A 112,459-nucleotide genomic window follows, 5' to 3' on the forward strand; every position below is an offset into this window, starting at 1 on the left:
CCGGTGACGCCGTCTCCGACGTCGATCACCTCGCCCGCGCCCTCGTGGCCGGGGATGAAGGGGGCGGGCTGGGGCAGTACGCCTTTCATCGCGGAGATGTCGGAGTGGCACAGTCCGGTGGCCCGGATGCGGAGTTTGACCTTGCCGGGGCCGAAGCCCACCGCCTCGACGTCGTCGAGTACTTCGAGCTTGTCCTGCCCTATCTCGTGCAGTACGGCTGCGCGCACGGTACGGCTCCCTTCACGGAGGTCAGGTATGTACGACGGTGGTGTCGGCCAGCACCGGCGCGTCGTCCCTCTCGACGGCGGTGACCGACACCTGGACGCGCCCGGGCGACTTCCACATCCGCAGGCGCAGCGTCTCGCCGGGGAAGACGACTCCGGCGAAGCGGGTGCTGTACGAACTCACGCGCGTGACGTCGCCGCCGAGCAGGGTGTCGACGACGGCCTTGAGTGTCATGCCGTACGAGCACAGGCCGTGCAGGATCGGCCGGTCGAAGCCGGCGAGCTTCGCGAACTCCGGGTCGGCGTGCAGCGGGTTCCAGTCGCCGGAGAGGCGGTAGAGGAGTGCCTGGTCCTCGCGGATCGGACGCTCCACCTCCGCGTCCGGCGCGTGGGTGGGCTGCTCGACGCGGACGGAGGGTCCGCGCTCGCCGCCGAAGCCGCCTTCGCCGCGTACGAAGATCTGGGCGTCGCTGGTCCACAGCGGCCCGTCGGCGTCGGCCGCCTCGGAGCGCAGTACGATGACGGCCGCCTTGCCCTTGTCGTACACCGCCTGGACCTTTGAGGTCTGAACGGCGTTGCCCTTGACGGGGATCGGCCGGTGCAGCTCGATGCTCTGGCCGCCGTGCAGGACGTGGGCGAGGTTGACGTCGATGCCGGGCGTGGACAGGCCGCTGACGGCGCCGGCACCGCCCGCGCCCGCGACGGTGGCGAAGCTGGGCAGGACGTGCAGCTTGGATTCGAGCGTGTAGCGCAGCTCGTCGGAGTCGGTGGCGGGTGTACCTGCACCGAGGCCGAGGTGGTAGAGCTGGATGTCCTTGTGGTCCCAGGTGATCTCGGCGCTGCGCGGTTCGGCGGCGACGGCCTTGGCGGCATCGATGGGCATGAGGATGCTGCTCCTTGATGGGTGGAAGACCTCGGTGCGATCGTCCGCACCGTCGACCGCACCGAGGTCGTACGGGACCGGCCGCGAAAACTGCCGGTTCTAGAACGCGTTCTAGGCCGATGGCCCTATATATAACGCACCCTCCAGTACTTGTGAAGATGCCTGACGCCGTGTCAGAAGCGGTGGACGGAGGGAGGCCGCGCGTAAGCTCCGACCAGCCCGTCGCCGCCGACCCGGAACTGGAGCCCGCCCCATGATCAGAGTCCTCCTCGCCGAGGACCAGGGCATGAAGCGCGGCGCCCTCGCCCTGCTCCTCGGCCTTGAGAAGGACATCCAGGTCGTCGCCCAAGTGGCCGCCGGCGACGAGATCGTGGACGCCGCTCTCCTCTCCCGTCCTGACGTGGCGCTCCTGGACATCGAACTCCCCGGCCTCAGCGGACTCGACGCCGCCGCACTGCTGCGCGAGGAGGCGCCCGACTGCCGGGTGCTGATCCTCACCACCTCCGGTCGGCCCGGTTATCTGCGGCGCGCGATGGAGGCCGGGGCGGCGGGGTTCCTGGTCAAGGACGGCCCGGTGGAGGAGCTGGCCGCGACCATCCGCCGGGTGCTGACCGGCGAGACTGTCATCGACCCGGCACTCGCCGCTGCCGCCCTGAGCTCCGACGTGCCCAGCCCTCTGACCGCGCGCGAGTGCGAGGTACTGAACGCGGCGGCGGACGGGGCTACCGTCGCCGACCTTGCCGAGAAGCTGGACCTGTCCGAGTCGACGGTACGGAACTGCCTCTCGTCGGCGATCGGCAAGACCGGCACCGGCGACAGCACGGAGGCGGTACGGGCGGCGCGGCAGCAGGGCTGGCTCTGACGGGCCGCGCGCGGCCCGGTCAGCCGACCTGCACCGTCCTCGAATCGCCCTGTGCGTCGTAGACACGGACACTCAGCGCACGTTTCTCGGGCCCCCGATCATCGCCCCGTTCGTCGTCCTCCGTTACGAACCACCGGTACTTGAACCCGGCCGCCCTTGTCAGCTCGGGCTCGGTGGACCCGTACTCCACGCGCTCCACCTTCGGTCCGACGTATCCGACAGTCATCTTCTTCCCCTTCGCCGTGAACGTGTACGACTGGAAGCCCATGCCGTCGACGTCGTCCGACCTGCTCTGAAGGCCATGGACCGGCAGGGTCCGCTTGCCCCAGTGGGCGTCGGCGACGATGACGGAGAACCAGCTCGAACCGATCGAGGGCACGGGGTCGGCCTCCCGCTCGTCCCACACCCCGTACTCGATCATCCGCTCCTTCTGCTTGCGCGCCTCGGCCTCGCTTCGCGGAGCGCCCCAGACCTCCAGAGACACGTATGCCTCCTCGGACTCGGCCTCGCCGAAGATCTCCGTGAGATGGGTCCGCTGCGGCGTGTAGACATGACGCTCCTCGGCCGACAGCCGCTGCGACGCCACGTTGGACTGCTCTCGCCCGTCCACCACCGCCAGTGCCAGCGACCCCGTGGAGCCCGCCATCACCAGTGCCACAGCCGCTCCGAGCACCCAGCGGCGTGCCTTGCGGCGCTTGCCGCCGCGCATCACTGCCTCGTACGGGGCTATACCGACCTCGACCTCGTCCGTCGCGTCCGCGAGCCGCAGGGAGATGTCGTGGTGCGCCATGTCCTGTTCCCTGTTCATCACTTCGCCCCTCGGCTTCCGACCTTCTCGGTCAATGCGGGAATGGCACGCAGCTTGGCGATCCCCTTGGCGGCATTGCTCTTCACGGCTCCCACCGAGCAGCCCATGGCTTCTGCGGCCTGGGTCTCGCTCAGGTCCTCCCAGTACCGCAGCACCACCGCTTCCCGCTGACGCACGGGGAGCTGGGCGAGGGCGCGCAGCAGAGCGGACCGGTCGTCGGCCTGCGCCATCCGGTCACCGCGCTCGGGCGCATCGAGTATCGGAGCCGAATCCTGCAGCGAGAGGAACTCCTTGAGCTTCCTGCGGTGTTTTCGCGCATGGGCGTTGACCATGATGCGCCGCACATACGCGTCCGGATCACCGGCGGCGCTCACCCTGCCCCAGGACACGTACGCCCGCTCCAGGGACGACTGCACCAGGTCCTCCGCTGCGTGCTGCTCCCCCGTGAGAAGAAACGCCGTACGCATCAGCTGCGGCCAGCGGTTGACGACGAATCCCCGGAACTCTTCGTCCCGGACCTGCTTTCGCTCCCCCATGAATGCCTCCTTGCATATTGGAGTCCATGAGGGCCCGAAACCGTTGCCTCAGCCCGCCGATCCCGTCGTTCCGGTCGTTCCGGTCGTTCCCGTCCGCCTCGGGAGGAGGAAGAACATCAGCGCTACGCCTCCCACCAGCGCAAACGTCCCCGTTCGAAAAGCCAGCGCGTATCCCGCCGTCAGCGCCTCCGCGGTTGTTCCACCCGCGGTCCTGGACGCCGCGACCGTCGAAAGCACCGCCAGTCCCAGCGCGCCGCCCATCGTGCGCGAGGTGTTGATGAGGCCGGAGAGGAGACCGGCGTCTCCCGGGGCGCCGGCCGAGGTCGCGAGTGAGGCGAGCGGCGTCGATGCCAGGCCCGCGCCGACCATCATGAGGATGCCGGGGCCGAGTACGGCCGTGAGGTACGAGCCCTCTGCGGTCATCGTGGACTGCCAGCCCATGCCTGCCGCCGCGACCAGGGCGCCACTGATCGCGACCCTGCGCGCGCCGATCCTGGCCATCAGGCGCGGGGCGAGCTTCGAGCCGATGACGATGCTCAGCGAGCTGGGGATGAGGGCGAGCCCGGCACCGAGGGGGCTGTAGCCCAGTACGTTCTGGGCGTACAGCGTCATGAAGAACCACATGCAGAACATCGCGGAGCCGTTTACGAACATCGCCGCGTTCGCGGCGGAGACTGCTCGCACGCGGAAGAACTTCAGTGGCATGAGGGGTGACTTGGTGCGTGCCTCCACCGCAACGAAGGCGGTGAGGAGCGCGAGGCCTGCGAGGAGGGGGGCGAGTGTCGATACCGAGGCCCAGCCCTCCTCTTCGGTCTGCACGATCCCGTACGCGAGGGTGGCCAGGCCCGCCGTGACCAGCAGTGCGCCCGGCAGGTCCAGGCGGCGGCCGTCCCTGGCGTGGCTCTCGGCGAGCCATGCGGCTGCGCCGACCAGTACCAGGGCGCCGACTGGCACGTTGATCAACAGCGTCCAGCGCCAGGAGAGGACGTCCGTCAGTACGCCGCCGACGAGCCCGCCCGCTGCGCCGCCGCCTGCGCCTACCGCCGACCAGGTTCCTATGGCCCGGGCTCTGGCCGCGCCCTCCGGGACGGCGGAGGTGAGGATGGTGAGCGTTGCGGGGGCCAGTACGGCTGCGCCCAGGCCCTGTACTGCGCGGGCGGTCACCAGGTGCCAGCCCTCCTGGGCGAGGCCGCCCGCGAGGGAGGCGGCGGTGAACAGGCCCAGGCCCAGGAGGAAGGTCCGCTTCCGGCCGAAGATGTCTGCGGCGCGACCGCCGAGGAGCATGAATCCGGCGAAGGCGATCGAGTAGGCGTTGAGCACCCATTGCAGGCCGACTGCGGTCAGTCCCAGGTCTGCGCGCATGGAGGGCAGCGCGACGTTTACTACGGATACGTCGAGGACCACCAAGAACTGCCCTGCGCAGGCGGCCAGTACGACTGCCCAGGTGCGGGATGCCTTGCGGTCGGCGGGGGTTCGGGTTTCGTCGGGGGAAGGGGCTGCTTGGGGCATGGGTGTCATGCTCGCAGCATTGGTGTGACCCGTACATGTGGGTTTTGGGGCGTGGCGTGGGGGTGTCGGTGCGGGTGCGTGTGCGGTGCGGGTGTGTCGTGCGGGTTGCCTGCGGCGCAGTTCCCCTACCCGCCCCTTTCCCGAAACTGGGGGCAAGCCCCCATACCCCCGGACGCCCTTCGGGCGTGGTCCTCAAACGCCGGAGGGGCTGGAAAATCCAGCCCCTCCGGCGTTTGAGGAGCGGGGTCTGGGGCGGAGCCCCCCGCGGCGGCAGCCGCAAATGTCACAGCCGGGAAGGGGCGGGGTGGGGAAAGCCCGCCGCAGGCGCTGCGCCCCGGAGGCCAAGGCTGCCGCAGGCGCCTGCGCCCTGCGGGGTTACTGGCGTCGCAGTAGCGTTACCACCGCCGCGCCGCCCAGGCCTATGTTGTGGGCCAGGCCCACCCTCGCACCCGGTACCTGGCGCTCGCCCGCCTCTCCTCGCAGCTGCCACGTCAGTTCCGCCGCCTGTGCCAGGCCCGTTGCGCCCAGGGGGTGGCCCTTGGAGATCAGGCCGCCCGACGGGTTTACGACCCACCGTCCCCCGTACGTCGTCGCGCCGCTCTCCACGAGCTTGCCGGACTCGCCGTCCGCGCACATGCCCAGCGCCTCGTACGTCAGAAGTTCGTTGACGGAGAAGCAGTCGTGCAGCTCCACCACGTCTACGTCCTCGATGCCTAGACCCGAGTGCTCGTACGCCTGACGGGCCGCCGCCCGCGACATGGGCTTGCCGACCGCGTCGATGCACGAGCCCGATGCGAAGCTCTCCTCCGTGTCCGTCGTCATCGTCTGTGCGGCGATCTCGACCGCCTTGTCGTGCAGGCCGTGCTGGACCACGAAGCGCTCCGAGACGACCACCGCCGCCGCTGCTCCGTCGGACGTGGGCGAGCACTGGAGCTTGGTCAGCGGGCGGTGGATCGTCTTGGACATCAGGATCTCGTCGATCGTCCAGACGTCACGGAACTGGGCGTTCGGGTTCGCCGCCGAGTGCTTGTGGTTCTTGGCGGCTACAGCGGCCAGCTTCGCCTCCGTCGTGCCGTACCGCTCCATGTGCTCGCGCGCCGCGTTCCCGAAGATCTGCGCGGTGGGCGGGGAGGTCATTTCGAAGCCGTGTGCCGCCGCCATTACGCCGTAGTGGCGGGCGACTGGGGACGTGCTGAAATCGCCGCTGTCCGCTCCGCCGCCCAGTGCGCCTCGCTTCATCTTCTCGAAGCCCAACGCCAGGACGCAGTCACTCATGCCGCCCTCAACGAACTGCCGCGCCATCATCAACGCCGTCGATCCCGTCGCGCAGTTGTTGTTGACGTTGTAGACGGGCACGCCTGTGAGGCCGAGTTCGTACGCGGCGCGCTGTCCGGCCGTCGACGGCTGGAAGCAGTAGCCGACAGGGACCTGCTGGACCTGTCCGTACGGGACCCCGGCATCCTCCAGGGCGTTCGTGCCCGCTTCCTTCGCCATGTCCCAGTACTGCCAGTCCCGTGACTCGGGCTTCTCGAACTTCGTCATCCCCACGCCGACGATGTACGCCTTCATCCGTGTCGCTCCTTCAGTCTCGCGGCAGGCCGAGAATGCGCTCGGCCACGACATTGAGCTGAACCTGGGTGGTACCGCCCGCGATGGTCAGACAGCGGGACATCAACAGGCCGTGCACCGCCCGCTCCCCCGCCCCCTCGCTCACCGCGCCCGCCGGTCCGAGCAGTTCGAGGGCGAGTTCGGCGACCTTCTGCTGGTGGCCGGTCTGGACGAGCTTGCGTACGCTCGCGCCGGCGCCCGGCTCCGCGCCGTCGACCTGCCTAAGCGTCGTACGCAGGCCGATGCAGGCAAGAGCGTGTGCCTCGGCGGTCAGCGCGCCGATACGGGCCCGGTAGGTGTCGTCGTCGAGACCGGGTGCCCGTGCGAGCAGTTCCTCCAGCCCCGTGTCGAACGTCAACTGATCGGCCATATGGACGCGTTCGTTGCCGAGAGTGTTGCGGGCGACCCGCCAGCCGTCGTTGACCTCCCCTACGACAGCGTCGGCGGGCAGCAGGACGTCGTCGAAGTACACCTCGTTGAAGAGCGAGTCACCGGTGATCTCCTTGAGCGGGCGGATGTCGATGCCGGGTGTGTTCTTCATGTCGACGACGAAGTACGTGAGTCCTTTGTGCTTCGGCGCGTCCGGATCCGTGCGGGCCAGCAGGATGCCGTAGTCGGCCCACTGTGCCGCGCTCGTCCACACCTTCTGTCCGGTGACCCGCCACCCTTCCGGTACGCGCCGTGCCTTCGTAAGGAGCGAGGCGAGGTCCGAGCCTGCGCCCGGTTCGCTGAACAGCTGGCACCACAGCACATCGCCCCGCAGTGTCGGCAGCAGGTGGCGCTGTTTCTGCCCCTCTGTGCCGTACGCGATAAGGGACGGCACCACCCAGGTCGCGATACCGAGGTCGCTGACCTCCACTCCGGCGGCCCTCAGCTCCTCCTGGACGGCGAGCTGCTGTACCGGTCCGGCGCCGAGACCGTACGGAGGGGGCAGGTGCGGGGCGACGTAGCCGGTGGGTGCGAGGGCACGGCGGGCGGCGCCCGGGTCGAGTCCGCGAGCCCCTGCTGTCGCCTCGCGCGCCTGCTGCCTGTACGGGCCCGCTTCCGGCGGCAGTTCCAGCCGCAGCTCACGGCGCGCGCCGTCTGTCGCAAGCCGCACGGCCCGTAACCGGTGGCCGTCCCCCGCGCCCATGAGCTGCCGGGCGACGACCGCGCGGCGCAGGTAGAGGTGGGCGTCGTGTTCCCATGTGAAGCCGATCCCGCCGAGGATCTGGATGCAGTCCTTGGCGCAGCTGTACGCGGCGTCCAGGGCCGTGGCGGCGGCAAGGGCGGCCACGAGTCCCCCGGCGTCCGTCCCGACCGCACGGGCCGCGTCCCAGGCCAGTGCCCGCGCCTGTTCCAGGCGTACGAGCATGTCGGCACAGAGGTGCTTGACCGCCTGGAACTGTCCGACAGGCCGCCCGAACTGCTCGCGCACCTTCGCGTATTCGGTGGCCGTGTCCAGCGCCCAGGCGGCGGTGCCGCACGCGTCGGCGGCGTACACGACGGCGGCGAGGTCCCGTACGAGAGCCGTGTCCACGTCCAGTACGCGGCTCTGGGGGACGATGGCGGCGTGAGCGGTGACCTCCGCCGTGGGCCGGGTCGGATCGGCGCTCTCGTGCGTACGGACGGCCAAGTCCTCGGCGTCCACGGCGAACCAGGAGTTCCCTGCGGCGAGGACGAGGAGGTCCGCCTGCCCGCCGCCGAGTACGGGCGGGGCTGTCCCGTCGAGCCGGTAACCGCCTTCGACGGGTGCGGCGGTGAGCGTTCCCGGCCCGAGCGCGACTGCCCCGATACGCGCGCCTCCCGCCAGCTCGGCGACAAGCCCACCCTGCCCCGCGCGGCACAGCACCTCGGAAGCAAGCACGCTCGGCAGATACGGGCCCGGAAGTGCGGCCCCGCCCATCGCCTCCAGTACGACGGCCAGATCGAGCAGCGTGCCTCCCCCGCCGCCGTACTCCTCGGGCAGATGCAGGCCGTGCAGGCCCTGTTCCGCTGCCCCGTCCCAGTACCCGGGCCGTCGCCCCCCTGCCCCGTCGAGCAGCTTCCGCACGGCCTCGGGCGGTACGGCCCGCGCGAGCCAGCGGCGTACGGAGTCCGCCAGTTCGCGATGCTCTTGCGTGATTCCGATAGCCATACAGGCAGACTAGAACACGTTCCAATCTGACGGTAGGTCAGATGGCGGGCGAAGATACGATACGACTCAACCGTTCGAGTGGTGCGGACATAATGGGACATATCCGCGGTTAATGGACAGTCGGCATCGCAGCCCTCAAAGGACGGAATCCCATGCGACTTCGCAACACCCTGGCCGCCGCCCTCGGCGCCTTCCCGCTCGTCCCGACCCTGCCGACCTCGGCGAGTGCAGCCTCGGGAGACTCCAGCTACGCCTACTTGGACGAGCAGGAGAACGATCAGACCGGCCGGCTGACCGACCCCGAGAGCGAGACGTGCATCAACCTGCCGGAGGCGGAGAGCGACGGCGCCCCGGCCGCCGGCGCCCCCAGGAACAGCACGGATGAGTTCGCCACTGCCTCCGTCGAGGCGAACTGCGAAGGCCCCAGCTTTGCCCTTCGGCCCGGCGGCGGCGTCTCCAGCCGCCTCAAGGTGCGCTCGGTGATCTTCCGCTGAGCACGCGCACTTCCGCCCCGGTACATGTACGTACCGGGGCGGAGTGCTGTGGCGTTACCTCTCAGAGGCCGCCCTCGGCGGCGGCCGTGACGAACGCGGCGAACGCGGAGGGGGTGACGGCGAATGCGGGGCCGTCGGGGTTCTTGGAGTCGCGGACGGCGATACGGCACGGCTGAGCGGCGACCTCGACGCAGTCGCCGCCGGAGCTTCCGCTGTACGACGACTTACGCCAGGCGAGTGCGCCGAGTGTGGCGCACTCGATGCAGTCACCTCCGGTGTCGCCGCTGTACGACGACTTACGCCACCGTGCGCCCGTCAGGTTCTGGCTGGTCCCCATAGCGCTCCTCCATTACGCGGGCGATCAGTGCCGCCGAATCCTCCACGGAGAGCGCGGCGGCCTGCAAGTGATCGTAACGGAGTGAACCTTCCCTGATAGCGCTCGGATTGGCCGTCATGTGGCCCTGGACGAAGTCCTCTGTGTAGACCAAGTCCGGGTCGTCCTCGAAGCGCAGAATGTTGAACGAGCCCATCAGCCCCGCATGGGCGCCTACCTCGAAAGGCAGAATCTGCACCTTCACCCACTCCCGCCCCTGCAGGCTCAACAAGTGAATGAGTTGACTCCGCATGACCTCCCGGCCGCCGATCTCCTGATGCAGGACGGCCTCGCTCAGCACCACCCACATCAATGGCGGGTAGTCGCGGTCCAGGATGCGCTGCCGCTCCATTCGGGCGGCCGTCCGGGCATCGAGGTTGTCCCCGGTCCGGGCCCCCAGCACCGCTCGCGCGTACGCCTCCGTCTGGAGCAAGCCGTACACCAACTGCGCCTGGTACGTGGAGATGTACGTCGCCTTCGCTTCCATCTCCGCATACGGCTGAAACCAGTGCGGCAACTGACTCCGCAGCACCAGCCCCACCAGCCGCGAGAACGTCCCTCCCGTCCCCAGCGCCGCGTCCAGCCGTTCCGAGAAGTCCCGGGTCGGCACCTTCTTCGCCGTTTCGACCTGGCCGATCAGCGAGCCCGTACAGAAGATGATGCTGCCGAGCTGCCCCTGCAACAGCCCCGCTTCGTCTCTCAGGCGGCGCAGTTCGGAGCCGTAGTAGTCCAGCGGCGATGCGCTGGGATCGAGATCGCGGATGTTGACCATGTCGGCGGCCACCCCCAAGTTCACGCCTCGCGGCGTTCGTTTCGGTCAGTAGCCGAGCGTAATCGCGCCACTGCATCCTGGTGACATGAATCACGCAACTGACCAGTCACCAGCGGATATTGACGCCAGCTACCGGATGGGCTTCACGGTCGGTGAGCATTCCGCGCGGCACATGCGGCGCATCGTGCGGATGTTTCTGGCCCACTGGGACATGGCCGAGCTGACCGACGCCGCCGAACTCGCGCTCACCGAGCTCGTCGCCAATGTCGTACGGCACGTGCCCGGCCGGCACTGCACGCTCCTCATCCTCCGCCGACCCGGCGGCCTGCGCGTGGAGGTCACGGACGGCTATCCCCGCCCGGCGCGCACCGTAGAAGCCCTCGACGGGCTCGCCGAGGGCGGACGCGGGCTGCGGCTCGTCGAGGCCGTGACGGATCGCTGGGGCACGGTGCGGCTGCCGGGCGGCAAGACGGTCTGGTTCGAGTGCGACGCGAAGCCGTGAACGGGCCCGCCCTACGATGTGACCGCCCAGTACACGCGCACGACCAGGAGGAACCCCATGGCCGCCGCCGCGCCCAAGCCGGAGACGCTCGCCGCTTTCGAGGCCGCCAAGGGCTTCATGCCGGTAGGTGAAGGGCTGGCCCTGTACGCCGCCGCCGCCGAAGCGGGCGCGCTCGGGCTGCCCCTCCTGGAGGTCGGCTCGTACTGCGGGCGCTCCACGATCCTGCTCGCCGATGCCGCCCGCGAGGCCGGTACGGTCGCGATCACCGTCGACCACCACCGTGGCAGCGAGGAGCAGCAGCCGGGCTGGGAGTACCACGACCCGAGCGTCGTGGACCCGGAGGTGGGCCGGATGGACACCCTCCCGACCTTCCGCCGCACGCTCCACAAGGCGGGTCTTGAGGACCACGTCGTGGCGATCGTGGGGCGTTCGCCGCAGGTCGCGGCCGTGTGGGGCGGCAAGGTGGGCCTCGTCTTCATCGACGGCGGGCACACCGACGAGCACGCGAACGGCGACTACGAGGGCTGGGCGCCGCACGTCGCCGACGGGGGGCTGCTCGTCATCCACGACGTGTTCCCCGACCCGGCGGACGGCGGCCAGGCGCCGTACCGCGTGTACCTGCGTGCCCTCGCGTCCGGCGCCTTCACCGAAACCTCGGTGAACGACTCGCTGCGCGTCCTGCGGCGTACATCCTCGGGGATCTGAGCCGGCCGGATAGCATCACTGCGTGTCGTATGACAGCCCTCCCCCCACGTCCCGGCCGTCTCGCCGCTTCTCCGGCCGCGGCAACCTCACCGTCGCGGTCGCCGCGCTGGTGCCGACCGCGCTGGCCGGGTGGCTGGTGTGGCAGGGCATGAGTGACGCGGAGGGCAGTGGTCCGCCGCCGAAGGTGCTGCCGAGCCAGAGCCGGTCCGCAACTGGACCGGCGTCGCCGCAGCCGAAGCCCGCGCCGCCGGCGCCGACGACTTCCGGAGCCTCCTCGCCTTCGCCGTCTTCGCCGTCCTCGCCTGCGGCGAAGGGCCCCCTCACGGGCAAGGTCGTAGTGGTAGATCCCGGGCACAACCCGGGTAATTTCCGCCACACGCGCGAAATCAACAAACTGGTAGACATCGGCACGAACCGCAAGGAATGCGACACCACCGGCACGTCCACCGACGCCGGTTACACCGAGGCCGCGTTCACCCTCGACGTCTCGCGCCGTCTGCGCACGCTTCTCGAAGAGCAGGGCGCCACGGTGAAGTTGGTACAGAACAACGACCGCCCGTACGGCCCGTGCATCGACGAGCGGGCCCGTATCGGCAACGACGCGAAGGCCGATGCCGTCATCTCGGTCCACGCAGACGGTTCCGCGGTGGGCCACCGCGGCTTCCATATGATCCTGCCCGCCCTGGTGAAGGGCGGTGTGGCGGACACCACGAAGATCGTCGGCCCGTCGCGCGAACTCGGGACGCGGATCGCGGGGAAGTTCGTACGGGCGACGGGCAGCGCACCCTCCAACTACGTGGGCGGCGGCACCGGGTTGGTCGTGCGCAAGGATCTCGGCGGTCTCAATCTGAGCAAGGTGCCGAAAGTATTCATCGAGTGCGGCAATATGCGTGACCCGAAGGACGAGGCTCTGCTGACAAGCGGTGCCTGGCGCCAGAAGGCCGCGCAGGGCATCGCGGACGGCATCGGCAGCTACCTCAAGGGGTAGGTCTGATACCGGGCGGACGCCCCCGCACGGGGGACGATAGATTCATCCGTACGATGGGGAGCCACCCCCGAGCTTCGTACTGTGCTTTAGCGTTACCGCCTGCCCGTGCCCGGCGTGCCCGCGCACACCGGCGTCAGCGATGACCGCCCCACCGCCCCGACGAATCGACCTACAAAGGACCTTACGTGAACATCCGCTCCCTCACTCGAGGCGACGGCGTGGTGATCGGAGCAGCGGTGGTGCTGTTCATCGCCTCGTTCCTCAGCCTCATCTCCATTCCTGAATGCCGTGGCGAGTTCTGCGGCTCCGCCTCGTCCTCGTCGACGAACGCGTGGGAATCGCTCGGCCTGTTGATGAGCATCTACCTCGCCGGTGTCATCGGCGCGGCACTGATCGTCCTCGGCCGCGGCATGCCGGGCCGCAAGGTCGCCGGTCTCGACCTCGGCCAGTTCGGTATCGCCCTCACGGTGTTCGCACTGTGGACGGCCTTCTGGACCATCATCGACATGACCGCCGACGCGGGCGCCGGCATGATCCTGGGCCTGCTCGCGACCATCGTGCTCGCGGCCGGCGCCATTGCCTCCCCGCTCGTCCCGGCTCTCAAGGCCCCGCTGATGGGCGCCCCGAGGCCCGCCGTGCAGCCGTACGGCGTCCAGCCGGGCCAGCCCGGCGCCGGCGGCTACGGCTACCCGGGCGCCCCGCAGCCGGCGTACGGCGGCCAGCCCGGCCCGGGTCAGGCGCAGCCGTACGGTGCGCAGCCGCAGCAGGGTCAGCCGCAGGCCGGCCAGCCGCAGGCGCAGCAGGCCGCGGCTCCGGCCGCGCAGGCACAGCAGGCGCAGCCGCAGGCCGGTGCGCCTGCCGGGGACTTCGCGCCGTTCTGGTTCGCGGTTCCGGTGGCCCGTCCGCTGTACGCGGAGGACGGTTCGCCGACGCCGATCGCGGAGCTGGCGCCCGGCACGTGGTACCTCGCGGTGGAGCAGCGCGGTACCGGTCTGGTCGCCCAGACGCAGGACGGCCGTCGTGGCGTCCTTCAGGACACGACGGGCATTCAGCGCGGCTGACGCCCCCGCCCGTAGCGCAAGAGCAACGGCCCCCCGCCCTTTCGGGCGGGGGGCCGTTGTCGTACAGTCAGCGACTGCGACCGTAAAACTGACGTGCCGTCAGAAAATGCTCTTGTCCCGTCCGGAGGGATCATCACGCATGCGCCTCGGACTCGCTCTCGGCTACTGGGGCCGCGGCCCCGATCCCGGCCATCTCGACCTCGCGCGCGAGGCGGAGCGCCTCGGCTACGACTCCGTGTGGACCGCCGAGGCCTGGGGCTCCGACGCGTTCACCCCGCTCACCTGGATCGCGGCGCACACCTCCCGCATCAGGCTCGGCACCGGTATCGCGCAGATGGCCGCCCGCACGCCGACGGCCACTGCGATGCACGCCCTCACACTGGACCACCTCTCCGGGGGCCGGATGATGCTGGGGCTGGGGCTGTCCGGACCGCAGGTGGTGGAGGGCTGGTACGGCCGCCCGTTCCCTTCGAGCCCGCTCACCGCGACGCGTGAGTACGTCGACGTAATCCGGCAAGTGCTGCGGCGGGAAGCCCCGGTGGAGGTGGACGGGCGGTTCCACCCTCTGCCGTACAAAGGCGCGGACGGTACAGGGACCGGAAAAGCCCTCAAGCCGATCACGCACCCACTGCGCGCCCGACTTCCCGTACTTCTGGGCGCAGAGGGCCCCAAAAACATCGCGCAGACGACCCGCATCGCGGACGGCTGGCTCCCCCTCTACTGGTCGCCGACGCGCACCGGCGTGTACGAGGCGTCGCTGACCGGCCTCCCCGAGAACTTCATGATCGCGCCGATGGCGCGGGCGAAGGTCTGCGACGACGTCGCGGAGGGGCTGCTGCCGGTCAAGGCGATGCTGGGGTTCTACATCGGCGGCATGGGCCATGCGGCCCGTAACTTCCATGCGGACCTCATGGCCCGTATGGGCTTCGAGGCCGAGGCCCGCCGCGTCCAGGAGCTGTTCCTGGCGGGCCGCAGGGAGGAGGCGGTGCTGGCGGTGCCGGACGCCTTCGCCGACGAGATCTCCCTGGTCGGCCCGCGCGAACGCATCGCGGAGCGCCTGGAACTGTGGCGCAAGGGTCCGGTCACCGACCTGCTGGTGACGGCGCCGGACCTGCACACCTTGCGCGTACTGGCGGAGCTGAACGGCTGAGCGGGAGCTTGTGCGCTCCGTCCGGGTTTCAGCCGTCGTGAAACGGCAACCCGTTTGACATGTCACCTCGTCATGGCAATGGCCGCAACCAGGCGGCGACGATCATCGCCATCGTCGCCGACGTCCTGGCCGGCGTCATCGTCCTGTGGATCCTGATGTACCTGCTGGACGCGAACCGGGAGAACGGGCTGGTGAGCTTCGTCCAGGACGCCGCGCGGTGGCTGGCCGCGTGGTCGTACGACCTGTTCACCTTCGACGATGCGTGGGCGCGGGTCGTGGCCGGTTATGGGCTTGCGGCGGTGGTGTACCTGTTCGTCGGGCATGCGGTTGCGGGGCGGTTGCGGCGGCATTGAGTCGGCGCCTGCGGCGGGCTTTCCCCCACCCCGCCCCTTCCCGAAACTGGGGGCTTCGCCCCCAGACCCCCTTTGTCCTCAAACGCCGGACGGGCTTACTTTCCTAGCAGCAGTCGGGTTCCAGGCCTCGCGGCAGCCTCTCGCCGCCGAAGACTGCCGTGGTTGCCTCGTCTCCTCCAAGGGCCGCCACCGCCAGCAGCAGCGAACCCGCCGTCCACGTGGTGAGCTCCTCGGGCCATACCGCCCGGTTGCCCTCGAAGACGTAACCCGTCCAGTACATGCCGCCCTCGGCGCGCAGGTGCTGGATCGACTGGAGGATCTCCAGGGCACGGTCGGACTCGCCCATCACCCAGAGCGCCAGGGCCAGTTCGCAGCTTTCGCCGCCCGTCACCCACGGGTTGGGCAGCACGCACCGCACCCCGAGGCCGGGGACCACGAACGCGTCCCAGTGGTCCTCGATGCGCTCCTTGGCCTCGGCGTCCGTCAGCGCGCCGCCGAGGACCGGGTAGTACCAGTCCATCGAGTAGCGGCTCTTGTCCAGGAACCGCTCCGGGTGGCGTCGGATGGCGTGCCGGAGCGCGCCGACCGCCAACTCCCAGTCGGGCTGCGGCTCTTCGCGCTGCTCGGCGATGGCGAGCGCGCAGCGCAGCGCCTGGTGGATCGAGGAACTGCCCGTCAGCAGCGCATCGTTGACGGGCGTTCCGTCGTCCTCGCGCTTCCAGCCGATCTCGCCGCCGGGCTGCTGGAGGGCGAGTACGAACTCGGTCGCCGCGTAGACCGCCGGCCACATCCGGTCGATGAAGGCGTCGTCGCCGGTGGCGAGGTAGTGGTGCCAGACGCCGACGGCGATGTACGCGCAGAAGTTGCTCTCGCGGCCGCGGTCGGTGACCTGCTCCGCGTCGCCGTCGTCGTACGCCGCGTACCAGGATCCGTCCGTGTTCTGGTGCCTGGCCAGCCACTCGTAGGCGCGTGCTGCGGCCTCGTGCTCGCCCGCCGCGTCGAGCGCCATGGCGGCCTCGGTGTGGTCCCACACGTCGAGGTGGTGGCCACGGAACCACGGAATGGCGCCGTCCTCGCGCTGTGCGGCAAGGATGCCCGCCACCGTCTCGGCGGCCTCGTCGGCCGTGAGGACACCGGGCAGGACGAGGTGTTCCGTACGTCCGGGACTTGTCACTTGGCGGCCGCCGCGACCGGCAGATGCGGCTTGGTCGCGTACGCCACGAAGCTCTTGCCGACGACAGGGTTGAGGGCCTGTTCGGCAAGCCGCGTGACCAGGGGCTTCTTCATGATGTCCCAGACCAGGAGCTTGTGGTAGGCGCGGACCGGCAGGGCCTTGTCGTTGTCGACGCCGAAGGCGCACTTGAGCCACCAGTAGGGGCTGTGGAGTGCGTGCGCGTGGTGGGTGCCGTACGGCTTGAGGCCCGCCTCCCGCATCTTGCCGAGCAGCTCGTCGGCCTTGTAGATGCGGATGTGGCCGCCCTCGACCTCGTGGTACGCGTCGCTCAGCGCCCAGCAGATCTTCTCGGGGCCGTAACGGGGCACGGTGACGGCGATACGGCCGCCGGGCTTCAGGACGCGGACCATCTCCGCGAGGACGCCCTTGTCGTCGGGGATGTGCTCCATGACCTCGGAGATGATCACGACGTCGAACGACTCGTCGGGGAAGGGGAGGTTCAGGGCGTCGCCCTCCATGGCGGTGGCGGTCGCCCCCTCGGGCGCCTCCCCGGCCTCCTTCATCGCGGCGAACCATTTGGCCACCTCGCGGATCTCCTCGCCGTTCTGGTCGAGGGCCACCACCTGGGCGCCGCGCCGGTAGCACTCGAAGGCGTGCCGGCCTGCGCCGCAGCCCAGGTCGAGCACGCGGTCGCCCGCGGCGAGCGGGAAGCGGGAGAAGTCCACGGTCAGCACGAGGTCTGCCCTTCCGGATGGTGGGGGTGGGTTACGGGGTTACGGTCGGCTTCGCATCTGCGTCCGGGTCCGGGTCCGGCTTCGCGTCTGCGTCCGGGTCCGGGTCCGGCTCCGGGTCGGACGGCTTTGCGGCTGGCAGTGCCTCACCTGGCTGCCCCGCGTACCGCCGCCTGGGCCGCGATCCGTTCGCGGTAGAGCTCTGCGGTGCCCTGGGCGGCCTTGGCCCAGGTGAACCTGGCCAGCACCCGGTCCCGCCCGGCCGCTCCCAGCCTCCGGCGCAGGTCGGCGTCTTCCAGCAGCCGGCCGAGACCGGCGGCCAGCGCGCCCGCGTCGCCGGGCGGTACGGCGAGGCAGGTCTCGCCGTCCGTTCCCGTGACCTCGGGGATCGCGCCGCCGGTCGTGGCGACGAGCGGAGTGCCGGTGGCCATCGCCTCGGCCGCGGGGAGCGAGAAGCCTTCGTACAGGGAGGGGACGCAGGCGATCTGGGCGCCGCGTACCAGGTCCACGAGTTCGGCGTCGGTGATGCCCTTGACGAACTCGACGGCGTCCTGGAGCCCGTACCGCGCTATGGCCTGCGCGACCGGGCCGTCCTCCGCGCGCCTGCCAACGACGACGAGGTGGGCGGCCGGGTGCTCGGTGCGGAGCTTGGCGAGCGCCTCGACGAGGTGGACGAGCCCCTTGAGCGGTACGTCCGCGCTGGACGTCGTGACGATCCGCCCCGGGACCTCGGCGACGGACGGGTCGGGCGACCAGAGGTCGGTGTCCGCGCCGATGTGCACGACGTGGATACGGTCCGGCCGCACCCCGAGATGGTCGACGATCTCCTGCTGCGAGGAGCCGGAGACGGTGAGCACGGAGGGCAGTCGGCGCGCGACGCGCTTCTGCATGCGGGTGAAGCCGTACCAGCGGCGTACGGAGGCGCGCTTGCGGCGGCTCTCGGCGGCGTCGAGTTCGAGCTGACGGTCCACCGTGATGGGGTGGTGGATGGTGGTGACCAGGGGGGCACCGAGGTCGCCGAGGAGGCCGTAGCCGAGCGTCTGGTTGTCGTGGATGACGTCGAAGTCGCCGCGGCGGGCGGCGAGATGGCGCTTGGCGCGGAGCGAGAAGGTGAGCGGCTCGGGGAAGCCGCCGGTCCACATGGTCGCGACTTCGAGGGCGTCGATCCAGTCGCGGTACTCGTCGCGCTTGGGCGTGCGGAAGGGGTCGGGGCTGCGGTACAGGTCGAGGCTGGCCAGCTCGGTGAGCGGCACGCCCTCGTCGAGTACGGGGTAGGGCTGGGAGCCGAGGACCTCGACGCTGTGGCCGAGGCGGGCGAGCTCGCGGGAGAGGTGGCGTACGTAGACGCCCTGGCCTCCGCAGAAGGGGTTGCCCTTGTAGGTGAGGAGTGCGATGCGCAGTGGGCGGTCGCCGTTGCGGTCGCCGTTGCTGGGGGCCCCCGCGTGGGGGCCCGCTTCTATGGCCTCAGCGGTCACACTCGGCCCCCTTCTCAACTGCTCTTTCACCGGAGCGTAGCCGCAAGCGCTAACCTAGAACAAGTTTCAGTATGGATCGTTGGACGAGCTCTGAATCTACCGGCAGGTAGCGCAACCGTAAGCGCCGCATCAGGTGATTCGCGCCACGACGGGTGCCCTGCCATGCTGTGCCACCCGGGGGTCCCACTCCCCCACGCCCGGCGTACGGACAAATGCCATGGAATGGGACGCATGACAGCGGAAGTCAAGCCCTCGTCGCCTCCTCTGACGGAACGTCAGGAGGCTCGCCGCCGCCGGATCCTGCACGCCAGCGCGCAACTGGCCAGCCGGGGCGGCTTCGACGCGGTTCAGATGCGGGAGGTCGCCGAGTCGTCGAGCGTCGCGCTGGGCACGCTCTACCGCTACTTCCCGTCCAAGGTCCATCTGCTGGTCGCCACCATGCAGGACCAGCTGCAGCACATGCACACCACGCTGCGGAAGCGGCCGCCAGGTGGGGAGAGCGCGTCGGAGCGGGTCGCCGAGACGCTGATGCGCGCCTTCCGGGCGCTTCAGCGGGAGCCGCAGCTGGCGGACGCGATGGTGCGGGCGCTTACGTTTGCTGACCGCAGCGTCAGTCCCGAGGTGGACACGGTGTCGCGGCAGACGACGGCGATCATTTTGGATGCGATGGATCTGAAGGGTCAGCCGACTCCGGAGCAGCTCTCGGCGGTCAGGGTCATCGAGCACACCTGGCACTCGGCGCTGATCACGTGGCTTTCCGGCCGGGCGTCGATCGCCCAGGTGAAGATCGACATCGAGACGGTGTGCCGCCTGATCGACCTGACGTCAACCGACGATTGACGTGTGGTATCGCCACTTATTTCATCGCTGATAGCATCGTTGCATGCCGATGATCACAGTGGAATTCACCGAGGAAGAGCTTGCCGAGGCCAAGGCGCACGCCGCCTCGCTCGGCAAGTCCATGCGCGCACACGCTCACGACATAATCGTCTCCGATGCCCAGCGGGCGGCGTTCCTGAACGGCGCCGACGACACTGTCGCCTACTACATGGACGTCTTCAAGGACGCACCTGAGGGGCAGCGTTGAGCCCTGCCATCCGCGTCGACGCGGGCTGGATCCTCGAAATCCAGACGCGCGTATCGCCCGTCAATACCCCCATCGCCGACTGGGGCGCGCTCGACGCCATGGCCAAGCGCCATATGTTCGAGCAGCCTCACGGGCAGCTGTACTACGAAGCACCTGCCGCCCGAGCGGCCACTTTTCTCCACAGCGCGGTTCTCCTGCGACCGTTCGCGGACTACAACTCGGTGATCGGCTGGGCATGCGCCGAGCGGTACATGATCGCGTCGGGCGAGCCCATCAGACCGCCGAAGCCGGACGAGGTTCACCTCCTCACGGGTGCGATCCGGGCGCAGGAGGCCACTCTCCGCGATATCGCCCGAGCCATCACCGGCTGGCAGTGAACACCAGGGGACCGGTCTACTCCTCAGGTGGAAAGACCGGCTCCCCGCCCTCCAGCAGTGTGATCGCGATCGCCTCGACCGGGCAGCCCTCGGCCGCCGCCAGCACCTTTTCGTTCGCGTCCATGTCCGGTTCGGACGGGTGCGACTGGCGGGCCGTGTCCAGGGCGAATCCGCCCGGGGCCAGGTTCACGCACATACCGGAGCCGATGCACACGCCCCGGTCGACCTCGACGTGCCAGCGGTCTCCCATCACGCCTCCCCGTGGCCCGCCGGCAGGTGGATCATTTTGTGCTCCAGGTACTCGCTGTACCCCTCTGGCCCGAACTCCCGCCCCACGCCGGAGTTCTTGTAGCCGCCGAAGGGGCCGAGCATGTCGATGCTGAAGGTGTTCACGGAGTACGTGCCGGTCCTGACCCGGCGTGCGATGTCGATGCCGTGCTCGACGTCGGCGGTCCATACGCTGCCGCTGAGCCCGTACTCGGAGTCGTTGGCGATCCGTACCGCCTCGCGCTCGTCGTCGTACGGGAGAAGACAGATGACCGGGCCGAAGATCTCCTCGCGGGCGATGCGCATCGAGTTGTCGACCCCGCCGAAGAGCGTCGGTTCGACGTACCAGCCCTGCTGCATGCCCGCCGGACGGCCGCCGCCCGTAAGGATCTTCGCGCCTTCCTCCTGGCCGATCCTGATGTAGTCGAGGGACCGTTGCTGCTGGCGCCGGGCGACGAGCGGACCCACTTCGGTCGCCGGGTCGAGCGGGTCGCCGACCTTCAGCGCGCCGGCCGCCGAGGCGAACGCGTCGGCGAACTCGTCGTAGCGGGAGCGCGGGACAAGGATGCGGGTCTGGGCCACGCAGGCCTGGCCATTGATCATCCAGGCGAACGGGGCGATGCCCGCGACGGCCGTCGCCAGATCCGCGTCCGGCAGGATCACGGCGGCGGATTTGCCGCCCAGTTCCAGCGTCACGCGGGTGAGATTGCGCGAGGCCACCTCCATGACGCGCTTGCCCGCCCCCACCGAGCCGGTGAACGACACCTTGTCGACCCCCGGATGCCCGACCAGGTATTCGCTGACCTCGCGGTCGGCCGGAATGATGGAGAGGACCCCTTCGGGGAGACCCGCCTCGGTGGCAATCTCGGCCAGGATGTAGGCGTCGAGCGGCGTCTCCGGCGACACCTTCAGCACGGCCGTGCAGCCCGCGAGCAGCGCGGGCGCGAGCTTGGCCGCCGCCGTGAACTGCGGGACGTTCCACGGCACGACGGCCGCGACCACGCCGACCGGCTCGCGCCGTACGAGAATCGAGCCGAGTACGCCGTTCCGCCGGGCCTCGTACGGGAAGTCGCGCGCGACGGTGATCGTCGCGTCCCAGACCATCATCGCGGCGAGCGCCTGCATCATCACGCTCGCGGTGTACGGCGTACCGTTCTCGGAGCTGATCGACCTGGCGATCTCCTCGTGCCGTACCGCGATGGCGTCCTTGATGCGCGTGACGACCGCGATCCGCTCGTCCAGCGACATCCTCGGCCAGGGGCCGTCGTCGAACGCGGTGCGCGCGGCGGCGACCGCACGGTCGACGTCGGCCCGGGACGCGTGCGGTACGCGGCCGATGACCTGCTCGGTGTGGGGCGAGATCACCTCGATGACATCCGTGCCCAGCGGATCCACCAACTGCCCGCCGATGTACAGCTTTCCGTGCTCCACAAGCTCGGTCATAACTGACGCCTCGCCTTCACCCGCAGCTGACGGTCTTTCAGAACTGATACCAGTTCTAGTGGCGGGAGTCCATGGACCGGCCCCTTTGCAAAGAAGTCGACCTGGGCGACTATTGGAACGAGTTCTAGTGCTGAGGGATTGGGGACACATGTCGCAGGTGACCGAGCACGGCGGTGGCGTGTGGTCCATCAAGGTCCCCATCCCGGACAACCCCCTCGGCCACACCCTGGTGCACCTGCTCGACACCGACCGGGGCCCGGTCCTGATCGACACCGGCTGGGACGACCCGGCCTCCTGGGACACCCTGGCCGCAGGTCTCGCCTCCCTCGACGTGGCCGTCACCGACATCCACGGCGTCGTCATCACGCACCACCACCCCGACCACCACGGCCTCTCCGGGCAGGTACGGGACGTATCCGGCGCCTGGATCGCGATGCACGCCGCCGACACCGAAGTCGTACGCCGCACCCGCAGCGCGGAACCGGGCACCTGGCTCGACTACATCACCGCGAAACTCACCGCGGCCGGGGCGCCCTACGACCACCTCGCTCCCCTCCGTGCCGCCCGCGAATCCGGCCGCATGCGTACCCTCCCCGGCCTCAGGGCGGCCCTCCCCGACCGCGAGATCGTCCCCGGCGACCTGCTGCCCCTGGCCGGCCGGCGCCTGCGCGCCGTCTGGACGCCGGGCCACACGCCCGGCCATGTGTGCCTCCACCTGGAAGAGACCCACCCGGCGGGCCTGCCCGGCAACGGCCGCCTCTTCTCCGGCGACCACCTCCTGCCCGGCATCACCCCGCACATCGGCCTGTACGAGGACCCCGACGACGACGCCGTCACCGACCCCCTGGGCGACTACCTCGACTCCCTGGAGCGCATCGCCCGCCTCACCCCGGCCGAAGTACTCCCCGCCCACCAGCATGCCTTCACCGACGCCCCCGGCCGCGTCGAAGCCCTCCTCGCCCACCATGACGAGCGCCTCACCGGTCTCCGTGCACTCCTCGCCAACCCGCTCACGCCGTGGCAGCTCGCCGAGCGCATGGAGTGGAACCGGCCCTGGGACCAAATCCCGTACGGGTCGCGGAACATCGCCGTCTCTGAGGCCGAGGCCCATCTGCGGCACCTGGTGAAGCTGGGCCACGCGGAGGCGGTGCCGGGCAGCGACCCGGTGACGTACATCGCCGTATGAGCAGCGGAGCCCCACGCCCGCCCCGGGCCTGCTTGCTACGGGTCGGTAGAGTGGGCACGTCGTCATCATGCCCGTCCTGGGGGAAGCCGGTGCAAATCCGGCACTGACCCGCAACCGTAAGCCGCTCCTGGTGGGGCGGTGAGTCGGAACACCCGGTCCGGCATGACTGGCTCGGCACCGTCGAGGTATACGGGGCCGGAGCCTGGTGCGTGGTCTGCGTGCTTGTGCCCGGCTCCTCAGCAGGAGAGGCCCCCGCCCGTCATGACCCTTCGCCGCAGCGCAGCCACAGTGCTCGCCGCTTCCGCCGTACTGTGCGCTGCCGCCGCCCCGGTCGCGGTCGCTGCCCCCACCCCCAAGCCTCCCGTGGTGCCGTCCGGTCTGTACGGCGCGAAGGACCCGACGTACGACGGTGTCTGGCGGCAGTCGCTGGCCCTGCTCGCCCAGGACACGGTGGGCGTCAAGCCCGCCGCGAAGGCCGTGAACTGGCTGGCCGGGCAGCAGTGCGACAGCGGTGGCTTCGCGTCCTTCCGCGCCGACGCCGCCGAGCCGTGCACCGCGAAGACCATGATGGACAGCAATGCCACCGCGGCCGCCGTGCAGGCGCTGAGCGCGCTCGGCGGGCAGGACGCCGTCGTGAAGAAGGGCGTCGGCTGGCTGACGTCCGCACAGAACCAGGACGGCGGCTGGGGCTACAACCCGGGCGGCCCGAGCGACTCCAACTCCACGTCGGTCGTGATCGGCGCGCTGGCCGCTGCGGGCGAGAAGCCCGGCGAGGTGAAGTCGCAGAAGGGCAAGTCGCCGTACGACGCGCTCGTGACGTTCGCGATCCCGTGCGACGCGAAGAAGGGCGGCGGCGCGTTCGCGTACCAGCCGGACAAGGCCGGGAAGCTCGCCCCCAACGACGACGCGACAGCGGCGGGCGTACTGGGCGCGCTCGGCCAGGGGGCGGCCGCCAAGGGCAAGAAGGACGGCGCGAAGGCGGAGTGCGCCGAGGCGGCCGGGAAGCCGACTCCCGCGCAGGCTGCGGCCAACGGCGCGGCGTACCTGACCGGCGTACTCGCCAAGACCGGGCACCTCGACACTCCGCCCATGCCCGGCGCCGAGAACCCCAAGGCGCAGCCCGACTTCGGCAACACGGCGGACGCCGTCGTCGCACTGGCCGCGCAGGGCGGGGCCGACCAGGCGAAGAAGCCGCTGGAGTGGCTGAAGAAGAACTCCGCGGCGTGGGCGAAGGAGAACGGCCCGGCCGCGTACGCCCAGCTGGTCTTCGCCGCGAACGCGACCGGCACCGACCCCCGCAACTTCGGCGGCACCGACCTGGTCAAGGAGCTCAACGCGAACGGGCCCGCGCCGCAGGAGACCAAGGCCGGTGAGGAGAAGAAGGACAGTGCGGACGGCGACGGCGGCTTCGCCGGGTGGTGGATCGTCGCGGTCTTCTTCATCGCCAGCGTCGGCGTCGGCATCCTGTTCAGCGGCCGCAAGAAGAAGAACGCGCAGCTGTGACCCGTACCCGGCTTGCCGCCTCCGTCCTCCCGCTCGTCCTCGCGCTCGGCGTCGCTCTTGCAGTGCTGGGCGGCGGGGCGGGCTCCGCGCAGGCGGCAACCGGCTACCGCTACTGGTCGTTCTGGGTCGGCGACGGCGGGAAGTGGACGTACGCGACGCAAGGGCCTGCCGCCCTGCGGCCCGCCGACGGTGATGTGATCGGCTTCCGGTTCTCGGTGAGCGAGGACTCGCAGGACTCCGCGAAGCCGCGCCGCGCGGCCGACTTCGACGCGATCTGCGGCAAGTCGCCCGAGTCCGCCAAGGCCGGTTCCGACGGCGGCTCCAAGCGGATCGCGCTCGTCATCGACCCCGGTACGGCGGCCGACGCCCCGGCCGGCGAGCGGCCGCCCGCGCTGCGTACCGCATGCGTACGGGTCGGCGCGGACGCGACGAGCGCCGACGCGCTCGCCTCGGTGGCGAAGCCGCTGCGCTACAACAGCATGGCGCTGCTCTGCGCGATGTCGGGGTACCCGAAGACGGGCTGCGGGGAGCAGGTGTCCGACGGGGGCGCGGACATGTCCGCCCGGCCCGCCATCTCCGTCAAGACTGTCGACGGCAACGGAAGCGGACCCTCCGCAGGGCTGCTCGTCGGCCTCGCCGCCGTGCTCGGGCTGGGCGCGGCGGGGGTGTGGCGGGCGCGGCGCCGGCGCGGATGACGCGGATGACGCGGAATCGGCTGAGCTCGATGACGTCCATGGCCTCGCTGCCCTCTCTGACCTCTCTGACTTCGTGACCTCCAAGGCCCTCCGCGCGCCCGAAGCGAACCGCAGCAACGCCCTGCACGCCGGGGCCTGGTGGCTGTGGGCGCTCGGGCTCGCCGCAGCCGCTTCCCGGACCACCAACCCGCTGTTGCTCGGGATGCTGGTGGGGGTGGCGGGGTACGTGGTGGCGGCGCGCAGGACGGATGCGCCGTGGGCGCGTTCGTACGGGGCGTTCGTCAAGCTCGGGCTGGTCGTCATCGGGATCCGGCTGGTCTTCTCGGCCTTCCTCGGCTCACCGATCCCGGGCATCCACACCGTCTTCTCGCTGCCCGAAGTGCCGCTGCCCGGCTGGGCGCAGGGCGTACGGATCGGCGGGCGGGTGACGGCCGAACAACTGGTCTTCGCCCTGTACGACGGGGCGAAGCTGGCCACGCTGCTGATCTGCCTGGGCGCCGCGAACGCGCTCGCCAATCCGGCGCGGCTGCTCAAGTCCCTGCCCGCCGCACTGTACGAGGCCGGGGTCGCGGTCGTCGTCGCGATGACCTTCGCGCCGAACATGGTCGCCGACGTCGTACGACTGCGTACCGCGCGCCGCCTGCGCGGCCGTCCGATCGGTGGCGTCAAGGCCGTCCTCCAGATCGGGCTGCCCGTACTTGAGGGCGCCCTGGAACGGTCGGTCGCGGTGGCCGCGTCGATGGACGCGCGCGGTTACGGGCGCACCGCCCAGGTCCCGCCCGCAGTGCGCCGTACGACGACCGCGCTGACGCTGGGCGGGCTGCTCGGTGTCTGCGCCGGGTCGTACGGGCTGCTGGCCGCCGAGGGGGCGGCGTACGGTCTGCCGGTCCTGGTGGCCGGGCTCGTGGCCGCGATGGCGGGCCTGCGGCTTGGCGGCCGGCGCAGCGTCCGTACCCGCTACCGGCCCGACGAGTGGGGTGTGCGGGCGTGGCTCGTGGCCGGGTCGGGTGCGGCGGTCGCGGCGCTGATGATCCGGGCGGGTTCGTGCGATCCGGAGGGGCTGCATCCGGGGGTTGTGCCGCTGGTGGCGCCGGAGTTCCCGCTCTGGCCGGCGGCGTCCGTCCTGATCGGCTTGCTGCCGGCTTTTGTGGCTCCCCTGGCCCCTGTGGTTCCCGTGGCCCCCGTACAGAAAGCGAATAAAGGCCTGTGATCCGGTTCGAGAATGTGTCGGTCCGCTACGGCGATGCTGCCGCGCCCGCGATCCAGGGCGTCGATCTCACGGTGCCCGAGGGTGAACTCGTACTGCTCGTCGGCCCGTCGGGGGTCGGCAAGTCGACTCTGCTGGGCGCGGTTTGCGGGCTCGTACCCCACTTCACGGGTGGCACCCTGCGCGGCCGCGTCACGGTCGACGGCCGTGACACCCGTACGCACAAGCCGCGCGAACTCGCGGATCTCGTCGGCACAGTGGGCCAGGACCCGCTCGCGCACTTCGTCACCGACACCGTCGAGGACGAGCTGGCGTACGGCATGGAATCGCTGGGCCTCGCGCCGGGCGTCATGCGACGCCGGGTCGAGGAGACGCTGGATCTGCTGGGCCTGGCGGAGCTGAGGGACCGCCCGATCGCCACCCTGTCCGGCGGCCAGCAGCAGCGCGTGGCGATCGGCTCGGTCCTGACGCCGCACCCGAAGGTGCTGGTCCTGGACGAGCCGACGTCGGCGCTGGATCCGGCGGCGGCCGAGGAGGTCCTCGCGGTGCTGCAGCGTCTGGTGCACGACCTCGGTACGACGGTGCTGATGGCGGAGCATCGGCTTGAGCGGGTTGTGCAGTACGCGGACCAGGTCATTCTGCTGGCGGGGCCGGGTGAGGCGCCGGTCATCGGTGACCCCCGCTCTGTCATGGCGATGTCGCCCGTGCATCCGCCAGTGGTGGGGCTTGGGCGCCTCGCGGGCTGGGACCCGCTGCCCCTTTCTGTACGGGATGCGCGGCGGGGGGCGGCGGACCTGCGGGCACGGCTGGCCGGCGCGGAGCCGGACTTTGTTCCCCACCCCGCCCCTTCCCGAACTGGGGCTCCGCCCCAGACCCCGCTCCTCAAACGCCGGAAAGGCTGGTTTTCCTGGCCCGGACTGGGTATTTCAGCCCGTCCGGCGTTTGAGGACACGCCCGGAGGGCGTACAGGGGGTCTGGGGGCTTGCCCCCAGTTCGGGAAGGGGCGGGTAGGGGAGAGCCCGCCGCAGGCGCACCCCATCGCAGCCATCGCAGGGCTCGGCGTCCGACGCGACCGCGTCGAGGCCCTCCGACGGATCGACCTGGCCGTCTCCCCGGGCGAAACCATCGCCCTCATGGGCCGCAACGGCGCCGGCAAGTCCACCCTCCTCTCCACCCTCGTCGGCATGATCGAGCCCACATCCGGCTCCGTGAGCGTCGGCGGCCGCACCCCCCACCGCACCCACCCCCGCGAGATGGTCCGCCGGGTCGGGCTCGTCCCGCAGGAGCCGCGCGATCTGCTGTACGCCGACACCGTCGCCGCCGAGTGCGCGGCGGCCGACAGCGACGCGAGCGCCGAGCCCGGGAGCTGCCGCGCACTGGTGACCGCGCTCCTCCCGGACGTACAGGACGCCACGCATCCGCGCGATCTGTCCGAGGGCCAGCGCCTCGCCCTGGCCCTCGCCATCGTGCTCACCGCGCGCCCCCCGCTCCTCCTCCTCGACGAGCCGACCCGCGGCCTGGACTACGCGGCGAAGGCCCGCCTGGTCGGGCTCCTGCGCGCCCTGGCCGCCGACGGGCACGCGATCGTACTGGCGACGCACGACGTCGAGCTCGCCGCAGAGCTCGCCCACCGCGTCGTGATCCTCGCCGACGGCGAGGTCGTCGCGGACGGTCCCACGGCCGAGGTCGTCGTCTCCTCCCCCGCCTTCGCCCCGCAGGTCGCGAAGATCCTCGCGCCGCAGAAGTGGCTGACCGTCGCGCAGGTACGCGACGCACTGGGAGGAGCCGTATGACCACCGCGCGCCCCGTGCGGCTCGGCCCCCGGTCGGTCGCCGCACTCCTGCTCGTCAGCGCGATCGGCGTCATCGCCTTCGGCTGGCCGCTGCTGGCCGACTCCGCCTCCGGGCTCGCCCACTCGCAGGACGCCCCCTGGCTGTTCGCCGCCCTGCTGCCGCTCCTGGTCGCGGTCGTGGTGGCGACGATCTCCGACTCCGGACTCGATGCGAAGGCCGTGGCGATGCTGGGGGTGCTGGCCGCCGTGGGGGCGGCGCTGCGCCCGCTCGGGGCGGGGACGGGGGGTCTGGAGCCGATGTTCTTCCTGATGGTGCTGAGCGGCCGCGTCCTCGGCCCGGGCTTCGGCTTCGTACTCGGCTCGGTGACGATGTTCGCGTCCGCGCTGCTCACGGGGGGTGTAGGGCCGTGGATGCCGTTCCAGATGCTGGCCATGGGCTGGTTCACCATGGGCGCGGGCCTGCTGCCCGGAGCGGAGAGGCTGCGCGGCCGCGCGGAGCTGGCGATGCTGGCGGCGTACGGATGCGTCGCCGCCTTCCTCTACGGCGCCGTCACGAACCTCCAGGGCTGGCCGTACATGGACAGCGACTCCAGTGGCATCTCCTTCGACCCCGACGATCCGCTGCACGAGAACCTGGCCCGCTTCCTCGCGTACTGCATGGCCACTTCGCTGGGCTGGGACCTGGGCCGGGCCACGCTCACCGTCGTACTGACGCTCACGCTCGGCACGACGCTCCTCAAGGCACTGCGCCGGGCAACGCGCCGTGCGGCCTTCGAGGCGCAGGTCACATTTGACGGTCCCGGGCGGTGAGAGGGCCCACAGGACCTTGGTCCTCAACTAGCCCGGGTAGTAGGCGCACGGACCCCTCAAGGGACCCCGTCGCACCCATCTGACCTGCACAGACAGGCGCTAGCGCACCCATAGGCCGTTATGCCCAATTTGCCGGTTCTGCTAGTAAGCAGGGTGATTGCAGCGGGCTCTCAGGCCTGCTTCATTGGAGCAGTCGCCGAGCGCAGCGCCACCGGCCGCAACGGCCCGCGCCGCGACATCCCTTGTTCCCGACGTTAGGCATCCACGTGTCCTTCTCCTTCGCCAGCCGCCTCTCCGCCCGCCAGAAGTCCGTTGCCGTCGGCGCCGCCGCGCTCCTCGGTTCCGTGGGCGTGGTGATGGGTGGAGCCGGCTCCTCCGAGGCCGCAGCCGCGACCCCGCAGTCGATCGCGAAGAAGATGATCCCGGACAACGCGCAGTACCAGTGCTTCGACAAGATCGTTTCGCACGAGAGCGGCTGGAACCCGCAGGCCAGCAACGCCTCGTCCGGCGCCTACGGCCTGGTCCAGGCGCTGCCCGCCTCCAAGATGTCGTCCGCGGGCGCCGACTGGAAGACCAACCCGGCCACCCAGATCAAGTGGGGCCTGGACTACATGAACGAGCGCTACGGCAGCCCGTGCGAGGCCTGGGGCTTCTGGCAGTCCAACGGCTGGTACTGAGCCAATCGGCCAGCCCCCCCCCGGCTAGCCACCCCCGGCCGGCCACCCCCGCTACAGCCGCTGAATGATCGTCCCCGTCGCGAGCGCACCGCCCGCGCACATGGTGATGAGCGCGAACTCCTTGTCGCGCCGCTCCAGTTCGTGCAGGGCGGTGGCAATCAGCCGAGCGCCGGTCGCCCCCACCGGGTGGCCGAGCGCGATCGCCCCGCCGTTGACGTTCACCTTCTCCAGGTCCTGCTCGAAGACCTGAGCCCAGCTCAGCACCACTGAGGCGAAAGCCTCGTTGATCTCGACGAGATCGATGTCCTTGAGCGACATGCCCGCTTTGCCGAGCACCGCCCGGGTCGCGTCGATCGGCCCGTCGAGGTGGAAGTGCGGGTCCGCGCCGACCAGCGCCTGGGCGACGATGCGGGCGCGCGGCTTGAGCTTGAGCGCCCGCGCCATCCGCTTGGACGCCCACATGATGGCGCTCGCGCCGTCCGATATCTGCGAAGAGTTGCCGGCCGTGTGAACCGCGGTCGGCATCACTGGTTTCAGCCCCGCCAGCGCCTCCATCGACGTGTCGCGCAGCCCCTCGTCGCGGTCGACGAGCCGCCACATGCCCTGCCCTGCCGCCTGTTCCTCCTCGGTGGTCGGCACCTGTACGGCGAAGGTCTCGCGCTTGAAGCGCTCCTCGGCCCAGGCGGTCGCGGCCCGTTCCTGCGAGATGAGTCCGAGCGAGTCGACGTTCTCGCGTGTCAGCCCTCGGTTACGGGCGATCCGCTCGGCAGCCTCGAACTGATTGGGCAGGTCGACATTCCACTCGTCCGGCCACGGCTTCCCGGGCCCGTGCTTGGACCCCGATCCCAGCGGAACCCGAGACATGGCCTCGACGCCGCAGCTGATGCCCACGTCGACGACCCCGGCGGCGATCATGTTGGCCACCATGTGACTGGCCTGCTGGGACGAGCCGCACTGGCAGTCCACGGTGGTCGCGGCGGTCTCGTACGGCAGCCCGACCGCGAGCCAGGCATTGCGCGCCGGGTTCATGGACTGCTCGCCGGCGTGGGTGACCGTACCGCCGACGATCTGCTCGACGCAGTCGGCGTGTATGCCGGTACGGCCGAGGAGTTCGCGGTAGGTCTCGCCCAGCAGATAGGCCGGGTGGAGGTTGGCGAGCGCGCCTCCGCGCTTGCCGATGGGGGTGCGTACGGCTTCGACGATGACGGGTTCCGCGGCCATGAGCTCGTCCTCTCCTAACCCGTAGGACGTCCCGGCGCCCACGGCAGGCTTCGAACTAGTACGCGTTCTAGTTCTCTCAGCAGTCTCATGAGTGGCACCCGGCAGCGCAAGGGTCTTGCACGGCTTGTACACGCTCTCCACACGCAACAGATGGAGCCGCGACCCTTGCCACTTGTAGAACTCGTTACTACATTCCGGGCAACTTCTGATGGGCCGTCAGACAGACATGGAGCTGCCGATGCACTGCCCTGCGCTGCCCGAAGGGTTCGACTTCACCGACCCAGACCTGCTCCAAGACCGCGTACCGCATCCGGAGTTCGCGCGGATGCGGCAGACCGCCCCGGTGTGGTGGTGCGCGCAGCCGCCCGGCATCTCCGGCTTCGACGACGAGGGCTACTGGGCGGTGACGCGGCACGCGGACGTCAAGTACGTATCCACGCACCCGGAACTCTTCTCCTCGAACACCAACACCGCGGTCATCCGATTCAACGAGACGATCAGCCGCGACCAGATCGAGGTCCAGAAGCTCATCATGCTCAACATGGACCCGCCGGAGCACACGAGGGTCCGTCAGATCGTCCAACGCGGCTTCACGCCGCGCGCCATACGTTCCCTCGAAGACGCCCTGCGCAACCGCGCGCGCTCAATAGTCGACACGGCGATCTCGAACGCCTCGTCCGACGGCTCCTTCGACTTCGTCACCAACATCGCGGTCGAACTCCCCCTCCAGGCCATCGCCGAACTCATCGGCGTACCGCAGGAGGACCGGATCAAGATCTTCGACTGGTCCAACAAGATGGCGGCGTACGACGATCCGGAGTACGCCATCACCGAAGAGGTCGGCACCGAGGCGGCCATGGAGATCGTCTCGTACTCGATGAACCTCGCGGCCGCCCGCAAGGAGTGCCCGGCCAAGGACATCGTGTCCGCGCTGGTCGCGGCGGAGGGTGAAGGGAACCTGGCCTCCGACGAGTTCGGCTTCTTCGTCATCCTGCTGGCGGTGGCCGGCAACGAGACGACGCGCAATGCGATCAGCCACGGCATGCACGCCTTCCTGACGCATCCCGAGCAGTGGGAGCTCTACAAGCGGGAGCGTCCCGAGACGGCGGCCGAGGAGATCGTGCGCTGGGCGACGCCGGTGGTCTCCTTCCAGCGGACGGCCACCCAGGACCTGGAACTCGGCGGTCAGGACATCAAGAAGGGCGACCGCGTCGGCCTCTTCTACTCCTCGGCGAACAACGACCCCGAGGTGTTCACCGATCCCGAGGCCTTCGACATCACCCGCGACCCCAACCCGCATCTCGGCTTCGGCGGCGGCGGACCGCACTTCTGCCTCGGAAAGTCGCTGGCCGTACTGGAGATCAACCTCATCTTCAACGCGATCGCGGACGCCCTGCCGGACCTGCGACTCGCGGGCGACCCGCGCAGGCTGCGCTCGGCCTGGCTCAACGGCATCAAGGAACTCCAGGTCAGCCACCCCTGAACGGGGCCGGACCCTTCCGGCCGACCCCGGACATGGGAGGTGGGGGCTCATCCCCCTACGCTCCGCCCCCACCTCTCGCCGGGACCCCTCAAGTGGTGATCTACGACGCTCCGGTGGATCCTGGCTGAACGCGACGATCCGCCTCGGGGGCGAGGCCGCAACATGCCTCGCCCCCATCTCTTGAGTCATCCGCCGTTCAACTGAAAGAGTCGAGTTGCCAGGTCAGCTCGACTGAATCGGTGGAGAAATGACTTCACTGCTTGCGCTGCCGCTCGACGAGGCGTCCGTCAAGATCGTGGCGGGCCCGCCGGAGGACGGGGACGGGCCCGACGGCGAGTTGGGGCTGTGGGCCGGGGTGGTCCCCGTGTGCAGCTACTTCGACGTACCGCAGCCCGATCCCGCGCTCCCGGCCGGGACTTCCGTGCCGCCGCACATTTCCGCGATGGGGACCGGGGCTTCCGCAGAACCGGGCTGACCTCCCTGACAAGACAGAACCAGGCCGCGCGGGCCCGCCAGCGCGTACGTCAGCCAGAAGCCCGCGGCCACCACCGCCGCCCCGCCCACCGCATCCAGCACCCAGTGGTTGGCGGTGGCGACGATCGCGCAGAGCGTGAGCAGCGGGTGGAGCATCACCAGCAGCTTCATCCACAGCTTCGGTGCGAGCAGCACCACGATCACCCCGCACCACAGCGACCAGCCGAAGTGCAGTGAGGGCATCGCCGCGTACTGGTTGGTCACCGCCGTCATCGCGCCGTACTCCGGATTGGCGAAGTCCTGCGGCCCGTGCACCGTGTCGACGTAACCGAGGCCCGGCATCAGGCGGGGCGGCGCGAGCGGGTAGAGCCAGAAGCCGATCAGCGCGATCACCGTCGCGAGGGCGAGCGAGGTGCGGGCCCAGCGGTAGTCGGCGGGGCTGCGGACGTACAGCAGGCCGAGGATCACCAGCGGCACCAGGAAGTGGAACGACGTGTAGTGGAAGCTGAGGAGGACTTCGAGCCAGCGGACCTCGACGACCACCTGGTTGGCCCAGTGCTCGATGTCGATGTGCAGGAACTGCTCCATCGAGAGGATCTGCCGTGCGTGCTCCTCGGCGTCGGCGCGGCCGCCGTTCGCGGCGACGCGCACATGTGAGTAGACGGAGTAGCCGACGCGGATCAGCAGCAGTTCGAGGAGGAGGCTGGGGCGGCTGAGGACCCGGCGCCAGAACGGGACCAGCGGCACCCAGCTCCAGCGGCCCGGTACGGGTTTCGCGTAGTCGGTGGGGACAGGGGTCTGCCAGTACGGCGACGTCCTGGACGTGAAGGGGACCGCGCAGGCCGCCGCGAGGGCCGCCACCAGCAGCGCATTGTCGCGGAGCGGGTGGAGCACCGTCATGTTGGGCAGCAACATCTCGCCCGGCAGGGACATCACCAGGACGACGGCCGCGGGCCACACCATCCGGTCCGATGCCCGCTTGCCGACCCGGCCGGCCACCGCGAGCAGCACCCACAGCAGCTGGTGCTGCCAGGCCGTCGGCGACACGGCGACGGCGACACAGCCGGTCAGCGCGACGGCGAGCAGCAACTGCCCGTCCTTGGCGTACCGCACCGCACGCCGCAGTCCGACTACGACGACGGCCGTGGCCAGCAGCAGGAACAGCGCGATCTCCAGCGGGCCCGACAGGCCGAGCCGGAGCAGGGCGCCGTGCACCGACTGGTTGGCGAGGGTGCCGGGGTTCCCGCCGAGCCCGGCGCCCACGACATGGTGCACCCAGTACGTCCACGAGTCCTGCGGCATCGCCGCCCACGCCAGCGCCGTACAGGCGGCGAACGTGGTCGCCGTGTTGAGCGCGGTGCGTCTTCGCCCTGTCAGCCACAGCAGCGGCGCGAACAGGAGCACGGCGGGCTGCAGGGCCGCTGCAATGCCGATGAGCATGCCTGAATTGCGTTCCCCGCGCGCCTGGAAGCAGCCGAGGAGGACCAGGAGCACCGGGATGATGCTGGTCTGGCCGAGGTGGAGCGTATTGCGGACGGGCAGCGACAGCATCAGCAGGCTGATGGCGACGGGCGCGGCCAGCAGCGCCGTGCGCCGCGAGACGGGGCCGGGCAGCGCACGGGCGGCTGCCACACCCAGGGCGGCGACGAGGAGCAGCGTTCCGAAAGTCCAGGCGACGCCCAGGCTCTGCTCGGCCGAACGGGCAAGCGGCTTGAGGACGAGCCCGGCGAAGGGTGTGCCGGTGAACCGGTCGGTTTCGTAGAGCGAGCCCGTCACGCGCAGAACGCCGCGCTCGCCGATCCAGGTCTCCAGATCGGTGAGGCGCTCCCCGGGCGGCGTCCGCAGCACCGTCGCGATCTGCCGGACTCCCAGGACGGCTACGACGGCCCAGAGGGCGATCCGCGCCGCTCCGACTCTGGCGCCCACCCCGATGGCGCCGACCGCACCGCCCGGCCGCCCCTGCTCCGCCTTCGCCACTCGCGCCGACCCTCCAAGCCGTCCCCGGCACCCTTCCCGTGGGTGCGTAGAGCTCGCACTGCCCTGAGCAGAAGACGCAGGCAACCCGGTCTTCGCCTGACCGTCATCCAGTTTTTTTCCGAAGAGCGCTGGTGCACACCTTGCCCGGTTCCGTATGGGGAGCGCGACATGGATCACAGGGGGAGGAGTTGGAGCACCCGTTCGCGCATGTACGGCAGGATGAGAGGCATGAGCGTTGTGAAGATCAATGTGCTGACCGTGCCGGCCGAACAGCGAGAGGTTCTGGAGAAGCGCTTCGCTTCCCGGGCCGGGTCGGTGGAGAACTCCGACGGCTTCGAGTGGTTCGAACTGCTGCGGCCCGTCGAGGGCACCGAGCAGTACCTCGTCTACACCAGGTGGGCGGACGAGGCTTCGTTCCAGGCGTGGATGGAGGGGCCGATGAAGGCCGCCCACCAGGGGGGCGGCCAGGGCGGTGGGCAGGGCGGCAGCGGTGAAGGCGGCGAGCGTCCCAAGCCCGCCGCCTCCGGTTCCACGCTGTGGTCGTTCGAGGTGGTCCAGCAGGCCGCCCCGAAGAAGGCCTGAGAGCCTTTCCGAGGACCTACCTGAGGACCTTCCTGAGACCTTCCTGAGGACCTGCAGGGGCCTCCTTGCCACTCCTTACGTCCTTACGTCTTACGTCCCAGTCTTGCCTCGTCAGATCCGCAGCAGGCGTTCCGTCACCTCGCGGTAGGTGCGCAGGGCGATCCGCAGATCCTCCGTCTCGGCCTGGCGGTCTTCGCCCGCCCAGGTCGTACGGAGGGAGCGGCGCCGTTCGTCGACGCTCTCGGTGAGCCTGCGGGTGGTCTCCTCCAGGATGCTGTCGGCCTCTTCGACCGCGCGCCTCGGGCCGTCCACGAAGGTGTTGACGGCCTGCTGGAGACGCAGGGTCAGTTTGTCGCGCTCACCCTGGGCGAGCAGCCGGTTCGGGGCGGGCTCCGTGCCGGTCTTCGGTCCGGTCACGGTCTCCGGCGCGATCACGGCCTCGCGTCCGGTTTCGTGTTCGGCTTCGTATGTCATCAGGCCCCGCTCCCCTTCGCATGGTGGTGGTGCCGGCCGCCCGAGCCCGCGAACCACGGGGCGGCGCGGGTGCGGCCCACGCGGGTCCTGTCGTGCGAGGCGTGCTGCGGGCGGTGCTTGCCGCTGTCGGCAGGCTTGGCGGTGACCAGGTCCTCGAAGAGCTCCCGCGCTTCGATCATGGCCGCACGCATCTGTTCCGTACTGCCCTCGCCGTGCGCCGCGAGGTGCACCTCGCGGTAGCCGCCCACGTGCTCCGGGTGGTGCACGGAGAGTGCGGCGACCTGTTCGTCGTACTGGCTGCCGTCCGGGAACCCCCGGTCGGCCGCGAGCCGCGCCAGCAGCCGGTCGGCCTCGGCGACTGCGCGCTGCGGAGAGTCGACGAACTCCTCCTGGATTCCGGCCCAGTGGGCCACGTACTGCTCACGCGTCTCGGGTGTGAGCGGCCGCGGTTCGAGCGACCCGTGCCGCTCGACGCGCTCGCTCAGCTCCCGCTCCGCCGCCTTCGTGTCGCCGTCATGGCGGGCCACGACCCTGTCGTACTCGGGACCGAACCGCCGCTTCAGCCCGTGCCCGCCGCCGCCCCTGCGCTGTCGGAAGACGATGACTGCGGCGGCGGCAACGACGAGGACGACCACCGCGATCAGGGCGATGATCCAGACTGTTGACATGGCTGGCTGCCTTCCCGGTTGTCGGTTTTCGAATGGCTTGTCACACCTCGTGTAGCCGCAAAATCGGTCGCCAAACAGCGCACTCCTCGGGTACAGAGGTGATCATGAACTGGAGCATCGCCGCCGAGCGTTACGACACCCCTGACGCGACCGCGCTGCGCCGCGACTACTACGACGAGGTGGCCAGCCGTTACTGGGGGCGCCCGGCGACCGCCCAGGAGATCGACGAAGGGCTCACCGACGACGGCGTCGAGCGGCTCCTGCACCCCACGGGCGCGTTCGTCGTCGGCCGGTACGAGGGCACGGCCGCCGCCTGTGCCGGTCTGCGCGTGGTCGACGCGGACACCGCCGAGCTGACGCGTGTGTACGTACGCCCCGCCTTCCGCGGCAGCGGCGGCGGTGGGCTCCTGCTGGCCGCTATCGAGGCGGCTGCCCGCGACTTGGGCGTCAAGGAGATCCGGCTGGACACCAGGAACGACCTGGTCGAGGCGCGTGCGTTGTACGCCGGGCACGGATACGAGGAAGTCCCGGCCTTCAACGACGGGCAGTACGCCGAGCACTGGTTCGCCAAGACCCTGTAAGCGGACCCTGTAAGTGGGCCCTGTCAGTGGGCCGGACCGCCTCGTAGTCCGTCAGATCGAGTGGTCCCTCTTGGGGCCCGGGCTGTACGGCCGGTCCGCGTCGGTGCCGCTCACCTCGGCGTTCAGCTCCTCGACCAGCTTGACCAGATCGGTCGGCCGGTCGGGCCCCCACCAGTCGCCGAGCATCTGCGACAGCGACTCCTCGCGGGCCTGGGCGAGCTTCCCCGCGACCTCCATCCCCTCGTCGGTCAGCAGCAGTTGCAGACCCTCGCGGCGGGCGAGGCCACGCTCCTCGACCTGGCGGGACGCGTCGGTGATGACCCGCAGAGGGACCGGGGTGACGTCCGCGAGGAAGGCGGGTTCGACCGCGCCCTCGCGTTTGATGCGCAGCAGCAGCCAGCTGGCCGCGGGCAGCAGGTCGTAGCCCGCCTCAGCGGTGATTTTCTCGTAGACCCTGCGGCGCCCCTCCCTGGTGGCCAGCACCGAGAGGGCGCGTGCGCATTCGTCGTACGAGGAACGCTCGACCGGGTTGGATGCCAGTGTCTGTCCGGCGTCCGGCGCGGTCACCGAGCCGCGCAGCTTGTCCTCCCTGAGGAACCAGGCGACGACGAAGGCGACCAGGACGACAGGGGCGGCGTACAGGAAGACGTCCGTGATGGATGTGGAGTACGCGTCCAGGACCGGCGGCTGGAGGTCGGGCGGGAGCTGGGCGATGTCGCGCGGGTCGGCCGCGACCTGGTCGGGGCCGATGCCGGGCGGCAGTTGCTGTCCCTCCAGGGCATGATCGAGTTTGTCGACCAGCCTGTTGGTGAAGACGGTGCCGAAAATGGCCACGCCGAAGGACGCGCCGATGGAGCGGAAGAACGTCGCGCCGGAGGTGGCGACGCCCAAGTCGGCGTAACTGACGGCATTCTGGGCGACCAGCACCAGTACCTGCATGACCAGGCCGAGCCCGGCGCCGAAGACGAAGAAGTAGGCGCTCATCGCCCAGTCGCCGCTGGTCGCGGACAGCTGGTGGAGGAGGAGCAGGCCGAGGGCGGTGACGGCCGTACCGGTGATCGGGAAGACCTTCCAGCGGCCCGTACGGCTGACGATCTGGCCGGACGCGGTCGAGGTGATCAGCATGCCGAGCACCATCGGCAGCATGTGCACGCCGGACATGGTGGGCGTGACGCCCTGCACGACCTGCAGGAACGTCGGAAGGTAGGTCATCGCGCCGAACATCGCGAAGCCGACGACGAAGCTGATGACCGCGACGAGCGTGAACGTCCTGATGCGGAAGAGCTTCAGCGGCAGGACGGGCTCGGCGGCCTTGCGCTCCACGGAGACGAACCAGGCGAGCAGTACGGCGCCGAGGGCCGCGAGCCCGGCGATCTGCGCCGAGCCCCAGGCCCAGGTGGTGCCGCCGAGGGACGCGACCAGGACGAGGCAGACGGCGACGGACGCGATGAGGGTGGTGCCGAGGTAGTCGATGGTGTGCCGGGTCGTGCGGACCGGGATGTGCAGTACGGCGGCGATCACGAGCAGCGCGACGATGCCGACGGGGATGTTGATGTAGAAGACCCAGCGCCAGCTGAGGTGCTCGGTGAAGAGGCCGCCGAGCAGCGGCCCGAGGACGCTGGTCGCGCCGAAGACCGCGCCGAACAGGCCCTGGTACCTGCCGCGTTCGCGGGGCGGCACCAGGTCGCCGACGATCGCCATCGACAGCACCATCAGGCCGCCGCCGCCCAGTCCCTGGAGCGCGCGGAAGGCGATGAGCTGCGGCATGTTCTGCGCGACACCGCACAGCACGGAGCCGATCAGGAAGATGACGATCGCGCCCTGGAAGAGCTTCTTGCGGCCGTACTGGTCACCGAGTTTGCCCCACAGTGGGGTTCCGGCGGTCGCGGCGAGCATGTACGCCGTGACGACCCAGGACAGGTGCTCCATGCCGCCGAGTTCGCTGACGATCGTCGGCAGAGCGGTCGAGACGATGGTCTGGTCGAGGGCGGCGAGCAACATACCGAGCAGCAGCGCGCCGATGGCGACGAGGACGGTCCGTCGGCTGTCGCCCGGGCCCGCTTCGGGACCGGGCCCCGGACCGGCGCCCGGGGCCACCGCCGGGGGTCCGCTCGCTTGGTGAGCCATGGACTTCTCCTCGGTCCCTGGGGACGTCCCTGCACCTACGTTCCATGGTGATTGTTATGGGCCGATATGGCCTGCCGAGTCTGCGGCGACGGGTGGGGCCGGTGGGAATCCCGTCGGCGGGTCTGCATAATCGCTGGCAGTTCGAGGGAGGGGACCCACGGTGAACGGACACATATGTCCTGAGTGCGGTACGGACAGGGGGTCGACGTCGGACGACGGCAGACCCGGCTGCGAGTGCGCCGAGCGGACGGCGGAGGCGGTGAGGGCGGAGCGGACGGCCCAAGTGGCCGCGGCGGAGGACTTCAATCCGCTCCGGATACGCCCGTACGTCACGCTGGAGGAGCCCGCGCCGGGCGAGGCGCCGCCGAGGCCGGTGGTGGCGTACCTCGACGGGGATGCGGCTGTGACGATGCCGCTGGGCGTGGTGAGCGGTTCGGGGGCTGAGCCCGACGGCACGGCGGCGATGGACGCCGTGAACGACCCCGCGAACGACCCCTTCGCCTTTCCCTCCCCCTTCGAGGAGCCGTCCGGACATCCACGGCAGCGGAGGCGTCCCGCCGCGCTGTGGCTCGCGGTGGGCACGGCGGCGGTGGCCGTGGTGGGCACGGCGGCCTTTGCGGGCGGGGTGTTCACCGGGGTCGAGGAGGAGGAGCGGGCGTTGCCGGACACGGTGACGAGCGCGCCGAGCGCGAGCGACGGCCCGGAGCGGTCCGCCTCGGAGTCCGCGGCGGAATCGAAGTCCCCGTCGGCCTCGGCCTCGACTTCGACGTCCCCTTCGGCAACCCCCTCCCCCTCCGCCTCTCTCACCGCGAGCGCCGGCCCCAGCCCCAGCTCATCGCGGCCGGTCACTGCGACCCCGTCGGCGACGCCTTCCACTGCGCGGGCCACTGGCGCGGTGGAGGAAGAGCCGGAAACGAGCGGCGTCACGCTGAGCAGGGGCGACAGAGGGCCGGAAGTCGTGGAACTGCAGGACAGGCTGAGCCAGATCCGGCTGTACAGCGGCCCGGAAAACGGTCACTTCAGCGAACGCGTGGAGGACTCCGTACGGACGTTCCAGTCGTACATGTCCGTCGAGGGCGACCCCGAGGGCACGTACGGGCCGAACACGCGCCGCGCCCTTGAGGCACAGACCGAAGAGCCCTGACCGCCGACTGTGAGGGGGGCGGGGTGGCGCCGGCTCCCTCGTTTTGTATAGTGATGGAACAAAGTGGCCTCCGCCCGTATTCCCTGACCGGCGGGCGGGGCCGCTTGTTCTCTTTCTCCTGCGCTCTGGAGTACGCCGATGCCGGCCACCACCGTTCTGAACGCCCACGCGCTCCTCCTGGACATGGACGGCACGCTCGTCAACTCCGACGCGGTGGTCGAGCGCGTGTGGCGGCGATGGGCCGAGGCGCACGGTCTGGACCCTGAGGAGGCCCTCAAGGTCGTACACGGCCGCCAGGGGTACGCGACCATGGCCGTCCTGCTGCCGGAGCGCCCCGTCGAGCAGAACTACGCCGACAACCGCGAGCTCCTGGCCCAGGAGACCTCCGACGTCGACGGCGTCGTACCGATCGCCGGCGCCCCGGCGTTCATGACCTCCCTGACCGGCCTCTCTTACGCCCTGGTGACGTCGGCGGACGAGGCGCTGGCCCAGGCACGCATGACGGCTGCGGGCCTGCCGATACCGCGGGAGCGGGTCACGGCGGAGATGGTGGGCGCGAGCAAGCCGGATCCGGAGGGCTTCCTGAAGGGCGCGGCGGAACTGGGCCACGACCCGGCGGACTGCGTCGTCTTCGAGGACTCGGAGGCGGGCATCGCGGCCGGCAAGGCGGCCGGTATGCGCGTGGTGGGCGTGGGCCCGCGCGCGGGCGCGCACAACCCGACTGTGCACGTCGACGACCTGACGCAGGTACGGGTGGAGGCGCTGCCGGACGGGACAGTGCGGCTGCATGTGGCGCGCGGGGCGGAGTGACGGGCCGGGGGGCGGAGCAGATTCCGGGGGCCCGGGGCCTGCCCCCACGCGGCGGCAGCCGCACATGTCACAGCCGGGAAGGGCCGGGTAGGGGAACTGCGCCGCAGGCAACCCGCACCACTCAACGCACCCGCACCCCGCACCGCACCGCACCCGTCAGCCCGCAGCCGCCTCGTACAGACTGAGCCCCGCCAGCGCCAGCATCAGCCCCGCCGCCACCTTTGTGATCAGCCGCAGCGGCACGTACTTCATCAGCGTGCGTCCGCCCACGATCCCGATTCCCGCCACCGCCCAAAGCGCGAGCACCGCGCCGAAGCCCACCGAAAGCGGGTTGTCGTAACGCGCGGCCAGGGTCGCCGTCATGATCTGGGTGAGGTCGCCGAACTCCGCGACCAGGATCAGCATGAAGCCCGCGCCCGACACCTTCCAGAAGGACTGGTCGGCGGGGGCCTTGACCTCCTCCTCGCCGTCGTCCTTCTTGAAGAGCAGTACCAGCGCGCCCGCGAGGAACAGGACGCCGACGACCGCCTGCACAAGCCGGTGCGGCAGCAGCGTCAGTACGCTGCCCGCCGCAATGGCCAGCGCCACATGCAGTGCGAAGGCAGCGGCGACGCCCGCGAAGACGTACGAGGCGCGGTAACGGGTGCCGAGCACGAGACCGGCCAGAGCGGTCTTGTCAGGGAGTTCGGCGAGGAAGACGGTGCCGAAGGTGATCGCCATGACGGTAAAACTGATCATGGGGCTGGGGTCCTCAATCGGTCGGGCTGCCCGTACCGAGTGACGAGACCTGCATGATCGTGATCAGGGGTCGCTTCGGCACGGCAGCGTCGTAAAAGACAACAACACTGCGGCCGAAGGTCTCGCTGGCGGACTGAAAGGACCGTAGGGCCCGAAATCATGTCCGCCTCCGGGCGCCGGCTGAGGCGTGCTCAGCAGTATGTCGACGGTCCGGCGAAGAGCTACTCCCCTTCTGCTCCGTACAGGGTACGCGACCGGTACAGCCGCCCCCGCGCCACCAGCTCCAGCACCACAGCGACCGCCACCGCCTGAACCGCGAGCAGCGCGACCAGCACGAACAGCTGCACAATCCCGGCGAGCATCGGCGACGCCCCGCCCAGCAGCATGCCGACGAACGCGCCCGGCAGGGTGACCAGGCCCACCGTCCTGGTCTGGTCGAGGCCCGGCAGCAGCGCGTCCGACGCGGCGGGGCGGGCGATCTCCAGCCGGGCCTCGCGGTCCAGCAGGCCGATCGCCATCCCCGCCTCCACCTCCCCGTGGCGCGTCGCCAGCTCGTCGAGTGCCCGGCGTCCGCCCAGCACCGTCGCGGTGAGCGCGCCGCCGATGAGGATGCCGGTCACGGGGACGAGCGCGATGCCGTCGGGCGGTACGAGCCCGGTCAGCAGGAGCGCCGCGACAACGGGGGCGACGCCCGCGCCGATCGGCAGGGCGGCCCACCACCAGGTCGCGTTGTCGGTGATACGGCGCCCTGCGGTGCGTACGGCGACGGCGTACATCAGCGTCAGGAACGCGAGCAGCAGCCACCCGGACCGTACGACCCACCCGATCAGGAGGGCCACGGCGACGAGCTGGACGGCGGCGCGCAGGCCCGCGACTGCAACGGCGCGGGACCGGCTGCCGCGGCTTCCGTCCTCGGAGAGGCGGGCGAACGCGACCACTGTCACGGCGACGGCGAGCAGCACGGCAAGGACGGCGCCCAGGGTGAAGTTGACGGGCAGTAGAACCTGGTCGGCGGCGAGAGGGCGTACAGGCAGGGCGGGCACGGCCCAACTCTAGGGCGGTGGGGGAACCGTGTCGGGACGTCAGAACACTTGATGTGACGTGCTCATGTCGCCACCCTGTTACCTGGCGCCCATCCCCAGGAAACCTGGCGCCGCCACGATGGCCGGGCCCCAACAGGGGCAGTCCGGCCAAGGCCCCCCACATCAAGGGAGTTCGCATGTCAGGTGTCTACGCGCGTCGAATAGCCGTGCTCTTCGCGTCCGTCGCCATGACCTTCACCGGCCTTCTGGCCACCGCCCCGGCCGCCCAGGCGGCCCCGCCGACCCCCATCAGCGCCTCCGCCGCCCGCTCGTACCTGGCCACGGTGACCCCCAAGGCGGAAGGTTCCTCCAGCGGCTACAGCCGTGACCTCTTCCCGCACTGGAGCACGGTGTCCGGCACGTGCAACACCCGCGAGACCGTCCTCAAGCGCGACGGCGTGAACGTCGTCCAGGACTCCTCCTGCGCGGCCGTCAGCGGCAGCTGGTACTCCGAGTACGACGGCGCCACCTGGACCGCCGCCTCCGACCTCGACATCGACCACGTCGTCGCACTCGCCGAGGCCTGGCGCTCCGGCGCCAACTCCTGGACCACCTCCAAGCGCCAGCAATTCGCCAACGACCTCACCCGCCCGCAGCTCATCGCCGTCACCGACAACGTCAACCAGGCCAAGAGCGACCTCGACCCGGCCGAGTGGCTGCCGCCGCTGACGTCCTACCGCTGCTACTACGCCCGGATGTGGGTCCACGTGAAGCAGTACTGGGGCCTCAGCATGGACTCCGCCGAGAAGTCCGCCCTGCAGTCCGTCCTCAACGGCTGCTGACACCTGGGTGTAGCGGAACCTAGCCGATCTCCTCCGTCGTTCCGTACCGTACGTGCGGGACGACGGAGGGGACATTGCAATGGCAGCAGGGCTGCGCCTGGGACCACTGCTGCGGCACGTCGACCGCGAGGCCGGTGACGCCGCGACCGTATGGGTCGAGGCGGACCGGCCCTGTACGGCGGAGGTGCGGTGCGAGGAGGGCGGCGCGGGCGGCTCGTCCCGTACGTTCCACATCGAGGGCCACCACTACGCGCTGGTCACGGTGACGGGGCTGCGCCCGGGCTCCGAGACGGCGTACGAGGTGCTCCTCGACGGGCGCCGGGTGTGGCCGCTCGAAGACTCCCGCTTCCCCCCGAGCACCATCCGTACACCCTCGATACCTGCGGCGGAGGTGCGTGTCTCCTTCGGCTCCTGCCGGTGGACCGCACCGCCCGCCGGCGAGAGGGACCCCGTCGGCCCCGACGCCCTGGACACGCTCGCCGCAGGCCTCGCCGCCGACCCGACGGCGGTGCGTCCGGACGTACTGATCCTGCTGGGCGACCAGGTGTACGCCGACGAGACGTCGAAGGCGACGCGGCGCTGGCTGGCCGCGCGGCGGGATCTGCGGGAGCCTTCCCCAAGCTCTCGGCTTCGCTCGAGCAGGGGAGACCCCATTGGCGCGGAGGTCGCGGACTACGAGGAGTACACCCGGCTCTATTACGAGTCGTGGCTCGACCCCGAGGTCCGCTGGCTGCTGTCCACCGTCCCCAGCTGCATGATCTTCGACGACCACGATGTGATCGACGACTGGAACACCAGTGCGTCATGGCTGGCCGAGATGCGCGCCACGCCCTGGTGGCGGGAGCGGGTGCTCAGCGGCCTGATGTCGTACTGGGTCTATCAGCACCTGGGCAATCTCTCCCCCGCCGAGCTGGCGGCGGACGAGCTGTACGCGGCCGTACGGTCCACCCCCGACGGAACGGACGCCCTCCGCCGCTTCTCGGCGCAGGCCGACGCCGACCCGGCGTGCGCGCGCTGGAGCTACCGCCGCGACTTCGGCCGGGTACGGCTCCTCATGGTCGACACGCGCGCGGCCCGTGTCCTGGACGAGGGCAATCGGGCGATGCTCCACGACGCCGAGGCGCAGTGGGTGCACGATCAGGCGCTGGAGGACCCGGGATCGTACGACCACCTCCTCATCGGCACCTCCCTGCCGTGGCTGCTGCCGCCGCTCATCCATGACGCGGAGGGGTGGAATGCCGCACTGTGCCGGGGCGAACGCGGCGCGCAGTGGGAACGTTTCGGCGAGGACCTGCGCCGCAGGTCGGACCTGGAGCACTGGGCGGCTTTTCCGGCGTCCTTCGAGTGGCTCACCGGGCTTATAGAGAAGGCCGGTTCCGGCCCCGCTGCCCCGGCCACCATCTGCGTGCTTTCGGGCGATGTGCACCATGCGTACGTCGCCGAGCCGACCTGGCTCGACGGCCGCGTGGAGGCGGGACCGGCAGCGCGGGTGCTCCAACTGACCTGCTCCCCTGTGCACAACAGAATTCCCCGCTCCATACGCCTCGGTTTCCGTTTCGGATGGAGCGGAACGGGACGGCGGCTGGGCCGCTTTCTTGCCCGGCACGGGAGGGTGGACACGCCGCGGATCGACTGGCGCAAGACGTCCGGGCCGTGGTTCGGCAACCAACTGATGACGCTGACTCTGCGGGGACGGTCGGCGGCGCTGAGGCTGGACCAGGCGCGGGCCAAGCGGGGCTGGAGCCTGGTCGGGAATGGGGGCAGGAGCCGGGGCGCGGGTGCGCGGCTCGCGGCCGTACTGGAGCGGGACCTTACAGAGAGACAGTGACCCTTGACAGAGGGACCGTGATCCTTGCAGAGGGACCGTGATCCTTCCCACAGCGGACGAAGATCCTCCGTGACAGGGCTACGACTTCCGGCTCTCCCCCGGCATGATGAGCCGGACCCTCCGCTTCCAGCGCCCCACCGCCCCGGGAGTCACCGTTTTGTCCGCAGTACGCCATGCCCTCGCTGTCGTGGGCGCCGGTCCCCGAGGCACCAGCGTGCTCGAAAGGCTCTGTGCCTCCGTGCCCGCACTGACCCCGGACGTCCGGCTGACGGTGCATGTCGTCGACCCGGCGCCGCCGGGTGCGGGCCGGGTCTGGCGGACGGAGCAGCCCGCCGACCTGCTGATGAACACGGTCGCCTCGCAGGTCACACTCTTCACCGACGAGAGCGTCGACTGCGCGGGTCCGATACGGCCGGGCCCGAGCCTGTACGAATGGGCGACGGCACCCACGCGTACCAACGCCACGACAACGGACACGGCGCTCGGCCCCGACGACTACCCCACCCGCGCCTGCTACGGCCGCTATCTGGAGTGGGTGTTCCGCCAAGTGGTGTGCGGCGCCCCCGAGTCGGTGACGGTTCAGGTGCATTCCGCACGGGCCGTACGCCTCCAGGACGCCCCGGACGGCACGCAGAGCCTCGCGCTCGACAACGGCCTCACGCTGACCGGCCTGAGCGCGGTCGTACTGGCCCAGGGCCATCTGCCGGTGCACCCGGGCAAGTCGGAGTCGCACCTCACCGCGTACGCCGCCCGCCACGGTCTGCGCCACCTGCCACCCGCGAACCCCGCCGACCTCGATCTCTCCGCCCTCGCGCCCGGCGAACCGGTCCTGCTCCGGGGCCTCGGCCTCAACTTCTTCGATCACATGGCGCTGTTGACATCGGGCCGGGGCGGCACTTTCACGCGCGGCTCCGACGGCACCCTCACCTACCATCCGTCCGGCCGCGAGCCGCGCCTTTACGCGGGGTCGCGGCGCGGGGTGCCGCACCAGGCGCGCGGCGACAACGCCAAGGGCCCGTACGGCAGGCACACCCCGCTGCTCCTGACCCCCACCACGATCGCGGCATTCCGGGCCCGCGCGGACGCGGGTGATCCGCCGGACTTCCTGGCCGAGATATGGCCGCTGGTGGCAAAGGAGGTGGAGACGGTCTACTACGAGACGCTGCAAGCCACGCGACTGCGCACGACCGCCACCACGGCCTTCCGCGAACGCTTCCTCGCCACGGCACACCACAGCCCCGAAGAGGCCGCTGTACTGGACGCCTTCGGCATCCCGCACCAGGAACGCTGGTGCTGGAACCTGACCGCCCGCCCGTACACCGGCCGCACCTTCCACAACCCGGCCGACCACCGCGCCTGGCTCCTGCACCACCTCCGCCGGGACGCGGCGCACGCGGCGCTCGGCAATGTCGCGGGCCCGCGCAAGGCCGCCCTCGACGTACTGCGCGACCTGCGCAACGAACTGCGCCGGATAGTGGACCACGCAGGCCTGCCGGGCGCGTCCCGACGCAACCACCTGGACCGCTGGTACACGCCGCTCAACGCCTTCCTCTCCATCGGGCCGCCGCGCCGCAGGATCGAGGAGATGACCGCCCTGATCGAGGCGGGCGTACTGGATGTGGTCGGTCCGCGCATGACGGTAGGGACGGTGGACGGCGCCTTTGTCGCATCGTCACCCGACGTACCGGGCTCCGAAATCACGGCGACGACACTCGTCGAGGCGCGGCTGCCGGAGCCGGATTTGCGGCGTACGTCCGACGAACTCCTCGCGAGCCTGCTGAAGACGGGCCAGTGCCGCCCGCACACGGTCGACGGTTACGAGACGGGCGGCCTGGACGTAACTCGCCGCCCGTACCGCTTGATTGACCACCGGGGCGAGGCACACCCGCACCGCTTCGCCTTCGGGGTGCCGACGGAGGGTGTGCACTGGGTGACGGCGGCGGGCGCCAGGCCGGGCGTCGACTCGGTGACGCTGACGGATGCGGACGCGGTGGCGCGGGCGGCGCTGCGGGCGACGACGGCAGTACGTACGACCGAACTCCTGACGTCGTCGCGCCCCTGACGGTCCGTCGCGCCCTCTGGCGACTCGCCGCGCCCCTCCCTGACTATTCGTCGCGCCGCTCCCCGACTATTGGTCGCGCCGCTCCCCGGCTATTCGTCGCGGCCCCTGACGATCTCCGCCGATATGACAGGCGTACGCTGTATGGCTGTACAGCCGCCCCTGCCGCTCCCCTGCGACGTCGCGGCGTTCTTCACGAACCGGGGAGTCACGTTGTTCGAAAGTGTGGGGGCGCTGACCGGCAGCCCGTGGATCTACGCGGTGGTAGCGCTCTCCGTGGTCCTGGACGTCTTCCTCCCCGTCCTCCCCAGCGGAGTCCTGGTCATCACGGCCGCGACAGCCGCTGCCGCAGGCTCGACCACGGCCGCCGGGGCCACCGGCCAGGTCGCGCACCAGGTGCCCGACATCCTCGCCCTGATGGTGTGCGCGACGACCGCGTCCGTACTGGGCGACCTGGTGGCGTACCGCCTGGCCTGGCGCGGCGGCGAACGCCTGGACCGCGCCATCGCCCGCTCCCGCCGCCTGACCTCGGCGCAGGAACGTCTCGGCACGGCACTCGGCCGGGGCGGCGGCATCCTGGTGGTCATCGCCCGCTTCGCCCCGGCCGGCCGCTCGGTGGTCTCCCTCGGCGCGGGCGCGGCCCACCGCAAGGTGAAGGAGTTCCTGCCGTGGTCGGCCCTGGCGGGCATGGCCTGGGCGGGCTACAGCGTGGGCCTCGGCTACTTCGGCGGACAGTGGCTCGGCGCGACGTGGCTGGCGGCGGCGGTGTCGGTACTGGCCCTGTTCGGAGCGGGCTCACTGGCGGCCCTTTTGATACGGCGCCCGGCCAGGGTCCCGGTAACCCCGTAACCCTTCAGTCGCCTACGCCTTCGCTCTCGCGGCCCCGCGCACCTCAAGCCCGGCGAGCAGCTTGCTGGTGGCCTCGGCGATGTCGGCGACGGCCTGGTCGAAGACGTCCCGATTGTGGGCGGCGGGGGCCCGGAATCCGGAGACTTTACGTACGTACTGGAGGGCAGCGGCGGTGACGTCCTCGTCGGTGGCCTCATGCTCCAGGACGGGCGGTCGGAGAGTCTTGATGCTGCGGCACATACAACGACGGTAACGCCGGACGGCCGGTCGTGGGGCGCTGATTACCACTCGGACTCCACCGCTTCCGGCGTGCGCGCGAGGCCCGCGACCCGGCCGGCCGGGATCGTGGCCGAACTGTCATCGCCGCAGCTGAAGCGTTATCCACCGTCCTCTTCCGGCGAGACCCGGCGCTGTTACGTTCCTCTCTCAGCAGGACGGGCCCAACCACCGAGGAACAAAAAATGCACAGCACGGGCAGGCTCATGGCCGGCGCAGCAGCAGCGCTGTTGCTGGCCAAAGGGACCAGCGCCTGCTCCGAGCCGGGGCCGAGGAGTCCGGGGTCCCTCGTGAGTGATTCCGCCGCGCCACCGCACTCACCGACGGCGAGCGACAGTACGTCCCCGGGAGCTTCCGCTCCGTCGACGCCGAGTCCCACGGCGAAGCCCAAGGCCAAGAGCACCCCGCCCGCCTCACCGAGTAGCCGAACTCCGGAGGCCCCTCCTCCCGTACGGACTCTGCTCTCGATGTCCGCCGCCACCAACGGCGGCAGGCTCGATCTCGTACGCGGCGGAGCCGCCCAGGAGTTCACGGTCACCCTGCGCAACGGCAATACCAGGGCGTACGGACACCTGCGCCTGGCTTTCCAGATGGAGAGCCTCCTGTACGAGCCGGGCGACGTGCGCGGTTCCGGTGAGCCCTTCGTACTGGAGCACTGGGACGATGCGGCGGGCGCCTGGCGCCGCACGGAGTTGCGCATCGCCAATGACGCCATGCCGTACGGGCAGTACGAGGGCGGCGCCCCACTCGCGCGGAACGCCGTACGCACCGAGCGCTACCGACTGCGCGCCGCTCCCGCCGGGCCGACGGGAAGCACGCCCGTCATGGTGCACCTGATCGACACGGACGCTCCTCGGACGGCATCCCCGGAGCAGTCCCGTCCGGCGTACGTCTACCTCCCGCACACCACACGAAGGCCCTGAGATAACGGAACGCGGCCAGGTCGGCCTGGCTGCGCGCGAGCCGCGCCGACACCAGCGGCGTAGAGAACCTCACTGGTTGGTTGACCACGGTGGTGTCACGGGTGTGCCTGAACATGCTGCGTACACGCCAGTCGCGGCGCGAGGACCCCCTCGAAGCTCAGGCGCCCGACCCGGCCGTCGGCCCCGAGGACGGACACGACCCAGAGGAGGAGGCGCTGCTGGCCGACTCGGTCGGGGTGGCGCTGCTGGTGGTGCTCGACACGCTGACGCCGGCCGAGCGGCTCGCCTTCGTACTGCACGACATGTTCTCCGTGCCCTTCGACGAGATCGGCCCGATGATCGAGCGTTCCCCGCCCGCCGCCAGGCAACTCGCGAGCCGCGCCCGCCGCCGGGTCAAAGAAGGCGCCGCCGTGCCGGACCCCGACCTGACCTGTCGGCGCCAAGTCGTCGAGGCGTTCCTGGCCGCCACCCGGGGCGGGGACTTCGAGGCGCTGGTCGCCCTGCTCCACCCGGACGTGGTGCTACGAGCCGACCGCGCGGTCGGCCCCACCCTGGAGCCGATCGTGGTGCTCGGCGCCCACAGGGTGGCCACGGGCGCGATGGCCGCCGCGGGACGGGCCCGGTTCACGGGACTGGCGCTGGTCGACGGAACGGTCGGACTTGCGATGGCTCCCCACGGACGGCTGTTCCTGGTGCTCAGCTTCGCGATCACCGAGGGCAAGATCGCCGAAATCGACGTGATCGCCGACCGGGACCACCTCGGCCGACTTGGCTTCGAACCTGGGAACCCCTCAGCCGGATGGCACCGGGCTGACCTCGGAGGAGCGTGGAACCGGACAGTCTCCGCGTACGTACGCGTACGCGGAGCCGTCCGATTCCACGCTCGTTCAGCGGGCAGGGCGGAGGGAGGCCGACATGACGCTCAGGTTCCTCGGCACCACATCCGACGACAGCGCGGCCCACCCTCTACGAAGTCGGGGAGACCGGTGGCATCGCCGTCCGCCAGCGAAGTCCAAAACTGTCCATCCGGCCAGTCCTCGCAGGCATTTTTTCTGAACTGCCCCGCGATCGAATCGTCACGAACTCTCGGTGAAGCGGACAGACCAGGCGTAGCCGCTCAAGCTGTCGTGCGGGACCCGCCGGACTTCTCTGACCTGGCAACCGTCGTGAGCGTACTTGCGGGCGAACCGGTCGAGGCGCTGCGCGTCGGTGAGATCCTCCATGGACAGCGGTGCTCCGACGACGAGGTCCTGGTGAACGACTGTGTCCTGCGCGGCACCGTCCGAACAGGCCGAGCAATGATGCATTTCAGGTAGGGCCATACCCCCAGTGTCCTCCTTAGCCTGGATGCGCCGAACCCTGGCGCGAATGCAGACGTCGGTGGAGCGAGCGGCTTTGGACGGGAGCTGCCATGGCCAGAGAGATCATGGCCCCTTGGTTGGCCGCGATTCGTGCAGAACCCCGCCCGTCGGATCTGGATGCCAAAGGCCCCCAGCCATGATCGACTGGGGGCCTTTGTACTGGTGGGCGCGGACGGTTTCGAACCGCCGACATCTGCTTTGTAAGAGCAGCGCTCTACCCCTGAGCTACGCACCCGTGGATGAGGCAACAGCGTACATGGCCCAGGGGGCCGGATCCCAACCCGTTGCCTGGTCGGGGGTGGGAGGGGCCGTTGGCGGGCGCAGCTCAGGGGGTGGGGTGGGGTTAACCCCCCTGCTGTTCGGTGGGCGGCCGCATCGTCCTGGGGTGGGTTCCGTTCGTACGGTGGGGGCTCGTCAGTGGGACTACCTGGGGGAACGATCACCGTGGCATTTCGCACCCGCACCTTCCTTGCCGTCGGCGGGGCCGTCGTCGCCGTGGTCGCGTTGAGTGGATGCGGTGGTTCGCAGGCCACGGATGCGCCCGCCGAGGAGAAGGCGTTTGCGTTCAGTGGGGACGCTCTGACCATCGATGCCGACAATTCCGTGCTTGAGGTCGTGCCTGGTGATGTCAAGGACGTGGAGGTCACTCGGCGGGCCGACGGGTGGGTGTTTCTGGGGGAGGGGCCCGAGTCCACCTGGGAGATGAGGGACGGGCGGCTGGTGCTCCGGCAGCACTGCACCGCCTTGGCCAGTGACTGCGACTCGTGGCATCGGGTGACCGTGCCGCGTGGCGTCGCGGTGACCGTTAGGGACGACAACGGAAGCGTGACTGCGGAAGGGTTCGATACTGCGCTCAAGATCCGTTCCGACAACGGTGAAGTGACCGTCAAGGACTCCAGCGGTGCTCTGGATCTGGAGAGCTCGAACGGGGAGGTCCGCGGTCAGGGGATCTCGTCCAAGCGGGTGAACGTCAGCGCCGACACCGGGAGTGTCTGGCTGGCATTTGTGGGTGTGCCTGGGCTTGTGGAGGCAAGCAGTGACAACGGTGAGATCAGCATCGACCTGCCCCGAGCCACCTACAACGTGACGGCCAAGAGCGACAACGGCGACGTCACGGTGGACGTGCCGCGCGACTCCGGCAGTCCGCATGTGGTGAGGGCACGCAGTGACAACGGCGAAGTCAGGGTGCAAAGCCCGAACTAATCGGCCCGTGTGTTCGTCTTTACCTGGTGGGAGAATGTAGCCGGGCAGGGCGGACACAGCACGGGAGAGGGATGTGACGGCGACACGCACGCAGCCGTACACGCAGCAAGTACGCCGCCGTACGAAAGCGGGTGCCGTCCGGGATGTCGTCGCGCTCGTGCTTCTGCCGGTGCCGCTGATCGCCGCGCTTCCCTTCGCCTTCGCGGGCGGCGGGGGCGGTACGAGACGCTGGTTCGGGGGGCGGGGCGAGAGCGTAAGGGCCGACGCGCAGGCCGCCAAGGATGCGGCCGCCGCGGCTTTTTACGAGCTGGACAGCGCGCAGCGTGACCTGCGAATCTCGATCGAGACGATTACCGCAGTGGACAGTTCGGCCAAGGCACGCAAGGTCGTTGAGGACTTCGCGGCGCTGGGGCGGCGTATCGACGAGGTCAGTCATGCGTACATCACGGCCGTCGACGCGCACGATCTCGACCGGGACGACTTGGAGGCCTCGACCGCCGCCCGTGCGCGGGCGGAGCTGACCAAGGCCAAGGACGAGCTGGTACGGGTCAATGGCGAGCTCGACCGCTTCGCGCAGGGGCTCGGGCCGCTGCTCGACACCGCCGAGACGCAGCTCGCCCGGCTCGCGCCCGCCGTGGAGCGGGCCCGGCAGATGCTCCTCGCGGCCAGCAACGCACTCGATGCCGTACGGGCCTCGGGGCTCAAGGCAGATGCTCTCGCCGCGCGGCTCGCGGCCCTCGCGCCCGAGCTGACCAAGCTCAATCAGGGCGCCGGGCGGCACGGCGTATCCGAGACGCTGCAACGCGCCGACCAGGTGTTGCGCGATGCCGAGGCGGTACGGGCCGAGGCCGAGCGGCTGCCGGAGCGGGCCGCCGAGATCGACCGGCGGCTGGTGTCACTGCGGACCCGGGCGCAGGCGCTGACGACCCGGGCCGAAAAGGTCGAGCCGATCCTGAGCGAGCTGCGGCGCCGGTTCACGGCGGCGTGCTGGCAGGACCTGCAGGGCGTACCCGCGCAGACGGAGAGCACCGTCCGGCAGGCCGAGGAGAAGATCCGGGAGGCGGCGAAGGCGCGCGACGAGCAGCGCTGGCCCGACGCCACTTCCCTGCTCAGTACGGTCCGGGCGCTCCTGAACTCCACCGACGAGGCGGTGTCGGCGGCCGGCGACCGCCTGCAGCGGCTCAATGCCGTGGCCAAGGACCCGCAGCAGGAAATCCAGCGCACGCGGTTCGCCATCAGGGACGCGCAGCGGCTTGCCATGGCCGGACGCAACACCCCCGATCCCCGCCATGCCCGCCCGCTGGACGATTCCGTCGCCAGGCTGGACCGGGCTGTCGCGGGCCTTGAGGGCCGCCACCCCGACTACTGGCACTTCCTGACCGAGACAGAGGCCGTACGACGGGCCGTGGCCCGGGTCGTGTCGGACATACGCGAGGAGCGGGGCGCGGGCTCCTGAGCCGTTGCGGGACTCAGTAACCTGTGTGCATGCCCCGTTACGAGTACCGCTGCCGCTCCTGCGACACCAGCTTCGAGCTGAACCGGCCCATGGCCGAGTCCTCCGCGCCCGCCACCTGCCCCGACGGGCACGAGGACACCGTCAAGCTGCTGTCCGCGGTCGCCGTCGGCGGAACCGCCAAGTCCGCCGGGCCGGCGCCCGCTGCCGGTGGTGGCGGGGGAGGCTGCTGCGGCGGCGGGTGCTGCGGCTAAGGCTGCCGCTCCGTCCTGGTCAGCGTTTCCGGGACAGAGTCAGGCCGTCCGCCACCGGGAGCATCACGCTCTCCATGCGCTCGTCGGCCGTCACCCTGTCGTTGAACTCCTTGATCGCGGCCGCGGACCCCGTCGCGTCCGGGTCGACGACCAGGCCGCCGTAGAGGACGTTGTCCGTGGCGATCACCCCGCCCCGGCTCATCCTCGGCACCAGCTCCTCCCAGTACGGGACATAGTTGACCTTGTCCGCGTCGATGTAGGCGAAGTCGATGTGCGGCTCCGCCGGCATGGCGCGCAAGGTGTCCAGTGCAGGGCCGATCCGCAGCTCGACGCGGTCCCCGACGCCCGCCTTATCCCAGGCCTCGCGCCCGTACGCCGTCCACTCCTCCGAGATGTCGCACGCGATCAGCCGGCCGTCGGCGGGCATCGCCTGCGCCATCGACAGTGCGGAGAAGCCGGTGAAGGTGCCGACCTCGACGATGTGCCGGGCGCCGGTCAGCCGTACCAGGAAGGCCAGCAGCGTCCCCTCCTCCTCGGCGGACTGCATGACCGCGTACTCCGGAAAGCGTGTCTGCGTCGTCTCCACGAGCTCGCGCTGCACTGCGTCCAGCGGCGGGTTGTGCGCCATGACGTACGCATACAGCTCATCGGTGATCTTGAGGCTTTTTCCCTTGCTCATCGCGCTCCCTGTCAGGTTGGACTGGTCAGGTCTCTCCCCAATATCACAGGTCGGCCGGAGCTCGCGCTCAGACCTGGAGCCGGGCTGCAGCGCGGATGAAGGACCGCAGGATCTCCTCGCCCGCCGCGACACCCCGCTCGGGCAGGACCGTGACCTGCGGGGCGGTCCAACCCGTGTCGGCCAGCTCGCCGTGCCCAGGACGCCAGCCCCGGTCCGCCGCCAGCAGCAGATCCGCGTCGAGGAGGGAGTCGCCTGCGGCCAGGGTGAGCGTCGCGCCGGTGCGGCGGGCCACCTCGCGCATGGCCGCGCTCTTGGTGAGGGGCTTGGGTACGGCGTAGATCTTGCGGCCCTGCAACGAGACCGTCCAGCCCTTGGCCTCGGCCCACTCGCCCAGTTCCTTCACCCATCCGTCCGGCAGGAGCGCGCGCTCCACGACGAGATATGCGAAGAGGTCCTCGGCGACCCGCTCCTTGAGCAGCCAGGCCGGGTCAGCGGCGCGGACGAGGTGGGCGCGGACCTCGGACAGGGAGGCGCATTCGTCCGCGAGGGTCTTCGCCACCTGCTCCTGCCAGTCCGGGTCGGACACCCCGTCGACCAGGAGGTGGCCGCCATTGGCGCAGATTGCGAACCGGGGCGTGGGGATGGGGAGTTGGATGCGGTGGTACTGCTCGCGGGTGCGGGTCGTCGTCGGTACGAAGCAGGTGTCGGCGGCGAGCTGTGTCATCAGGCCCGCGGCGGTCTCCGTGACGTACGAGAGCGGCTTGCTCTCGTACACCTCGACGCAGAGCAGGCGCGGCGCCTCCGCGTCGGGCATGCGCAGGCCGAGGGCGGCCGCCGAGTAGATCAGCGTGCGGTCGAGGTCACTCGCCACCAGGACGGGAGGGCGTTCGGCAGTCACTTGGATGCCACCGCCTTGCCGTCCGCGCCCGTCGCGCCGCGCGTGTAGCGGGGGTGGATCAGGCCGACGCAGGTGTACGGGAGCCCGTCGACCTCCTCGACCGGTACGCCGCGCTGCTCCGCCAGCAGGCGCACATGGTCGAGGTCGGCGCCGGCGTCGCGCTTGGCGAGGATCTTCCATGGGACGCGGCGCAGCAGGACGCGGGTCGTCTCGCCCACGCCCGGCTTGACGAGGTTCACGTCGTGGATGCCGTACTCCTCGCTGATCCGCTCGACGGCCGCCCAGCCCTCCCAGGTGGGGGCCCGGTCCGCCGAGAGGAGTTCCTTCACCTCGGCGTCGACTTCGTCGGCGACCTCGTCGAAGCGGGCGGCGACGGTGTCGATGAAGTGGCCGGAGACGTCGTCAGCGGCGAGTTCGCGGTAGAACTTCGCGCCGTGGAAGTCGCCCGGGCCGACCAGATCGGAACGCAGGACCGTACGCGAAATCAAGCCGGACACGGTCGAGTTGAGGCAGGCGGAGGGGACGAGGAAGTCCTCGCGGGTGCCGTAGGTCTTTACGCAGCTGCCGGGGTCGGCGAGGACGGCGATCTCCGGGTTGAAGGCCGCGGAGCCCTGGGACCCCTCGGAGCCGTCGGAGTCCTCGAAGCCGTCGAAGGCGCTGAGCGCGTCGGCCAGTTCGCGGGTGATCGCGCCCTTGCCCGTCCAGCCGTCGACGAAGACGACGTCGGCCGGGTCGTGGTTCGCGGCCAGCCAGCGCAGGGCGGTCCGGTCGATGCCCCGGCCCCGGACGATGGAGACGGCGTAGTGCGGCAGGTCGAGGCCGTGGCGGTACTGGGCCCAGCGGCGCATCAGTACGCCCACGGGCGTGCCGGCGCGGGCGAGTGAGACCAGTACGGGGCGCGGGGACCGTTCGGCGAGGACGGTCTCGGTCACGACGGCGACCGCGCGGGCGATGCGGGCTGCCGAGGTCTCCAGGGCCGCCTTGAAGAGCTCCTGGTACTGGGCGCTCGGCTGGTACTCGACGGGCAGCGACTCGGCGTAATGCGCGCCGCCGCTCTGGATCGCCTCCTCGCGCTCCTCCGTCGGGGCTTCGAGCTCGACGTCCGAGAGGTCCTGGAGCAGCCAGCCGACGTCCTCCGGGGCGTAGGAGGAGAAGGCGGGGCCGCGGAGGGGCTCGGGCATGGGCGGTTCCTGCCGTTCGGGGACGTGCTGGGTGCGCGGGGCGTTCTCGGGTACGTACGGCTCGGCTACGCGCAGCTCGGGTACGTACGGCTCGGTTACGCACAGCTCGGGTACGTACGAGGGGACGACCGCCAGCACCACATGCGGGATGTGGGCGGCGAGCCTGGCGAGGAGGCCGTCGGGGGCGTGCAGTTCGGGGGTGTCGGCGGCGGAGTCGACGACGGCGACCACGGCGTCGAACCCGGCGCCGGCGACGTTGTAGGCGTAGCGCGCGCCGGGACCGTCGGCGGGGACGTCGTGTGCCGGGAAGACGAGCCGGGTGCGGATGGCGTAGCCGGGGTCGTCGACGGCGAGTACGGGTGAGCGCGTGGTGGTCGAGTACCGCACTTCGGCGTCGACGCGCTCCTCCAGCGCACCGGCCAGCCTGAGCGGCGCATACATCAACTCCTCGAAGCCGAGGACGAGTACGCGGCGGGCGCCCTCGGGCAGCGCCCCGGCGATACGTTCCGCCATGCCCGGCAGCGCGTCCTCAAGGTCGCCGCGGTGGGCGGGCAGGAACCCGTGCCGCCCGCCGTCGGGCACGCCGGCGGGCCAGTCGAGGTCGATGCGGGCGCAGTTGGCAGCAGCAGGCACAGCGACAGTCGTGGGTGTGGTCGGCAGGGACTCGTGGTGGGCCACCAATGCCCGGCCCTTTTCCAGTACGTCCTCCGGCAGGCGGACCGTTCCCGATGCCATCGCGAGCAGGTCGACCCGCGCGCCGATCTCCCGTGCGAAATCGTCCAGCCTGCCCCGGTCCCGCGCCGAGCGCATGTCGACCAGGGCCACGATCACGTACCAGTCGCGCGGGTAGCGCTCGTGCAGGTCGCGGATGGTGTTGAGCACCGTGTTGCCGGTGGAGAACTCGTCGTCGACCAGGACCAGAGGCCCCTCGCCCGCCAGCAGCGCCGGGTTCTCCGGCAGCAGCAGGTGCGACGTGGCGTGCGAGTGGGACTCCTCGAAGCCGCCCGCCGTCGCCACGCCCGCCACCGGGCGGCGCGTCGAGTGGAGGTACGGCGCGACGCCCACGCCGTCCGCCACCGCGTGGCCGAGTCCGGTCGCCGTCTCGGCGTACCCGAGGACCACCGCGTCGGTGGCCGCGGCCTCGCCGAGCAGTTTTCGTACGTCCTCGCCCAGCGCGAACCCGGCTCCGTACACCCGCGAGGGCAGCTGCGGCACATGCTTGCCCAGCACGTTGGAGACGAGCAGATGAGCCCGCTTCGGGTTGCGGCGCAGGGCCAGGCCCAGCAGATCGTTCAGATCGCCCGGTCCGCCCTCGCCGCCTTCGCCGACGAGTTCGACACCGAGCCGCTCCGCGACCCACGTTCCCGACCACACCACGTCGTCCGTCTCCATCTCAGTCTCGGATCTCAGCCGGTTATGCCGGCGGTCAGCAGCTCCACGAAGCCGACGTCCTCCCGCGCCACGCCGAAGGCCTCGGCGCGCTGCAGCGTGCGTTCGGCCCAGGCGCGGTGCGGCTTCACTTCGTTCATCTTGTTCGTGTACGCGGAACGCAGCACTCCGCCGCCGCCCCGCTCGGGCCGCAGGATGTCCTGTGCGTCGCTGAATTCCTCGTGGCTGACCACCGACAGCGCGTGCACGGGCAGGACGTGCGAGGGGTGGATGCAGGTCTTGCCGAGCAGCCCGTTGGCGCGGTCGAGGGAGATCTCCCGCAGCAGCCCGTCCATGTCGTGCTCGATGAGCGCCGCACGCAGCTTCTCCGCCTCCCCCATGAAGGGGCTGCGGCGCAGCTGCGGCTTGAACATCCGCTCCTGGACCCGGAAGTACTCCCACACGGGTCCGGTGATCGTGAACCCCGTGCCGTCGGAGCGCCCGAGCACATTCACCACGTCGGCGATGACGCCGGCCACGATCTGCACGTCGTACGCCGTCATGTCGGGCGCCCTGCGCAGTCCGTACGCCGAGCAGAAGTCGGTGACTCCGAGACGCAGCGCGAGCACCCGCTCACGGTACTTGTCGACGGTGCGGGCGATGCCGCGGAGCGTCTCCGCCCGGGTCTCCAGGTGGAGCAGCTGCGGCGATTCGAGGACCGGCATCGCGAACAGCCGTTGTCCGCTCTCGGCTTCCGCCGCCGCGAGCGCCTCCAGGAAGCCGACTCCACGATCCTCGGTGAACTTCGGAAGTACGAATCCGGACAACAGCCGCGCCGAGGGCCCGAGCCGGTGCACGAGGTCCGGGATCTGCTCGGGCTCGCGCACCCGGACGAACAGCAGCGGCGGCTCCTTGCCCCGCGCGTCGAGCTCCGCGAGCTGGCGGACGAGGTTCTCCTCGGCGTTGCCGACTTCCGCGTCGTCGATGGAATCCTCCAGGCAGAGCACCATGGAGACGACTCCGCGCCCGGCCTGCTTCGCCACGTCGTCGGCGATCCTCGGCCGCGTGGCCGGGCTGTAGAGCGTGGCTCCCAGGGCGGCCGCAAGCGTCTTCGCCGGGGACTCCGCATTGAACTCGCCCGGCGCCTGATGGAAGAGGCCGTCCCGGACAGAGCGCGGGATATGCCCGAAATGATGCATGAAGGTCCCCCCGTGCTGCCGCAATGGCCTGTCGACGTGTGGCCGGTAATAGTACGTAGGGGAGGGTGTCAAGAGTTCCCCAGGTGGATGAATTCCAGGTAACTCGGGTGCAAGGTCCACTCCGCCGGAGGTACCGAACAGGCCCCCGCGTTGTCCGTACCAGCAGCGGGAAGGCAGGATGAAGGGCATGACGCACGCGATGCTGAAGGGCTCGAACGTCCCGCTCGATGCGACGGCCGTACGGGCCGTACTGCGCTGGACCCCGGGCCCCGACGTCCCAGAAGTGGACGCCTCGGCTCTGCTGCTCGGCGTCGACCGGCGCGTGCGCTCCGACGAGGACTTCGTCTTCTACAACCAGCCCCGCCACCCCTCCGGCCTGGTCCGTAGCCTGGGCAAGAAGCGGCTCCCGGACTGTGTCACCGACTCGGTGCAGACGGACCTGGCGACGCTCGAACCCGCCGTGGACCGGGTCCTGATAGTCGCCTCCACGGACGACGTCCCGTTCGAGCGCGTACGGGACCTGCGTATCGAGGTGTACGACGCCACGGCGGCCGGCAGCGGCGAGCCGCTCGCGTACTTCGAGGTCAGACCGGAGACCGGTGCGGAGACCGCGCTGATCTGCGGTGAGCTGTACCGGCGCGGCGAGGGCTGGAAGTTCCGGGCGCTGGGCGAGGGCTACTCGAACGGTCTGATCGGGCTGGCCACCGACCACGGCATCTCCGTGGACGAGACAGGGAACGAGAGCGAGCCCGAGGGAACTGCCGCGGCAGCAGAGCCCGCACCGGCCTCCGAGCCCTCGGCGCCTCCCGTCCAGCCCGCCGAGCCCGCGTACGGCTACCCTCAGCCCGCCACGCCTCCGCCGGCACCCGCACCTGCCCCGGCCTACGGCTACCCCCAGGCAGCGACGACACAGCCCGCCTACGGCTACCCGCAGCCGGCCGCCGCCGCTGCCTTCGCGCCGGACCCGAACTTCAGGCTGCCGCCGCAGGGCCCCCAGTTCGTCCGCCCCTAGGGCGGAGGACAGTGAACCTCTGTCAGGTCTTCGCCTTGTAGCCGCGCCCCCACTGAAGGCCCCACCCGTACAGCCGGTCGAGCTCCGCCTGGAAGCCGTAGACGAACTTCACCTCGCGCCGCACCACCAGATCGCCCTTGACGTTCTCGACGGTGAAGACCGCGCACGAACGCGCTTGCGGAGCACGCTCGTCGAGCTCGATCTCGATCCGCGGGCCGTTGCTCGGGAAGAGCGTGACCACGGCGTGCGTACGGTCGAAGGCCGGCGTCTGGTCGTAGATGTACACGAAGACCAGTAGTCGCTTTATCGACTCGCGCTGGTCGAGGTTCACATAGATCGTCTCGCCCGACGGGGCGCCGAACCGGTCGTCGCCGCTGAGCTTGATGTACGGCGGCGCGTTCAGGCTGCCGAAGAAGCTGCCCAGCGGCTGCACCACGCCCTTCGTGCCGTCCGCCAGCTCGTACAGGCAGCCCAGGTCGAGGTCGACATTGACCACGCCCTGGGTGTGCGCCTGGACCGCTTCCGGCTGGAAGAACTTGAACGGCCGCCGCCAGACGCTGCCGCCGCGCCGCTGCCTGCCCCCGATGTCGGAAGTCCGCATCCGCCAGGACAGGTTGACCCGCAGATTGCCGCTGTCGGCGCCCTGCTTGCTGAGCGAGACCGTCGGGTGCCGCTTGGTCAGTTCGATCGCGTTGGTTGCCGCACTGCCGGACGCGAACTGCTCCGCCCTGTCCCGTCGCAGGCTGTCCCAGAAAGCCATCCCACCCCCAGGTGTCTCGTAAAGCCGCGGGACTCACGCCGCGGGGCGGCCGCGAGGCCAATGCCTCGTGACCGCCCCACGTCAGAGCGTTCCTCAATACCTGCCGGGTCACACCATCTGCTGGGTCACACCCCGGACGAGATCTCGGCCTTCTCGCCGGGGGTGCCGTCACTTCCCCCGCCGGCAGCGATCTTTTTGTTGCGGTGCAGTGAGGACCAGAACGACGCGGCGATCAGGAAGACCCCGACAAGACCGGTGATGATCTCGCTGATCTCGTGCTCGATGGTGACGAGCAGGATGACCGCGAGCGCGCCGATCGCGTAGTGCGCACCGTGCTCCAGGAAGACGTAGTCGTCAAGGGTGCCCTGGCGGACCAGGTAGACCGTGAGCGAACGTACGTACATCGCGCCGATGCCGAGGCCGAGCGCCATCCAGAAGATGTGGTTCGTAATCGCGAAGGCGCCGATGACACCGTCGAACGAGAAGGACGCGTCGAGGACTTCCAGGTAGAGGAAGAGGAAGAACGCGGCCTTGCCCGCGAGGCCGACCACGGAAACGGGCTTGCCCTCCGCCTTGGCCTTCTCCTCCTCCTCGTGCTCCCGCTCCTCTTCCTCTTCGATCTTGTTCTCGAAGTGGCCGGAGAGGCCGCCGACAATGAGGTACGTGATCAGGCCGGCGACGCCGGAGAGCAGGACGGTGTCCGACTTGTCCAGGTAGCCCGTGCTGGTGTGCGCGTGCTGGGCGAAGGTCATCGCCGTGACCATCAGGACGATCAGCGCGATGCAGACCGACAGCATGTCGATCTTGCCGAGCCTGGCCAGCGGACGCTCCAGCCAGCCCAGCCACTTGATGTCGCGCTCCTGGAAAATGAAGTCCAGGAAGATCATCAACAGGAACATGCCACCGAAGGCGGCGATCGCCGGGTGGGCGTCCGTGACCAGCGACTCGTACTGATCGGGATTGTCCATCGCCAGCTCGATCGCTTCGATCGGGCCGACCTTGGCGCTGATGGCGACGATGGCTACGGGGAAGATCAGCCGCATACCGAACACGGCGACCAGGATGCCGATGGTGAGGAAGATCTTCTGCCAGAAGGCATTCATCTTCTTCAGGATTCCGGCGTTGACCACCGCGTTGTCGAAGGACAGTGAGATCTCGAGGATCGACAGGATCAGTACGACCCCGAACGCCTCCCACCCCCACTGCCAGGCGGCGAATGCCAGTCCGATTGCCGTGACGGCAAAGGACCAGCCGAAGGTTTTGAGAACCACTGGTTACCCCATCGTGTAAGTACGGGTCTCCCCCGCGCCGTGCGCGGCTTTACGAAACGTTGACCCCGAAGTCTAGGGCGATGCCTCGGAGGCCCGACGCGTACCCCTGTCCTACGGCCCGGAACTTCCACTCGCCGCCATACCGGTACACCTCACCGAAGATCATCGCGGTCTCGCTGGAGGCGTCCTCGGAGAGGTCGTAGCGAGCGAGTTCCTGACCGTCGGCCTGATTCACCACGCGAATGAAAGCATTGCTGACCTGGCCGAATGTCTGGCCGCGATTGTCTGCGTCATGGATGGAGACCGGAAAAATGATCTTGTCCACGCGCTCGGGCACCTGGGAGAGGTCGACCAACAGCGACTCGTCGTCGCCCTCACCCTCACCGGTCAGGTTGTCACCAGTGTGCTCGACGGAGCCCTCGGGGCTCTTGAGGTTGTTGTAAAAGACGAAGTACTCGTCGCCGAGCACCCGGCCGTTCTCGCACAGCAGTGCGCTGGCATCGAGGTCGAAGGGGGCTCCGGTGGTGGAGCGCGCATCCCAGCCGAGCCCGATCAGGACCTGAGTGAGGTTCGGTGCGGCCTTGGAAAGGGAGACATTGCCTCCCTTGGCGAGCGTAACGCCCATGATCTTGCTTCCTCCCCGCGGTACGGATGAGTGGTCAGGCACGTCCGGCGCCGCACATCTCGCGTGCGGCGCCGGACGGGAAGGCGGTCTGGCTCAGAACTCAGACGTTGACGCCGAAGTCCTGCGCGATGCCGCGCAGGCCCGAGGCGTAACCCTGGCCGATTGCCCGGAACTTCCACTCCGGACCGTTGCGGTAGAGCTCACCGAAGACCATCGCGGTCTCGGTCGAGGCGTCCTCACTCAGGTCGTAGCGCGCGAGCTCCGCGTTGTCGGCCTGGTTCACGACGCGGATGTACGCGTTGCGGACCTGGCCGAAGCTCTGCTGCCGTGCCTCGGCCTCGTAGATCGAGACGGGGAACACGACCTTGGCGACGTCGGCCGGCACACCGGCCAGGTTCACCTTGATGACCTCGTCGTCGCCCTCGCCCTCACCGGTGAGGTTGTCACCGGTGTGCTCGACGGAACCGTCGGGGCTCTTGAGGTTGTTGAAAAAGACGAAGTTCGAGTCGTTGGTGACCTTGCCCTCCGTGTTGGTCAGCAGGGCACTGGCGTCGAGGTCGAAGTCACCCCCGGTGGTGGTACGAGCGTCCCAGCCCAGACCGACGATGACCGCGGTCAGGTTGGGGGCGGCCTTGGTCAGCGAGACGTTGCCGCCCTTGCTGAGGCTGACTCCCACGAGTCCTCCCATGTGATGTCGAGGGGCCGAGGCCCCCCCGTGTTGCGCTGGTATCGGATCAACGACTCGATCCTAGTGACCGGTTCCCGCCCGCAGCAGCTGCCAAGTCCCGATTTTTCGGCTGCGGAAGACAGCTCCGGGGCCGGTGGGTCTCAGAGGTTGTTGAGCGCCTTGAGGTACTCGTTCAGGTCGCGGGCGTCGGGCAGCGCGTTCACGACGGTCCAGCGCACCACGCCAGCCTTGTCGATGATGAAGGTGCCGCGCACCGCGCAGCCCTTCTCCTCGTCGAAGACGCCGTACGCGCGCGAGGCCTCACCGTGCGGCCAGAAGTCCGACAGGAGCGGGTACTCGAAGCCCTCCTTGTCGGCGAAGACGCGGAGCGTGTGGATCGAGTCGTTGGAGACGGCGAGCAGCTGCACGTCGTCGTTGACGAACTGCGGCAGCTCGTCACGGAGCGCGCACAGCTCGCCCGTGCAGACACCGGTGAAGGCGAACGGGTAGAAGAGCAGCACCACATTCTTCTCGCCGCGGAAGGCGGAGAGCTTCACGGTCCGGCCGTGGTTGTCCTTGAGCTCGATGTCCGGGGCCTGGGTGCCGACCTCGATCGCCATGAAACGCCGTCCCTTCAGAGGTGATCTTTGCGGGTCTGTACGGGGTGATCTGTACGGGGTGATCTGTACGGGTGAGACAGCCTACGCAAAGGGCCCCCGCCGACTGATGTCGGCGGGGGCCTTGGTTCGCCTTGGGCGCAGCCTGCTCATGAGGAGTCTGCTCGGACGCGGCGGTGGCTCAGCGCTTTGCCTTCGGGGTCACCAGCCGGCCGGCGCTCCAGTCCTTGCCCGCGCTGACGGTCTTGGTCTGGGAAAGACCAGCCGTCTGGGCGGCCTCGCTGATGTCGCTGGGCTCGACGTACCCGTCGCGGCCGGTCTTCGGAGTCAGCAGCAGCACCTGGCCGCCGTCCTCGAGCAGACCAATGGCGTCCACCAGCGCGTCCGTAAGGTCGCCGTCCTCGTCACGGAACCAGAGAACAACGACGTCAGCGACGTCGTCGTAATCCTCGTCGACGATTTCCTGGCCGGTGATGGCCTCAATACCCTCACGGAGTTCCTGCTCGACGTCGTCGTCGTAGCCGATCTCCTGGACCACCTGTCCGGGCTCGAACCCCAGGCGTGCTGCCGGGTTGGTCCGCTCCTCCGCGTGGTCCGCGGTCGCGCTCACGGATTGCCTCCTGATCATGTTTTGGGGAATACCTTCAGTCCACGCGCGTGCGTGGGCGTTGGCCGTAGTCCACACGTGCGGGACCGATCGCGCAAGTACCCGGCCGTGGAGACAGCCGAAACGGTGACGGATAGGGCGGGTTCACCGCAACTCCAGACCCGGCCACAGGCCGTCCGGTGACTCATCCCACACCCCATTCCGACACTTTTGTAAGCCTACGCGGCTTCGGTGGGCCGTTCGAGGGCGAACAGCCTTACGGAACGCGTGAACGTGTTGGGCGTAAGGTTGCGATTTGGCCGGACCCATCCTCGGATCCATCCCCGGATCCATCCCCGGACCCGTCCTGGGGCTGACGACGAGCCTTCTCACCGGGCGGGGGTTACCCCTCGGTAGAGATGACGTTTGCGTTCCCGGGGTACACGATGGAGGCGGCGCGACACCCCTCACGACCCAACCAGCGAAGGAACAGCGTGGCTTCCGGATCCGATCGCAATCCGATCATCATTGGCGGCCTTCCGAGCCAGGTCCCGGACTTCGATCCCGAAGAAACCCAGGAATGGCTCGACTCCCTCGACGCCGCCGTCGACGAGCGGGGCCGTGAGCGTGCCCGCTACCTGATGCTCCGTCTCATCGAGCGCGCGCGAGAGAAGCGCGTCGCCGTCCCCGAGATGCGCAGCACGGACTACGTCAACACCATCGCCACCAAGGACGAGCCGTTCTTCCCCGGCAACGAGGAGATCGAGCGCAAGGTCCTCAACGCGACCCGCTGGAACGCGGCCGTGATGGTGTCGCGCGCGCAGCGCCCGGGTATCGGCGTCGGCGGTCACATCGCCACGTTCGCCTCCTCCGCCTCGCTGTACGACGTGGGCTTCAACCACTTCTTCCGCGGCAAGGACGAGGGCGACGGCGGCGACCAGATCTTCTTCCAGGGGCACGCCTCCCCCGGTATCTACGCCCGCGCGTTCCTGCTGGACCGGCTGAGCGAGCAGCAGCTCGACGCGTTCCGCCAGGAGAAGTCGAAGGCGCCGTACGGCCTGTCGTCCTACCCGCACCCGCGGCTGATGCCGGACTTCTGGGAGTTCCCGACCGTTTCGATGGGTCTGGGCCCCCTCGGCGCGATCTACCAGGCGCGGATGAACCGCTACATGGAGGCGCGCGGCATCGCCGACACCTCCAAGTCGCATGTCTGGGCATACCTCGGCGACGGCGAGATGGACGAGCCCGAGTCGCTCGGCCAGCTGTCCATCGCCGCGCGTGAGGGCCTGGACAACCTGACCTTCGTCGTCAACTGCAACCTGCAGCGCCTCGACGGCCCGGTGCGCGGCAACGGCAAGATCATCCAGGAGCTGGAGTCGCAGTTCCGCGGCGCCGGCTGGAATGTCATCAAGCTGGTCTGGGACCGGAGCTGGGACCCGCTGCTCGCCCAGGACCGCGACGGTGTGCTGGTCAACAAGCTGAACACGACGCCGGACGGCCAGTTCCAGACGTACGCCACGGAGACGGGCGCGTACATCCGCGAGCACTTCTTCGGTGACGACCACCGGCTGCGCGCCATGGTCGAGAACATGACCGACGACCAGATCCTGCACCTGGGCCGCGGCGGTCACGACCACAAGAAGGTGTACGCGGCGTACGCGGCGGCCAAGGCGCACAAGGGCCAGCCGACCGTGATCCTCGCCCAGACCGTCAAGGGCTGGACGCTGGGGCCGAACTTCGAGGGCCGCAACGCGACCCACCAGATGAAGAAGCTGACGGTCGAGGACCTGAAGCGCTTCCGCGACCGGCTGCACATCCCGATCACGGACAAGCAGCTGGACGAGGGCTACCCGCCGTACTACCACCCGGGTCGCGACTCGGAAGAGATCCAGTACATGCACGACCGGCGCAATGGGCTGGGCGGGTACGTACCGACCCGTGTCGTACGGGCGAAGCCGCTGCCACTGCCGGAAGAGAAGACGTACTCGGCCGCAAAGAAGGGGTCCGGTCAGCAGTCGATCGCCACCACCATGGCTTTCGTGCGTGTACTGAAGGACCTCATGCGGGACAAGGAGATCGGCAAGCGTTTCGTGCTGATCGCGCCCGACGAGTACCGCACCTTCGGTATGGACGCCTTCTTCCCGAGTGCGAAGATCTACAACCCGCTGGGTCAGCAGTACGAGGCGGTGGACCGCGATCTGCTGCTCGCGTACAAGGAGTCCCCGACCGGTCAGATGCTGCACGACGGCATCTCCGAGGCTGGCTGCACGGCGTCGCTGATCGCCGCGGGTTCGGCGTACGCCACGCACGGCGAGCCGCTGATCCCGGTGTACGTCTTCTACTCGATGTTCGGTTTCCAGCGGACCGGCGACCAGTTCTGGCAGATGGCCGACCAGCTCGCGCGCGGCTTTGTGCTGGGTGCGACCGCCGGGCGTACGACTCTGACCGGTGAGGGCCTCCAGCACGCGGACGGCCACTCGCAGTTGCTCGCCTCGACGAACCCGGGCTGTGTCGCGTACGACCCGGCCTTCGGGTACGAGATCGCGCACATCGTCCAGGACGGTCTGCGGAGGATGTACGGCGAGAACGCAGAAGACGTTTTCTACTACCTGACCGTCTACAACGAGCCGATCCAGCACCCGGCCGAGCCCGAGAACGTCGACACCGACGGCATCCTCAAGGGCATCTACCGCTTCAAGGAGGGCGAGAAGGGCGCGGTTCCGGCCCAGATCATGGCCTCCGGTGTGGCGGTGCCGTGGGCGGTCGAGGCTCAGCAGATCCTCGCCGACGAGTGGAACGTCAAGGCCGACGTCTGGTCCGCCACCTCCTGGAACGAGCTGCGCCGCGATGCCGTCTCGGTGGAGGAGCACAACCTGCTCCACCCGGAGGAGGAGCAGCGCGTGCCGTACGTGACGCAGAAGCTGTCGGGTGCGCAGGGGCCGTTCGTGGCTGTTTCCGACTGGATGCGTTCGGTTCCGGACCAGATTTCGCGCTGGGTTCCGGGCTCGTACTCCTCGCTCGGTGCGGACGGCTTCGGCTTCGCCGACACGCGTGGTGCGGCCCGCCGGTACTTCCACATCGACCCGCAGTCGATCGTCCTCGCGGTGCTCACCGAGCTCGCCAAGGAGGGCAAGGTCGACCGCTCGGCGCTGAAGCAGGCTGTCGACCGGTACCGGCTGCTCGATGTGGCGGCGGCTGATCCGGGGGCGGCGGGCGGCGACGCGTAACCGCGGTTGTCGGTGGGAAGGGGCGGCGGGACCTCATGAGGTCCCGCCGCCCCTTCCGCTCTTCCCTCGTTGCACGTTCCATACGATGCGGGCATGAAGGTGCAGACGGCGCAGAGCCGGTGGGAGAAGCGCACGCAGGGGGTCCTGCTGTGGCTGGCGGTGGCATTCGCCGTCGCATACGCGGTGCCGATCGTCGCGCCCGACGCCAACGGCGCGGTGCGCCGGATATGCCTGATCACCGAGTGGGTGGTCTGGGGTGCCTTCGCCCTGGACTACCTCGTACGGCTTGCTCTGGCGCCCAGCAAGTGGCTGTTCGTGCGCAGTCACCCGCTGGACCTGCTCGCGGTGCTTGTGCCGCTGCTGCGCCCGCTGCAACTGCTGAGGCTCGTCGCCACCCTGCTGCTGGTCGGCCGACGCGCCATGGTCGCCCCCCAGATACAGCTGACGACGTACGTCGGGGGCGCGGTGCTCGGCCTGCTGATGTTCGGCTCGCTGGCCGTGCTGGAGGTCGAGCGCGGTGCGCCGGGCGGGAACATCAAGACGCTGGGTGACGCGGTGTGGTGGTCGTTCACGACGATGACCACGGTCGGGTACGGCGACCACTCCCCGACGACGGGGCTCGGGCGGATGCTCGCGGTGGGCCTGATGCTGTCGGGTATCGCGCTGCTCGGTGTCGTCACCGCGAACATCGCGGCCTGGTTCATCTCCCGCTTCGAGCGGGACGACGTCGAGGAGCGCCGTCAGACGGCGCTCCTCGAAGCGTTGACCGCGGAGGTGCGGGAACTGCGGGCGGAGGTCGGCCGGCTTTCGGGCGGGGCTGCGGCGCAGGTGCCCGCTCAGGGGGCCGACCCGGTTGCGCCCGCCGCGGACCGGCCTGCGGCCCGCTGAGGGTCTCGGGCCGGTTCGCCGGAACGGCCCGTTCAGTTCTCCCACACCTTGAACGCCCTCACCCGGTAGGGAGATTGCGGCACCCACGTCCCCCCTCCCGGATACGTCTCGAACTCGCCCGTTTCCTCGCACTCCCCCGACTGGTACGTCGTCACCGGCCGCCCCGTCCGGTTGGCCAAGGACTGGGCGTCCGTGCCCGGTGGCAGTGGGACGCAGCTTTCGATGTCGGTGCCGGCCAGTTCGTGGACCTGACGCCCGCCCTTGAAGTCCGGTTTCGCCCAGAGACAGAGCTCGCCGGTGGCACAGCTACCGAGGCGCGGTGGTGCCGCGTGGGCGGTCTGCGGCAGGAGTGCCGCGACGGTCAGGATTCCGGCCGCGAGTACGGTCGTACGCATCTGGATCAACCCCCGTGTCGTGCGGATCAGTTGACTGCACACTGACCTGCGACGACGCGGGGCGGAAGGGGCCGGGGGACGTTCCACCCGGATAGGCGACAGCCCCGCCGGAACCGTCCGGCGGGGCTGTCGTACGCACCGGGTTGACGTCAGATGCGGGCTCCGCCCGCACCCTCCCCCAAACTCCGTCCGGTGGGACCCCCAGCGTTCGCGCCGCGCTTCGTCAGCGTGGCGACCAGCGCCGCGACGACCGCGACCACGCCGGCGACGGTGAAGGCCAGGCCCATGCCCGACACGAACGTGTCATGCGCGACCGAGGTGATCGCCTCGTCGACCGGCTGCGGAGCCTTCGGCGGGACCGGGGCGCCGCCCGTCTCGATCACGGTGGAGGCCTGGTCGAGCTGCGCGGGCGTGAGCGGCGGCAGCTTCGCGTCGGCCCAGTTCGCTGGCAGGTCGTTGTCGACCCTGGTGGCCATTACGGCGCCCAGTGGGGGCAGAGCGAGGATGTCAGCATCGAGTCGATCAGGGCACTGACCGAGCTCTACCGGGACCACCTCGAACCGGCGCTCGCGGCCGACTGGCGCACTCCGGCGCGCGAGCCGGTTGTACACAAAGCGTGAACAGGCCTTCACCACCGCCCGTTTGAAACGTGATCTGAGTCACGGTCTTCGCGGCGAGCCTCCCGCGTCTCCTAGGGTGGCTCGATAGTGACTTCCTTCGACTCCTCCCCCACCCTCAACGCATGGCGCGCGCTGATCGCTCTCGCCGTGGTGTTCGTCCTGCTGGCGACCTCCGGATGGACGGCGATACGCCACCACAAGGACGAATCCGATCCGCTCGGGGCATCGCTCGCCGCCTGGGCCCGGGGCGGCATCGACGGCCGCGAGCTGCCGGAGGCCGGGTCGGCGCCCGACCGGCTCGCCCGCTTCTTCGCCTCCCTCACCGCGACGCAACGGGGCCGGCTCGTCGACCGCTACCCGCTGGTCGTCGGCAACATGAACGGCGCCCCGCTCACTCTGCGCTACCGCGCCAACCACCGTGCCCTCGGCGAGGCGCGCACAGTCGAGCTGCAGCGCATGCACGACAAACGGCTGACCCCGGAAGGCCGCATGGCGGCGGACCGCAGGATGCACCGGTTCGCGTCGCTCATGAACGGCGACCGGCAGATCCTGGCCTTCGACCCCGCGGGTTCCGGCCAGGTCGCCGAGGTCTTCGGCGACCTCGGGCGCGCGCAGCGGGTCTCGGTCGTCGTCCCCGGCGTGGACACCAATGTGGTGAATTTCGAGCGGACACGCCGCAAGTACACCGCCCCCGTCGGCATGGCGAAATCGCTGTACGCCGCCGAGCGTGCGGCAGCGCCCCGTACCCGTATCGCCGTCATCGCCTGGGCCGACTACACCTCGCCCTCCGGTGTCGGCATGGACGCGGCCATCGGCAAGCTCGCCAGGGACGGCTCCAAGCGGCTCACCTCGCTCGTGCGGGCGCTGCCCGGTGACTCGAAGGTGTCCCTCTTCTGCCACAGCTACGGCTCCGTGGTCTGCGGCGTCGCCGCCCCCGAACTGCCGTCGCGCGTCTCCGACATCGCGGTCGCCGGCAGTCCCGGAATGCGGGTCGACAGCGCCAAGCAGCTGCGCACCGGGGCTCGCGTGTGGGCCACCCGGGACGGCGACGACTGGATCCAGGGTGTGCCGTATCTGGCGGTCGGCGGGCTCGGTCACGGCGCGGACCCGGTGACACCGGAGTTCGGTGCCCGGGTCTTCTCCGCAGCCCGCGCAGTCGGACACACCGGCTATTTCGAGCCGGGCACCGAGAGCCTCAGCAACTTCGCCGGGATAGGCGTCGGCTCGTACGGCACGGTGAGCTGTGCGGGCGGCAGCGGGGCCTGCCGGAGTGGAATTTCCGGCGGGGAAGCGACCTGACGCGCGTAGATCGTCGCGGCGGCCCTCAGCATCGCGCGGGGCTCCGAGGGGCGACGCGCGGGCGCACGCCGCATACGATGAGCCGCATGGGTGATGTGCTGGCCGGAATTCATGCCACCTGGGAGTTCGAAAGCGACTCCGTGCTCATCCGCTTCGAACGGGGGATCCGCACGCCGAAGCTGTTCCAGGCGATCGGTGAGCGACGTGTCCCGCACGAGGCGCTGGCGTCGGTGACCCTGACGCCGGGGAAGCGCGGCACAGTCGTTCTGCACGCGACCCCAAGACCGGGCGCCGACCCGCTGATGGAGGCTGCGGCCGGACAGCTGCGGGACGGCTCCGACCCGTACCGGCTGGTGCTGCCCGCCGAGCGCGAGACGCTCGCCGAGTACTACGCCGACGAACTGCGTGCCCTCCTCGTGCCCGAGGCGAAGGTGCCCGCCGAGAAGTTCCTGGTGCCCGCGCCCGAGGCGCCGCTGCACTTCAAGGCGTACGACGGGAAGGCGTCCTTCGACGGGTCGCACGTCTCCTTCCGCTGGTTCTGGACTGGGGCGTCGTCCGCGAAGTGGAAAGCGGGCGACCAGAGCTTCCCCGTCCAGGACCTGCACGGCGTGGAGTGGCGCTCCCCCGACATCTTCGACGGCTACCTGCGGCTGCTGCGGCGCGCTGACACCGGAAATGGCGGAGTCAGCGCGCCGCAGCCGGCCCAGGCCGACCAGGACCCGGCTGCCGTCGTCTTCGGCCTCGGATACGGGCCGGTGCACGAATCCCTGCCGTTCGCCGCGGCGGTCCTCGGCGCCGTGCGGAGCGGGAGCGCGGCCCCCGTGGACGCGGTGCCCGTCGAGGCCGTGCGCGTCGCGCACGGGCGGCGCGACCCCGCGGACATCGCCGAGCGGATACGGCACCTCGGCGATCTGCACCAGGCCGGTCTCGTCACCGACGAGGAGTTCAGCGCGAAGAAGGCGGAACTGCTCGCGGAGCTGTGACTCGCGGGACTGCGCCTCGCGGAACTGTGACCCGCGGAGCTGTGAGCGGGGCGTGTCATACCGGGGTATGAGGTCTGCTTCCGGACCCCGGTATGACGCGCCGGCGGGGGTCGGCTGCCTACGCTGACCGAGCCATGACCGAACCTTCCGCTCCCCCGCCCCCCTCCGACGGCCTGATCACCGCCGGACGCCGCAACATGCACGCCCTCGCCCACGCCGTGAGCCACCCCTCGCACGCGCCGACCCCCCTGTTCGCCGACGCCCCACGCCGCTGGCAGCGGCTCCTGGCGTACGCCGCGGTGCTCGCGCTCACAGCCACGCTGCTGCCCGTCACCATTTCGGTCCTCGCCAACGACTACGCCGTGCCGGGCGGTCTCGCCGGGGCCATCGCCGCCGCGCAGGCGCTTCCGCTGCTGATGATCGGCCACCGGCCGCTCCAGGCGTGGTGGATCATCTTTCCCGCCGATGCCGTCGGGAGTCTTTTCCTGCTCGACGGTCTCGGCAAGGACGACATCTGGCCGTGGAGCCCGCCCGTCATCGTCGGCTACCTCTTCCTGATGCTCGCGCTGGCGCTGCGCGAGACGCGCCGGACGCTGATCGGGGTCTGGCTCGTCACCTGCCTCGTCGGCCTCCTCCTCGGCACGCTCTTCCCCGCGGAGACCGACGGCACGGACGTGCTGATGATCGTGCTGAGCGCGGTGGTCCTGGTGATCGGCGGCGCGCTGCGCGAGCGCGGCGACGTACAGCGGCGGCTGGTCGAGCAGGAGACCATCAGCGAGGCGGAGCGCTCCCGGCGCACACTGCTTGAGGAACGGACACGCATCGCACGCGAGTTGCACGATGTCGTCGCCCATCACATGTCCGTCATCACCGTCCAGGCCGACTCCGCGCCGTACCGGGTCGGGGGTCTCTCGCCCGAAGTCCAGGACGAGTTCGCCTCGATCGCGACCAGCGCGCGGGAGTCGCTGACCGAGATGCGGCGGCTCCTCGCGGTGCTGCGCAGCGAGGACGCCACCGGCGAACTGGCCCCGCAGCCGGGCCTCGACCGGCTCCAGCAGCTCGTCGAAGCGACGGTACGGGCCGGGGTGCCGGCCGAACTGTCCCTCGCCGCGGGCCTCTCCGACCCGGGTCAACTGCCGCAGGCCGTCGACCTGTCGGCGTACCGCATCGTGCAGGAAGCCCTGGCCAACGTGGTGCGGCACGCGCCGGGGGCCACTACGCGGGTGTCGGTCTCCTCGGACGGCACCGACCTGATCGTCCTCGTCGTCAACGGGCCCGCCGCGGGCCGCACAGCGCCGGTGGAGGCGAGCGGGGCGGGCGGTCACGGGCTGGTCGGGATGCGTGAGCGCGTACGGTTGACCGGCGGCAAGCTGGACACCGGTCCGCTGCCGGACGGCGGCTTCCGGGTCGCCGCCCGGCTTCCCATCGGCGCGAAGGAGTCCTCCTCCCCATGACCATCCGCGTGATCATCGTCGACGACCAGGCCATGGTGCGGGCGGGGTTCGCCGCGCTGCTCTCGGCGCAGAGCGACATCGACGTGGTGGGCGAGGCGCCGGACGGGCGGCAGGGGGTCGACGTCAGCCGGTCCACGCATCCCGACGTGGTCCTCATGGACGTCCGGATGCCTGAGATGGACGGGCTGGCCGCGGCGCGCGAGCTGCTGGATCCGCCGGTGGGCGTCGTGCACCGGCCGAAGGTGCTGATGCTCACCACCTTCGACGTGGACGATTACGTGTACGAGGCGCTGCGCGCCGGGGCGTCCGGCTTCCTATTGAAGGACGCGCCGCCCGCGGACCTGATCTCGGCGGTACGGGTGGTGGCGGCCGGGGAAGCGCTGCTGGCGCCGTCGGTGACGCGGCGTCTGATCGCCGACTTCGCCCGCCGGCGACCGGCTCCGCGCCGGGACCCCTCGCTGCGGCTCAACGGGCTTACGCCGCGCGAGACGGAGGTCCTGGAGCTGATTGCCCGGGGCCTGTCGAACCAGGAGATCGCGGGGCGGTTGGTGCTGGCAGAGCAGACGGTAAAGACGCACATCGGGCGCGTCCTGGCGAAACTCGACCTGCGGGACCGGGCGCAGGCGGTGGTCTTCGCGTACGAGTCGGGGTTGGTGTCGCCGGGGTCGTAGCGGGATTCGCGCCGGTGCGCTGCCGGGGGCGCGCTGCCGGGGGCGGGACGCTGCGGGGCCTGTGGTGGTGCCGGGGGCCGGGGCCTACGGGAGCGGCATTCGGGACTGCATGATTTAGCTGCGATCCCGGGTCACCGAAAGCCCTCCCGGCGTCCCGCGCACAAATCACGTTTTACGTCCCGAACACCCCTCCCTACGGCCCCGTCCCCCTCCCGTACGTCGCCAACACCGACCGGCGCCGGTCGACGGCGCCGGTCGACGGCAAGGCTGAACAGGGGTGGCACCCCCGGCGAGCGGGGCCGGATGGACCACCGGCGCGAGGGGGCGGGACGCGCAGGGGACGCTGTTCGGGACGTGCTGTGCCTGCCCGGGGGACAACCCCCGGACCCCCGGCCGAAACCCCGCCAGGCAACCGGCGTCGGCACCACCCACCGGCGCGAGGGGGCGGGACGCGCAGGGGGCGCTGTTCGGGACGTAAAGCGTGATTTGTGCGCCAGTTACTGGCCTCGCACACGCAGCCCCCGCACCGCAGCTAAATCATGCAGTCCCGAATGGCGCCCCCGGAGCGGCCCGACCCCGCACGGGGCCCACCCGGCGCAAGCCAAGCCCCGCACACCGCCCACCGGCGCCAGCCAACCCCGCAAGGACCCACCCGGCGCAAGCGAAACCCCGCGCGGGATCAACTACCCCCACCCCTACCCAAGTAGCACCCCCGACTTGGCTCCCCGGTGTGACGCCCCCGCCCGCGTCGTCTTCCTACCTTCCTCTCCGCCAGCCACTGGACGAGAAAAGGGAGACGGAATCATGCGCCGCTACAAGAGGACCCTGGTTGCCGTCGCGCTCGCGACCACCGTCGTTGCGGGCACGGCGGGCTGGGCCTCCGGGAATGCGCAGGAGGCCGTCACCGGCCCACCCCCCGGCAGCTCCGCCTGGCGCGCAGAAGGGCTGCCCGACCCCGCAGCCAGCACGCCGGAACAAGTCGCCCACTTCTTCGCCGGGTTGAGCCAGAACCGTCGGCAGGACCTCGCCCGCCGCCACCCGCTCGTCGTCGGCAACCTCGACGGCGCCCCCGTGGAGCTCCGGTACGAGGCCAACTCCCGCGCCGCGCAGGCCGAGGGCTTCGACCGTCTCGCGAAGCCGGGCCGCCAGATCCTCGCGTTCGACCCGCGCGTCCGTGGCCAAGTCGCCGAGGTGTACGGCGATTTGGGCGAGGCGGAGCACGTGGCTGTTGTTGTCCCCGGCTCCGACATAGATGCCAGGACCTTCGACCGTACGAACGACGTGTACGGCACCCCGGCCGGCATGGCGAAGTCCCTCTACGACTCGACGAAGAGCCACCGCACCGCCGTGATCGCCTGGGCCGGCTACACCACCCCCGTCGGCGTAGGCATCGACGCCGCCACCGGCGACCTCGCCGAGGCGGGCGCCGAACGCCTGGCACGGCTGACGGACGGCCTCGATGCCACCGGCGCCCCGGACCCTGCCGTGTTCTGCCACAGCTACGGCTCGGTGGTCTGCGGCCTCGCCGCGCCCCGCCTGGACGCCGCCGATGTCGTCGCGCTGGGTTCCCCCGGGATGCGGGTCGCCGACGTCGACGACATGCACACCGACGCGCGGGTGTGGGCGGCGAAGGACCCCTCCGACTGGATCTCCAAGGTCCCGAACGTCGAGTTCGCGGGCCTGGGGCACGGCACCGACCCCACCGAACCCGCCTTCGGTGCCCGCCGCGTACCGGCCGACAACGCCGAAGGCCACACCGGCTACTTCGTCCCCGGCACCGAATCCCTGCGTACCTTCGCCGCCATCACCGTGGGAGAGCTGTGATGACTGCCGTCAGCGCTTTGCGGAAGACCGCGACCAGGATCGACGCGCAGACCCCCGCCCACCGCGACCGCGCCATCGACGGACTGCGCGCGCTCGCCCTCCTCGCCGTCCCGACCGGCCACTGGATGCTCGGCGGCTTCACGCTCGACAGCGAAAGCGGCAACGCGCTGCGCAACGCCAGCCCGCTCTCGTCGTTCGGCTGCTTCGCACCGCTGAGCTGGGTGCTCCAGATGCTGGGCATCTTCTTCCTGGTCGGCGGGTACGCGTCGGTCCTCTCGTACCGCCGCCACAAGGGCTCGACCGGCGAGTGGCTGCGCGGTCGCATCGCGCGCCTCGGCCGGCCGGTGCTCGGGGTGACCGCCGTGTGGGCGGTGATGCTTCCGGTGCTGTACGCGATGGGCGTGCCGGGTACGACCCTGCGGACCGGGTCGACGCTGGTCATCCAGCCGCTGTGGTTCGTGGGTGTGTATGCGGCGGTGACCGCCCTGACGCCGTACTGCATACGCGCCGGCCGGACGATGGGCGCCTGGGCCGCCGCGCCCCTCATCGGCTCCGTGGCCGTCGTCGACTTCCTGCGCTACGGGCCGTACGCCGACGCGATGCCGTCCTGGCTGAGCCTGCTCAACCTGCTGCCCGGGTGGCTCTTCGCGTACCAACTCGGCGTGTGCTGGGGCGACAAGCGCATCGGCAGGCGGGGCGGGGCGATGCTGCTGATCGGCGGCGCGGTGCTGTTCGCGGCGCTGCTGACGGCGTTCCACTACCCGGCATCCATGGTGGGCGTACCGGGCGAGGCGCGCACCAACTCACACCCGCCGTCCCTGCTGGTCCTGGCCCTCGCGGCGGCGCAGAGCGGCGCGGCGATCCTGCTCCGCGACCGCATCGGCAAGCTGCTGCGGCGGCCTGCGCTGTGGGCGCCGGTCGTCGTCGTCAACCTGTCCGCGATGACGATCCTGTGCTGGCACCAGACGGCGATGCTCGCGTCGGCGGTGCCGGGTTCGTTGCTGGTGGGTACGGTCCCGGGGCTGACCAGCGCCCCGGACTCGCTGGGCTGGGTGCTGGCGAGGGCGGCCTGGCTGCCGGTGTTCGGCGCGTTGCTGGTGCTGATCGGGAAGTACGCGCGCGCATTTGAGGCGCCGTGGACGAAGGCGACGAGGGTGCGGCGGGCGGCGGCGGGGTTGCTGGCGGCGGGGTTCGCCGTGTTCGCGCTGGGGCTGGCGTGACGGCGGGGGGAAAGGTGGGGGCTGGGGCTGCTGCGCGGGGCCTTGTCCCCCCTTTGCGGGGGGCGCGCCTTACTCCCGCCCCGCCGACGTAAACGTCATGTCCGCGTACCGGCCCCCCGCCACCTGCCCCGCGATCGGTTCAAGCAGCTCCAACTCCGTCTCCGTGAGCAACAGCCGCGTCGCGCCCACGTTCTCCTCCACCCGCACCCGCTTCCGCGTCCCCGGAATCGGCACCACCGCCAGGCCGTGCACCTGCGCCTGCTGCTGCACCCACGCCAGCGCGACCTGCCCCAGCGTGGCGCTGCGCCCCTCGGCCAGCTTCCGCACCGGGTCGAGCAGCGCAGCGTTCGCCGACGCGTTGTCGCCGTTGAAGCGAGGCTGGTGCCGGCGGAAGTCGTCCTCGCTCAGTTCCTTCTCGGCGCTGACGAACGCCCCGGTCAGGAAGCCGCGCCCGAGCGGCGAGTACGGCACGAGTGCCACGCCGAGTTCCGCAGCCGCCGGCACCACGCCCGCCTCGATGTCGCGGCTGAACAGCGACCACTCGGACTGCACCGCCGCGATCGGGTGCACGGCCTGCGCCGCCCGCAGTTCGTTGCCGGTCACCTCGCTCAGCCCGAGGTGCTTGACCTTGCCCTCGCGGACCAGCTCGGCCATGACACCGACGGTCTCCTCGATGGGGACGTTCACATCGCGCCGGTGCATGTAGTAGAGGTCGATCTCGTCGACGCCGAGGCGCTTGAGGCTGCCCTCGATGCACTGCCTGATGTACGCCGGGTCGTTCCGGATGATCCGCTTCGTGGGGTCGTCCGGGTCCACCGCCAGCGCGAACTTCGTCGCGATGACGACCTCGTCCCGGTGTGCCTGGACGAACGGTGCGAGGAAGGTCTCGTTCTCCCCCGCCCCGTACGCGTCCGCCGTGTCGTACAGCGTGACGCCCAGCTCCAGCGCCCGTTCGAGCGTGGCCCGCGCCTCGCCCGCGTCCGTCGGCCCGTAGGCGAAACTCATGCCCATGCAGCCGAGCCCCTGGACGCCGACCTCCGGTCCGCCGGTGCCGAGCTGTGCTTTTTCGATCCTGCTGTCGCTCATGGGGTTCAGGCCCTCTCCGACGCCCGCCGGGCGTCCGCGTAAAAGTCGATCTTGAAGTCGAGTACGGCGAGCGTGTCGTTCAGCTCGGCGATCCGGGATCGCACATCCCTGCGTGTCGACTCCAGCAGTTCCTGCCGCTCTTCGAAGGTGTGCTCGCCCTCCCGCATCAGCTCGGCGTAGCGCACCATGTGCGCGACCGGCATCCCGGTCAGCCGGAGCTTGCCGACGAAGGCGAGCCAGTCCAGGTCGGTGTTGCGGAACCGCCGCTGGCCGGTGTGCGACCGGTCCACGTGCGGCATCAGCCCGATCCGCTCGTACCAGCGCAGGGTGTACGCCGTGAGCCCGGTGTGCGCGGCGACCTCGCTGATCGTGTAGTGGTCCTGGCCTTCGGGGCGGGGGTGTGCCCGTGGTCCGTCGGCGCAGGAATGGGTGCGTGTGAGGGCGGTCTCCATCACGGTCATGGCCACCACGCTAGGACCTTGGAGTGCACTCCAAGCAACCGAAAACGGGAAGAAGTTTCCGTACGTGCTGACTAGCGTCCACGGCATGTGCCCCGTACGCCGCGCGACCGCCGCCGACGCCGCAGAGGTGATCCGCCTGCGCCAAGTCGTGATCGATTCGGTCTTCTCTGCCGACACTCCCCCAAGCTCTCGACTTCGCTCGAGCAGGGAGGTACCCCCACCGGACTGGCACGCCGAGTCCCTCCCGACCGTACGGAAGAAACTCGCCGACCCGGACGGGGACTTCGCCGCCCTGGTCGTCGACCACCCGGACCGGCCCGGGGCTCTGGCCGCGCTCGCCGTCGGCACCGTCGAGTACCGCATCGGCCGCTCCGGCAATCCGCACGGCTCCGTCGGTTACGTCTGGCCCGACCCCTCGATGCGGCTGACGCTGTAGAGCCTTTACGCTCGTACGCATGGACAGCGTGCGGATGATCGAGAACTGGCCGGTACCCACCGCGGCGGCCGCCGTCGTACGGGCGGACGGCACCGTTCTCGGGTCGCACGGCCCGACGGCGCACCGCTTCCCGCTCGCCTCCGTCACCAAGCCGCTCGCCGCGTACGCCGCACTCGTCGCGTACGAGGAAGGCGCCGTCGAGCTCGACGAGCCGGCCGGGCCCGAGGGCTCCACGGTCCGGCATCTCCTCGCCCACACCAGCGGCCTCGCCTTCGACGAGCACCGCGTGATGGCGCCGCCCGGCGACCGCAGGCTCTACTCCAACGCGGGCTTCGAGGTCCTCGGCGACCACATCGCGAAGGCGACCGACATCCCCTTCGCCGACTATCTGCACCAGGCGGTGCTCGAACCGCTCGGCATGACGTCCACCTCGCTGGACGGCTCCCCGGCCAAGGACGCCGTGTCGACCGTCGACGACCTGTCCCGTTTCGCCGCCGAGCTCCAGGCGCCGCGTCTGCTCGACGCGCGCACGGTCGCCGACGCGACCTCCGTCGTGCACCCGGGACTGAAGGGCGTACTGCCGGGGTACGGCCACCAGAACCCGAACGACTGGGGCCTCGGCTTCGAGATCCGCGACTCCAAGTCCCCGCACTGGACGGGCAGTTCGTCCTCGCCACGTACGTTCGGACACTTCGGCCAGTCCGGCACGTTCCTGTGGGTGGACCCCGACGCGGGCGTCGCCTGCGTGGCCCTCACGGACCGCGCCTGGGGGCCCTGGGCGGCCGAGGCCTGGCCGCCCTTCACCGACGCGGTGCTCGCGGAGTCGCGCCGCTCAGCCTGACATCTCCCACAGCAGCAGCTCGGCCGCCTCGGCGGCGACGATCTCCAGGTCCTTCGACTCCGTGATCCGAACGGCGTCCCCGGGCCCCAAGTCCTCGCCTTCGCAGCGCACTTGACCCCGTACGACATGCCCGTACACGTACGCCGCGTCCGGTACGGCCGTACGCTCGCCGGCCGCGAGCCGCCGCACATGCAGCATCGCGCCGGCCGCCGGAACGGCGTACGGCGTGGAGTCGGCGATGCCGCGCACGATCTCGTACGCCGGGTCGCCGCCGGGCACCAGCGGCGACAGCCACATCTGCACGAAGCGCAGCGGCTCACCCCCGTCGTTGCGCTCGACGTGCCGCACGCCGTCGGCCGCGCTGAGGTGCTGGACGTCCCCGGGGCGTACGACGGTCGCGTGACCGGCGGAATCGCGGTGGGTCAGCTCGCCCTCGACGACCCAGGTAACGATCTCGGTGTGACTGTGCGGGTGCTCGTCGAAGCCCGCGCCAGGGGCGAGGCGCTCCTCGTTGCAGGCGAGGATCGCGCCGAAGCGGAGGTGGTCGGGGTCGTAGAAGTGGGCAAAGGAGAAGGCGTGGAGGGACTCGATGCCGGCGGAGGCATCGCCTCCGCGAAAGCGGTCTGCGTCACGCCGTACGGAAATCACAGAGCCCACCGTAGACCCGGCCAGGAACAACGCTGGGCACCCGGCCCGCCGCGCACCCGTCCTGATAAGGCAGTCTTGTCCCGTGCCCCAACCCGATCCTGAGCAGCCCGCCGCGAACGCCGCCCACCCGCACGCCGCGACTTTGCGCCGACTGGAGAAGTCCTCCGGCCGTCTCGCCGCGAACGCGATCGCCCGCATGGACGAGACGCTGCCGTGGTACCGGGCCATGCCACCGGAGAACCGGTCGTGGATCGGCCTGGTCGCCCAGGCCGGTATCGCCGCGTTCACCGAGTGGTTCCGGCATCCCGAGACCCCGCAGGCCATCTCCACCGACGTCTTCGGCACCGCGCCCCGCGAGCTGACCAGAGCGATCACCCTGCGCCAGACCGTCGAGATGGTGCGTACGACGATCGAGGTCATGGAGAGCGCGATCGACGAGGTCGCCGCCCCCGGCGACGAGTCGATCCTGCGCGAGGCCCTGCTGGTGTACGCCCGCGAGATCGCCTTCGCGACCGCCCAGGTGTACGCGCAGGCCGCGGAGGCGCGCGGTGCCTGGGACGCACGTCTCGAATCGCTCGTCGTGAACGCGGTGCTGTCCGGCGAGGCCGACGAGGGTGCGGTGTCGCGGGCCGCCGCGCTCGGCTGGAACTCCCCCGAACATGTCTGCGTCGTCCTCGGCACCGCGCCCGACGGCGACTCGGAGCTGACGGTCGAGGCCATCCGCCGGGCCGCCCGGCACGCGAAGCTCCAGGTCCTGACCGGGGTGCTCGGCAGCCGCCTGGTGGTCATCGCGGGCGGCAGCGACAACCCGCTCCAGGTCGCGAAGGCCCTGATCGGCCCGTACGCCGCCGGGCCCGTGGTCGCCGGGCCCGTGGTCCCCGATCTGCTCGCCGCCACCCGGTCCGCGCAGGCCGCGGCCGCCGGGCTGAAGGCGTGCCAGGCGTGGCAGGACGCGCCGCGCCCCGTTCTGGCGGACGATCTGCTGCCGGAGCGTGCGATCGCTTCCGACCCTGCGGCGCGGGAGCAGTTGGTGGAGGAGATCTACAGACCGCTGGAAGAAGCGGGCTCGGCGCTCCTGGAGACATTGAGTGTGTATCTGGAGCAGGCGAGCAGCCTCGAAGGTGCGGCGCGGATGCTCTTCGTACACCCCAACACCGTGCGCTACCGGCTCCGACGTGTGACAGACGTCACCGGCTGGTCACCCTCCGATGTGCGTTCCGCTTTCACGCTGCGGATCGCACTCATCCTGGGGCGCCTGGCCGACGGAGATACGCAGTCCTAGACTTTTGTCGAACACCAACAATTCCCCCGACGGTTCTTGGTCCCTGTCCCCACGGGCCTGTTGGGCCGTCCACAAGAGAGAGTGTGAGGGTGCTCGTACTCGTCGCTCCCGGCCAAGGCGCCCAGACGCCCGGCTTCCTGACTCCCTGGCTCGACCTCCCCGGCGCCGCAGACCGGCTCGCCGCCTGGTCCGACGCCATCGGGCTCGACCTTGTCCACTACGGCACGCAGGCCGACGCGGACGCGATCCGCGACACGTCGGTCGCCCAGCCCCTGCTGGTCGCCGCCGGTCTGCTGTCCGCCGCTGCGCTGAACGTCCGCGCGGATGTCTCCGCGGTCGCGGGTCACAGCGTCGGTGAGATCACCGCCGCCGCGTATGCCGGTGTGTTCACCGAAGAGGCCGCGCTCGGTTTCGTACGTACGCGTGGCCTCGGCATGGCCCAGGCCGCCGCCGTCACCGAAACCGGCATGTCGGCAATGCTCGGCGGTGACCCCGAGATCGTCGTCCCGCATCTGGAGAAGCTGGGCCTGACCCCGGCCAACGTGAACGGCTCGGGCCAGATCGTGGCCGCCGGCACGGCCGAGCAGCTCGCCGCTCTGGAGGCGGACAAGCCCGAGGGCGTACGCCGCGTCGTGCCGCTCAAGGTCGCCGGCGCGTTCCACACGCACCACATGGCCCCGGCGGTCGCCGAACTGGGCAAGGCCGCCCAGGACCTCGTCGTCTCGGACCCGGCCATCACCTACGTCTCGAACGCCGACGGCAAGACCGTCGCGACCGGGCCCGAGGTCGTCGCCCGCCTGGTCAGCCAGGTCTCCAATCCGGTCCGTTGGGACCTGTGCATGGAGACCTTCGAGAAGCTGGGCGCCACCGCGCTCATCGAGGTGTGCCCGGGTGGCACGCTGACCGGCCTCGCCAAGCGCGCACTGCCCGGTGTGAAGACCCTCGCGCTCAAGTCCCCCGACGACCTCGACGCGGCCCGCGCGCTCATCGCTGAGCACGCGGCCCGATAGGAGCCCGAGAGAGCATGTCGAAGATCAAGCCCAGCAAGGGCGCCCCGTACGCGCGGATCATGGGTGTCGGCGGCTACCGCCCGACCCGTGTCGTGCCCAACGAGGTGATCCTCGAGACGATCGACTCGTCCGACGAGTGGATCCGCTCCCGCTCCGGCATCGTGACCCGCCACTGGGCCTCCGACGAGGAGACCGTGGCCATGATGTCCGTCGAGGCCGCGGGGAAGGCGATCGCCGACGCCGGGATCACGCCCGAGCAGGTCGGCGGAGTCATCGTCTCCACCGTCTCGCACTTCAAGCAGACGCCGGCCGTCGCGACCGAAATCGCGGACAGGATCGGCGCGAACAAGCCCGCTGCCTTCGACATTTCAGCCGGATGCGCCGGCTTCGGTTACGCCCTGACCCTCGCCAAGGGAATGGTCGTCGAAGGCAGTTCCGAGTACGTCCTCGTCATCGGCGTGGAGCGGCTCTCGGACCTGACCGACCTGGAGGACCGCGCGACGGCCTTCCTGTTCGGTGACGGTGCGGGCGCCGTCGTCGTCGGCCCCGCCACGGAACCGGCCATCGGCCCGACCGTGTGGGGTTCCGAGGGCGACAAGTCCGACACGATCAAGCAGACCATTCCGTGGTCGGACTACCGCGACAGCGAGGTCGCGAGGTTCCCGGCCATCACGCAGGAGGGCCAGGCGGTCTTCCGCTGGGCCGTCTTCGAGATGGCGAAGGTCGCCCAGCAGGCGCTGGACGCGGCCGGGATCACCGCGGATGATCTGGACGTCTTCATTCCGCACCAGGCGAACATGCGGATCATCGACTCGATGGTGAAGACGCTGAAGCTGCCGGAGCATGTCACGGTCGCCCGCGACATCGAAACCACCGGTAACACCTCGGCCGCCTCGATTCCGCTCGCAATGGAGCGGCTCCTGGCGACCGGGCAGGCGAAGAGTGGCGACACCGCGCTCGTCATCGGCTTCGGGGCGGGTCTCGTCTACGCCGCGACGGTCGTTACCCTCCCCTAGGCGGGTCCGGAACCTTTCGGGCCTGCTGTTTTACCAATTCCCTCTCTGTTCAAACACCGAAGGAGCGCCACAATGGCCGCCACTCAGGAAGAGATCGTCACCGGTCTCGCCGAGATCGTCAACGAGATCGCCGGTATCCCCACCGAGGACGTCCAGCTGGACAAGTCCTTCACCGACGACCTGGACGTCGACTCGCTGTCCATGGTCGAGGTCGTCGTCGCCGCCGAAGAGCGCTTCGACGTCAAGATCCCCGACGAGGACGTCAAGAACCTCAAGACGGTCGGCGACGCTGCCGGCTACATCCTCAAGCACCAGGCCTGATCCGGCCGATCGTGTGTCGCCACCCGGCGGTGGCGCCGTAAAAATTCAGCACCCTCTACACGTGGAGAAAGAATTCCTGTGAGCCCGACCAATCGCACCGTGGTCGTCACCGGTATCGGCGCAACAACCCCGCTGGGTGGCGACGCCGCATCGACCTGGGAAGGTCTGATGGCGGGACGATCCGGCGTCAAGCCCCTCGAGGGCGAGCGCTTCGCCGAACTGCCCGTCCGTATCGCGGCCCTCGCGGCCGTCGACCCGGGCGACGTACTGCCCCGTCCGCTGGCCCGCAAGCTGGACCGCTCGGCGCAGTTCGCGCTGATCGCGGCCCGCGAGGCGTGGGCCGACGCCGGTTACATCGACAAGGCCGGCGAGGACGCCAAGATCCAGCCCGAGCGTCTGGGCGCGGTCATCGCATCCGGCATCGGCGGCGTCACCACCCTGCTCGACCAGTACGACGTGCTGAAGGAGAAGGGCGTACGCCGCGTCTCCCCGCACACCGTGCCCATGCTCATGCCGAACGGCCCCTCCGCCAACGTCGGCCTCGAGGTCAACGCCCAGGCGGGCGTGCACACCCCGGTCAGCGCCTGCGCGTCCGGTGCCGAGGCCATCGGTTACGCCGTCGAGATGATCCGTACGGGCCGCGCCGATGTCGTGGTCGCCGGTGGCACGGAAGCGGCGATCCACCCGCTGCCGATCGCGGCCTTCGCCAACATGATGGCGATGTCCAAGAGCAACGAAGAGCCGGAGAAGGCGTCGCGTCCGTACGACACCGGCCGTGACGGCTTCGTCCTCGGCGAGGGCGCGGGCGTCGTCGTCCTGGAGTCGGCCGAGCACGCCGCCGCGCGTGGTGCGCGGGTGTACTGCGAGGTCGTGGGCCAGGGTCTGTCCGCGGACGCCCACCACATCGCGCAGCCCGAGCCGAGCGGCCGCGGAATCGCCGCCGCGATGCAGAACCTGCTCGACGACACCGGGCTCAAGCCGACCGAGATCGTGCACCTCAACGCGCACGCCACGTCGACCCCGCAGGGCGACCTCGCCGAGGTGAAGGCGCTGCGCAAGGTCCTCGGCGACGACCTCGACCATGTGGCGATCTCGGCCACCAAGTCGATGACCGGTCACCTGCTGGGCGGCGCCGGCGGCATCGAGACCGTCGCGACGGTCCTGGCGCTGCACCACCGCATGGCCCCGCCGACCATCAACATCGACGAACTGGACGGGTTCATCGGCGAGGACGGCGCGGACATCGTGCGCGACAAGCCGCGCAAGCTGCCCGAGGGTTCGATCGCCGCGATCAACAACTCGTTCGGCTTCGGCGGCCACAACGTCGTCCTGGCGTTCCGTTCCGTCTGATCCGCATACGCCGAAAGGCCCTGCCGGGACACTCCCGGTGGGGCCTTCGTCGTACGTCGCGCTGGGGTGGCGGAGCGTCAGACGACCTGGTGGAGCCAGCGGACCGGTGCGCCCTCGCCCGCGTACCGGAAGGGTTCGAGTTCGTCGTCCCACGGCTTGCCGAGCAGCTTGGAGATCTCGGCCTCCAGGTCGGTCTCGTCCCGCACCGAGCGGGCGAGCGCGGCGCGCAGCCGGTCCTCGGGGATCAGGATGTCGCCGTGCATGCCGGTGACGGCGTGGAAGATGCCGAGTCCGGGAGTGGAGCTGTAGCGCTCGCCCTCAGCCGTCGGGCACGGCTCTGCCGTGACTTCGAAGCGCAGCAGATGCCAGCCGCGCAGCGCGGAGGCGAGCTGTGATGCGGTGCCTGGCTGTGCCTGCCAGGAGAACTCGGCTCTCCAGGTTCCGGGCGAGGCCGGCTGCCTGATCCAGTCGAGGTTGACCCGCACACCGAGTACGCCCGCTACTGCCCATTCGACGTGCGGACACAGCGCGCGCGGTGCGGAGTGAACGTACAGAACTCCACGTGTCGTCACCGGGACCTCCAGTGTGGGACGAGGTTCGCCTTCCCCAGCGGCCTCGCGTCCGTACCGGTCGCGGTGAGGACAGCACCAGACATCCTGCCCCAATGGCCACATTCGGGCCGGCTCCCGAGGTTGTCAACAGTAAACAGCATCGGGAGTTAATCTCCTGAAAAGGGACAGTATGTGACGTGATGTAATTTACCGGACCGATCGGCGTGGTGCCTCTGGTTCGACGGGGGAAAAGCTACCGTGCGGCGGCGTCCGACGGGTGACGTACTGTCGGTCCGAGGGGCCTGAAATTCATAGCTTTCACTCGCCAGGACGCCATGTAAGACGCCATGGAGGGGAACACGGGATGCGGGACAGCCATCTCAGCCGCCGGTCGCGCGCCGCCGTCGCCACTGCGACGGCGGCGCTTCTTGTACCGCTCGGCGTGCTCGCGGGCTGCGACTCGGGGGACCCGTCCGGCAACGGCGGTTCGTCGGCGGATCAGCGGCCGTCCCCGAGGCCGACGCCGCCCTGGGACCGCAGTCCGGAGTCCATCGCCGCTGTTGGGGACTCCATCACGCGCGGTTTCGACGCGTGCACGGTACTCGCGGACTGCCCCGAGGTGTCCTGGGCGACAGGCACCGACAAAGAGGTGCGCAGCGTGGCGTGGCGCCTTCTCGGCGGGACGGCGGCGGCCGGGCGCAGCTGGAACCACGCGAAGTCCGGGGCGCGGATCGCCGATCTGCCGGAGCAGATGACGCAGGCCGTTGCACAGAAACCGGAGTTGGTGACCGTCATGGTGGGCGCGAATGACGCCTGCCGGGACAGCGTGTCGCACATGACATCGGTGGCTGACTTCCGGACATATTTCGAGACGTCGTTGAAGAAGCTGCGCAGCGAGCTGCCGAAGTCGCAGGTGTACGTGTCGAGCGTGCCGGATCTGAAGCGGCTCTGGTCCGAGGGGCGCGGGAACGCGCTGGGCAAGCAGATCTGGAAGCTGGGGATCTGCCAGTCGATGCTGGGCGACGCGGACGCCATGGACACGGCGGCGGTGACACGGCGCGACTCGGTGCAGGAGCGGGTCGTCGCGTACAACAAGGTGCTCAAGGACGTGTGTGCCAAGGACGCCCGCTGCCGGTACGACGGCGGGGCGGTCTTCGACTACCGGTTCTCCGGTGAGCAGTTGAGCCACTGGGACTGGTTCCACCCGAGCAAGAACGGGCAGGAGCGGCTCGCGGAGATCGCGTACCGGAACATCACGGCGAAAGAGCCTCCGGAATAAGCACTATTGAAGTGCCTAGCACGGGCCTCGCCATGGCTCAGGTGATGGCCCAGCCCGGGGGCAGGCCCCTGAGCAGGGACGGACACGCCGAGGGCAGACACTCCGCAGCGACAGACACTCCGGGGGCGGGCAGGGAAAATGCCCGCCCTCCCTCGGCCTGTCTCAGGCCTGGACGTCCAGGGTGGCGCCCAGGCGGCTGTCGGCGATGGAGCGGCCGGCCCGGACCTCGTACGAACCGGGGACGAGAGACCAGGAGTTGTCCTGCTCGTCCCAGATCTCAAAGGCGCGACGCGGAATCGTGATCTCCACTTCCGCCGATTCGCCGGGGCCGGCCTCCACGCCGGCGAAGCCCGCCAGCCACCGCACCGGCCGTTCGGCCGAGTCCGACTGCGGGGCCACGTACACCTGGACGACCTCCCGGCCGGTGCGTGAACCGGTGTTGCGTACGCGGACCTTGGCCGCCGCAGGGGTCACCTCCAGGGACTCGTACTCCCAAGTGGTGTAGCCGAGGCCGTGGCCGAAGGCGTACGCAGGGGTTGCGCCCGCCTTGTCCCAGGCGCGGTAGCCGATGAAGAGCCCCTCGGCGTAGTGCAGTTCGCCGTCTTGCGGCGCTACGTCCGTCACCGGTACGTCGGCGAAGGAGACCGGCCAGGTGGTCGGCAGCCGGCCCCCCGGCTCCTCGGCGCCGAGCAGCACATCGGCCAGCGCCGCGCCGCCCTCCTGCCCCGGGAACCAGCCGAGCAGCACCGCGGCCACGTCGTCGCGCCAGGGCATCTCCACCGGGGAGCCGGAGTTGACGATCACGACGGTGTTCGGGTTGACGGCGGCGACCGCGCGGACCAGGTCGTCCTGACGGCCGGGGAGGCGCAGGTCGGTGCGGTCGAAGCCCTCGGATTCGACGCTTTCCGTGGTGGCGACCACGACGACGGCGGTGTCGGCGTCGCGGGCGGCCTCGACGGCTTCGGCGATCAGTTCGTCGGCGTCGCGCTGCGGCGCTCCGTGCAGGAACGAGAACATGACCGCCGGGAGCGGGGCGGCGTCTGCCTTGTCGACGGCGTGTACGAGGGAGACCTCGACCGGCTCGCCCTCGGTGAGGCGGGCGCGGCCGCGCTCGGCCGGGGCGCCGAAGAACGCCTCGAAGGGGTCGGACGCGTCCGACATCGGCTGGACACCGTCGTAGAGAACCTCGCCGCCGACGGTCAGGGTGAACGCGCCGATGCCGCGGGTGCCGAAGGCGTGCTCGCCGCTCTCGCGCGGGGTGAAGGTGCCCTTGACCTCGACGGTGCGGAGCGTCTCGTGGGTGACGCCGTCGGGCAGGTCGTTGCCGATCCACTGGACCTGGCCGCCGGGGAGGGAGCGGCTGCCGATGACGTGGCCCGTGGCGTCGCGGCAGACGGCCCGGAGCTCGAAGCCCTTGTCGGCGGGGCCGAGTTCGTCGCTGGGGTCGGCCCCGACGGCGTACGTCAGCGTGCCGGCGGGCAGTGCGGCGGCGAGGCCGTCGAGCGGGGCGACGACGCGCTCGGGGAAGACGGTGGCGGAGCCTCCGCCGAGGACGCGGGCGTCGCGGGCGGAGGCGCCGACGAGCGCGAGCTTGCGGATCTTCGAGGCGTCGATGGGGAGTACCGGCCGGCCGTCGCGTACCTGGTTGCGTACGAGGACGAAGGCGCGGCGGGCCACCTCGCGGGCCAGCGCATGGCCGTCGACGGTCTCCGGCAGCTCGCTCACCACGGCGGGAGCGCCTTCGAGGAGGCCGACGCGGGCGGCGAGCCGCAGGACGTTGCGTACGGCTTCGTCGAGCACGGCCTCGTCGACCTCGCCCGCGCGGACGGCCCCGGCGAGCGCCTCGCCGTAGACGGTGACGGGGCCGGGCATGGCGACGTCGAGGCCGCCTTCGATGTCGCCCCGGGTGGAGCGGGCGGCCATCCAGTCGGACACGATGTAGCCGTCGAAGCCCCATTCGCCGCGCAGCACCTCGTTCTGGAGGTAGCGGTGCTCGGTCATGGTGACGCCGTTGACCTGGTTGTACGCCGCCATGATGCCCCAAGGGTGGGCGTTCTTGACGATGGCTTCGAAGGGGGCGAGGTACAGCTCGCGCAGGGGGCGCGGCGTAATGATGTTGTCGACCGTGAAGCGGTCGGTCTCGGCGTCGTTGGCGACGAAGTGCTTGACGGTGGTGCCGACTCCGCCGTCCTGGACGCCCCGGACATAACCGGTGCCGATCTCTCCCGTCAGGAACGGGTCCTCGGAGTAGCACTCGAAGTGGCGGCCGCCGAGCGGTGAGCGGTGCAGGTTCACGGTCGGGGCGAGGAGGACGTGCACGTCCTTGCGGCGGGCCTCCTGTGCGAGGAGACGACCGGCGCGGCGGGCGAGCTCCGGGTCCCAGGTGGCGGCGAGTGCGGTCGGGGACGGGAGTGCGACGGACGGGTCGTCGGCGGTCCAGCGGACGCCGCGGACGCCGACCGGGCCGTCGGACATGACGAGGGACTTCAGGCCGATCTCGGGGAGCGCGGGGAGCGACCACATGTCCTGGCCGCCCAGGAGGCGGGCCTTGGCGTCGAGACCGAGCTTGCCGAGTGCCGCCTCGACTGCCGCGTTACGGGCCTGCTCGCCTTGTGCGTCCTGGGTGGTGGGCTGGACTGCCACGGGCCGTACCTCCTCGTTGAGTCGTGCTGGTTCCTTTTCATCGTCACTCGTTTACCTGTAGAACGGTAGGCTTTGTTATCTACTCGTAATTATTGACGATGGCGTACCGTCCTGCCAGCACGTACGAGGGGAAGGAACCAGGACCATGGCCAGGGCCAGGAGCGAGGAGCGGCGGGCGGAGATTCTGCGCGCGGCCCTCGAAGTGATCGCCGAACGCGGCTACCGGGGTGCGTCGCTGAGCGCGGTCGCCGAGCGCGTCGGCCTGACCCAGCAGGGGCTGCTTCATTACTTCCCCACCAAGGACGCGTTGCTCGTCGCCGTCCTGGAGGAGCGCGACCAGTGGGACACGGGGGGCGCGGGGCGCAGCTCCGAGGCCTGGCGGCTGGACCTGCTCGACCCGCTCGTCGAGTACAACGCGATGCGGCCCGGTGTCGTACAGACCTTCTCGGCCCTCCTCGGCGAGAGCGTCACCGAGGAACACCCGGCCCGGGAGTTCTTCACCCACCGCTATGCGCAGGTGCGCCAGGGCATGGCGGCCGCGCTGCGCGGGGAGTACGGCGAGCGGCTGCCGGGCGGGCTGACGCCGGAACAGGCGGCGCCGCTGGTGGTGGCGGTCATGGACGGGCTTCAGTACCAGTGGCTGCTCGACCCGGGGTCGGTCGACATGCCGGCTGCCTTCCGTGACTTCCTCTCCCTCCTGCAACGCGAGCCCGCCCCGTAGCGCAAGTCACTGGCGTACCGCGATACTTCCGCCACCCGACGGAAGGATCACCTGTGTCCCCGATACGTCCCGGGCGCCGCGCACTTGGCGTCGCCCTTCTCGCTCTCGTGCCACTTCTCGCGACGTCGCTGCCCGCGACGGCGGCGGAGCCGACGTCTCCCGCAACGGTCGAGGAGCAGCGGCTGGACCGGGCCGTGCCGCAGGAGATTCTGCGGCGGAGCGGATTCGACGCGGTGGCGCCCGACTTCGGGCAGGCGCTGCGTGGGGCACGGTCGTACGAGGCGGCCGAGCGGGCCGTCGTGCGACACGGGTCGCGGCTGTGGCAGCGGTCGGTGGACCGGGCGCAGGGGCGGGGCCCGGCGGGCGGTGACCTCAGCAGGGACGACGACCGGCCGCTGTACTGGGCACGGCTGGGGATGACGCGGGAACTGCGGCAGTGGCAGGCGTCGTTCGGGCTGCCGGACGCGGAGCGCGCGAAGCTGCTGGACCGTCTCGAACGGTCGTCGCGCGGCCAGGACGCGATCCGCTTCCCGGCGGGGAAGGGCTTCAAGGGCGTGAAGCGCATCCTGATGACGGGCTTCGACCCGTTCACGCTCGACCGGGACGTCCGCATCAGCAACCCGTCGGGCGCGACGGCGCTCGCCCTGGACGGCACGGTCATCCGTACCGCCGACGGCCGCCTCGCCCGCATCGAGACCGCCGTCTTCCCGGTCCGCTGGCAGGACTTCGCCGACGGTACGGTCGAACGCACGCTGCGGAGCGAGCTTCCGCGCGTCGACGCGTTCACCACGGTCAGCCAGGGGCGGGTGGGGCGGATCGACATCGAGCGCACCAACGGGGCGTGGCGCGGCGGCTTCCCGGACAACGAGAACATCTCGCGCACGGAGACCGTGCCGGTCGCCGATCCCGCGTCGCAGCCCCAGTGGACGTCGACCACGCTCCCGTACAAGGAGATCGTGGCCGCCGAGACCGGTCGCTTCCCGGTGTACGACAACACGTCGGTGACGGAGATCCCGGCGGGCGAAACCACGCCCGTGGTGCGCCCGCAGGGCCCGACCCCCGGCTCGTCGGCACGCGCCGGGGGCGGCGGCAACTACCTCTCCAACGAGATCGCCTACCGCGCGACGCTGCTGCGGGACCGGCTCGGGCTGGACGAGCTGCCGGGCGGACATGTGCACACACCGGTGCTGGAGTTCGGTGCGGGGAATACGTCGGAGATCACGGACCCCGCGTTCGTACGGAACCGGCTGGACATCATTGCGCAGGTGCGGGCGATCATCGGCGTGGCGGCGGGCAAGCTCAGCGGGCGAATCCGAGGGTGACGCCGAGCCCGACCAGCACCGAGCCGATGGCACGGTTGAGGGCCTTCTGGCGGCGCAGCATGGCGGCCCGCAGCCGGGAGTCGGAGAAGAAGAGCGCGATCGCACCGAACCAGCCGAGGTGGGCGGCCGACATGAACAGGCCGTAGCCCGCCTGCTGCCACATAGGGGTTCCGGGCCCGACCACCTGAGTGAAGGTCGAAACGACGAAGAGGGTCGTCTTCGGATTGAGCACATTGGTGAGGAACCCGGAACGCAGAGCGCCGACCGGTCCCAGCGCCGGCTTCGACGACAGGTCGACGGTGAGGTCGGCGCGGGCGACGAAGGTCCGGACCCCGATGCAGACGAGATAGGCCGCACCCGCCAGCTTGATCGCGGTGAAGAGCTCGGTCGACGAGGCGATCAGCAGTCCGACGCCGAGCATCGTGTACGTGACGTGGACGAGGACGCCCGCGGCGACTCCGGCGGCGGCGAACAGGCCGGTCGTACGCCCGTAGAGGCAGCTGTTACGGACGACCATCGCGAAGTCGGCGCCCGGGCTGATGACTGCGAGGAGGGTGATGACGGCTACGGCTATCACTTCGGTCATGGCCCCGATGCTCACGCCCCGGCGTCCGGCGATCAACCGCTTTCCGGATACTGGTCCGCATGATCGTCGCAGCGGCACAGTTCACGTCCGAGCCCGGTTCCGTCGAGGCCAACGCGCGGCGGATGGCGGCGGATGTCCGGGAGGCGGCCGGACGCGGAGCCCGGATCACGGTCTTCCCGGAACTGGCGCTGACGGGCTACGAGCTGGAGTTGCTCACGAAGGACCCGTCGCTGCTGGTCACCCCGGAGGACCCGCGCCTGGAACCGATCAGGGCGGCCTGCCGCGAGACGTCCACGGCGGCGGTGGTGAACTGCGCGGCGCCGACGCACGGTGCCGCGCTCCCCGCCATCACGTCCTTCGTCTTCGGCCAGGACGGCGCACTGCTCACGCGCTACGACAAGCAGCACCTGTACGAAGCAGAGAGCGAGGTCTTCTCACCGGGCACGGGCGACGGACGCTTCGAGCTGGACGGCGTACGTTTCGCCCTCGCGACATGCTTCGACAACCACTTCCCGGAGCTCGCGAAACGGGCGGCGGCCGACAAGTGCGAGATCTACCTGGCGAGTTCGCTCTACTGGAAGGGCAACGGCGAGCGGGAGCGCACCGCCGTCTACCCCTCGCTGGCGAAGGACCACGGCCTGTACGTCGCCCTGGCCAACCACGTGGGCCGGTCCGGCCCGTACGTCGGCTGCGGTCTGAGCGCGGTGTGGGCCCCGGACGGCACGACGACGGCGGAGGCCGCGACGGACCGCCCGGGCCTGGCCCTGGCGGACGTACTTACGCGGTAACCGGCGGCGCAGCGACACCGTCGGCGTCGGCCGACGGCTCCTCCAGCAGATCCCGCGCCATAAGCGTGGCGCCGGCCACAGCGCCGGGCATCAGGAAGACGGCAACCAGCGGAACGAGGAAGGCGAGCGTGAGCGGTACGCCGAACCCGAGAGTGAGCAGGCGGCGCCCGCGCAGCAGGGTCAGCCGCTGCTTCAGCTCGACGCCGCGCCGCTGAAGCGCCACCGCCGTTAGCTCCTCCGCAAGGAAGAACCCGGAGACGCAGAAGCCGATGACGGGTACGACGGTCTGGCCGACGACGGGGACGAACCCGCAGGCGAAGAGCAGGACGCCGTACAGCACCACCCGGGCGAGAACGCGCACGCTGTCACGCGCCGAGATCCACAGCTCCCGGATCAGCGGCAGGCCCGACTCGGGGGCGGTCCCGTCCGGGGACACGGAGCGGTCGACGCGCTCGGACAGCGACTCGTAGAAGGGCTGCCCGACGAGGAGCGTCACGGCGGTGAAGGTGATCACCGCGAGGAACAGTGCGAGGGCGAAGACCAGCGCGGTCAGCGCACCGCGGAAGAGGCCGAGCCAGGGGGAGCCCCAGTCGTCGGCGAAGGGGGTGGCCCAGGCGGTGAGGTCATCGGCCCCGTAGATCAGCCCGAACAGCGCACCGAGGTACAGCAAGAAGGTCACAAGCCCGGGCAAAAGACCGAAACCGTACGCTTTGCCATGCCGGCCAACCCACCGCTGGCCCTTCATCAAGTAACCGAAACCCACCCCGAGATCACGCATGGAACCAGCCTATCGGCGCGAACGCCTGACGCTCCCCCCTATCCCCTGTCGCTCAGCAGACGCTGCTCACCTGCCCGCCGCCGGATCGCCGTCGCCGAGGGCGATCCACTCGCGGGAGAAGCGGTCGGCGCGGCTGCGGCAGCCGCCCGGGCGGGCGTTGGGCGACGGCCGCCCGCGCAGCGGGAGTTCGGCCCGCGGCGGGAGTTCCGGCGGCCGGCGCCTTGGCTAATCTGCACGGGTGACCACCGACCTGACCCTGCTGCCGCGCGTCGCCTATCGCGGGCTGGAGATCACTGCGCCCCGGCTCCGCGACCTCCTCGCCCTGCTCGCGGGCGACCTGCGCACCGGCTGCAGCACCGAGCGCCTCGTGGCGGGACTGTGGCCGGACGAGTTGCCGGAGCGGCCGGCAAAGGCGGTGCAGGTCCTCGTGTCCAGGGCTCGGGCGCAGCTGGGCGCCGACGTCGTCGCCAGCACGCCGACCGGATACCGGCTCACCCTCGCCGAGGATCAGGTCGACAGCTCCGCCCTGCTGCTGTACGCCGCCACGAGCGCGGACCGGGCCAGGGCCGGGGACCATGCGGGATCGCTGGCCGCGGCCGAGGCCGGGCTCGCGCTGTGGGAGGGCACCCCGGACGGGGCCGGCGGACCCGGCGAAAGCACAGACCCCGTGGCGGCGCTGCGCACCGAGCGCGTCCCCGTCCGCGGCACGCTCGTACGCGCGCAGGCGCTCGCGCTCGCCCGCCTCGGACGGCATGCGGAGGCGGCCGGGCCGCTGGCCGTGGCCGCCTCGGAGCATCCTCGCGACGAGGAGGTGCTCGCCGCGCTGCTGCGCGGTGAGGCGGCGACGGCGGGCCCGTCCGCCGCGCTGACGCGGTACGAGGCATACCGCCGCGAGCTGCGCGACGAGCTCGGCACGGATCCGGGCGCCAGGCTCAAGGCCGTACAGCAGGAGTTGCTGCGCGGCGAGGCGCCCGTGGTCAGGCACGGCGTGCCGCACGAGCCGAATCCGCTCCTCGGCCGGGACGAGGACATCGCGGCGGTGCAGCGGCTGCTGCGCGCCTCCCGCGCCGTCACCGTGGTCGGCCCCGGCGGCCTCGGCAAGACCCGGCTCGCGCACGCCGTCAGCCGCCAATGGGGTCTCCCCTGCTCAATGGGGTCTCCCCTGCTCGAGCGAAGTCGAGAGCTTGGGGAAGAAGCCGAGAGCTTGGGGAACGAGCAGCGCGTGGTGTATTTCGTGCCGCTCGCCGGCGTCACAGCGGACGAGGACGTGGCCGCGGAGGTGGCCTCCGCGCTCGGCGCGGGCGAGGGGCGGCCCGGCGCCATGAGCGGCCACGACCCGGCCGACCCGGTGTCCGGCATCCTCGGCGTGCTCGGCTCCGGGCCCGCGCTGCTGGTTCTCGACAACTGCGAGCAGGTCGTCCGGGGCGCCGCCGGCCTCGTACGGGCCCTGGTCTCGTCCTCGAAGGACCTGCGGGTGCTCGCCACCAGCCGGGCCCCGCTCGGCCTCACATCGGAGGCGGTGTACGCGCTGCCGGAGCTCGCTCTCGACACCTCCGTCGAGCTGTTCAGGCAGCGGGCAAGGGCCGCCAGGCCCGGCGTGGAGCTGCCGCCGGACGCGGTGGCCGAGCTGTGCCGCCACCTCGACGGGCTGCCGCTGGCCGTGGAGTTGGCCGCGGCGCGGGTGCGGGTGCTTTCGGTGCCGGAGATCGCCCGCCGCCTCGGCGACCGGTTCGCGCTGCTGCGCGGCGGGGCGCGGGACGTGCCGGAGCGCCACCGCACGCTGCACGCGGTCGTGGAGTGGAGCTGGAACCTGCTTGCGGAGGACGCAAGGGCGGCGCTGCGCACGCTGTCCGTCTTCCCCGGCGGCTTCTCCGGAGAGGCGGCGGAGCAGGTGCTGGGCGAGGATGCGCTGTTCCTGCTTGAGCAGTTGGCCGATCAGTCGCTGATCACCGTCGTCGACAGCCCGGCCGGCGTGCGGTTCCGGATGCTGGAGACCATACGGGAGTTCAGCGCGGCCCGGCGCGCGGAGGCGGGCGAGGACGAGGAGGCCATCGGCCGGTTCCTCGCCTGGGCGCGGGACTTCGGGGTCGCGTACCACGACTGGTTCTTCGGCTCAGAACCGCAGGTTGCCTGGGAGCGGATCAGGGCCGAGCAGGACAACCTCATGCCGGCCCTGCGGCACGCCCTGGCCCGTGCGGACGGCCCCACCACCGCCGCCCTCACCGCCGTCCTCGCCGCCCTGTGGTCCACCGACTCCAACTACCTCCGCCTCGCCGCCCTCGCCGCGGACACCGGCCCGCCGCTGTCGCACTACTACCCCGAGCCCGAATACGTCGAAGTCGCCCGCGCCGCTGCGGTGTTGTGCACGGCGAGCCTGTTCATGGGCTACGGCCCGCACGTCGTACGCCAGCTCGTCACCCTCCGGCGGCTGCCCCCGGCCCCGCCGGACACGCTGCTGCGCGCCATCGCGGCAGTGCTGAGCGCGGTCCCCGAGATGCTGCCTCCCGACTACGACGCGCTGCGGCGGCTCTGCGACAGCGAGCAGCCGCTGCTCGCAGGCATCGCCGAGTGCGTCGCCACCTACGTCTGGGAGTACGAGCACGACATCGACCGCGCGCTCGCCTCGGCTCGCCGGACCATCGCCGCACTGGCGCCGGTCAACAACCCGTTCCTACAGGTCATGGGCCACTCCCGGCTGGGCCAACTGTGTTTGCAGATGGAGCAGGGCGAGGCCGCGTACGGGCACTTCAAGGCGGCGCTCGAGGCGCTGCCGCGGCTCGGCGACGAGCACGACTCCATCGGCGTCCGCTGGGGCCTCGTCCTCGCCTGCCTGCAGCGGGGCGACCCCGACGAGGCCGAGTACTGGCTGCGGCAGGCGGAGGACGTCAACACCCTGCAGAAGGACGACACCGACAGTGCCGACCTCGGCGGCCGCGCCGAGATCGCGCTCGCCCGCGGACTGACGGAGGTCGGGCTCGGCTTGTGGCGCAGCGCCGTGGAGGGGGTGGCCGAGGCCGGCTCGATGTACAGCGGCGATCCCTTCCTCGACCGGTGGGCGCTGAAGATCCAGTCGGCGGCGGTGACGGCGCACGCGCACGCCGGCCGTCTCAAGCTGGTCGCGGAGGTGGTCGACCGGCTGCGGCAGGGGCTGCGGACCCTGCTCTCCGGTCCGTCCGGCTCGCCCATGGAGCTCCCTGTGTTCGGGACGGTGCTGCACGCCCTTGGCATGGCTGGGCTCGCCTCCGGTGACGCCGGTGCCGTACGGATGATCGCGCTGGCCGAACGGCTGCGGGTGCAGCGCGACTACCAGCCGACGATGTCGGCGGACCGCGCCCGGCAGGCGGTCGGGGCCGCCGGGAAAGCTGCCAGGGCGGCGTACGCCGACGCGGTGTCGGAGTACGCCGCCCTGGAGCGGGACGAGCTGCGGGAGGCGGCCCGCGCTGTCATGGCGGTTACTTCGGGTCGCGGTTGAACAACGCCGTCGACCAGCGGTAGCCGAGCGCGGTGAGGCCGACGCACCAGGCGATCGCGATCCACCCGTTGTTGCCGATCTCGGTGCCGAGCAGCAGGCCGCGCAGGGTCTCGATGGCGGGCGTGAACGGCTGGTACTCGGCGATCGGCTGGAACCAGCCCGGCATGGTGTCGGCCGGGATGAAGGCGCTCGAAATGAGCGGCAGGAGGATCAGCGGCATGGCCATGTTGCTGGCCGCCTCGGGGTTCGGGCCGGCCATGCCCATCCCGACCGCGATCCAGGTGAGCGCCAGGGCGAACAGCGCGAGCAGCCCGAACGCCGCCAGCCACTCCAGGGCCGTGGCGTCCGTGGACCGGAAGCCGATGGCCACGGCGACGGCACCGACGAGGACCAGGCTGGCCAGCACCTGCAGCACGCTGCCGACGACGTGTCCGATGAGCACCGACCCGCGGTAGACCGCCATCGTGCGGAAGCGGGCGATGAGGCCCTCGGTCATGTCCATGGAGACGGAGATCGCGGCCCCGATCACGGTGCTGCCGATGGTCATCATCAGGAGGCCCGGGACGATATAGGCGATGTAGTCGGAGCGGTCGGCGCCGCCGCCACCGATGCCCGCGCTCATCACGTCTCCGAAGATGTAGACGAAGAGGAGTAGCAGCATGATCGGCGTGAGCAGCAGGTTCAGGGTCATGGACGGGTAGCGCCGGGCGTGCAGGAGGTTGCGGCGCAGCATCGTGTTCGAGTTGCGTACGGCGACGGAGAGGGTGCTCATCGGACAGACTCCTTGGGCTGGTTGGGGACCTTGGTTCCGCCGGTCAGGGCGAAGAACACGTCGTCGAGGTCGGGGGTGTGCACGGTCAGCTCGTCCGCCTCGATGCCGGCCGAGTCCAGCCAGTCGAGGATGGAGCGCAGCTCGCGCTGGCTGCCGTCGCTGGGGATCTGCAGCGACAGCGCCTCGTCGTCCCTGGTGGCCTCGCGCAGGGCCACGGCGGCGGACTGGTACGCGGCCGGGTCGGCGAACCGAAGCCGCACGTGCCCGCCCGGGATGAGCCGCTTCAGCTCGTCGGCGCTCCCCTCGGCGGCGATCTTGCCGTCGCTCAGCACCGCGATGCGGTCGGCGAGCTCGTCGGCCTCCTCCAGGTACTGGGTGGTGAGGAAGACGGTGACGCCGCCGGAGACCAGCTCGCGGATGATCCCCCACATGGTGTGGCGGCTGCGCGGGTCGAGGCCGGTGGTCGGCTCGTCGAGGAAGATGATCCGCGGATTGCCGACCAGCGTCATGGCGATGTCGAGGCGGCGCTTCATGCCGCCGGAGTAGGTGGAGACGGGCTTCTTCGCGGCCTCCACCAGGTCGAAGCGCTCAAGGAGTTCGGCGGCGGTACGGCGGCCCTCGCTGCGGGAGAGTTGGTGCAGGTCCGCCATGAGGAGCATGTTCTCCTGGCCGGTGATCAGGCCGTCGACAGCGGAGAACTGCCCGGTGACGCCGATCGCGGCGCGCACGGCCTGCGGGTCGGTGGCCAGGTCGTGGCCGCCGACGTTCAGATCGCCGGCGTCGGCGGTGATGAGGGTGGAGAGGATCTTGACGGCGGTGGTCTTGCCGGCGCCGTTCGGGCCGAGCAGGGAGAAGACGGTGCCGGCCGGCACCGCCAGGTCGATGCCGTCGAGGACCGTCTTGTCCCCGTAGGCCTTGCGCAGCCCCTTGGCCGCGATGGCGGGAGAGTGCGATGTCGTTGTCGTCATGCCGCAGAGGTTGCGGCAGGGCGCATTCAGCGCGGTTTCACGATGGTTTCAGCGCACTGGAACCGGGCGGCGGAGGCAATGCCTCATCGCCGCCGACGCCCAGTGTGCGGCTGTAGCGGGTGCCCGGGCGGCCGTCCAGCACGATGTCTTCGACCGGGGCGAAGCCGGCGCGGGTCAGGACGGCCTTCGAGGCCGGGTTGTCGGTCGTGGTGACTGCGGTGAGTGAGGTGAGGTTGTAGTCGGTTGCGGCGCGTGTGCAGAGGTCTTGTACTGCCGTGGTGGCCAGGCCCTGGCCTGCGGCTCGTTCGGCTATTCGGTAGCCGAGCTCGGCGGTTCCGGCCGCCGTGATGTCGATCAGGTTGACGCGTCCGAGGATCGCGTCGCCCTGGTCGTCTTGCAGGACATGGAAGTGGTGCAGCCCGGCGGCCTGTTCGGCGAGGATCGCGGCGTGGCGGGCTTCGAAGTGTTTGAAGTAGTCGTCGCCGCGATCGGGTATCGAGCGGGCGAAGTACGCGCGGTTCTCCCGCTCGAAGGCCAGGAGCGCGGGCGCGTGATCGGCTCGTAGGCGTGTCAGGGTCAGCACAAGTGGACGATAGCGCGTTGACAGTTGGCCGGCCGGTGGCTGTAATGGGGCGCGTGTCGCGTGACGCCGGCCAAAGAGCAGTGGGCAGGCCGGTAGTTGGGCGAACACCTTTCACCTTGGGACATGCCATGAGTTCATACTCCGCACCCCCCTTTCGCCTGACGTAAGCGCCTTCGCGCCGTCTCGCGTCCCCTCGTCCTCCGCCGTGTTCAGCACCGGCGTGTGACGTCCGTACGTCCCGTACGTCCCCGTACGTCGCCGTGCGCCCTCATCCACCCCTCAGCGCCACCCCATGCCCTCATTCAGGAGATTTGACACAGTATGCCCACTTCCTTCAATCAAGCGGTCATCGACGAGTTCCGAGCCAACGGCGGAAAGGTCGGTGGCCCCTTCGAAGGCGGCGACCTCCTTCTGTTGACCACCACGGGCGTGAAGTCGGGGAAGCAGCACACCGCTCCCCTCGGCTACGTCCGCGACGGCGACGTGCTGCTGGTCGTCGGGTCCGCCGCCGGTGCGCCCCGCCATCCCGCCTGGTACCACAACCTGCTCGCCCGGCCCCAGGTGCAGGTGGAGATCGGCACCGAGTCGTTCGAGGCGATTGCCGTCCCGGCCGAGGGTGCGCGGCGTGACGAGTTGTTCGAGCTCTTTGTGGGTGTGGATCCGGGGTACGGGGATTACCAGGCCCGTACTGAGCGGGTCCTGCCGGTCGTGGTGCTGGAGCGGGCGGAGCACGAGGGAGCGCCCCGCGAAGTCAGCAATCTCGCCGACAAGCTCATCGAGGTACACACCTGGCTGCGCGGGCAGTTGCGGCATGTGAGCGACGAGGTCGACGCGCACTTCGCCGCGCGGGCCGATCGGCAGGGGGCCGGGGAAGCCTCGGTGCCTCCGGGGCTCGGGCTGCAGATACGGCAGCACTGCCTGGCGTTCTGCCAGACCCTGGAGTTCCATCACACCAGCGAGGACGCGCACCTGTTCAACGCCATTGGGGGCTACCACCCCCACTTGCGCGAGGCCCTCGACCGGCTTCGGGCCGAGCACCGGACGGTTGCGCGTATTCAAGGGGAACTCGTTGCCCTGCTGGGCGATGTCAGCAGCGCCGATCCGCTGCGTTTCCGAAGTGAACTCGATCGGATGTCGGAGGAATTGACCGCCCATCTCGATTACGAGGAGGAAGCGCTGCTGCCCGTGCTGGCCGAGATCCCTTGGCCTCCGGTCGCGCCCGACACCGCCTGAGGAGTGCGCCTCTCTGGTCCCTGCCGCCCCAATACCCCCTTGTCGTCACGCGGTTGAAGAGGTAGACCCCTGCGTACCGGTCGATCACCATCCCTGATCGCATCCGAACGCATCCGAACGCATCCGAACGCATCCGACGATCCGGAGATACGCATGGGCACAGGCATACCGAGACCTCTCCTCATCACCACCGCCGCCATCGCGAGCGCACTCCTCCTCTCCCCCGTCCCAGCCACCGCCCACCCCGGCGACGGCCGGGACGGGGGCCGGGACGGCGGCGTACACCGGGAGCGGGCCGCCGGTGGGCAAGGGGCGGCCGCGGCCCGGAATCCGGCTTCCGCCGCCGCCAACGCGCTCGATGCGGCGAAGTCCCCCGGGCTCAAGCACGACCGTGGTTATCCGCGCCGGACCACCCTCACCCCGCCCGCCCCCAACCCGGCCGACAAGTCCATCAAGCTGGGGCTCACGCCGTACCACTCCATCGCACCGAAGCTCAACGCCCTTCAGAAGCTGGGCAATCGGGTCAGTGTCGAGGTCGCCGGACGGTCCGCCGGTGGGCATCAGCTCTATCTCGTCACTGTCACCGCGCCCGAGAGTTCCCGCGAGGCGCGCGAGCAGGAGCGGATGCGGGAGCTCATTGAGAATTCGCCGGGCGCCGCCGCCAAGGACCGTCGTATCAAGGCGACTTACAAAGCACCCGTCTTCATCAACAACAACATCCACGGCAATGAATGGGAGGGTACGGACGCCGCCCTGAAGCTCATCGAGAAGCTCGCGAAGGCAAAGGACGGCAAGACCGCCGATCTGCTGGCGAAGACCCGTATCTATCTCAATGTGACTGCCAATCCCGACGGGCGGATCGCGGGCACCCGCGCCAACGCCAACGGCTTCGACCTCAACCGGGACTTCATCACCGCCACCCAGCCCGAGGCCCGCGCGATCCGGCAGATCGCCATCGACAAGCAGCCCGCCGTGATGCTCGACCTGCACGGGTACGTCAACGGCACGCTCATCGAGCCGACGACGCCGCCGCACGGCGAGAATTACGAGTACGACCTCTTCCTCAAGAATTCGTATGCGAATGCGCTGGGGATGGAACGGGCTGTGAACGGGCTCGGTTATACGCCCGCCAAGGACGGTGTCGAGCCCGCCGTCATCCCCTTCCGCGACGAGGAAGAGGGCTGGGACGACTGGCCGCCGATCTTCACGCCGCAGTACATGCCTTTCCAGGGCGCGGTCGCGGCGCACACCATCGAGTTCCCGATGCAGGTCAACAACAAGTCGTACGACACGCTGCCCGTCGATGAGCTGCGCCGCAGGGCCGCCATCAACACGGACATCGCGGGCGCCGCGATGCGCGCCTCCCTCGACTACACGGCGGCCAAGCGCACTTCCGTCATCGCCGACCAGATCGAGACCTTCCGGCGCGGTGCGGCAGGCGCCGCGCAGGTGCCGGTGTCGGCGGAGACCGTGCCGGGCGTGCCCGGCATCGGGCCCGAGGACGTCTATACGACCGGCTTTCCGCGGGCGTACGTCGTCCCGGCCGGGCGGACGCAGCGGTCCGCTACCGCCGCGGCGCGGCTCGTCGACCATCTCGTCGCCAATGACGTGCGGGTGGAGCGTGCCCGGCGGGACTTCAAGCTCGGCGGGCGTGCGTACGAGGCGGGGTCCTACGTCGTCGACATGCGGCAGCCCAAGCGCGGTCTGGCCAATGTGATCCTGTCCGAGGGGCGCGACATCAGCGCCGATGTGTCGACCATGTATGACATCTCCGGATGGAGTCTCGGGCTGCTGTGGGGCGCGAGTGTTGAGAAGGTACAGAAGGCTTCTGGTGGGGTGGATGTTCCGGGGCGTCCGGTGCATGCCGCGTCACCCACCGGGTACGTCGCGCCTCGCGGTGATCTTCAGCTGCGGCTCGACGACCCCAAGGAGCTCACCGCCCTCAACTCCCTTCTGACAGCGGGCGTGAAGGTACGGCGTACCGCCGACGGCAGTGCGATCGTGCCCGCATCGGCCCGTAAGAAGGCCGCGGCGCTCGCCGACCGTTACGGCGTCGCCTTCCACGCCACCAAGGCCAAGGGTGTCGCCCCGCTCGGCCGGACCCGGGTCGCCGCTGCCGTGACGCCGGGCGAGCTGTTCGCGCTGCGCGAGATGGGCTTCGACGTACTGCCGGTGTCCACGGCGACGCTCAACGCGGGCTTCGACTGGTCGAAGGCGGACGTGCTGTTCGTGTCGTCCGGGCTGGAGTACGGGAAGCTCGAACCGGCCGCGCGCGGCGCACTCGACGCTTTCCTCGCGGGCGGTGGAGGGCTGGTCGGCCGTGGCGCGGCGGGTGCGGCGCTCAATGCCGATGCCGGTCTGCTGGCGGCCGAGCCCGTCGAGGGCAACGGTGACGCGAACGGTGTCGTACGGGTCGTCAACGCAGGCGGTCCCGTGACCGGCGGCGCCCCCGCCCACACCTTCGTCTACTCGCCGGTGTGGTTCACCGACCTCGGTCCCGGCGTCCGCGTCGACCAGTCGTACGGCGCCGGCAACCCGCTCGTCTCCGGCCACTGGCGCGCGGCCGAGGACGGCAGCGGCGGCCCGAAGGACGCGGCCGGCAAGGCTGCGGTCGTCAGCGGTACGGCGGCCAAGGGCGCGAGCGTGGTGCTGTTCGGTACGGAGCCGCTGTTCCGTGCGCACCCGAAGGGCATCTACGCGCAGGTCGGACGGGCGTTGATCAACTCGGCGGGCTGAGCGACTCGGAAGGCCGTATTACGAGGTGAAGGGCCGCACCCCCTGGACGGGGTGCGGCCCTTCACCTTGTGCGGTGCGCCGGAATCAGACGACGGACAGCTCAACCTTGATGTTGCCGCGGGTGGCGTTGGAGTACGGGCACACCTGGTGCGCCTTCTCCAGCAGGTCCTTCGCGGTGGCCGCATCCACGTTCGGGATGTGGGCGCTGAGCGCGACCTCAAGACCGAAGCCACCGTCGCCGTTCGAGCCGATGCCGACCTTCGCCGTCACGACGGAGCCCGAAATGTCGGCCTTCTCCTTGCGGGCGACGACGCCGAGCGCGCCCTGGAAGCAGGCGCTGTAGCCGGCCGCGAAGAGCTGCTCCGGGTTGGTTCCGGCGCCGCTGCCGCCCATCTCCTTCGGCGGGTTCACGACGACGTCGAGGTTGCCGTCGTCCGAGGCGACACGGCCGTCACGGCCGTTCTCCGCGGTGGCGACAGCGGTGTACTTCACGTCAATGGCCTGGATGGTCATGCTGAGGAATCCTCCTGCTTGGTACGCCGCGACTCGCGCCCACGACCGCGGCGGCTGTGGGTGAGCCTATCGGGTAAGAGAAACGATCATCTTTCCGGTGTTCTCACCGCGGAGCAGGCCGACGAATGCGTCGTAGCCGTTCTCGATGCCCTCGACGACGGTCTCGTTGTACTTGAGCTCGCCGGAGCGGATCCAGCCCGAGACGTCCTTGACGAACTGCGGCTGGAGCGCGGCATGGTCGCCGACCAGCACGCCCTGCAGCCGGAGCCGCTTGCCGATGATCAGCGCCATGTTGCGCGGACCGGGCGTGGCCTCGGTGTTGTTGTACTGCGCGATCATTCCGCAGATCGTGGCGCGGCCGTGCACGTTCAGCGAGCCGATGGCCGCTTCGAGGTGTTCGCCGCCGACGTTGTCGAAGTAGACCTCGATGCCGTCGGGAGCGGCCTCGCGCAGCTGCTCCGCGACGGGGCCGTCCTTGTAGTTGAACGCCGCGTCGAAACCGTACTCCTCGGTGAGGAGCTTGACCTTCTCGGCCGAGCCGGCCGAGCCGATGACCCGCGACGCGCCCTTGAGCTTCGCCATCTGGCCGACCTGACTGCCGACCGCACCGGCCGCGCCGGAGACGAAGACGGCGTCGCCCTCCTTGAAGGAGGCGACCTCGAAGAGGCCCGCGTAGGCGGTGAGGCCGGTCATGCCCAGTACGCCGAGGTAGGCGGAGAGCGGGGCGAGTGAGGCGTCGACCTTGGTGGCGTGCTTGGCGTTGACGTCGGCGTACTCGCGCCAGCCGAGGCCGTGCAGGACGTGGTCGCCGACGGCGAAGCGCTCGTCGCCGGAGGCGATGACCTCGCCGACCGCGCCGCCGTCCATCGGCTCGTCGAGCTGGAAGGGCGGGACGTACGACTTCACGTCGTTCATGCGGCCGCGCATGTAGGGATCGACCGAGAAGTGGAGGTTGCGGACCAGAATGCGACCCTCGGCCGGCGCGGACACCGGGGCCTCGCGCAGGGCGAAGTCCTCGGCCTTGGGCCAGCCGTGCGGGCGGGCGACGAGGTGCCAGGAACGGCCGGTCGTGGGCAGTGCGGTCATGCGGTGCGACCTCCTAAGAAAAGCTTCAGGTACTGAAACAACCATGCTCCTGGATATTTCACGTTGTCAAGTAAATGGGTACGATGGTTCGCATGACCCCTCGCACAGGCCACCTGACCCTGGAAGTCGTCGAGCTGATCGGCGAGGTCGTGTCCCGCTACCACGACGAGTACGACGAAGCGGCGGCCACATATGCGCTCACCGGCGCCCAGGCGCGCGTCCTGGGGCTCCTCTCCCTCGAAGCGATGCCCATGCGCCGTATCGCCCAGAAGCTGAAGTGCGAGCCGTCGAACATCACCGGGATCGTCGACCGGCTGGAGGCGCGCGGCCTGGTGGAGCGGCGGCCCGACCCGGCCGACCGACGGGTCAAGCTGGCCGCCGTCACGGACGAGGGGCGGCAGACCGCGGCCAAACTGCGGGACTCGCTGAACTTCGCGCGCGAGCCGCTCGGCCGGCTGTCGGACGACGAGCGAACGGTGCTGCGGGACCTGCTGAAGCGGATGCTGGGGCACTGATCAACCCGGGGGCCTACGCGCCCCCGGAGCCGTGGCGGCCCGGCGCTCCGCTCAGGTGCACCACCACAGGAACTGGTCGCAGGTCTCGGGCGGCTTCGGATCCGGTGTCGGCGTGGGCTTGGGCTTGGGGGCCGGCTGCTCGGACGACGGCGGTGGGGGTGGCGGGGGCGCGGGGGCCGGTGCGGACGACGGCTCGCCCGTGGCCTGCGAGGGCGCACCGCCCGAGTCGCCGGATGCCGGAGCGGACGACTTGCCGGTGGCCGAGGCCTTCGGCGAGGCGGACTTCGACGCCTTGGCGGAGGCGGAGGCGCTCGCGGATGCCGAGGCTTTACTGGCCGACGCGGACGGATCCGCATGCGCGTCCCGAATACCGCCGTCGCCCGAGAGGCCGCCGTCGCCCGTCGGGGTCGACCACCCGCTCGGGTCGCCCTCGTCCCCGTCGCCCGAGGGAGCGGACGCCTGCCCCTCCCCCGAGGACTCGGTGGCCAGCTCGGCGAGGCTCAGCGCACCCCCGGCCAGCACCAGGCCCATGCAGACGAGTGCGACCTTGCGGCCCCGGCGGCGGTGCGCCCGGCGGGAGCGCCGCGATCGGCGTGCGCCGCGGCCGCCGGAATCGTCGGATTCGGGGAGGTCGTCGCGCGCGGCGGGAGCGTCGCTGTCGTCGCCGTCGCCTTCGTCAATGGAACCGTCGGCGTAATAGGGGTCGCCGTAATCGGCGTAGTTGCCGTCGCCGTCGTACTGCCCGCCGCCGTAGCGCCTCTCCTCGTACTGCTCCGGCACATCGGGCGTCTGCCACGCTCCAGGCCTTTGGGGCATTTCGAAGTGCTCGGGCACAGCCGCGCGAGGAGCGGTGCGGCTGAGCTCCCCGATGGGGGCTCCGCATCCGGCACAGGCCAGAGCGCCGTTGAGGTGCCTGCGGCAGGAGTGGCAGTAGTCCATGGCGCCCGCAGATTATGCGTCCGAGGGGGGACAACGGGAGCCCCACCTGTGAGGATCTTGTGTGGAAGCGAAGGTTCCGCGGCGTGTCAGAGGGGCAAGGCAGGATGGACGTATGCATACGGGCACGCATCCCTTCGGGCCGCTCGACTTCCAGCTCGTGCTGCTGCGCCGGATGGCCGACCACCAGCCCGGCCTGGTCGAGGACGCCCGGCGCGAGCTGAGCGTCACGCTCGCGGAGATGCGCGAGGCCAATCGCCGGTGGCAGGCCATGGTCCGGTCGTCGCGTGCGCGCGGGACCGTGGCGCGTTACCGGTCGGTCCTCGGGCCGCCCGAGACGTCCGTACGCCGCCGGATCGGCGACCTGGAGTGCGACGCGCTGACCTGGCCCGTACCGCTCTGGCCCGACCTGCGCTTCGAAGTACTGACCGCGCCGGGCGGCGCCGTCTGGAACGAGTGGCTGGTGCGTGCCCCAGGGGCCCCGGGGCCCGAGCTGTGTACGGCCGACGACCTGCGCCCCTGGTCGTGCACCGTCGACGAGGTGGCCCGTGCCTTCGCGCCGGTTCGCCCGATGGAGGGCTCTGCGCCGACCCGGTGGCGGCTGGGGATGACGCTGCCCGACGGGAGGGCATGCGTGGCGGAGTTCACCTGGGGGCTGTTGCAGCGCGTGCAGTTTCCTGACGGCTCGTAACACCCCGAGACCCCGTTCCTGGCAAGGCGTCAGCTCGTACCCCGACCGGCTCAGCCCAGCGCGCGCACGGCACGCGGCCCGCGCACGATGCTAAGAGGACCGTCGTCCGTCGGTCCGTCAGCGCTCTCGGGAGAAGAATCTGCCGTGACCGTCAGCCTTGAGCAGTTGCGCCGTTGCCATATCGCCGTCGACCTCGGGGCCGCGAGGACCCGGGTATTCGTGAAGGGGGCCGGGCTCGTCGTCGACGAGCCGAGTGTGGCCGCCGTGAACACCCGTACCGGCGCGCTCATCGCCGTCGGTGCCTTCGCCGAGAAGATGACCGGCCGCACGCCCGACTACATCCGCGTCGTACGCCCCGTATCCGGCGGCACCGTGGTCGACATCGAAATGGCCCAGCGCATGCTGCGCCAGCTGATCGGCGAGAAGCTGCGCCGCCAGCTCCGCCGCAAACCGCGGCTGCGCGCCGCCGCCTGCACCCCGCACGACAGCGACCCGCTCGCCCAGCGCGCCGCCGTCGAAACCCTGATCGGGCTCGGTGCGCGCCGCGTCGAGCTCGTCGACACCCTCATCGCCGCGGCCGTCGGCTGCGGGCTGCCCGTGGAGCAGCCGTCGGCCACCATGATCATGGTGTGCGGGGCGGCGACCACCCAGGTCGCGGTGCTCTCGCTCGGCTCGATCGTCACCGCCCAGCGCATCCCGATCGGCGGCAACGCCATCGACCACGCGGTGATCCAGCACCTGCGCCACCAGCACGAACTGATGCTGCCGAGTCAGTCCGTACGCCCCCTCCAGCTGGCACTCAGCGGCAACGGGCTGACCGCGGACGGCCCGGCATCCACCGAGATCCACGGCCGGGACGTGGCCACCGGACTCGCCCGCTCCGTACTCGTCGACACCGCCGCCGTGCGCCAGGCGATCCACACCCCGCTCACGGGCGTGCTCGACGGCATCGGAAAGGTGCTGCGCGACTGCCCGCCGGATCTCGTCGCCGACCTCGCCGACCGCGGAATCATGATGGTCGGCGGCAGCGCACTGCTGCCGGGCCTCGACCAGATGCTGCGCGACGCGACGGGCATGCCGGTGCACATCGCGGAGCGGCCCGACATCTGCTCCGTACTCGGGCTCGGGGCGATGCTGGAGGGCAAGATCCAGCCGCTCGTCCTCGAACCCATCAGCGGCTGAACGGGGAAGCCGCATGCGGAATAGGACAGCGCGGCTGCGGCTCACGTGAATCCGGAAGGTGCGGGCAGCGTGGCGCCCCGGCTGCCGATGCTGCTGGAAGCCGTGCTGAACGTTGCCACGGAGGTCGAACTGCGCACCACCCTCCAGCACATCGTGGACACCGCGACCGAGCTGGCCGGGGCGCGGTACGGCGCGCTCGGGGTGGTGGATCCCGAACGCGGTGGTGTCACGGAGCTGTTCACCTCGGGCATCGACGAGGACACGCGGGCCCGCATCGGACGACTCCCCGACGGGCGTACCGGCCTGATCGGCCACCTCATCCAGGAACCCCGGCCGCTGCTCGTCCCCGACATCGCGGCCGACGTTCGCTCGTCGGGTGTGCCGCCGGGGCACCCCGAGATGCATTCCTTCGTCGGGGTGCCGATCCAGGTGCACACGCAGGTCTTCGGCAACCTCTATCTGACGGAGAAGCAGGGCGGGGAGCGGAGCGGAAGGCGGGGCGAAAGGCGGAGCGGGAGCAGGGGCGGCGAGCAGGGCGGGGAAGCTCCCCCGTACTGGGGGTTCACTACCGAAGACCTGGCAATGCTGCGCGTCCTCGCCTCGCAGGCGGGCATCGCGATCGGCAACGCCCGCCTGTACGAGACGGCCCGCCGGCGGGAGCGCTGGATCGAGGGGGCAGACGCCGTCACCACCGCCCTCCTCACCGGCGAGAGTGCCACCGACGCGCTGAACACGGTGGCCGAACGGGCCCGTATCCTCGCCGACGCCTCGGCGGGCGTCGTCCTCCAGCCCACCGCGGACGGCGGCATGGAGATCGTCGCGGCCTCCACGCTCGACGACCCGGCCGATCTCATCGGCACGGTCATCGAGGCCGGCAGTCCGGTTCTGGAACAACTACTGGGCGGGGAACCGGTGTTCATCGAGGACTCGGCGACCGATGCCCGGATGACCACGCACGTACGCTCACGATTCGGCCCGAGCATGATGCTGCCGCTGCAGAGCGGCGGCAAGCTGATCGGCACGCTCGCCCTGCCGCGGCGGCGCGGCGGCGTCCCGTACACGGCGGTCGACCGGCTGCTCGCCTCGCAGTTCGCTTCGCAGGCGGCGCTCGCGCTGGTCCTCGCGGACAGCAGGCACGACCGGGAGCGGCTCGCGGTCTTCGAGGACCGCGACCGGATCGCACGTGACCTGCACGATCTCGTCGTACAGCGGCTGTTCGCCACCGAGATGATGCTGGAGTCCACCCGGCGGCGGGCCGCCGCAGCCGATATGGACGAGCTGCTGGGCGCGGCAATCGACGAACTCGACTCGACCATTCAGGAGGTACGGACGACGATCTTCGCCCTCCAACAGCCACCGGCGGAAGCGCCGTCCACCTTCCGGGGCCGTGTCCTGCGCGAGACGTCGGGCGCGGCGGCGCTGCTGGGCTTCCAGCCGTCGGTGCACTTCGTGGGCGCGGTGGACGCGCTGGTGACGGCACCGGTGGCCCGTCGGCTGCTGACCGCCCTGCGCGGCGCTTTGGCGGCGGCGCACCGGCGGGTGGGGGTGACGGCGGTGGAGGTGACGGTCGAGGTGCGGGAGGGGGTGGTGCGGCTTGTGGTCACGGACGATGGGCGGCGGGAGGACGGGGATGAGGGTGAGGGGGAGGGGGAGGGCGGGACGACCTTCAGGTGGGAGGCGGCGCTGTGACGGGGATGCCGCTATGCCGGGGATGTCCTGGTGCGTTCGCCGAAGGCGGGCCGTAGGGTCGACGCATGGCTACCTCCTCGGTTCCCGCCCCGTCTCCCGCCCTCTTTCCCGCCCTCCGCTCAGGCTCCGACCGGACGGCTCTGCGGTTCGGCGACCGCACGCTGACGTACGCCGGACTGGCCTCGCTCGCGAGCAGCCTGGCGGCCCGTATCGCCGGTGCCGGGCGGGTCGCCGTCTGGGCCACGCCGAGTCTGGAGACGGCGGTGGGGGTGGTCGCGGCGCTGCTGGCCGGGGTGCCCGCCGTGCCGCTCAACCCGAAGACCGGGGAGCGGGAGCTCGCGCACATCGTGGCGGACAGTGCGCCGTCGGTGGTGCTGACCGCGCCCGGCTACGAACTTCCCATGGCACTGGGCAGGTTGCGGCGTATCGACGTCGACACGGTGGCGGACGGTTCACCGGCGCCCCTGCCGGACGAGCCGCCGACCGAATCCCCTGCCCTGATCGTCTACACCTCGGGCACGACGGGCCCGCCGAAGGGCGCGGTCCTGCCGCGCCGCGCCATAGCGGCGACGCTGGACGCGCTGGAGGACGCCTGGGAGTGGACGGCGGACGACGTGCTGGTGCACGGGCTGCCGCTGTTCCACGTACACGGGCTGATCCTGGGCATCCTGGGCCCGCTGCGGCGCGGCGGCGAGGTGCGTCACCTGGGCAGGTTCGACGTGGCGGGTGTCACGCGGGAGCTCTCGGCGGGCGCCACGATGCTCTTCGGCGTGCCGACGATGTACCACCGGCTGGCCGAAGCGCTGGACGACGACCGTGAGTTGGCGAAGGCGCTGGCGGGGGCGCGGCTGCTGGTTTCCGGGTCGGCGGCGCTGCCCCTGCACGACCACGAGCGGATCGCGGCGGCGACCGGCCGCCGGGTCGTCGAGCGGTACGGCATGACCGAGACCCTGATGCTGTGCTCCTCCACTCCGGCGAGCGCCGGGCCCGACGGCGAGTCGCGCGCGGGCACGGTCGGCGTCCCGCTCCCGGGCGTGGAACTGCGGCTGGTCGACGAAGCGGGCGCGGACATCACGGCGTACGACGGCGAGACCATCGGCGAGATCCAGGTGCGCGGCCCGAACCTCTTCACGGAGTACCTGAACCGGCCCGATGCCACGGAGGCGGCCTTCGACGGCAGCTGGTTCCGTACGGGCGACATGGCGACCAGGGACGCCGACGGCCACGTACGCATCGTGGGGCGCAAGGCCACGGACCTGATCAAGAGCGGCGGTTACAAGATCGGTGCGGGCGAGGTCGAGAACGCGCTGCTGGAGCATCCGGGGGTGCGGGAAGCGGCAGTGACGGGTGAGCCGGACGAGGACTTGGGCGAGCGTGTGGTGGCGTGGATCGTGGCGACGGACCCCGGGTCTCCGCCCTCGGAGCAGGAATTGGCCGACCATGTGGCGGCGCAACTGGCCCCGCACAAGCGCCCGCGCGCGGTCCGCCTGCTGGAGTCGCTGCCTCGCAACGACATGGGCAAGGTGATGAAGCGGGCGCTGGGCGGTTAGCGGCCTCTCTTTCCCCTACTCGCCCCCTACGACGATGACGTCGAGGGTGCGCGGACCGTGCACGCCCTCCACGCGGTCGAGTTCGATGTCGCTCGTAGCGGAAGGCCCGGAAATCCAGGTCAGCGGCGCCCTCGCGTCGACGCGCCCGAGTGCCTCGGGAACGTCGCCGGCGATCTGGTCCTCCCGTACGACGCACAGGTGGTAGTCCGGGAGGAGCGTGAGAGCCCTGCGGCCCTGGCCCGGCCCCGCGTCG

The 112,459-nt window shown here is 70.2% G+C and carries 105 protein-coding genes, 1 tRNA gene, 3 pseudogenes and 1 riboswitch (2 of these 110 only partly in view); of the genes and pseudogenes, 60 read left to right on the forward strand and 49 right to left on the reverse strand.

Going from position 1 to position 112,459, the window contains the following annotated elements:
• On the reverse strand, positions 1-227 hold the beginning of the coding sequence (locus PXH83_RS06810; RefSeq protein ID WP_274557811.1) for a Zn-dependent alcohol dehydrogenase. 850 nt of this gene lie to the left of the window's left edge; only the first 227 of its 1,077 coding nucleotides appear in the window; it begins with the start codon at positions 225-227; the stop codon falls past the left edge of the window.
• 22 nt (positions 228-249) lie between these two features.
• Complete coding sequence (locus PXH83_RS06815) at positions 250-1,107, reverse strand: MaoC/PaaZ C-terminal domain-containing protein (RefSeq protein WP_214929123.1); 858 nt, start codon at positions 1,105-1,107, stop codon at positions 250-252.
• Between the two features lie 253 nt (positions 1,108-1,360).
• Here PXH83_RS06815 and PXH83_RS06820 point away from each other — a divergent pair, with 253 nt between their 5' ends.
• Complete coding sequence (locus tag PXH83_RS06820) at positions 1,361-1,969, forward strand: response regulator transcription factor (protein WP_274557816.1); 609 nt, start codon at positions 1,361-1,363, stop codon at positions 1,967-1,969.
• Positions 1,970-1,988: 19 nt separating this feature from the next.
• On the opposite strand, the gene PXH83_RS06825 is transcribed toward PXH83_RS06820, so the two are convergent.
• From PXH83_RS06825 to PXH83_RS06845, 5 genes are all read right to left on the reverse strand, one after another.
• Positions 1,989-2,777 (reverse strand): hypothetical protein, encoded by a 789-nt coding sequence (locus PXH83_RS06825; RefSeq protein WP_274557818.1) that lies wholly within the window; start codon positions 2,775-2,777, stop codon positions 1,989-1,991.
• Positions 2,777-3,313, reverse strand: a complete 537-nt coding sequence (locus tag PXH83_RS06830) for a SigE family RNA polymerase sigma factor (protein ID WP_274557820.1) — start codon at positions 3,311-3,313, stop codon at positions 2,777-2,779. Before PXH83_RS06830 ends, PXH83_RS06825 begins: the two co-directional genes overlap by 1 nt.
• Positions 3,314-3,361: 48 nt before the next feature.
• On the reverse strand, positions 3,362-4,831 hold the full coding sequence (locus PXH83_RS06835; protein WP_420803124.1) for an MFS transporter: 1,470 nt from the start codon (positions 4,829-4,831) through the stop codon (positions 3,362-3,364).
• Between the two features lie 366 nt (positions 4,832-5,197).
• Positions 5,198-6,391 carry a lipid-transfer protein gene (locus PXH83_RS06840; RefSeq protein WP_274557825.1) on the reverse strand — a complete coding sequence of 398 codons (1,194 nt, stop codon included), beginning with the start codon at positions 6,389-6,391 and terminating at the stop codon, positions 5,198-5,200.
• A gap of 13 nt (positions 6,392-6,404) precedes the next feature.
• Positions 6,405-8,546, reverse strand: a complete 2,142-nt coding sequence (locus tag PXH83_RS06845) for an acyl-CoA dehydrogenase family protein (RefSeq protein ID WP_274557827.1) — start codon at positions 8,544-8,546, stop codon at positions 6,405-6,407.
• A 152-nt stretch (positions 8,547-8,698) separates the two neighbouring features.
• Here PXH83_RS06845 and PXH83_RS06850 point away from each other — a divergent pair, with 152 nt between their 5' ends.
• The gene (locus PXH83_RS06850) at positions 8,699-9,040 is read left to right on the forward strand and encodes a hypothetical protein (RefSeq protein WP_274557829.1); all 342 of its coding nucleotides are present in this window, start codon (positions 8,699-8,701) and stop codon (positions 9,038-9,040) included.
• 61 nt (positions 9,041-9,101) lie between these two features.
• Here PXH83_RS06850 and PXH83_RS06855 read toward each other — a convergent pair whose 3' ends face one another.
• Positions 9,102-9,377 carry a DUF397 domain-containing protein gene (locus PXH83_RS06855; RefSeq protein WP_274557831.1) on the reverse strand — a complete coding sequence of 92 codons (276 nt, stop codon included), beginning with the start codon at positions 9,375-9,377 and terminating at the stop codon, positions 9,102-9,104.
• On the reverse strand, positions 9,337-10,185 hold the full coding sequence (locus PXH83_RS06860; RefSeq protein ID WP_274562707.1) for a helix-turn-helix domain-containing protein: 849 nt from the start codon (positions 10,183-10,185) through the stop codon (positions 9,337-9,339). The genes PXH83_RS06855 and PXH83_RS06860 overlap by 41 nt, the downstream gene beginning before the upstream one ends.
• Before the next feature lie 85 nt (positions 10,186-10,270).
• On the opposite strand from PXH83_RS06860, the gene PXH83_RS06865 reads away from it, so the two are divergent.
• The 6 genes from PXH83_RS06865 to PXH83_RS06890 all read left to right on the forward strand — a co-directional run bounded on the left by PXH83_RS06865 (position 10,271) and on the right by PXH83_RS06890 (position 14,944).
• The gene (locus tag PXH83_RS06865) at positions 10,271-10,687 is read left to right on the forward strand and encodes an ATP-binding protein (RefSeq protein ID WP_274557833.1); all 417 of its coding nucleotides are present in this window, start codon (positions 10,271-10,273) and stop codon (positions 10,685-10,687) included.
• Positions 10,688-10,744: 57 nt separating this feature from the next.
• On the forward strand, positions 10,745-11,392 hold the full coding sequence (locus PXH83_RS06870; protein ID WP_274557834.1) for a class I SAM-dependent methyltransferase: 648 nt from the start codon (positions 10,745-10,747) through the stop codon (positions 11,390-11,392).
• A 22-nt stretch (positions 11,393-11,414) separates the two neighbouring features.
• Positions 11,415-12,380 carry an N-acetylmuramoyl-L-alanine amidase gene (locus PXH83_RS06875; protein WP_274557835.1) on the forward strand — a complete coding sequence of 322 codons (966 nt, stop codon included), beginning with the start codon at positions 11,415-11,417 and terminating at the stop codon, positions 12,378-12,380.
• Between the two features lie 185 nt (positions 12,381-12,565).
• Complete coding sequence (locus PXH83_RS06880; RefSeq protein ID WP_274557836.1) at positions 12,566-13,441, forward strand: hypothetical protein; 876 nt, start codon at positions 12,566-12,568, stop codon at positions 13,439-13,441.
• A 139-nt stretch (positions 13,442-13,580) separates the two neighbouring features.
• Positions 13,581-14,591: an LLM class F420-dependent oxidoreductase gene (locus tag PXH83_RS06885; RefSeq protein WP_274557837.1), complete on the forward strand. Its 1,011-nt coding sequence runs from the start codon at positions 13,581-13,583 to the stop codon at positions 14,589-14,591.
• A 59-nt stretch (positions 14,592-14,650) separates the two neighbouring features.
• Positions 14,651-14,944, forward strand: coding sequence for a hypothetical protein (locus PXH83_RS06890; protein WP_274557839.1), 294 nt, complete (start codon positions 14,651-14,653; stop codon positions 14,942-14,944).
• A 103-nt stretch (positions 14,945-15,047) separates the two neighbouring features.
• Here the strand turns inward: PXH83_RS06890 and PXH83_RS06895 are convergent, their stop codons facing one another.
• The 3 genes from PXH83_RS06895 to PXH83_RS06905 all read right to left on the reverse strand — a co-directional run bounded on the left by PXH83_RS06895 (position 15,048) and on the right by PXH83_RS06905 (position 18,324).
• Positions 15,048-16,118 (reverse strand): prenyltransferase/squalene oxidase repeat-containing protein, encoded by a 1,071-nt coding sequence (locus PXH83_RS06895; RefSeq protein ID WP_274557841.1) that lies wholly within the window; start codon positions 16,116-16,118, stop codon positions 15,048-15,050.
• Entirely contained in the window at positions 16,115-16,852 is a 738-nt protein-coding gene (locus PXH83_RS06900) for a class I SAM-dependent methyltransferase (protein ID WP_214916567.1), read from the reverse strand. The genes PXH83_RS06895 and PXH83_RS06900 overlap by 4 nt, the downstream gene beginning before the upstream one ends.
• 143 nt (positions 16,853-16,995) lie before the next feature.
• A complete protein-coding gene (locus tag PXH83_RS06905; protein ID WP_274557844.1) occupies positions 16,996-18,324 on the reverse strand; it encodes a glycosyltransferase family 4 protein in 1,329 nt (442 codons plus the stop codon).
• Between the two features lie 231 nt (positions 18,325-18,555).
• Here PXH83_RS06905 and PXH83_RS06910 point away from each other — a divergent pair, with 231 nt between their 5' ends.
• The 3 genes from PXH83_RS06910 to PXH83_RS06920 are packed head-to-tail and all read left to right on the forward strand — an operon-like array spanning position 18,556 to position 19,788.
• Positions 18,556-19,164, forward strand: a complete 609-nt coding sequence (locus PXH83_RS06910) for a TetR family transcriptional regulator (protein WP_274557846.1) — start codon at positions 18,556-18,558, stop codon at positions 19,162-19,164.
• A 43-nt stretch (positions 19,165-19,207) separates the two neighbouring features.
• Positions 19,208-19,411 carry a hypothetical protein gene (locus PXH83_RS06915; protein ID WP_274557847.1) on the forward strand — a complete coding sequence of 68 codons (204 nt, stop codon included), beginning with the start codon at positions 19,208-19,210 and terminating at the stop codon, positions 19,409-19,411.
• The gene (locus tag PXH83_RS06920; protein ID WP_274557848.1) at positions 19,408-19,788 is read left to right on the forward strand and encodes a hypothetical protein; all 381 of its coding nucleotides are present in this window, start codon (positions 19,408-19,410) and stop codon (positions 19,786-19,788) included. The genes PXH83_RS06915 and PXH83_RS06920 overlap by 4 nt, the downstream gene beginning before the upstream one ends.
• A gap of 16 nt (positions 19,789-19,804) precedes the next feature.
• Here the strand turns inward: PXH83_RS06920 and PXH83_RS06925 are convergent, their stop codons facing one another.
• Positions 19,805-20,038 (reverse strand): ferredoxin, encoded by a 234-nt coding sequence (locus PXH83_RS06925; protein WP_274557849.1) that lies wholly within the window; start codon positions 20,036-20,038, stop codon positions 19,805-19,807.
• Positions 20,038-21,498 (reverse strand): aldehyde dehydrogenase, encoded by a 1,461-nt coding sequence (locus PXH83_RS06930; protein ID WP_274557850.1) that lies wholly within the window; start codon positions 21,496-21,498, stop codon positions 20,038-20,040. Before PXH83_RS06930 ends, PXH83_RS06925 begins: the two co-directional genes overlap by 1 nt.
• A 148-nt stretch (positions 21,499-21,646) precedes the next feature.
• Between PXH83_RS06930 and PXH83_RS06935 the strand changes: the two genes are divergently transcribed.
• The 7 genes from PXH83_RS06935 to PXH83_RS06965 all read left to right on the forward strand — a co-directional run bounded on the left by PXH83_RS06935 (position 21,647) and on the right by PXH83_RS06965 (position 29,368).
• On the forward strand, positions 21,647-22,684 hold the full coding sequence (locus tag PXH83_RS06935) for an MBL fold metallo-hydrolase (RefSeq protein ID WP_274557851.1): 1,038 nt from the start codon (positions 21,647-21,649) through the stop codon (positions 22,682-22,684).
• Between the two features lie 79 nt (positions 22,685-22,763).
• A riboswitch (cobalamin riboswitch) is annotated at positions 22,764-22,838 on the forward strand.
• 107 nt (positions 22,839-22,945) lie between these two features.
• A complete protein-coding gene (locus tag PXH83_RS06940; protein ID WP_274557852.1) occupies positions 22,946-24,187 on the forward strand; it encodes a prenyltransferase/squalene oxidase repeat-containing protein in 1,242 nt (413 codons plus the stop codon).
• Positions 24,184-24,882: an SCO2322 family protein gene (locus PXH83_RS06945; RefSeq protein WP_274557853.1), complete on the forward strand. Its 699-nt coding sequence runs from the start codon at positions 24,184-24,186 to the stop codon at positions 24,880-24,882. The genes PXH83_RS06940 and PXH83_RS06945 overlap by 4 nt, the downstream gene beginning before the upstream one ends.
• A 73-nt stretch (positions 24,883-24,955) precedes the next feature.
• Positions 24,956-26,092: an energy-coupling factor transporter transmembrane component T gene (locus PXH83_RS06950; RefSeq protein ID WP_274557855.1), complete on the forward strand. Its 1,137-nt coding sequence runs from the start codon at positions 24,956-24,958 to the stop codon at positions 26,090-26,092.
• On the forward strand, positions 26,089-27,882 hold the full coding sequence (locus PXH83_RS06955) for an ABC transporter ATP-binding protein (RefSeq protein WP_274557856.1): 1,794 nt from the start codon (positions 26,089-26,091) through the stop codon (positions 27,880-27,882). The genes PXH83_RS06950 and PXH83_RS06955 overlap by 4 nt, the downstream gene beginning before the upstream one ends.
• Positions 27,879-28,691 carry an ECF transporter S component gene (locus PXH83_RS06960; RefSeq protein ID WP_274557857.1) on the forward strand — a complete coding sequence of 271 codons (813 nt, stop codon included), beginning with the start codon at positions 27,879-27,881 and terminating at the stop codon, positions 28,689-28,691. The genes PXH83_RS06955 and PXH83_RS06960 overlap by 4 nt, the downstream gene beginning before the upstream one ends.
• 266 nt (positions 28,692-28,957) lie before the next feature.
• Positions 28,958-29,368, forward strand: coding sequence for an aggregation-promoting factor C-terminal-like domain-containing protein (locus PXH83_RS06965; RefSeq protein WP_274557860.1), 411 nt, complete (start codon positions 28,958-28,960; stop codon positions 29,366-29,368).
• 51 nt (positions 29,369-29,419) lie between these two features.
• Here PXH83_RS06965 and PXH83_RS06970 read toward each other — a convergent pair whose 3' ends face one another.
• Positions 29,420-30,589 (reverse strand): steroid 3-ketoacyl-CoA thiolase, encoded by a 1,170-nt coding sequence (locus PXH83_RS06970; RefSeq protein ID WP_214916647.1) that lies wholly within the window; start codon positions 30,587-30,589, stop codon positions 29,420-29,422.
• A gap of 238 nt (positions 30,590-30,827) precedes the next feature.
• Here PXH83_RS06970 and PXH83_RS06975 point away from each other — a divergent pair, with 238 nt between their 5' ends.
• On the forward strand, positions 30,828-32,072 hold the full coding sequence (locus tag PXH83_RS06975; protein WP_274562708.1) for a cytochrome P450: 1,245 nt from the start codon (positions 30,828-30,830) through the stop codon (positions 32,070-32,072).
• A gap of 372 nt (positions 32,073-32,444) precedes the next feature.
• On the opposite strand, the gene PXH83_RS06985 is transcribed toward PXH83_RS06975, so the two are convergent.
• The gene (locus PXH83_RS06985; RefSeq protein WP_420803125.1) at positions 32,445-34,523 is read right to left on the reverse strand and encodes a bifunctional glycosyltransferase 87/phosphatase PAP2 family protein; all 2,079 of its coding nucleotides are present in this window, start codon (positions 34,521-34,523) and stop codon (positions 32,445-32,447) included.
• A gap of 228 nt (positions 34,524-34,751) precedes the next feature.
• Here PXH83_RS06985 and PXH83_RS06990 point away from each other — a divergent pair, with 228 nt between their 5' ends.
• Positions 34,752-35,105, forward strand: a complete 354-nt coding sequence (locus PXH83_RS06990; RefSeq protein ID WP_214916665.1) for an antibiotic biosynthesis monooxygenase family protein — start codon at positions 34,752-34,754, stop codon at positions 35,103-35,105.
• Between the two features lie 111 nt (positions 35,106-35,216).
• Here the strand turns inward: PXH83_RS06990 and PXH83_RS06995 are convergent, their stop codons facing one another.
• Positions 35,217-35,579: a hypothetical protein gene (locus PXH83_RS06995; RefSeq protein ID WP_274557865.1), complete on the reverse strand. Its 363-nt coding sequence runs from the start codon at positions 35,577-35,579 to the stop codon at positions 35,217-35,219.
• A complete protein-coding gene (locus PXH83_RS07000; protein WP_274557866.1) occupies positions 35,579-36,247 on the reverse strand; it encodes a hypothetical protein in 669 nt (222 codons plus the stop codon). The genes PXH83_RS06995 and PXH83_RS07000 overlap by 1 nt, the downstream gene beginning before the upstream one ends.
• A gap of 104 nt (positions 36,248-36,351) precedes the next feature.
• Here PXH83_RS07000 and PXH83_RS07005 point away from each other — a divergent pair, with 104 nt between their 5' ends.
• On the forward strand, positions 36,352-36,828 hold the full coding sequence (locus PXH83_RS07005) for a GNAT family N-acetyltransferase (RefSeq protein ID WP_274557868.1): 477 nt from the start codon (positions 36,352-36,354) through the stop codon (positions 36,826-36,828).
• A gap of 51 nt (positions 36,829-36,879) precedes the next feature.
• On the opposite strand, the gene PXH83_RS07010 is transcribed toward PXH83_RS07005, so the two are convergent.
• The gene (locus tag PXH83_RS07010; RefSeq protein WP_274557869.1) at positions 36,880-38,955 is read right to left on the reverse strand and encodes an MDR family MFS transporter; all 2,076 of its coding nucleotides are present in this window, start codon (positions 38,953-38,955) and stop codon (positions 36,880-36,882) included.
• A gap of 160 nt (positions 38,956-39,115) precedes the next feature.
• Here PXH83_RS07010 and PXH83_RS07015 point away from each other — a divergent pair, with 160 nt between their 5' ends.
• A complete protein-coding gene (locus PXH83_RS07015; protein WP_274557870.1) occupies positions 39,116-40,099 on the forward strand; it encodes a peptidoglycan-binding domain-containing protein in 984 nt (327 codons plus the stop codon).
• A 138-nt stretch (positions 40,100-40,237) separates the two neighbouring features.
• On the forward strand, positions 40,238-40,909 hold the full coding sequence (locus PXH83_RS07020; RefSeq protein ID WP_274557871.1) for an HAD-IA family hydrolase: 672 nt from the start codon (positions 40,238-40,240) through the stop codon (positions 40,907-40,909).
• 156 nt (positions 40,910-41,065) lie between these two features.
• On the opposite strand, the gene PXH83_RS07025 is transcribed toward PXH83_RS07020, so the two are convergent.
• Together PXH83_RS07025 and PXH83_RS07030 are read right to left on the reverse strand one after the other, a co-directional pair.
• Positions 41,066-41,647, reverse strand: a complete 582-nt coding sequence (locus PXH83_RS07025; protein ID WP_274557872.1) for a TMEM165/GDT1 family protein — start codon at positions 41,645-41,647, stop codon at positions 41,066-41,068.
• Positions 41,648-41,868: 221 nt separating this feature from the next.
• Positions 41,869-42,690 (reverse strand): ABC transporter permease, encoded by an 822-nt coding sequence (locus tag PXH83_RS07030; protein ID WP_274557873.1) that lies wholly within the window; start codon positions 42,688-42,690, stop codon positions 41,869-41,871.
• A 176-nt stretch (positions 42,691-42,866) separates the two neighbouring features.
• Between PXH83_RS07030 and PXH83_RS07035 the strand changes: the two genes are divergently transcribed.
• From PXH83_RS07035 to PXH83_RS07050, 4 genes are all read left to right on the forward strand, one after another.
• Entirely contained in the window at positions 42,867-43,511 is a 645-nt protein-coding gene (locus tag PXH83_RS07035; RefSeq protein WP_274557875.1) for an HNH endonuclease family protein, read from the forward strand.
• Positions 43,512-43,590: 79 nt separating this feature from the next.
• On the forward strand, positions 43,591-45,339 hold the full coding sequence (locus PXH83_RS07040; RefSeq protein WP_274557876.1) for an alkaline phosphatase D family protein: 1,749 nt from the start codon (positions 43,591-43,593) through the stop codon (positions 45,337-45,339).
• Positions 45,340-45,445: 106 nt separating this feature from the next.
• Positions 45,446-47,401: an FAD/NAD(P)-binding protein gene (locus PXH83_RS07045; RefSeq protein WP_274557877.1), complete on the forward strand. Its 1,956-nt coding sequence runs from the start codon at positions 45,446-45,448 to the stop codon at positions 47,399-47,401.
• Between the two features lie 210 nt (positions 47,402-47,611).
• On the forward strand, positions 47,612-48,247 hold the full coding sequence (locus PXH83_RS07050; RefSeq protein ID WP_274562711.1) for a DedA family protein: 636 nt from the start codon (positions 47,612-47,614) through the stop codon (positions 48,245-48,247).
• A gap of 12 nt (positions 48,248-48,259) precedes the next feature.
• Here the strand turns inward: PXH83_RS07050 and PXH83_RS07055 are convergent, their stop codons facing one another.
• Entirely contained in the window at positions 48,260-48,487 is a 228-nt protein-coding gene (locus PXH83_RS07055; protein WP_214916738.1) for a DUF2277 domain-containing protein, read from the reverse strand.
• 503 nt (positions 48,488-48,990) lie between these two features.
• On the opposite strand from PXH83_RS07055, the gene PXH83_RS07060 reads away from it, so the two are divergent.
• Complete coding sequence (locus PXH83_RS07060; RefSeq protein WP_274557879.1) at positions 48,991-49,446, forward strand: hypothetical protein; 456 nt, start codon at positions 48,991-48,993, stop codon at positions 49,444-49,446.
• A gap of 8 nt (positions 49,447-49,454) precedes the next feature.
• Positions 49,455-50,216, forward strand: a pseudogene (locus tag PXH83_RS07065) (sigma factor-like helix-turn-helix DNA-binding protein); the annotation flags it as partial.
• Between the two features lie 751 nt (positions 50,217-50,967).
• Here PXH83_RS07065 and PXH83_RS07070 read toward each other — a convergent pair.
• Positions 50,968-51,042: transfer RNA gene (locus PXH83_RS07070), tRNA-Val, on the reverse strand.
• Between the two features lie 209 nt (positions 51,043-51,251).
• Here PXH83_RS07070 and PXH83_RS07075 point away from each other — a divergent pair.
• The 3 genes from PXH83_RS07075 (at position 51,252) to PXH83_RS07085 (ending at position 53,717) form a co-directional block, all read left to right on the forward strand.
• Complete coding sequence (locus tag PXH83_RS07075) at positions 51,252-52,010, forward strand: DUF4097 family beta strand repeat-containing protein (protein ID WP_338054700.1); 759 nt, start codon at positions 51,252-51,254, stop codon at positions 52,008-52,010.
• A 73-nt stretch (positions 52,011-52,083) separates the two neighbouring features.
• Complete coding sequence (locus PXH83_RS07080; protein ID WP_274557881.1) at positions 52,084-53,466, forward strand: hypothetical protein; 1,383 nt, start codon at positions 52,084-52,086, stop codon at positions 53,464-53,466.
• Positions 53,467-53,495: 29 nt separating this feature from the next.
• Positions 53,496-53,717 carry an FmdB family zinc ribbon protein gene (locus PXH83_RS07085; RefSeq protein ID WP_274557883.1) on the forward strand — a complete coding sequence of 74 codons (222 nt, stop codon included), beginning with the start codon at positions 53,496-53,498 and terminating at the stop codon, positions 53,715-53,717.
• 19 nt (positions 53,718-53,736) lie between these two features.
• On the opposite strand, the gene PXH83_RS07090 is transcribed toward PXH83_RS07085, so the two are convergent.
• The 4 genes from PXH83_RS07090 to PXH83_RS07105 all read right to left on the reverse strand — a co-directional run bounded on the left by PXH83_RS07090 (position 53,737) and on the right by PXH83_RS07105 (position 59,042).
• Positions 53,737-54,396 (reverse strand): O-methyltransferase, encoded by a 660-nt coding sequence (locus PXH83_RS07090; RefSeq protein WP_274557885.1) that lies wholly within the window; start codon positions 54,394-54,396, stop codon positions 53,737-53,739.
• Between the two features lie 67 nt (positions 54,397-54,463).
• Positions 54,464-55,294: an HAD family hydrolase gene (locus PXH83_RS07095; protein ID WP_274557888.1), complete on the reverse strand. Its 831-nt coding sequence runs from the start codon at positions 55,292-55,294 to the stop codon at positions 54,464-54,466.
• Complete coding sequence (locus PXH83_RS07100; RefSeq protein ID WP_274557890.1) at positions 55,291-57,867, reverse strand: phosphoribosyltransferase; 2,577 nt, start codon at positions 57,865-57,867, stop codon at positions 55,291-55,293. Before PXH83_RS07100 ends, PXH83_RS07095 begins: the two co-directional genes overlap by 4 nt.
• Before the next feature lie 14 nt (positions 57,868-57,881).
• Positions 57,882-59,042 carry an HpcH/HpaI aldolase/citrate lyase family protein gene (locus tag PXH83_RS07105; RefSeq protein ID WP_274557892.1) on the reverse strand — a complete coding sequence of 387 codons (1,161 nt, stop codon included), beginning with the start codon at positions 59,040-59,042 and terminating at the stop codon, positions 57,882-57,884.
• Positions 59,043-59,229: 187 nt separating this feature from the next.
• Here PXH83_RS07105 and PXH83_RS07110 point away from each other — a divergent pair, with 187 nt between their 5' ends.
• Positions 59,230-60,054: a TerD family protein gene (locus PXH83_RS07110; RefSeq protein ID WP_274557894.1), complete on the forward strand. Its 825-nt coding sequence runs from the start codon at positions 59,230-59,232 to the stop codon at positions 60,052-60,054.
• A 22-nt stretch (positions 60,055-60,076) separates the two neighbouring features.
• Here the strand turns inward: PXH83_RS07110 and PXH83_RS07115 are convergent, their stop codons facing one another.
• From PXH83_RS07115 to PXH83_RS07140, 6 genes are all read right to left on the reverse strand, one after another.
• The gene (locus PXH83_RS07115) at positions 60,077-60,814 is read right to left on the reverse strand and encodes a TerD family protein (protein ID WP_274557896.1); all 738 of its coding nucleotides are present in this window, start codon (positions 60,812-60,814) and stop codon (positions 60,077-60,079) included.
• Positions 60,815-60,939: 125 nt separating this feature from the next.
• Positions 60,940-62,085, reverse strand: coding sequence for a DUF475 domain-containing protein (locus tag PXH83_RS07120; RefSeq protein WP_274557899.1), 1,146 nt, complete (start codon positions 62,083-62,085; stop codon positions 60,940-60,942).
• Positions 62,086-62,134: 49 nt separating this feature from the next.
• A complete protein-coding gene (locus PXH83_RS07125) occupies positions 62,135-62,710 on the reverse strand; it encodes a TerD family protein (RefSeq protein ID WP_214916836.1) in 576 nt (191 codons plus the stop codon).
• Positions 62,711-62,810: 100 nt separating this feature from the next.
• Positions 62,811-63,386, reverse strand: coding sequence for a TerD family protein (locus tag PXH83_RS07130; protein ID WP_214916838.1), 576 nt, complete (start codon positions 63,384-63,386; stop codon positions 62,811-62,813).
• A 152-nt stretch (positions 63,387-63,538) separates the two neighbouring features.
• Positions 63,539-63,997 carry a peroxiredoxin gene (locus PXH83_RS07135; RefSeq protein ID WP_274557904.1) on the reverse strand — a complete coding sequence of 153 codons (459 nt, stop codon included), beginning with the start codon at positions 63,995-63,997 and terminating at the stop codon, positions 63,539-63,541.
• Positions 63,998-64,175: 178 nt separating this feature from the next.
• Positions 64,176-64,604, reverse strand: coding sequence for a DUF3052 domain-containing protein (locus PXH83_RS07140; protein WP_214916844.1), 429 nt, complete (start codon positions 64,602-64,604; stop codon positions 64,176-64,178).
• Positions 64,605-65,074: 470 nt separating this feature from the next.
• Between PXH83_RS07140 and aceE the strand changes: the two genes are divergently transcribed.
• Positions 65,075-67,807, forward strand: coding sequence for a pyruvate dehydrogenase (acetyl-transferring), homodimeric type (aceE, locus tag PXH83_RS07145; RefSeq protein ID WP_274557907.1), 2,733 nt, complete (start codon positions 65,075-65,077; stop codon positions 67,805-67,807).
• 93 nt (positions 67,808-67,900) lie between these two features.
• Entirely contained in the window at positions 67,901-68,695 is a 795-nt protein-coding gene (locus tag PXH83_RS07150) for a potassium channel family protein (protein WP_274557909.1), read from the forward strand.
• Between the two features lie 32 nt (positions 68,696-68,727).
• Here the strand turns inward: PXH83_RS07150 and PXH83_RS07155 are convergent, their stop codons facing one another.
• The gene (locus tag PXH83_RS07155; RefSeq protein ID WP_274557912.1) at positions 68,728-69,090 is read right to left on the reverse strand and encodes a peptidase inhibitor family I36 protein; all 363 of its coding nucleotides are present in this window, start codon (positions 69,088-69,090) and stop codon (positions 68,728-68,730) included.
• A gap of 149 nt (positions 69,091-69,239) precedes the next feature.
• Positions 69,240-69,578: pseudogene (locus tag PXH83_RS07160) on the reverse strand (MFS transporter); the annotation flags it as partial.
• A gap of 219 nt (positions 69,579-69,797) precedes the next feature.
• On the opposite strand from PXH83_RS07160, the gene PXH83_RS07165 reads away from it, so the two are divergent.
• The 6 genes from PXH83_RS07165 to PXH83_RS07190 all read left to right on the forward strand — a co-directional run bounded on the left by PXH83_RS07165 (position 69,798) and on the right by PXH83_RS07190 (position 77,161).
• Positions 69,798-71,009: an alpha/beta hydrolase gene (locus PXH83_RS07165; RefSeq protein ID WP_274557914.1), complete on the forward strand. Its 1,212-nt coding sequence runs from the start codon at positions 69,798-69,800 to the stop codon at positions 71,007-71,009.
• An 86-nt stretch (positions 71,010-71,095) separates the two neighbouring features.
• Positions 71,096-71,992, forward strand: a complete 897-nt coding sequence (locus PXH83_RS07170; protein WP_274557916.1) for a DUF4429 domain-containing protein — start codon at positions 71,096-71,098, stop codon at positions 71,990-71,992.
• Between the two features lie 134 nt (positions 71,993-72,126).
• A complete protein-coding gene (locus tag PXH83_RS07175) occupies positions 72,127-73,446 on the forward strand; it encodes a sensor histidine kinase (RefSeq protein ID WP_274557918.1) in 1,320 nt (439 codons plus the stop codon).
• A complete protein-coding gene (locus tag PXH83_RS07180) occupies positions 73,443-74,117 on the forward strand; it encodes a response regulator (RefSeq protein WP_274557921.1) in 675 nt (224 codons plus the stop codon). Before PXH83_RS07175 ends, PXH83_RS07180 begins: the two co-directional genes overlap by 4 nt.
• Before the next feature lie 804 nt (positions 74,118-74,921).
• A complete protein-coding gene (locus PXH83_RS07185) occupies positions 74,922-75,941 on the forward strand; it encodes an alpha/beta hydrolase (protein WP_274557923.1) in 1,020 nt (339 codons plus the stop codon).
• Positions 75,941-77,161 carry an acyltransferase family protein gene (locus PXH83_RS07190; RefSeq protein ID WP_274557926.1) on the forward strand — a complete coding sequence of 407 codons (1,221 nt, stop codon included), beginning with the start codon at positions 75,941-75,943 and terminating at the stop codon, positions 77,159-77,161. The genes PXH83_RS07185 and PXH83_RS07190 overlap by 1 nt, the downstream gene beginning before the upstream one ends.
• 69 nt (positions 77,162-77,230) lie before the next feature.
• Here the strand turns inward: PXH83_RS07190 and PXH83_RS07195 are convergent, their stop codons facing one another.
• Together PXH83_RS07195 and PXH83_RS07200 are read right to left on the reverse strand one after the other, a co-directional pair.
• Entirely contained in the window at positions 77,231-78,247 is a 1,017-nt protein-coding gene (locus PXH83_RS07195) for an aldo/keto reductase (protein WP_274557929.1), read from the reverse strand.
• A 5-nt stretch (positions 78,248-78,252) separates the two neighbouring features.
• Complete coding sequence (locus PXH83_RS07200) at positions 78,253-78,708, reverse strand: MerR family transcriptional regulator (RefSeq protein WP_274557931.1); 456 nt, start codon at positions 78,706-78,708, stop codon at positions 78,253-78,255.
• 85 nt (positions 78,709-78,793) lie between these two features.
• Between PXH83_RS07200 and PXH83_RS07205 the strand changes: the two are divergent.
• Positions 78,794-79,132, forward strand: a pseudogene (locus PXH83_RS07205) (GNAT family N-acetyltransferase); the annotation flags it as partial.
• 31 nt (positions 79,133-79,163) lie between these two features.
• Positions 79,164-79,985, forward strand: coding sequence for a serine hydrolase domain-containing protein (locus PXH83_RS07210; protein ID WP_274557933.1), 822 nt, complete (start codon positions 79,164-79,166; stop codon positions 79,983-79,985).
• On the opposite strand, the gene PXH83_RS07215 is transcribed toward PXH83_RS07210, so the two are convergent.
• Positions 79,977-80,633 carry a pirin family protein gene (locus PXH83_RS07215; RefSeq protein WP_274557935.1) on the reverse strand — a complete coding sequence of 219 codons (657 nt, stop codon included), beginning with the start codon at positions 80,631-80,633 and terminating at the stop codon, positions 79,977-79,979. The genes PXH83_RS07210 and PXH83_RS07215 overlap by 9 nt on opposite strands.
• Positions 80,634-80,715: 82 nt before the next feature.
• Between PXH83_RS07215 and PXH83_RS07220 the strand changes: the two genes are divergently transcribed.
• From PXH83_RS07220 to PXH83_RS07240, 5 genes are all read left to right on the forward strand, one after another.
• Positions 80,716-81,915, forward strand: a complete 1,200-nt coding sequence (locus PXH83_RS07220) for a PucR family transcriptional regulator (protein ID WP_214916950.1) — start codon at positions 80,716-80,718, stop codon at positions 81,913-81,915.
• 89 nt (positions 81,916-82,004) lie between these two features.
• A complete protein-coding gene (locus PXH83_RS07225; protein WP_274557938.1) occupies positions 82,005-82,925 on the forward strand; it encodes an ACP S-malonyltransferase in 921 nt (306 codons plus the stop codon).
• Between the two features lie 14 nt (positions 82,926-82,939).
• Complete coding sequence (locus tag PXH83_RS07230) at positions 82,940-83,941, forward strand: ketoacyl-ACP synthase III (RefSeq protein ID WP_274557939.1); 1,002 nt, start codon at positions 82,940-82,942, stop codon at positions 83,939-83,941.
• Between the two features lie 72 nt (positions 83,942-84,013).
• Entirely contained in the window at positions 84,014-84,262 is a 249-nt protein-coding gene (locus PXH83_RS07235) for an acyl carrier protein (RefSeq protein ID WP_274557941.1), read from the forward strand.
• A gap of 78 nt (positions 84,263-84,340) precedes the next feature.
• Positions 84,341-85,612, forward strand: coding sequence for a beta-ketoacyl-[acyl-carrier-protein] synthase family protein (locus tag PXH83_RS07240; protein WP_274557943.1), 1,272 nt, complete (start codon positions 84,341-84,343; stop codon positions 85,610-85,612).
• Positions 85,613-85,689: 77 nt separating this feature from the next.
• Here the strand turns inward: PXH83_RS07240 and PXH83_RS07245 are convergent, their stop codons facing one another.
• The gene (locus PXH83_RS07245) at positions 85,690-86,184 is read right to left on the reverse strand and encodes a DUF3145 domain-containing protein (protein ID WP_214916964.1); all 495 of its coding nucleotides are present in this window, start codon (positions 86,182-86,184) and stop codon (positions 85,690-85,692) included.
• Between the two features lie 343 nt (positions 86,185-86,527).
• On the opposite strand from PXH83_RS07245, the gene PXH83_RS07250 reads away from it, so the two are divergent.
• Positions 86,528-87,442 carry an SGNH/GDSL hydrolase family protein gene (locus PXH83_RS07250; RefSeq protein ID WP_274557946.1) on the forward strand — a complete coding sequence of 305 codons (915 nt, stop codon included), beginning with the start codon at positions 86,528-86,530 and terminating at the stop codon, positions 87,440-87,442.
• A gap of 162 nt (positions 87,443-87,604) precedes the next feature.
• On the opposite strand, the gene PXH83_RS07255 is transcribed toward PXH83_RS07250, so the two are convergent.
• Positions 87,605-90,085 carry a beta-glucosidase family protein gene (locus PXH83_RS07255; protein WP_274557947.1) on the reverse strand — a complete coding sequence of 827 codons (2,481 nt, stop codon included), beginning with the start codon at positions 90,083-90,085 and terminating at the stop codon, positions 87,605-87,607.
• A 145-nt stretch (positions 90,086-90,230) separates the two neighbouring features.
• On the opposite strand from PXH83_RS07255, the gene PXH83_RS07260 reads away from it, so the two are divergent.
• Positions 90,231-90,806: a TetR/AcrR family transcriptional regulator gene (locus PXH83_RS07260; RefSeq protein WP_274557948.1), complete on the forward strand. Its 576-nt coding sequence runs from the start codon at positions 90,231-90,233 to the stop codon at positions 90,804-90,806.
• Positions 90,807-90,859: 53 nt separating this feature from the next.
• Positions 90,860-92,128, forward strand: a complete 1,269-nt coding sequence (locus tag PXH83_RS07265; protein ID WP_274557949.1) for a pyroglutamyl-peptidase I — start codon at positions 90,860-90,862, stop codon at positions 92,126-92,128.
• Here the strand turns inward: PXH83_RS07265 and PXH83_RS07270 are convergent.
• Positions 92,106-92,714, reverse strand: a complete 609-nt coding sequence (locus PXH83_RS07270) for a LysE family transporter (RefSeq protein WP_274557950.1) — start codon at positions 92,712-92,714, stop codon at positions 92,106-92,108. The genes PXH83_RS07265 and PXH83_RS07270 overlap by 23 nt on opposite strands.
• A 59-nt stretch (positions 92,715-92,773) precedes the next feature.
• On the opposite strand from PXH83_RS07270, the gene PXH83_RS07275 reads away from it, so the two are divergent.
• On the forward strand, positions 92,774-93,502 hold the full coding sequence (locus tag PXH83_RS07275) for a carbon-nitrogen hydrolase family protein (protein ID WP_274557951.1): 729 nt from the start codon (positions 92,774-92,776) through the stop codon (positions 93,500-93,502).
• Here PXH83_RS07275 and PXH83_RS07280 read toward each other — a convergent pair.
• Positions 93,492-94,280 carry an EI24 domain-containing protein gene (locus PXH83_RS07280; RefSeq protein WP_274557952.1) on the reverse strand — a complete coding sequence of 263 codons (789 nt, stop codon included), beginning with the start codon at positions 94,278-94,280 and terminating at the stop codon, positions 93,492-93,494. The genes PXH83_RS07275 and PXH83_RS07280 overlap by 11 nt on opposite strands.
• 238 nt (positions 94,281-94,518) lie before the next feature.
• On the opposite strand from PXH83_RS07280, the gene PXH83_RS07285 reads away from it, so the two are divergent.
• Positions 94,519-97,752: an ATP-binding protein gene (locus tag PXH83_RS07285; protein WP_274557953.1), complete on the forward strand. Its 3,234-nt coding sequence runs from the start codon at positions 94,519-94,521 to the stop codon at positions 97,750-97,752.
• On the opposite strand, the gene PXH83_RS07290 is transcribed toward PXH83_RS07285, so the two are convergent.
• From PXH83_RS07290 to PXH83_RS07300, 3 genes are read right to left on the reverse strand one after another with little or no spacing between them, the layout of a single operon-like run.
• On the reverse strand, positions 97,733-98,524 hold the full coding sequence (locus PXH83_RS07290) for an ABC transporter permease (RefSeq protein ID WP_274557954.1): 792 nt from the start codon (positions 98,522-98,524) through the stop codon (positions 97,733-97,735). The two genes, PXH83_RS07285 and PXH83_RS07290, sit on opposite strands and share 20 nt — an antisense overlap.
• Positions 98,521-99,492, reverse strand: coding sequence for an ATP-binding cassette domain-containing protein (locus PXH83_RS07295; protein ID WP_274557956.1), 972 nt, complete (start codon positions 99,490-99,492; stop codon positions 98,521-98,523). The genes PXH83_RS07290 and PXH83_RS07295 overlap by 4 nt, the downstream gene beginning before the upstream one ends.
• A gap of 37 nt (positions 99,493-99,529) precedes the next feature.
• Positions 99,530-100,075 (reverse strand): GNAT family N-acetyltransferase, encoded by a 546-nt coding sequence (locus PXH83_RS07300; protein WP_274557958.1) that lies wholly within the window; start codon positions 100,073-100,075, stop codon positions 99,530-99,532.
• Positions 100,076-100,396: 321 nt separating this feature from the next.
• On the opposite strand from PXH83_RS07300, the gene PXH83_RS07305 reads away from it, so the two are divergent.
• Positions 100,397-101,308 carry a nitroreductase/quinone reductase family protein gene (locus tag PXH83_RS07305; RefSeq protein ID WP_274557959.1) on the forward strand — a complete coding sequence of 304 codons (912 nt, stop codon included), beginning with the start codon at positions 100,397-100,399 and terminating at the stop codon, positions 101,306-101,308.
• 153 nt (positions 101,309-101,461) lie between these two features.
• Positions 101,462-104,044: a M14 family zinc carboxypeptidase gene (locus PXH83_RS07310; RefSeq protein WP_274557961.1), complete on the forward strand. Its 2,583-nt coding sequence runs from the start codon at positions 101,462-101,464 to the stop codon at positions 104,042-104,044.
• A gap of 84 nt (positions 104,045-104,128) precedes the next feature.
• Here PXH83_RS07310 and PXH83_RS07315 read toward each other — a convergent pair whose 3' ends face one another.
• Both PXH83_RS07315 and PXH83_RS07320 read right to left on the reverse strand, forming a co-directional pair.
• Positions 104,129-104,557 (reverse strand): organic hydroperoxide resistance protein, encoded by a 429-nt coding sequence (locus PXH83_RS07315; RefSeq protein ID WP_274557962.1) that lies wholly within the window; start codon positions 104,555-104,557, stop codon positions 104,129-104,131.
• 66 nt (positions 104,558-104,623) lie between these two features.
• Complete coding sequence (locus PXH83_RS07320) at positions 104,624-105,643, reverse strand: NADP-dependent oxidoreductase (RefSeq protein ID WP_274557964.1); 1,020 nt, start codon at positions 105,641-105,643, stop codon at positions 104,624-104,626.
• 92 nt (positions 105,644-105,735) lie between these two features.
• Between PXH83_RS07320 and PXH83_RS07325 the strand changes: the two genes are divergently transcribed.
• Positions 105,736-106,158, forward strand: coding sequence for a MarR family winged helix-turn-helix transcriptional regulator (locus PXH83_RS07325; protein ID WP_274557966.1), 423 nt, complete (start codon positions 105,736-105,738; stop codon positions 106,156-106,158).
• 51 nt (positions 106,159-106,209) lie between these two features.
• Here the strand turns inward: PXH83_RS07325 and PXH83_RS07330 are convergent, their stop codons facing one another.
• The gene (locus PXH83_RS07330; RefSeq protein WP_420803126.1) at positions 106,210-107,097 is read right to left on the reverse strand and encodes an SCO2400 family protein; all 888 of its coding nucleotides are present in this window, start codon (positions 107,095-107,097) and stop codon (positions 106,210-106,212) included.
• A 112-nt stretch (positions 107,098-107,209) separates the two neighbouring features.
• Here PXH83_RS07330 and PXH83_RS07335 point away from each other — a divergent pair, with 112 nt between their 5' ends.
• From PXH83_RS07335 to PXH83_RS07350, 4 genes are all read left to right on the forward strand, one after another.
• On the forward strand, positions 107,210-107,785 hold the full coding sequence (locus tag PXH83_RS07335; protein ID WP_274557970.1) for a hypothetical protein: 576 nt from the start codon (positions 107,210-107,212) through the stop codon (positions 107,783-107,785).
• A 144-nt stretch (positions 107,786-107,929) separates the two neighbouring features.
• The gene (mreB, locus tag PXH83_RS07340) at positions 107,930-108,967 is read left to right on the forward strand and encodes a rod shape-determining protein (RefSeq protein ID WP_274557972.1); all 1,038 of its coding nucleotides are present in this window, start codon (positions 107,930-107,932) and stop codon (positions 108,965-108,967) included.
• A gap of 87 nt (positions 108,968-109,054) precedes the next feature.
• The gene (locus PXH83_RS07345) at positions 109,055-110,656 is read left to right on the forward strand and encodes a GAF domain-containing sensor histidine kinase (protein ID WP_274562713.1); all 1,602 of its coding nucleotides are present in this window, start codon (positions 109,055-109,057) and stop codon (positions 110,654-110,656) included.
• A gap of 65 nt (positions 110,657-110,721) precedes the next feature.
• Positions 110,722-112,206: an acyl-CoA synthetase gene (locus PXH83_RS07350; protein ID WP_274557974.1), complete on the forward strand. Its 1,485-nt coding sequence runs from the start codon at positions 110,722-110,724 to the stop codon at positions 112,204-112,206.
• A 15-nt stretch (positions 112,207-112,221) separates the two neighbouring features.
• Here PXH83_RS07350 and PXH83_RS07355 read toward each other — a convergent pair whose 3' ends face one another.
• Positions 112,222-112,459 carry the final stretch of a LutC/YkgG family protein gene (locus PXH83_RS07355; RefSeq protein ID WP_274557976.1) on the reverse strand. The gene runs 401 nt beyond the window's last position, so only the last 238 of its 639 coding nucleotides appear in the window; its start codon lies off the right edge, out of view; the stop codon is at positions 112,222-112,224.

Origin of the sequence: Streptomyces spiramyceticus (genome assembly GCF_028807635.1) — a bacterium.
GTDB classification, from domain to species: domain Bacteria; phylum Actinomycetota; class Actinomycetes; order Streptomycetales; family Streptomycetaceae; genus Streptomyces; species Streptomyces spiramyceticus.

What these genes read in the sequence shown, in the direction of transcription:
- PXH83_RS07275 (WP_274557951.1), top strand. Translation starts at nt 92,774, where the DNA reads ATGATCGTCGCAGCGGCACAGTTCACGTCCGAGCCCGGTTCCGTCGAG.
- PXH83_RS07295 (WP_274557956.1), bottom strand. Translation starts at nt 99,492, where the DNA reads ATGACGACAACGACATCGCACTCTCCCGCCATCGCGGCCAAGGGGCTG.
- PXH83_RS06925 (WP_274557849.1), bottom strand. Translation starts at nt 20,038, where the DNA reads ATGGGAGACCGCTGGCACGTCGAGGTCGACCGGGGCGTGTGCATCGGC.
- PXH83_RS06845 (WP_274557827.1), bottom strand. Translation starts at nt 8,546, where the DNA reads ATGGCTATCGGAATCACGCAAGAGCATCGCGAACTGGCGGACTCCGTA.
- PXH83_RS07345 (WP_274562713.1), top strand. Translation starts at nt 109,055, where the DNA reads ATGCTGCTGGAAGCCGTGCTGAACGTTGCCACGGAGGTCGAACTGCGC.
- PXH83_RS07090 (WP_274557885.1), bottom strand. Translation starts at nt 54,396, where the DNA reads ATGAGCAAGGGAAAAAGCCTCAAGATCACCGATGAGCTGTATGCGTAC.
- PXH83_RS06890 (WP_274557839.1), top strand. Translation starts at nt 14,651, where the DNA reads ATGTCACCTCGTCATGGCAATGGCCGCAACCAGGCGGCGACGATCATC.
- PXH83_RS07325 (WP_274557966.1), top strand. Translation starts at nt 105,736, where the DNA reads ATGACCCCTCGCACAGGCCACCTGACCCTGGAAGTCGTCGAGCTGATC.
- PXH83_RS07175 (WP_274557918.1), top strand. Translation starts at nt 72,127, where the DNA reads ATGACCGAACCTTCCGCTCCCCCGCCCCCCTCCGACGGCCTGATCACC.
- PXH83_RS06835 (WP_420803124.1), bottom strand. Translation starts at nt 4,831, where the DNA reads ATGACACCCATGCCCCAAGCAGCCCCTTCCCCCGACGAAACCCGAACC.
- PXH83_RS07270 (WP_274557950.1), bottom strand. Translation starts at nt 92,714, where the DNA reads ATGACCGAAGTGATAGCCGTAGCCGTCATCACCCTCCTCGCAGTCATC.
- PXH83_RS07195 (WP_274557929.1), bottom strand. Translation starts at nt 78,247, where the DNA reads ATGAGCGACAGCAGGATCGAAAAAGCACAGCTCGGCACCGGCGGACCG.
- PXH83_RS06865 (WP_274557833.1), top strand. Translation starts at nt 10,271, where the DNA reads ATGAATCACGCAACTGACCAGTCACCAGCGGATATTGACGCCAGCTAC.
- PXH83_RS07230 (WP_274557939.1), top strand. Translation starts at nt 82,940, where the DNA reads ATGTCGAAGATCAAGCCCAGCAAGGGCGCCCCGTACGCGCGGATCATG.
- PXH83_RS07210 (WP_274557933.1), top strand. Translation starts at nt 79,164, where the DNA reads ATGGACAGCGTGCGGATGATCGAGAACTGGCCGGTACCCACCGCGGCG.
- PXH83_RS07260 (WP_274557948.1), top strand. Translation starts at nt 90,231, where the DNA reads ATGGCCAGGGCCAGGAGCGAGGAGCGGCGGGCGGAGATTCTGCGCGCG.
- PXH83_RS06815 (WP_214929123.1), bottom strand. Translation starts at nt 1,107, where the DNA reads ATGCCCATCGATGCCGCCAAGGCCGTCGCCGCCGAACCGCGCAGCGCC.
- PXH83_RS07100 (WP_274557890.1), bottom strand. Translation starts at nt 57,867, where the DNA reads ATGGAGACGGACGACGTGGTGTGGTCGGGAACGTGGGTCGCGGAGCGG.
- PXH83_RS06915 (WP_274557847.1), top strand. Translation starts at nt 19,208, where the DNA reads ATGCCGATGATCACAGTGGAATTCACCGAGGAAGAGCTTGCCGAGGCC.
- PXH83_RS07020 (WP_274557871.1), top strand. Translation starts at nt 40,238, where the DNA reads ATGCCGGCCACCACCGTTCTGAACGCCCACGCGCTCCTCCTGGACATG.
- PXH83_RS06840 (WP_274557825.1), bottom strand. Translation starts at nt 6,391, where the DNA reads ATGAAGGCGTACATCGTCGGCGTGGGGATGACGAAGTTCGAGAAGCCC.
- PXH83_RS07315 (WP_274557962.1), bottom strand. Translation starts at nt 104,557, where the DNA reads ATGACCATCCAGGCCATTGACGTGAAGTACACCGCTGTCGCCACCGCG.
- PXH83_RS06830 (WP_274557820.1), bottom strand. Translation starts at nt 3,313, where the DNA reads ATGGGGGAGCGAAAGCAGGTCCGGGACGAAGAGTTCCGGGGATTCGTC.
- PXH83_RS07350 (WP_274557974.1), top strand. Translation starts at nt 110,722, where the DNA reads ATGGCTACCTCCTCGGTTCCCGCCCCGTCTCCCGCCCTCTTTCCCGCC.
- PXH83_RS06935 (WP_274557851.1), top strand. Translation starts at nt 21,647, where the DNA reads ATGTCGCAGGTGACCGAGCACGGCGGTGGCGTGTGGTCCATCAAGGTC.
- PXH83_RS07010 (WP_274557869.1), bottom strand. Translation starts at nt 38,955, where the DNA reads ATGGCTCACCAAGCGAGCGGACCCCCGGCGGTGGCCCCGGGCGCCGGT.
- PXH83_RS07330 (WP_420803126.1), bottom strand. Translation starts at nt 107,097, where the DNA reads ATGGACTACTGCCACTCCTGCCGCAGGCACCTCAACGGCGCTCTGGCC.
- PXH83_RS07000 (WP_274557866.1), bottom strand. Translation starts at nt 36,247, where the DNA reads ATGTCAACAGTCTGGATCATCGCCCTGATCGCGGTGGTCGTCCTCGTC.
- PXH83_RS07335 (WP_274557970.1), top strand. Translation starts at nt 107,210, where the DNA reads ATGCATACGGGCACGCATCCCTTCGGGCCGCTCGACTTCCAGCTCGTG.
- PXH83_RS07190 (WP_274557926.1), top strand. Translation starts at nt 75,941, where the DNA reads ATGACTGCCGTCAGCGCTTTGCGGAAGACCGCGACCAGGATCGACGCG.
- PXH83_RS07060 (WP_274557879.1), top strand. Translation starts at nt 48,991, where the DNA reads ATGTCCGCCGCCACCAACGGCGGCAGGCTCGATCTCGTACGCGGCGGA.
- PXH83_RS07180 (WP_274557921.1), top strand. Translation starts at nt 73,443, where the DNA reads ATGACCATCCGCGTGATCATCGTCGACGACCAGGCCATGGTGCGGGCG.
- PXH83_RS06825 (WP_274557818.1), bottom strand. Translation starts at nt 2,777, where the DNA reads ATGAACAGGGAACAGGACATGGCGCACCACGACATCTCCCTGCGGCTC.
- PXH83_RS06850 (WP_274557829.1), top strand. Translation starts at nt 8,699, where the DNA reads ATGCGACTTCGCAACACCCTGGCCGCCGCCCTCGGCGCCTTCCCGCTC.
- PXH83_RS07310 (WP_274557961.1), top strand. Translation starts at nt 101,462, where the DNA reads ATGGGCACAGGCATACCGAGACCTCTCCTCATCACCACCGCCGCCATC.
- PXH83_RS07250 (WP_274557946.1), top strand. Translation starts at nt 86,528, where the DNA reads ATGCGGGACAGCCATCTCAGCCGCCGGTCGCGCGCCGCCGTCGCCACT.
- PXH83_RS07235 (WP_274557941.1), top strand. Translation starts at nt 84,014, where the DNA reads ATGGCCGCCACTCAGGAAGAGATCGTCACCGGTCTCGCCGAGATCGTC.
- PXH83_RS06975 (WP_274562708.1), top strand. Translation starts at nt 30,828, where the DNA reads ATGCACTGCCCTGCGCTGCCCGAAGGGTTCGACTTCACCGACCCAGAC.
- PXH83_RS07040 (WP_274557876.1), top strand. Translation starts at nt 43,591, where the DNA reads ATGGCAGCAGGGCTGCGCCTGGGACCACTGCTGCGGCACGTCGACCGC.
- PXH83_RS07305 (WP_274557959.1), top strand. Translation starts at nt 100,397, where the DNA reads ATGCCCACTTCCTTCAATCAAGCGGTCATCGACGAGTTCCGAGCCAAC.
- PXH83_RS06970 (WP_214916647.1), bottom strand. Translation starts at nt 30,589, where the DNA reads ATGGCCGCGGAACCCGTCATCGTCGAAGCCGTACGCACCCCCATCGGC.
- PXH83_RS06855 (WP_274557831.1), bottom strand. Translation starts at nt 9,377, where the DNA reads ATGGGGACCAGCCAGAACCTGACGGGCGCACGGTGGCGTAAGTCGTCG.
- PXH83_RS07025 (WP_274557872.1), bottom strand. Translation starts at nt 41,647, where the DNA reads ATGATCAGTTTTACCGTCATGGCGATCACCTTCGGCACCGTCTTCCTC.
- PXH83_RS07135 (WP_274557904.1), bottom strand. Translation starts at nt 63,997, where the DNA reads ATGGCGATCGAGGTCGGCACCCAGGCCCCGGACATCGAGCTCAAGGAC.
- PXH83_RS07155 (WP_274557912.1), bottom strand. Translation starts at nt 69,090, where the DNA reads ATGCGTACGACCGTACTCGCGGCCGGAATCCTGACCGTCGCGGCACTC.
- PXH83_RS07150 (WP_274557909.1), top strand. Translation starts at nt 67,901, where the DNA reads ATGAAGGTGCAGACGGCGCAGAGCCGGTGGGAGAAGCGCACGCAGGGG.
- PXH83_RS07290 (WP_274557954.1), bottom strand. Translation starts at nt 98,524, where the DNA reads ATGAGCACCCTCTCCGTCGCCGTACGCAACTCGAACACGATGCTGCGC.
- PXH83_RS07085 (WP_274557883.1), top strand. Translation starts at nt 53,496, where the DNA reads ATGCCCCGTTACGAGTACCGCTGCCGCTCCTGCGACACCAGCTTCGAG.
- PXH83_RS06960 (WP_274557857.1), top strand. Translation starts at nt 27,879, where the DNA reads ATGACCACCGCGCGCCCCGTGCGGCTCGGCCCCCGGTCGGTCGCCGCA.
- PXH83_RS07170 (WP_274557916.1), top strand. Translation starts at nt 71,096, where the DNA reads ATGGGTGATGTGCTGGCCGGAATTCATGCCACCTGGGAGTTCGAAAGC.
- PXH83_RS07280 (WP_274557952.1), bottom strand. Translation starts at nt 94,280, where the DNA reads ATGCGTGATCTCGGGGTGGGTTTCGGTTACTTGATGAAGGGCCAGCGG.
- PXH83_RS07110 (WP_274557894.1), top strand. Translation starts at nt 59,230, where the DNA reads ATGACGCACGCGATGCTGAAGGGCTCGAACGTCCCGCTCGATGCGACG.
- PXH83_RS07125 (WP_214916836.1), bottom strand. Translation starts at nt 62,710, where the DNA reads ATGGGCGTTACGCTCGCCAAGGGAGGCAATGTCTCCCTTTCCAAGGCC.
- PXH83_RS06870 (WP_274557834.1), top strand. Translation starts at nt 10,745, where the DNA reads ATGGCCGCCGCCGCGCCCAAGCCGGAGACGCTCGCCGCTTTCGAGGCC.
- PXH83_RS06995 (WP_274557865.1), bottom strand. Translation starts at nt 35,579, where the DNA reads ATGACATACGAAGCCGAACACGAAACCGGACGCGAGGCCGTGATCGCG.
- PXH83_RS07055 (WP_214916738.1), bottom strand. Translation starts at nt 48,487, where the DNA reads ATGTGCCGCAGCATCAAGACTCTCCGACCGCCCGTCCTGGAGCATGAG.
- PXH83_RS07115 (WP_274557896.1), bottom strand. Translation starts at nt 60,814, where the DNA reads ATGGCTTTCTGGGACAGCCTGCGACGGGACAGGGCGGAGCAGTTCGCG.
- PXH83_RS07185 (WP_274557923.1), top strand. Translation starts at nt 74,922, where the DNA reads ATGCGCCGCTACAAGAGGACCCTGGTTGCCGTCGCGCTCGCGACCACC.
- PXH83_RS07035 (WP_274557875.1), top strand. Translation starts at nt 42,867, where the DNA reads ATGTCAGGTGTCTACGCGCGTCGAATAGCCGTGCTCTTCGCGTCCGTC.
- PXH83_RS06990 (WP_214916665.1), top strand. Translation starts at nt 34,752, where the DNA reads ATGAGCGTTGTGAAGATCAATGTGCTGACCGTGCCGGCCGAACAGCGA.
- PXH83_RS06940 (WP_274557852.1), top strand. Translation starts at nt 22,946, where the DNA reads ATGACCCTTCGCCGCAGCGCAGCCACAGTGCTCGCCGCTTCCGCCGTA.
- PXH83_RS06885 (WP_274557837.1), top strand. Translation starts at nt 13,581, where the DNA reads ATGCGCCTCGGACTCGCTCTCGGCTACTGGGGCCGCGGCCCCGATCCC.
- PXH83_RS06910 (WP_274557846.1), top strand. Translation starts at nt 18,556, where the DNA reads ATGACAGCGGAAGTCAAGCCCTCGTCGCCTCCTCTGACGGAACGTCAG.
- PXH83_RS06930 (WP_274557850.1), bottom strand. Translation starts at nt 21,498, where the DNA reads ATGACCGAGCTTGTGGAGCACGGAAAGCTGTACATCGGCGGGCAGTTG.
- PXH83_RS07105 (WP_274557892.1), bottom strand. Translation starts at nt 59,042, where the DNA reads ATGCATCATTTCGGGCATATCCCGCGCTCTGTCCGGGACGGCCTCTTC.
- PXH83_RS06820 (WP_274557816.1), top strand. Translation starts at nt 1,361, where the DNA reads ATGATCAGAGTCCTCCTCGCCGAGGACCAGGGCATGAAGCGCGGCGCC.
- PXH83_RS07005 (WP_274557868.1), top strand. Translation starts at nt 36,352, where the DNA reads ATGAACTGGAGCATCGCCGCCGAGCGTTACGACACCCCTGACGCGACC.
- PXH83_RS06860 (WP_274562707.1), bottom strand. Translation starts at nt 10,185, where the DNA reads ATGGTCAACATCCGCGATCTCGATCCCAGCGCATCGCCGCTGGACTAC.
- PXH83_RS07200 (WP_274557931.1), bottom strand. Translation starts at nt 78,708, where the DNA reads ATGACCGTGATGGAGACCGCCCTCACACGCACCCATTCCTGCGCCGAC.
- PXH83_RS07045 (WP_274557877.1), top strand. Translation starts at nt 45,446, where the DNA reads ATGAGCCGGACCCTCCGCTTCCAGCGCCCCACCGCCCCGGGAGTCACC.
- PXH83_RS07320 (WP_274557964.1), bottom strand. Translation starts at nt 105,643, where the DNA reads ATGACCGCACTGCCCACGACCGGCCGTTCCTGGCACCTCGTCGCCCGC.